The organism is Lachnospiraceae bacterium oral taxon 500 (genome assembly GCA_002999035.1).
Classification (GTDB): Bacteria; Bacillota; Clostridia; order Lachnospirales; family Vallitaleaceae; genus W11650.
Genome location: CP027241.1, coordinates 1,470,759 through 1,586,101 on the forward strand (window position 1 = coordinate 1,470,759; position 115,343 = coordinate 1,586,101).

General features: G+C 45.1%; 115 protein-coding genes and 3 pseudogenes (1 of these 118 only partly in view). 100 read left to right on the top strand and 18 right to left on the bottom strand.

The features are described 5' to 3' along the window. Positions 1-95: 95 nt before the first annotated feature. The 10 genes from C3V36_06695 (at position 96) to C3V36_06740 (ending at position 9,654) form a co-directional block, all read left to right on the top strand. Positions 96-863 carry a hypothetical protein gene (locus C3V36_06695; protein AVM68951.1) on the top strand — a complete coding sequence of 256 codons (768 nt, stop codon included), beginning with the start codon at positions 96-98 and terminating at the stop codon, positions 861-863. 38 nt (positions 864-901) lie between these two features. Continuing rightward, on the top strand, positions 902-1,714 hold the full coding sequence (gene flgG / locus C3V36_06700) for a flagellar basal-body rod protein FlgG (GenBank protein AVM68952.1): 813 nt from the start codon (positions 902-904) through the stop codon (positions 1,712-1,714). Positions 1,715-1,731: 17 nt separating this feature from the next. Continuing rightward, a complete protein-coding gene (locus C3V36_06705) occupies positions 1,732-2,133 on the top strand; it encodes a hypothetical protein (protein AVM68953.1) in 402 nt (133 codons plus the stop codon). 221 nt (positions 2,134-2,354) lie between these two features. After that, positions 2,355-2,780, top strand: coding sequence for a cytidine deaminase (locus C3V36_06710; GenBank protein AVM68954.1), 426 nt, complete (start codon positions 2,355-2,357; stop codon positions 2,778-2,780). Between the two features lie 72 nt (positions 2,781-2,852). Continuing rightward, a complete protein-coding gene (locus tag C3V36_06715) occupies positions 2,853-3,230 on the top strand; it encodes a hypothetical protein (protein ID AVM68955.1) in 378 nt (125 codons plus the stop codon). A 210-nt stretch (positions 3,231-3,440) separates the two neighbouring features. Further along, the gene (locus C3V36_06720) at positions 3,441-4,298 is read left to right on the top strand and encodes a hypothetical protein (protein AVM68956.1); all 858 of its coding nucleotides are present in this window, start codon (positions 3,441-3,443) and stop codon (positions 4,296-4,298) included. 840 nt (positions 4,299-5,138) lie between these two features. Next, the gene (locus tag C3V36_06725; GenBank protein AVM68957.1) at positions 5,139-6,185 is read left to right on the top strand and encodes a BMP family ABC transporter substrate-binding protein; all 1,047 of its coding nucleotides are present in this window, start codon (positions 5,139-5,141) and stop codon (positions 6,183-6,185) included. Positions 6,186-6,819: 634 nt separating this feature from the next. Continuing rightward, positions 6,820-7,773, top strand: coding sequence for a BMP family ABC transporter substrate-binding protein (locus tag C3V36_06730; GenBank protein AVM70470.1), 954 nt, complete (start codon positions 6,820-6,822; stop codon positions 7,771-7,773). A gap of 241 nt (positions 7,774-8,014) precedes the next feature. Then, positions 8,015-8,884, top strand: coding sequence for an ABC transporter permease (locus C3V36_06735; GenBank protein ID AVM68958.1), 870 nt, complete (start codon positions 8,015-8,017; stop codon positions 8,882-8,884). Further along, positions 8,881-9,654, top strand: a complete 774-nt coding sequence (locus C3V36_06740; protein AVM68959.1) for an ABC transporter ATP-binding protein — start codon at positions 8,881-8,883, stop codon at positions 9,652-9,654. The genes C3V36_06735 and C3V36_06740 overlap by 4 nt, the downstream gene beginning before the upstream one ends. 119 nt (positions 9,655-9,773) lie before the next feature. Here C3V36_06740 and C3V36_06745 read toward each other — a convergent pair whose 3' ends face one another. The 4 genes from C3V36_06745 to C3V36_06760 all read right to left on the bottom strand — a co-directional run bounded on the left by C3V36_06745 (position 9,774) and on the right by C3V36_06760 (position 12,909). Continuing rightward, positions 9,774-10,790, bottom strand: a complete 1,017-nt coding sequence (locus tag C3V36_06745; GenBank protein AVM68960.1) for a hypothetical protein — start codon at positions 10,788-10,790, stop codon at positions 9,774-9,776. Between the two features lie 241 nt (positions 10,791-11,031). Next, positions 11,032-11,487 carry a hypothetical protein gene (locus tag C3V36_06750; GenBank protein ID AVM68961.1) on the bottom strand — a complete coding sequence of 152 codons (456 nt, stop codon included), beginning with the start codon at positions 11,485-11,487 and terminating at the stop codon, positions 11,032-11,034. Further along, positions 11,484-12,038, bottom strand: coding sequence for a sigma-70 family RNA polymerase sigma factor (locus C3V36_06755; GenBank protein ID AVM68962.1), 555 nt, complete (start codon positions 12,036-12,038; stop codon positions 11,484-11,486). Before C3V36_06755 ends, C3V36_06750 begins: the two co-directional genes overlap by 4 nt. A gap of 472 nt (positions 12,039-12,510) precedes the next feature. Continuing rightward, the gene (locus C3V36_06760) at positions 12,511-12,909 is read right to left on the bottom strand and encodes a hypothetical protein (GenBank protein ID AVM68963.1); all 399 of its coding nucleotides are present in this window, start codon (positions 12,907-12,909) and stop codon (positions 12,511-12,513) included. Between the two features lie 357 nt (positions 12,910-13,266). On the opposite strand from C3V36_06760, the gene C3V36_06765 reads away from it, so the two are divergent. The 23 genes from C3V36_06765 to C3V36_06875 all read left to right on the top strand — a co-directional run bounded on the left by C3V36_06765 (position 13,267) and on the right by C3V36_06875 (position 38,113). Then, on the top strand, positions 13,267-14,679 hold the full coding sequence (locus C3V36_06765; protein ID AVM68964.1) for a phosphogluconate dehydrogenase (NADP(+)-dependent, decarboxylating): 1,413 nt from the start codon (positions 13,267-13,269) through the stop codon (positions 14,677-14,679). Then, on the top strand, positions 14,648-16,090 hold the full coding sequence (gene zwf, locus C3V36_06770; protein AVM68965.1) for a glucose-6-phosphate dehydrogenase: 1,443 nt from the start codon (positions 14,648-14,650) through the stop codon (positions 16,088-16,090). Before C3V36_06765 ends, zwf begins: the two co-directional genes overlap by 32 nt. 97 nt (positions 16,091-16,187) lie before the next feature. Beyond that, positions 16,188-17,276, top strand: coding sequence for a polysaccharide pyruvyl transferase CsaB (gene csaB, locus C3V36_06775; GenBank protein AVM68966.1), 1,089 nt, complete (start codon positions 16,188-16,190; stop codon positions 17,274-17,276). Positions 17,277-17,479: 203 nt separating this feature from the next. Further along, entirely contained in the window at positions 17,480-18,079 is a 600-nt protein-coding gene (locus C3V36_06780) for a hypothetical protein (protein AVM68967.1), read from the top strand. 11 nt (positions 18,080-18,090) lie between these two features. Then, a complete protein-coding gene (locus C3V36_06785; protein ID AVM68968.1) occupies positions 18,091-18,618 on the top strand; it encodes a hypothetical protein in 528 nt (175 codons plus the stop codon). Positions 18,619-19,161: 543 nt separating this feature from the next. After that, the gene (gene malQ, locus C3V36_06790; GenBank protein AVM68969.1) at positions 19,162-20,706 is read left to right on the top strand and encodes a 4-alpha-glucanotransferase; all 1,545 of its coding nucleotides are present in this window, start codon (positions 19,162-19,164) and stop codon (positions 20,704-20,706) included. 18 nt (positions 20,707-20,724) lie between these two features. Continuing rightward, a complete protein-coding gene (locus C3V36_06795; protein AVM68970.1) occupies positions 20,725-21,468 on the top strand; it encodes a 1-acyl-sn-glycerol-3-phosphate acyltransferase in 744 nt (247 codons plus the stop codon). After that, the gene (locus C3V36_06800; GenBank protein ID AVM68971.1) at positions 21,465-21,674 is read left to right on the top strand and encodes a hypothetical protein; all 210 of its coding nucleotides are present in this window, start codon (positions 21,465-21,467) and stop codon (positions 21,672-21,674) included. Before C3V36_06795 ends, C3V36_06800 begins: the two co-directional genes overlap by 4 nt. Before the next feature lie 47 nt (positions 21,675-21,721). Next, a complete protein-coding gene (locus C3V36_06805; GenBank protein ID AVM68972.1) occupies positions 21,722-22,042 on the top strand; it encodes a hypothetical protein in 321 nt (106 codons plus the stop codon). A gap of 210 nt (positions 22,043-22,252) precedes the next feature. Next, the gene (locus tag C3V36_06810; GenBank protein ID AVM68973.1) at positions 22,253-23,911 is read left to right on the top strand and encodes a hypothetical protein; all 1,659 of its coding nucleotides are present in this window, start codon (positions 22,253-22,255) and stop codon (positions 23,909-23,911) included. Positions 23,912-24,229: 318 nt separating this feature from the next. After that, entirely contained in the window at positions 24,230-25,087 is an 858-nt protein-coding gene (locus C3V36_06815) for an FdhC protein (protein ID AVM68974.1), read from the top strand. A gap of 211 nt (positions 25,088-25,298) precedes the next feature. Then, positions 25,299-25,736, top strand: a complete 438-nt coding sequence (locus C3V36_06820; protein AVM68975.1) for a hypothetical protein — start codon at positions 25,299-25,301, stop codon at positions 25,734-25,736. A gap of 4 nt (positions 25,737-25,740) precedes the next feature. Beyond that, positions 25,741-26,022: a PTS ascorbate transporter subunit IIB gene (locus tag C3V36_06825; protein AVM68976.1), complete on the top strand. Its 282-nt coding sequence runs from the start codon at positions 25,741-25,743 to the stop codon at positions 26,020-26,022. A gap of 115 nt (positions 26,023-26,137) precedes the next feature. Beyond that, positions 26,138-27,394, top strand: a complete 1,257-nt coding sequence (locus C3V36_06830) for a PTS ascorbate transporter subunit IIC (GenBank protein ID AVM68977.1) — start codon at positions 26,138-26,140, stop codon at positions 27,392-27,394. 2 nt (positions 27,395-27,396) lie between these two features. Beyond that, positions 27,397-28,134: a hypothetical protein gene (locus C3V36_06835; GenBank protein AVM68978.1), complete on the top strand. Its 738-nt coding sequence runs from the start codon at positions 27,397-27,399 to the stop codon at positions 28,132-28,134. 312 nt (positions 28,135-28,446) lie between these two features. Then, complete coding sequence (locus C3V36_06840) at positions 28,447-30,630, top strand: transcriptional regulator (protein AVM68979.1); 2,184 nt, start codon at positions 28,447-28,449, stop codon at positions 30,628-30,630. A gap of 281 nt (positions 30,631-30,911) precedes the next feature. Continuing rightward, entirely contained in the window at positions 30,912-32,051 is a 1,140-nt protein-coding gene (locus tag C3V36_06845) for an iron ABC transporter substrate-binding protein (protein AVM68980.1), read from the top strand. A gap of 43 nt (positions 32,052-32,094) precedes the next feature. Beyond that, positions 32,095-33,099, top strand: a complete 1,005-nt coding sequence (locus C3V36_06850; GenBank protein AVM68981.1) for an ABC transporter ATP-binding protein — start codon at positions 32,095-32,097, stop codon at positions 33,097-33,099. 11 nt (positions 33,100-33,110) lie between these two features. Then, the gene (locus C3V36_06855) at positions 33,111-34,865 is read left to right on the top strand and encodes an iron ABC transporter permease (protein AVM68982.1); all 1,755 of its coding nucleotides are present in this window, start codon (positions 33,111-33,113) and stop codon (positions 34,863-34,865) included. Continuing rightward, complete coding sequence (locus C3V36_06860) at positions 34,862-35,695, top strand: glycerophosphodiester phosphodiesterase (protein ID AVM68983.1); 834 nt, start codon at positions 34,862-34,864, stop codon at positions 35,693-35,695. The genes C3V36_06855 and C3V36_06860 overlap by 4 nt, the downstream gene beginning before the upstream one ends. 328 nt (positions 35,696-36,023) lie before the next feature. Beyond that, positions 36,024-36,707: an MgtC/SapB transporter gene (locus C3V36_06865; protein ID AVM68984.1), complete on the top strand. Its 684-nt coding sequence runs from the start codon at positions 36,024-36,026 to the stop codon at positions 36,705-36,707. A 352-nt stretch (positions 36,708-37,059) separates the two neighbouring features. After that, positions 37,060-37,602, top strand: a complete 543-nt coding sequence (locus C3V36_06870) for an inorganic pyrophosphatase (protein AVM70471.1) — start codon at positions 37,060-37,062, stop codon at positions 37,600-37,602. A gap of 16 nt (positions 37,603-37,618) precedes the next feature. Then, positions 37,619-38,113 carry a metallophosphoesterase gene (locus tag C3V36_06875; protein ID AVM68985.1) on the top strand — a complete coding sequence of 165 codons (495 nt, stop codon included), beginning with the start codon at positions 37,619-37,621 and terminating at the stop codon, positions 38,111-38,113. A 228-nt stretch (positions 38,114-38,341) separates the two neighbouring features. On the opposite strand, the gene C3V36_06880 is transcribed toward C3V36_06875, so the two are convergent. From C3V36_06880 to C3V36_06910, 7 genes are all read right to left on the bottom strand, one after another. After that, on the bottom strand, positions 38,342-40,042 hold the full coding sequence (locus C3V36_06880; GenBank protein ID AVM68986.1) for a peptide ABC transporter substrate-binding protein: 1,701 nt from the start codon (positions 40,040-40,042) through the stop codon (positions 38,342-38,344). Positions 40,043-40,316: 274 nt separating this feature from the next. Further along, on the bottom strand, positions 40,317-41,273 hold the full coding sequence (locus tag C3V36_06885; GenBank protein ID AVM68987.1) for a peptide ABC transporter ATP-binding protein: 957 nt from the start codon (positions 41,271-41,273) through the stop codon (positions 40,317-40,319). A 21-nt stretch (positions 41,274-41,294) separates the two neighbouring features. Further along, a complete protein-coding gene (locus C3V36_06890; GenBank protein ID AVM68988.1) occupies positions 41,295-42,305 on the bottom strand; it encodes a peptide ABC transporter ATP-binding protein in 1,011 nt (336 codons plus the stop codon). 101 nt (positions 42,306-42,406) lie between these two features. After that, entirely contained in the window at positions 42,407-43,573 is a 1,167-nt protein-coding gene (locus tag C3V36_06895) for an ABC transporter permease (GenBank protein AVM68989.1), read from the bottom strand. A gap of 240 nt (positions 43,574-43,813) precedes the next feature. Next, positions 43,814-44,731 (bottom strand): peptide ABC transporter permease, encoded by a 918-nt coding sequence (locus C3V36_06900; protein AVM68990.1) that lies wholly within the window; start codon positions 44,729-44,731, stop codon positions 43,814-43,816. 444 nt (positions 44,732-45,175) lie between these two features. After that, positions 45,176-46,033 carry a mechanosensitive ion channel protein MscS gene (locus C3V36_06905; GenBank protein ID AVM68991.1) on the bottom strand — a complete coding sequence of 286 codons (858 nt, stop codon included), beginning with the start codon at positions 46,031-46,033 and terminating at the stop codon, positions 45,176-45,178. 744 nt (positions 46,034-46,777) lie between these two features. After that, positions 46,778-47,563 carry a hypothetical protein gene (locus C3V36_06910; GenBank protein ID AVM68992.1) on the bottom strand — a complete coding sequence of 262 codons (786 nt, stop codon included), beginning with the start codon at positions 47,561-47,563 and terminating at the stop codon, positions 46,778-46,780. A gap of 555 nt (positions 47,564-48,118) precedes the next feature. Between C3V36_06910 and C3V36_06915 the strand changes: the two genes are divergently transcribed. From C3V36_06915 to C3V36_06930, 4 genes are all read left to right on the top strand, one after another. Beyond that, a complete protein-coding gene (locus C3V36_06915; protein ID AVM68993.1) occupies positions 48,119-48,529 on the top strand; it encodes a hypothetical protein in 411 nt (136 codons plus the stop codon). Between the two features lie 44 nt (positions 48,530-48,573). Then, positions 48,574-49,944: a citrate synthase gene (locus C3V36_06920; GenBank protein ID AVM68994.1), complete on the top strand. Its 1,371-nt coding sequence runs from the start codon at positions 48,574-48,576 to the stop codon at positions 49,942-49,944. A 5-nt stretch (positions 49,945-49,949) separates the two neighbouring features. Further along, positions 49,950-52,571, top strand: coding sequence for an aconitate hydratase AcnA (gene acnA, locus C3V36_06925; protein ID AVM68995.1), 2,622 nt, complete (start codon positions 49,950-49,952; stop codon positions 52,569-52,571). Between the two features lie 159 nt (positions 52,572-52,730). Further along, positions 52,731-53,813 carry an oxidoreductase gene (locus C3V36_06930; protein ID AVM68996.1) on the top strand — a complete coding sequence of 361 codons (1,083 nt, stop codon included), beginning with the start codon at positions 52,731-52,733 and terminating at the stop codon, positions 53,811-53,813. A 327-nt stretch (positions 53,814-54,140) separates the two neighbouring features. On the opposite strand, the gene C3V36_06935 is transcribed toward C3V36_06930, so the two are convergent. Continuing rightward, a complete protein-coding gene (locus C3V36_06935) occupies positions 54,141-55,634 on the bottom strand; it encodes a hypothetical protein (GenBank protein AVM68997.1) in 1,494 nt (497 codons plus the stop codon). Between the two features lie 158 nt (positions 55,635-55,792). Between C3V36_06935 and C3V36_06940 the strand changes: the two genes are divergently transcribed. The 6 genes from C3V36_06940 to C3V36_06965 all read left to right on the top strand — a co-directional run bounded on the left by C3V36_06940 (position 55,793) and on the right by C3V36_06965 (position 61,739). Then, positions 55,793-56,731, top strand: coding sequence for a hypothetical protein (locus C3V36_06940; GenBank protein AVM68998.1), 939 nt, complete (start codon positions 55,793-55,795; stop codon positions 56,729-56,731). 110 nt (positions 56,732-56,841) lie between these two features. Then, the gene (locus C3V36_06945; GenBank protein AVM68999.1) at positions 56,842-57,144 is read left to right on the top strand and encodes a hypothetical protein; all 303 of its coding nucleotides are present in this window, start codon (positions 56,842-56,844) and stop codon (positions 57,142-57,144) included. Positions 57,145-57,439: 295 nt separating this feature from the next. Next, the gene (locus C3V36_06950; protein ID AVM70472.1) at positions 57,440-58,420 is read left to right on the top strand and encodes a manganese transporter; all 981 of its coding nucleotides are present in this window, start codon (positions 57,440-57,442) and stop codon (positions 58,418-58,420) included. A gap of 343 nt (positions 58,421-58,763) precedes the next feature. Next, positions 58,764-59,504: a peptide transporter gene (locus C3V36_06955; GenBank protein AVM70473.1), complete on the top strand. Its 741-nt coding sequence runs from the start codon at positions 58,764-58,766 to the stop codon at positions 59,502-59,504. A 2-nt stretch (positions 59,505-59,506) separates the two neighbouring features. After that, the gene (locus C3V36_06960; GenBank protein ID AVM69000.1) at positions 59,507-60,637 is read left to right on the top strand and encodes a zinc ABC transporter permease; all 1,131 of its coding nucleotides are present in this window, start codon (positions 59,507-59,509) and stop codon (positions 60,635-60,637) included. Further along, positions 60,624-61,739 (top strand): metal ABC transporter permease, encoded by a 1,116-nt coding sequence (locus tag C3V36_06965; protein ID AVM69001.1) that lies wholly within the window; start codon positions 60,624-60,626, stop codon positions 61,737-61,739. Before C3V36_06960 ends, C3V36_06965 begins: the two co-directional genes overlap by 14 nt. 46 nt (positions 61,740-61,785) lie before the next feature. Here C3V36_06965 and C3V36_06970 read toward each other — a convergent pair whose 3' ends face one another. From C3V36_06970 to argF, 4 genes are all read right to left on the bottom strand, one after another. Further along, complete coding sequence (locus C3V36_06970; protein AVM69002.1) at positions 61,786-63,108, bottom strand: hypothetical protein; 1,323 nt, start codon at positions 63,106-63,108, stop codon at positions 61,786-61,788. Between the two features lie 9 nt (positions 63,109-63,117). Continuing rightward, positions 63,118-64,050, bottom strand: a complete 933-nt coding sequence (locus tag C3V36_06975) for a hypothetical protein (GenBank protein ID AVM69003.1) — start codon at positions 64,048-64,050, stop codon at positions 63,118-63,120. Positions 64,051-64,517: 467 nt separating this feature from the next. Continuing rightward, positions 64,518-65,453 (bottom strand): carbamate kinase, encoded by a 936-nt coding sequence (gene arcC, locus C3V36_06980; protein AVM69004.1) that lies wholly within the window; start codon positions 65,451-65,453, stop codon positions 64,518-64,520. A gap of 21 nt (positions 65,454-65,474) precedes the next feature. Continuing rightward, on the bottom strand, positions 65,475-66,467 hold the full coding sequence (argF, locus tag C3V36_06985; GenBank protein AVM69005.1) for an ornithine carbamoyltransferase: 993 nt from the start codon (positions 66,465-66,467) through the stop codon (positions 65,475-65,477). 499 nt (positions 66,468-66,966) lie between these two features. Between argF and C3V36_06990 the strand changes: the two genes are divergently transcribed. The 18 genes from C3V36_06990 (at position 66,967) to C3V36_07075 (ending at position 86,301) form a co-directional block, all read left to right on the top strand. After that, positions 66,967-68,247 (top strand): AraC family transcriptional regulator, encoded by a 1,281-nt coding sequence (locus C3V36_06990; GenBank protein AVM69006.1) that lies wholly within the window; start codon positions 66,967-66,969, stop codon positions 68,245-68,247. Positions 68,248-68,402: 155 nt separating this feature from the next. Further along, the gene (locus C3V36_06995) at positions 68,403-69,803 is read left to right on the top strand and encodes a sodium:alanine symporter family protein (GenBank protein ID AVM69007.1); all 1,401 of its coding nucleotides are present in this window, start codon (positions 68,403-68,405) and stop codon (positions 69,801-69,803) included. A 169-nt stretch (positions 69,804-69,972) separates the two neighbouring features. Beyond that, complete coding sequence (locus C3V36_07000) at positions 69,973-71,130, top strand: hypothetical protein (protein AVM69008.1); 1,158 nt, start codon at positions 69,973-69,975, stop codon at positions 71,128-71,130. A 64-nt stretch (positions 71,131-71,194) separates the two neighbouring features. Continuing rightward, a complete protein-coding gene (locus C3V36_07005; protein AVM69009.1) occupies positions 71,195-73,705 on the top strand; it encodes an ATP-binding protein in 2,511 nt (836 codons plus the stop codon). Between the two features lie 46 nt (positions 73,706-73,751). Continuing rightward, entirely contained in the window at positions 73,752-74,927 is a 1,176-nt protein-coding gene (locus C3V36_07010; GenBank protein AVM69010.1) for a hypothetical protein, read from the top strand. Next, complete coding sequence (locus tag C3V36_07015; protein AVM69011.1) at positions 74,924-76,018, top strand: hypothetical protein; 1,095 nt, start codon at positions 74,924-74,926, stop codon at positions 76,016-76,018. The genes C3V36_07010 and C3V36_07015 overlap by 4 nt, the downstream gene beginning before the upstream one ends. Before the next feature lie 764 nt (positions 76,019-76,782). After that, the gene (locus C3V36_07020) at positions 76,783-77,169 is read left to right on the top strand and encodes a hypothetical protein (protein AVM69012.1); all 387 of its coding nucleotides are present in this window, start codon (positions 76,783-76,785) and stop codon (positions 77,167-77,169) included. 14 nt (positions 77,170-77,183) lie between these two features. After that, positions 77,184-78,125: a hypothetical protein gene (locus C3V36_07025; GenBank protein AVM69013.1), complete on the top strand. Its 942-nt coding sequence runs from the start codon at positions 77,184-77,186 to the stop codon at positions 78,123-78,125. Between the two features lie 111 nt (positions 78,126-78,236). Then, positions 78,237-79,124 (top strand): TIGR00159 family protein, encoded by an 888-nt coding sequence (locus C3V36_07030; protein AVM69014.1) that lies wholly within the window; start codon positions 78,237-78,239, stop codon positions 79,122-79,124. Continuing rightward, complete coding sequence (locus C3V36_07035) at positions 79,090-80,355, top strand: hypothetical protein (GenBank protein ID AVM69015.1); 1,266 nt, start codon at positions 79,090-79,092, stop codon at positions 80,353-80,355. Before C3V36_07030 ends, C3V36_07035 begins: the two co-directional genes overlap by 35 nt. A 98-nt stretch (positions 80,356-80,453) precedes the next feature. Beyond that, positions 80,454-81,263, top strand: a complete 810-nt coding sequence (locus C3V36_07040; protein AVM69016.1) for a peptidylprolyl isomerase — start codon at positions 80,454-80,456, stop codon at positions 81,261-81,263. Positions 81,264-81,385: 122 nt separating this feature from the next. Then, positions 81,386-82,279, top strand: a complete 894-nt coding sequence (locus tag C3V36_07045) for a UDP-N-acetylenolpyruvoylglucosamine reductase (protein AVM69017.1) — start codon at positions 81,386-81,388, stop codon at positions 82,277-82,279. An 8-nt stretch (positions 82,280-82,287) separates the two neighbouring features. Continuing rightward, positions 82,288-83,250, top strand: coding sequence for a hypothetical protein (locus C3V36_07050; GenBank protein AVM69018.1), 963 nt, complete (start codon positions 82,288-82,290; stop codon positions 83,248-83,250). Positions 83,251-83,343: 93 nt separating this feature from the next. Further along, complete coding sequence (whiA, locus tag C3V36_07055; GenBank protein AVM69019.1) at positions 83,344-84,342, top strand: DNA-binding protein WhiA; 999 nt, start codon at positions 83,344-83,346, stop codon at positions 84,340-84,342. Further along, positions 84,311-84,562, top strand: a complete 252-nt coding sequence (locus tag C3V36_07060) for an HPr family phosphocarrier protein (protein AVM69020.1) — start codon at positions 84,311-84,313, stop codon at positions 84,560-84,562. The genes whiA and C3V36_07060 overlap by 32 nt, the downstream gene beginning before the upstream one ends. 2 nt (positions 84,563-84,564) lie before the next feature. After that, positions 84,565-85,167: a non-canonical purine NTP pyrophosphatase gene (locus C3V36_07065; protein AVM69021.1), complete on the top strand. Its 603-nt coding sequence runs from the start codon at positions 84,565-84,567 to the stop codon at positions 85,165-85,167. A 287-nt stretch (positions 85,168-85,454) separates the two neighbouring features. Next, positions 85,455-85,820: a hypothetical protein gene (locus tag C3V36_07070; GenBank protein AVM69022.1), complete on the top strand. Its 366-nt coding sequence runs from the start codon at positions 85,455-85,457 to the stop codon at positions 85,818-85,820. A 16-nt stretch (positions 85,821-85,836) separates the two neighbouring features. After that, a complete protein-coding gene (locus C3V36_07075; GenBank protein ID AVM70474.1) occupies positions 85,837-86,301 on the top strand; it encodes a heptaprenyl diphosphate synthase in 465 nt (154 codons plus the stop codon). 146 nt (positions 86,302-86,447) lie between these two features. On the opposite strand, the pseudogene C3V36_07080 reads toward C3V36_07075, so the two are convergent. Next, positions 86,448-86,966: pseudogene (locus tag C3V36_07080) on the bottom strand (site-specific integrase). Between the two features lie 270 nt (positions 86,967-87,236). Here C3V36_07080 and C3V36_07085 point away from each other — a divergent pair. The 3 genes and pseudogenes from C3V36_07085 to C3V36_07095 all read left to right on the top strand — a co-directional run bounded on the left by C3V36_07085 (position 87,237) and on the right by C3V36_07095 (position 89,029). Beyond that, positions 87,237-88,532 (top strand): ATPase, encoded by a 1,296-nt coding sequence (locus C3V36_07085; GenBank protein AVM69023.1) that lies wholly within the window; start codon positions 87,237-87,239, stop codon positions 88,530-88,532. Positions 88,533-88,740: 208 nt separating this feature from the next. After that, positions 88,741-88,938: pseudogene (locus tag C3V36_07090) on the top strand (hypothetical protein). 1 nt (position 88,939) lies between these two features. Further along, a pseudogene (locus C3V36_07095) lies at positions 88,940-89,029 on the top strand (DUF1768 domain-containing protein). An 875-nt stretch (positions 89,030-89,904) separates the two neighbouring features. Here the strand turns inward: C3V36_07095 and C3V36_07100 are convergent. After that, positions 89,905-90,762, bottom strand: a complete 858-nt coding sequence (locus C3V36_07100; GenBank protein ID AVM69024.1) for a hypothetical protein — start codon at positions 90,760-90,762, stop codon at positions 89,905-89,907. A 28-nt stretch (positions 90,763-90,790) separates the two neighbouring features. Here C3V36_07100 and C3V36_07105 point away from each other — a divergent pair, with 28 nt between their 5' ends. The 36 genes from C3V36_07105 to C3V36_07280 form a co-directional block, all read left to right on the top strand. Further along, on the top strand, positions 90,791-91,000 hold the full coding sequence (locus C3V36_07105; GenBank protein ID AVM69025.1) for a transcriptional regulator: 210 nt from the start codon (positions 90,791-90,793) through the stop codon (positions 90,998-91,000). 19 nt (positions 91,001-91,019) lie between these two features. Then, positions 91,020-91,229, top strand: coding sequence for a hypothetical protein (locus C3V36_07110; protein ID AVM69026.1), 210 nt, complete (start codon positions 91,020-91,022; stop codon positions 91,227-91,229). Beyond that, a complete protein-coding gene (locus C3V36_07115) occupies positions 91,226-91,687 on the top strand; it encodes a hypothetical protein (GenBank protein ID AVM69027.1) in 462 nt (153 codons plus the stop codon). Before C3V36_07110 ends, C3V36_07115 begins: the two co-directional genes overlap by 4 nt. Positions 91,688-91,720: 33 nt before the next feature. After that, positions 91,721-93,670, top strand: coding sequence for an integrase (locus tag C3V36_07120; GenBank protein ID AVM70475.1), 1,950 nt, complete (start codon positions 91,721-91,723; stop codon positions 93,668-93,670). Positions 93,671-93,743: 73 nt separating this feature from the next. Then, positions 93,744-94,658, top strand: coding sequence for an AAA family ATPase (locus C3V36_07125; protein AVM69028.1), 915 nt, complete (start codon positions 93,744-93,746; stop codon positions 94,656-94,658). An 11-nt stretch (positions 94,659-94,669) separates the two neighbouring features. Next, positions 94,670-94,885 carry a hypothetical protein gene (locus C3V36_07130; GenBank protein AVM69029.1) on the top strand — a complete coding sequence of 72 codons (216 nt, stop codon included), beginning with the start codon at positions 94,670-94,672 and terminating at the stop codon, positions 94,883-94,885. Between the two features lie 227 nt (positions 94,886-95,112). Next, on the top strand, positions 95,113-95,331 hold the full coding sequence (locus C3V36_07135; protein AVM69030.1) for a hypothetical protein: 219 nt from the start codon (positions 95,113-95,115) through the stop codon (positions 95,329-95,331). After that, the gene (locus C3V36_07140) at positions 95,321-95,584 is read left to right on the top strand and encodes an AbrB family transcriptional regulator (GenBank protein AVM69031.1); all 264 of its coding nucleotides are present in this window, start codon (positions 95,321-95,323) and stop codon (positions 95,582-95,584) included. Before C3V36_07135 ends, C3V36_07140 begins: the two co-directional genes overlap by 11 nt. Continuing rightward, on the top strand, positions 95,574-96,197 hold the full coding sequence (locus tag C3V36_07145; GenBank protein ID AVM69032.1) for a hypothetical protein: 624 nt from the start codon (positions 95,574-95,576) through the stop codon (positions 96,195-96,197). The genes C3V36_07140 and C3V36_07145 overlap by 11 nt, the downstream gene beginning before the upstream one ends. Before the next feature lie 9 nt (positions 96,198-96,206). After that, positions 96,207-96,665: a hypothetical protein gene (locus tag C3V36_07150; protein AVM69033.1), complete on the top strand. Its 459-nt coding sequence runs from the start codon at positions 96,207-96,209 to the stop codon at positions 96,663-96,665. Between the two features lie 34 nt (positions 96,666-96,699). Beyond that, positions 96,700-96,975, top strand: a complete 276-nt coding sequence (locus tag C3V36_07155; GenBank protein ID AVM70476.1) for a DNA-binding protein — start codon at positions 96,700-96,702, stop codon at positions 96,973-96,975. A gap of 103 nt (positions 96,976-97,078) precedes the next feature. Beyond that, complete coding sequence (locus C3V36_07160) at positions 97,079-97,411, top strand: hypothetical protein (GenBank protein ID AVM69034.1); 333 nt, start codon at positions 97,079-97,081, stop codon at positions 97,409-97,411. Then, positions 97,411-97,743 (top strand): hypothetical protein, encoded by a 333-nt coding sequence (locus C3V36_07165; GenBank protein ID AVM69035.1) that lies wholly within the window; start codon positions 97,411-97,413, stop codon positions 97,741-97,743. Before C3V36_07160 ends, C3V36_07165 begins: the two co-directional genes overlap by 1 nt. A 2-nt stretch (positions 97,744-97,745) precedes the next feature. Continuing rightward, positions 97,746-98,294, top strand: a complete 549-nt coding sequence (locus tag C3V36_07170; GenBank protein ID AVM69036.1) for a hypothetical protein — start codon at positions 97,746-97,748, stop codon at positions 98,292-98,294. Further along, entirely contained in the window at positions 98,291-98,764 is a 474-nt protein-coding gene (locus tag C3V36_07175) for a hypothetical protein (protein AVM69037.1), read from the top strand. The genes C3V36_07170 and C3V36_07175 overlap by 4 nt, the downstream gene beginning before the upstream one ends. A 256-nt stretch (positions 98,765-99,020) precedes the next feature. After that, positions 99,021-100,778: a hypothetical protein gene (locus C3V36_07180; protein AVM69038.1), complete on the top strand. Its 1,758-nt coding sequence runs from the start codon at positions 99,021-99,023 to the stop codon at positions 100,776-100,778. A gap of 14 nt (positions 100,779-100,792) precedes the next feature. Next, positions 100,793-102,112 (top strand): phage portal protein, encoded by a 1,320-nt coding sequence (locus tag C3V36_07185; GenBank protein ID AVM69039.1) that lies wholly within the window; start codon positions 100,793-100,795, stop codon positions 102,110-102,112. Next, positions 102,027-103,559, top strand: coding sequence for a hypothetical protein (locus C3V36_07190; GenBank protein ID AVM69040.1), 1,533 nt, complete (start codon positions 102,027-102,029; stop codon positions 103,557-103,559). The genes C3V36_07185 and C3V36_07190 overlap by 86 nt, the downstream gene beginning before the upstream one ends. Then, on the top strand, positions 103,556-103,744 hold the full coding sequence (locus C3V36_07195) for a hypothetical protein (GenBank protein AVM69041.1): 189 nt from the start codon (positions 103,556-103,558) through the stop codon (positions 103,742-103,744). The genes C3V36_07190 and C3V36_07195 overlap by 4 nt, the downstream gene beginning before the upstream one ends. Before the next feature lie 73 nt (positions 103,745-103,817). Further along, complete coding sequence (locus C3V36_07200) at positions 103,818-104,390, top strand: hypothetical protein (GenBank protein ID AVM69042.1); 573 nt, start codon at positions 103,818-103,820, stop codon at positions 104,388-104,390. A 15-nt stretch (positions 104,391-104,405) separates the two neighbouring features. Next, the gene (locus C3V36_07205) at positions 104,406-104,717 is read left to right on the top strand and encodes a hypothetical protein (protein AVM69043.1); all 312 of its coding nucleotides are present in this window, start codon (positions 104,406-104,408) and stop codon (positions 104,715-104,717) included. Between the two features lie 15 nt (positions 104,718-104,732). Next, the gene (locus C3V36_07210) at positions 104,733-105,764 is read left to right on the top strand and encodes a capsid protein (GenBank protein ID AVM69044.1); all 1,032 of its coding nucleotides are present in this window, start codon (positions 104,733-104,735) and stop codon (positions 105,762-105,764) included. A gap of 71 nt (positions 105,765-105,835) precedes the next feature. Beyond that, positions 105,836-106,642, top strand: a complete 807-nt coding sequence (locus C3V36_07215; protein AVM69045.1) for a hypothetical protein — start codon at positions 105,836-105,838, stop codon at positions 106,640-106,642. Positions 106,643-106,851: 209 nt separating this feature from the next. Continuing rightward, positions 106,852-107,166, top strand: a complete 315-nt coding sequence (locus C3V36_07220; GenBank protein ID AVM69046.1) for a hypothetical protein — start codon at positions 106,852-106,854, stop codon at positions 107,164-107,166. Then, complete coding sequence (locus C3V36_07225) at positions 107,159-107,419, top strand: hypothetical protein (GenBank protein ID AVM69047.1); 261 nt, start codon at positions 107,159-107,161, stop codon at positions 107,417-107,419. Before C3V36_07220 ends, C3V36_07225 begins: the two co-directional genes overlap by 8 nt. Then, positions 107,416-107,931, top strand: a complete 516-nt coding sequence (locus tag C3V36_07230) for a hypothetical protein (GenBank protein ID AVM69048.1) — start codon at positions 107,416-107,418, stop codon at positions 107,929-107,931. Before C3V36_07225 ends, C3V36_07230 begins: the two co-directional genes overlap by 4 nt. A gap of 166 nt (positions 107,932-108,097) precedes the next feature. Further along, a complete protein-coding gene (locus C3V36_07235; GenBank protein ID AVM69049.1) occupies positions 108,098-108,304 on the top strand; it encodes a hypothetical protein in 207 nt (68 codons plus the stop codon). Further along, a complete protein-coding gene (locus C3V36_07240) occupies positions 108,301-108,786 on the top strand; it encodes a hypothetical protein (protein ID AVM69050.1) in 486 nt (161 codons plus the stop codon). Before C3V36_07235 ends, C3V36_07240 begins: the two co-directional genes overlap by 4 nt. Next, a complete protein-coding gene (locus tag C3V36_07245; GenBank protein ID AVM69051.1) occupies positions 108,783-110,102 on the top strand; it encodes a hypothetical protein in 1,320 nt (439 codons plus the stop codon). The genes C3V36_07240 and C3V36_07245 overlap by 4 nt, the downstream gene beginning before the upstream one ends. 13 nt (positions 110,103-110,115) lie before the next feature. After that, the gene (locus C3V36_07250) at positions 110,116-110,514 is read left to right on the top strand and encodes a hypothetical protein (GenBank protein AVM69052.1); all 399 of its coding nucleotides are present in this window, start codon (positions 110,116-110,118) and stop codon (positions 110,512-110,514) included. Positions 110,515-110,525: 11 nt separating this feature from the next. Then, on the top strand, positions 110,526-110,828 hold the full coding sequence (locus C3V36_07255; GenBank protein ID AVM69053.1) for a hypothetical protein: 303 nt from the start codon (positions 110,526-110,528) through the stop codon (positions 110,826-110,828). A gap of 148 nt (positions 110,829-110,976) precedes the next feature. Beyond that, entirely contained in the window at positions 110,977-113,601 is a 2,625-nt protein-coding gene (locus C3V36_07260) for a phage tail tape measure protein (GenBank protein ID AVM69054.1), read from the top strand. 10 nt (positions 113,602-113,611) lie between these two features. Then, positions 113,612-114,103 carry a hypothetical protein gene (locus C3V36_07265; GenBank protein ID AVM69055.1) on the top strand — a complete coding sequence of 164 codons (492 nt, stop codon included), beginning with the start codon at positions 113,612-113,614 and terminating at the stop codon, positions 114,101-114,103. Further along, positions 114,100-114,456, top strand: a complete 357-nt coding sequence (locus tag C3V36_07270) for a hypothetical protein (GenBank protein AVM69056.1) — start codon at positions 114,100-114,102, stop codon at positions 114,454-114,456. Before C3V36_07265 ends, C3V36_07270 begins: the two co-directional genes overlap by 4 nt. After that, positions 114,453-115,250: a hypothetical protein gene (locus C3V36_07275; GenBank protein ID AVM69057.1), complete on the top strand. Its 798-nt coding sequence runs from the start codon at positions 114,453-114,455 to the stop codon at positions 115,248-115,250. Before C3V36_07270 ends, C3V36_07275 begins: the two co-directional genes overlap by 4 nt. After that, a protein-coding gene (locus tag C3V36_07280; protein AVM69058.1) for a hypothetical protein crosses the window boundary here: on the top strand, positions 115,238-115,343 show its 5' portion. Its footprint extends 176 nt past the window's final position; only the first 106 of its 282 coding nucleotides appear in the window; it begins with the start codon at positions 115,238-115,240; its stop codon lies beyond the right edge, outside the window. The genes C3V36_07275 and C3V36_07280 overlap by 13 nt, the downstream gene beginning before the upstream one ends.

The following is a 115,343-nucleotide window of genomic DNA, read 5'->3' on the forward strand; positions in this document are numbered from 1 at the left end:
AGACAGTCAGACCGGTTTTATTTACGAGAATTGTTGACTGCAGTTGGAACCGGAAAACAGGAACCATGATTTGTGGGCAATGAAAAGGGGTAGCTATGTTTAGAGGACTTTATACCGCTTATACCGGAATGCGGGTACAGCAGGATGTGATGAATGTCGTCAGCAATAACCTGGCCAATGTCGATACGACAGGCTTCAAAAAAGACAAGTTAGGCATTCGTTCATTTAAAGAGGTTTTGGCGATTAAGCAAAACGATCCGGATTTGACCAGCCGCAGCCGGATCGGTAAAATGAATCTGGGGGTAACTTCCAGCGTAGCTTATACCAGTTTTGACCAAGGGCCGCTGAAAAATACCGAACGCAAGCTGGATATTGCCTTAGAGGGCAAGGGAATGTTTGTGGTCGGCAAACGTCAGGCAGACGGCAGTTTTAAAGAGTATTTTACCCGTGATGGTGGCTTGGCGGTTAATCACCTGGGGCAGCTGATGACTAAAAACGGCGAGTATGTCTTGGGCGAAAATGGGATTATCACTGCGCCGCATGGCAGGTTCAACATCAGTCAGACCGGCAATGTATACAGCGAACAAAATGAATTTATTGATAAGCTGCGGCTGACTTCATTTACCGACTTTTCTGAACTGCGTAAGGTTGGCGATAATTTGTACACGGCGACCGAGCGGGCAGAGCAGAAAGCATTTGAAGGTGTAATTGCGCAAGGCTTTTTGGAAACAAGCAATGTCAATACCGTACAGGAAATGGTAGAAATGATCAGCGTGATGCGCGCGTATGAAAGCAATCAGAAGGTTTTGACTACTTTTGATGCGACCATGGAAAAAGCGGCAACCGAAGTAGGCAGAGTATAAGAAGTAAGCAGCCCTGTGGCGGGCGAGGAGAAATTATTATGATGAGATCATTGTGGACGGCGGCGACCGGAATGACTGCGCAGCAGTTACAGGTGGACACCATTGCCAACAATCTGGCGAATATTAATACGGTTGGCTTTAAAAGAGAGCGGATTGAGTTTAAATCTTTGATTTATGAAAACTTAAGAGAAGCAACCGCCAATGACCGGGGCGACGGCAAGCCGGTTAATTTGCTGGCCGGACATGGTGTGCGGCCGGTGGCGACATCCAAGAGCTTTACACAGGGTAATATTGAAAGAACCGATAATCCGCTGGATGTCGGGATTGAGGGCGATGGTTTTTATGTGATCCAGCTGCCGAACGGGGAGCACCGCTATACCAAGGACGGAACGCTGAAACTGTCTTTGGCCGAAGAGGGCTTGATGATTACCAACGCTGACGGCTATCCGGTTTTGGATACAGAAGATCAGCCGATTCTTTTGAACCGGGATACCTATTTGGCGAATATTTCAGTAGCGGAAAACGGGGCGCTCAGCTATAAGCGGAACGGTGCCAATGAGGATTTGGGCGTTCGTTTCCAGTTGGTGCAGTTTAACAATCCTTTGGGACTGAAATCCGTCGGCGGCACGCTGTTTGACACAACCGCCGCTTCCGGTGAGCCGTTAAAAGAAACGGAAAATGAAGGCTTAAAGAAAAGCCGCTTTATGCAGGGCACCTTGGAGCGTTCCAATGTAAACGCAGTCGATGAAATGGTCAATTTAATCGTGGCGCAGAGAGCGTATGAGATTAACTCAAAAGCGATTCAAACTTCTGATGATATGCTGGGGATTGCCAATCAGTTAAAGAGATAAGCCTGAGGAGAAAATAAATGAGGATTGATGGACTTATGTCGTTGTCCGGCGTGTACGATAATGCCAAGTTGGGGCTGGACTATCAGACCGGCTTTCAGGAAGCTTTGCAGAGAGCCAAGGAAAAGCAAACCGAAAGTTCGGCGGAGTTAAAATCAGTTAAGCCGGCAGAGCCGGCCGATGCGGAAAAGGCCAAGGAAGAAGCGACGCTGCGTCAGGCGGTGCAGGGTTTTGAAGCCTATTTTATTCATCAGCTGCTGAAACAAGCCAGAGCCAGTTTGCCCGAAGGTGGTTTGGTGCCGCAGTCTAATGCCAAGGACATTTATGAAGATATGCTGGATGAGGCCAGAGCCGAGCAGGTGACTAAGGTTGGCGGCTTCGGGTTGACAGAAGCGCTGATGAAGCAGCTTAGCCGGAAATAATAAGAGAAAAGAAAGGAGAAATCGTTGCGGCGGCTTCTCTTTTTTGTTACCAGGGTTTGGACGGAACGGACAGCGGTATTTTCCCAAACCGGGCATTGACTTAATCCGGCTGGGGAAATCAGGGTTTTAATCGGGTAAGGCTATTTGCCCGCTGTTTTGGACAACTTCGGGAAAGGTGAAGTCGGAAGATTCGGAAGATTTTGAGGGAAAGGAGCAGAAAAATGATAGCAGAAACAGAGAAAAAAGAGTTGATTAAACAGGCGATTGCCGCCATGCAGACGGCTTATGCGCCGTATTCGCATTTTCGGGTCGGAGCGGCGCTTCTGACCCGCAGCGGCAGGATTTATCAAGGCGGCAATATTGAAAACGCTGCGTATACGCCGACCAACTGTGCCGAGCGGACGGCTTTTTTTAAGGCGGTCAGCGAGGGCGAAAGGGAGTTTGCCGCAATTTGCGTGGTCGGCGGCAAGGACGGCGTGCTGACGGATTATGCCGCCCCCTGCGGCGTATGCCGGCAGGTGATGATGGAGTTCTGCGATCCGGAAAGCTTTTTGATTATTTTGGCGATGGATGAAAATACCTATCAGGAATACACTTTAAAGCAGCTTTTACCGGAAGGCTTTGGGCCGAAGAACTTGCAGGGATAAAGGCAAGGAACGCATTTAGCGAATGGGTTTGCCGGCTTACGGCGGTCCGAAAGACTTTAGGTTGGGGGGAGCATGAAAAAACTATCTTGGGAAGAGTATGTTGAAAAGTTTGATTCTTGGGCGGAAAGTACGCAGTGCAGCTATGTGTCCAGATTGGAAAGTTTTGGCAGTCATGAAGAAGTGGCCGAGATTGCGTTATGTTTAAACGAAGCGGCAAGTTCTAAATTGATTAACATGGCAATCGATGCCGGCATTCGATTTGACGAGGAGGATATCTTTTTGACAGAGTTTGCCGTGAATCCCGAAACTTGGCAAAGAATGAAAGATACGACCGATAACAGTGAACTTTATATTCGCAGGCGACAGGAAAGGAAAGATGAGTTCTGGAGTGATACGGCAGCATTTATGTTTTTGCAGACAATGTGGGATGATCGGTCGGGGAAAAAGTAGGAAATGCCTGTCAATGAAAGCATGGAGAAGAAGTGAAGAAGTGTTTTGCTAAAGTGTAAAGGTAAAAGCCACTTAAAAAAGAGAAAAACAGGAAGTGAAAATAACTTTTTTGCTTTACCCTCTACAGCAGGTATAGATAAGATTGCGGTGAAAAAAGCTCTAAAAATGATATAAATTAAGTGATTTGTAATAGAAGCTAGGAGAGTAAAAATGGCAATAAAAAATCAAGATTATATTAAAAACTTAATCAGAGAATTGATTTCTTTGCCAAGTGAAACGGAATGGGTTGAATTTAAACATAATAATGATGGGCCGCAAATGATAGGAGAATATATTTCTGCTCTGGGAAACTCGGCAGCTTTATTAGGCAGGCCCAAAGCCTACATGCTTTGGGGAATAGATGATGAAACTCACAAAATAGTAGAGTATGTCTTAACCATTATTCCACAGGAAGAAACAATAGAAGGTTCTATCAGAAGATCAAACTTGGGTTATCCTGAAATAGCAATTCGTGAGTTGATTGCCAACATTATGATTCATCAAGCGATTGACCAAAAAGGTACAAACCCTATGGTAGAATTATTTAAGGATAGAATAGAGTTTTCAAATGCAGGTTCTCCGTTAGTTTCGATAGAGCGTATCGTAGATACCGTACCGATTTCAAGAAATGAAAATCTTGCAGGATTTATGCACAAGTGCGGTATTTGTGAAGAAAGAGGAAGCGGATATGATAAGGTAATATATGCAACGAGCAAGAACTCCATGGTAGCTCCTAAAATTGAAAATCAGAGTGATAAATTCACAAAAGTAACCTTATTTTTAAAAGTTCCTTTTGACCTGATTAGTAAAGAGGATCGAGTAAGAACTTGCTATATGCAAACTTGTTTTTTATATGTAAATGGAGAGGCGATCAGCAACAATTCTGTCAGAGAACTGTTTGGTATTGATGAAAAAGATAAATATAAGGCTTCAAGAATTATCAAAGACACCTTAGAGGCTAAATTTATCAAACCGGTGAATGAGAATACCGCGCCAAGATATATGAAATACATTCCTTTTTGGGCTTGATTTAAGTTGCGGTAAGTTGCAAAAACAGGAAGTATTATTCAAAGATAGTATGGAAAATCTCATAAAATAGAGGATTGTGAGAATGAAAAGTTAAAAATTTAAGTTGCAGCAAGTTGCAGTACCAAGAATTTAAAGGTGATTAGACTATTTAACCTATCTAACCGCCTTTTGGTTTTTTTAAAAATTTCGCTTGACAGGAAAGACAGAAAAGGCTATAATTCTAACTAATAAATCTGACATTTCCCGATGGGAAGCAGAGAATAAGTAAAATGCAGTGACGGAGAGAAAAATATCGACAGGTCATGACAGAGAATCGGGGTAGCTGAGAACCGAAATGATGGATAGATATATAATATTCACTCCCAAGCAGGTTTTTTGAACGCAAGGTCAAGTAGAGAAATCCGGCATCCGGCCGTTACACCGGAAAAAGCTGATAGGCTTTCTAAGTGATATTCCAATGAAATATACAATACTTCAACGGAATATAAACAGGGTGGTACCGCGGATAGAATCATTCGTCCCTGTAAGAGCAATCTTACAGGCTCGAATGATTTTTTGCGTTTGAAAGCCCGGCAAGCGGCCGGCGCGGGTAGCGAGCTCGCTTGCGGATCGCGCCGAACATTTGGCGGACTGAGGCGATGAGCAGCGAGCGAAGTGAGGTGCGAATGCCGAAGGATGTTTGCGGGAGTGCGAAGCACGGAGCAAACGGCTTTCAACCAAAGGGCCCGGCAAGCGGCCGGCGCGGGTAGCGAGCTCGCTTGCGGATCGCGCCGGACATTTGGCGGACGGAAAATAATTTGGCAAATGGAAAAAAATAAAAGAGAATAAAAGGAGGAAACCATGAAAAAATTAGCGTTAATACTTAGCCTGAGCCTCTTGCTCAGCGCTTGTGCGGCGGGCAGTGAGCCGCAAATGGCGCCGGAAAAACAAACTCAAACAGAAAAGACCGAAGCCGGAAATAAAAAAAAAGAGCCGATGCAGACCGATACGGCAAAGACGTATAAAATCGGGATTTTGCAGATTGCCGAGCACTCGGCGTTGGATGAAAACCGGGAAGGCTTTACCAGGGCGCTGGAAGCGGCCGGCATTCAAGCCGAAATCGATTATAAAAATGCGCAGGGCGATGTCAGCCATGCGTTGACAATGGCTAAAAAGATGACGGATGAGCAGGTTGATCTGATTTTTGCAATCGGCACGCAGGCGGCGCAGGCAGCCAAACAGGCGGCCAAGGACACGGAGATTCCTATTCTTTTCAGCGCGGTTACGGATCCGGTTGGCTCGGAACTGGTAGACAGCTTGGAGCAGCCGGGGGCGAATATAACCGGAACCACCGACAAAACGCCGACCAAAATGCAGTTAGAGCTTTTCGGTCAACTCGGCCGGGAACTGAAAACGATCGGTGTGATTTATAATACCGGCGAAACCAATTCGGAAGCGCAGTTAAAAGCGACGGAAGAAGCGGCGGCGGAACTTGGCTTAACGATTGTGCCGGTGGGGATTACCACGGTCAACGATATTCCCAAGGCGTTGGAAACGCTGTTAGCGAAAACCGATGCCATGTATACCCTGACCGATAATCTGGTAGCGGCTTCAATGGAACTGATTTCCCATACGGCGCTGGCGGAAAAATATATCGTTGTCCAGTCTTATATTGACCGGACAGCGGCGGCCGAAGGAATTTTGCTGAGCAACGGTTTCAGTTATTATGATTTGGGCAGTCAAACCGGCGAAATGGCAGTTTTGATTTTAAGCGGCGAAAAAACGGCAGCGGATATTCCGGTTGGCAGCATTGAAAAGACGCAAAATATTGTCCGGGCAAAAGCATTGGCAGCAACCGGCATTTCACCGGAGCTGGAAGTTATTAAAAACGCCGAAGTTTTGGAATAAGCACTCAGCTTTTCCGGTTACAGGTTAGGCAAGTTACTCGTAATCTGTCGAAAGTGAATTACGAGTGAGACGCTCACACAAATAGCTATTTATGATTATCACGCGGTTATAATGAAAGTGAATTTATTTTAGAAAGTGCTTGACATTTTGAAATCCTTTCATTATACTATAACCATTATATGAAAATGCGTTGACGAAGAGAAAAATATCAGGTTTACAGCAAAGAGAGCCGGGGCAGGTGAAAGCCGGCATGGAAACGGATATAGAATATACACTTCCGAGCAGATTTTCTGAAACCGACGGCGGTAGGAAAATACGGGTTTGACCGTTATATCAAAAAAGGCTGATGGGCTTTTTTAAGAGATATTTTTCGGGAACTGTATTTTCGGAAAATATAATAAGGGTGGTACCGCGGATAATCATTCGTCCCTATAAGATGACTTATAGAGATGGAATGGTTTTTTTATTACCTAAAAATCTTAAAAAATCCTCTGACAGGCCACAGCAGATTAGGCGGCAGCGCTTAATTTGCGGGGACATGCCAAGGAGCGCAGACTCCGAAGGCTTTTACACATGGTTGCCGGGTAGACGGCAAGAAAACGGAGGAAAGAATATGAAAAAATTAGCGTTACTGATGGGGATGATTTTAATGTTAAGTGCCTGTACCGGCACGACCGGCAAAGAACAAACTGGTGCAAACGGCAAAAGCTTTCGTATCGGCATCAATCAATTTGCCGAGCATCCGGCACTGGATGCGGTGCGCAGCGGTTTTGAGCAGGAACTGAAAGCGCTGGGCGTAGAAGCGGAGTTTGACTGGAAAAACGCGCAGGCCGATATCCCGGCGGCGGCTAAGATTTCGGAAAAGTTTGTGGAAGATAAAGTTGATCTGATTTTAGCGATTGCTACGATTTCGGCGCAGTCGGCTAAAACGGCCACCACCGAAAGCAAGATACCGGTACTGTTCAGTGCAGTCACCGACCCGGTTAAGGCGGAGCTGGTCGATTCAATGGAAAAGCCCGGCGGCAATCTATCCGGCACGACCGATATGGCGCCGGTTGAGAAGCAGTTAAAGCTGTTTCAGGCAGTTGACCCGGCGATTAAAAAGATTGGTATTATTTATAATACGGGGGAAGCCAATTCCGAGGCGCAGGTAGCGATGGCTGAGGAAATCGCTGCCGGACTGGGCATGGAGATTGTAACGGTCGGTATCAACAATATCAATGAAGTGCCGCAGGCGACGGACGCCATCCTGGCCAAGGCGGACGCAATTTATACCATTACCGATAATATTGTGGCTTCGGCGATCAATGTGGTTGCCAAAAAAGCAACTGAAGCCGGTAAAGTAACAATCGGTGCCGAAGAAGCCCATGTTCAGGGCGGTGTTTTGATGACGGAAGGATTAAGCTATTTTGAACTGGGCCGGAAAACAGCGGCCATGGCCAAGCGGGTTTTGGTGGACGGCGAAGAGATTGCCGCCATGCCGGTGGAAAGAGCAACCGAGACCAGCCGAGTAGTCAATATGGAAACGGCCAAGGCTTTGGGATTGCCGGATTTGGAAGTTTTCTCCGAAGCGGTTGAGGTGAAATAAAAACATTCTTTACTATTGGCTGACGTAATAACTGCCAGCTGATTACGCCAAGATTAAGCCGCTGATTATCAGCAATGTGCCAAGGCTTATCCGGCTGCGGAAAACGCCGGCAATAGGCGGAAAGGCGGCAGCCAGCTTGAGATATGCGATATGTGGAAATGGCTGATGCTTTTGGCCAAAGGATGGCGCCGTGATTGGCGGCCAAGAGAAAATAAAGTAAAAAACGGATGAGAGGTTGAAAATGGGAACAGGATTGTTACTAACATCAGTGCAGCAAGGTTTGATTTATGCGATTTTAGCAATCGGCGTTTTTCTGACCTATAAAATATTGGATATTGCCGATTTATCGGTCGAGGGCAGCTTTCCGCTGGGAGCGTTTGTTTTTGCCAAGTTTGCATTGATGAATCTCCATCCGGCAGTGGGCATAGCGGCCGCTTTTACCGGCGGCTGTCTGGCCGGGCTACTTACGGCCCTGCTCTTTATCAGGCTGAAGATTAAGCCGCTCCTGTCCGGTATCCTGACTTTGACGATTTTATACTCGGTCAATCTGCGGGTCAACGGCAAGGCCAATATTCCTCTATTTAAAACGCCGGTCATTTTTGGCAATGACAAGCTGATGAATGTCCTGCTGCTGGTGCTGATTGTTCTCAGCCTTAAAATCCTGATTGACCTGTTTTTAAAAACGGAAATCGGCTATCTCCTGATTGCGACCGGAGATAACGAAGTGCTGGTGACTTCGCTGGGAGAAAACAGCAATAAATATAAAATTATCGGTTTGGCGCTGTCAAACGGTCTGGTGGCGGTAGCGGGCTCGATTACCGCCCAGATGAACGGCTTTGCCGATATTACGATGGGGAGTTCCATTATTGTCTTTGCGCTGGCCTCCATCATTATCGGCGATACGATTTTAAAGTCCGTCACCAAGATTAAGGGCACGACCCGGGCGATTATGGGCGCGATTGTTTATCAGCTGATCGGCGGCTTTGCCATTGACCGGGGGCTGCCGGCCACGGATTTAAAAGCCGCGACGGCGCTGATTGTCATTCTTTTCATTGCAGTTAATAACTTTTCACCAAATGGCATTCGACTTGCCGGAAAGGAAGCAAAATGATTCAAATACAAGGTTTATCCAAAACTTTTAATAAAGGCAGCGATAACGAGATTAAATTATTTGATAATTTTTCCATTACCTTTGAGGAGGGAAAATGTACGGCTCTGCTCGGCTCCAATGGCTGCGGCAAGTCAACGCTGCTCAATATTATTTCCGGCAACATCACACCGGACGCCGGTTCGATTTTGATTGACGGCCGGGATGTGACCAAGGATAATGAGGAAAAACGGGCGCTCTATATCGGCCGGGTATATCAGAATCCGTCGCTGGGCGTGTCGGCATCGCTCAATATTCTGGAAAATATGTCATTAGCGGATAAGAAGGGCGAGAAGTTTGGGATTCAGCGTCTGATTCGGCCCAAGAACAAAAAGCGGTATCAGGAAATTTTAAAAGAACTGGATCTGGGACTGGAAAATAAAATGGATGTTATGGTTAAGTTCTTATCCGGCGGGCAGCGCCAGTCGCTGTCGCTGTGCATGGCGACCTTGAAGAACCCGAAACTCCTGCTGCTGGACGAGCATACGGCGGCGCTTGACCCGAAAACCTCGCGGGTGATTATGGAAAAGACCAAGGAACTTTTGGAGCGCAAGGCAATTACCACGGTGATGATTTCGCATAATATGAAAGACGCGATTGCGTATTCCGACCGGGTGGTCATGCTTGACCGGGGCGCGATTATCTTAGACCGTCCGTCGGCTGAACTGACCGAGGAAGAGCTGCTTAGTATTTACACCGCAAAATTGCTTGAATTTCAAAGAAAAGCAGTATAGCATTTTGTGACTGCCAAAAACACCGCTATCCGAATGGTATAGCGGTGTTTTGCTATGGCTATTTTACAGCATCAAGCCTGTTACTTTTTGAATATCGTCCAAGGAAAAACCCATGCTTTTCATCTTTTGGGCGATGCTTTGGGTTGCACTTGCCCGGCCTTTTTCCATGCCTTTGCCTTCGAACTGCTTAACTCTTTCGCAAATCTTTCTACATCTATCGTCAATGCTCCGCTCGCATTGATTAGATGAATCACAGGCAAGGAACTTTGTAAAATCCGATTTGCCTCCTGCAATGTTTCGGAATACTCATAGAACTGTACACCTTTTGGAAAATTATTTGTCTGCTGCCATTCTTCAAATTCTTTCAGAAAACACTTGTGAGACGGCAATTCGATTTTTTCAAACAGACCTTCATCCAAAAATCTTACCAAGCGATATAAACCGTGTATTTCCGGAACAAAACATTTGTCGATTTTTTGGACAGGATAGCCTTGTTTTTGGTATGCTTCACAAAGTTTTTGCAAACATTCCGTGATTCCGTTCACATCTTTTTTGGCAAGAAAAACAAAAAATCGAACATAGTACTCTGCTATTCCGGTGAGTTTTTTCTTTGTTAAGAAAGATTCGGCTTTTGACATCGCCTCCTCCGATTTTTTATCATCTTTGTAATAGATGGAATGGAATAGGTTGATTACATTTTCCGTATAAAAAGTGCCTTTGAGTAACGGTAATGTATGCGGGACAAAGGATTGAATTGCCTCAAAATCATTGCTGGCAAAACAAGTAAAAATTCCTTGGATGATGTTTCCCGTGTAGGCGGTTCCGCTATGTGTAGTCCCACCCCTCAGCAGATAAGTCCTTCCGTTTTGCCAAATGGTATTATTTAATGTCTCAAAATTGCCTTCGCAGAAAGCGGAATAGTAGGCAAAATATTGGACTTTATCAAGAATAAGATCTATATATAATTTTGTTTTCAATACGTTGTCGGTAGAATCATTATATTTTTTCAAATGTTCTTCAAATATCTTTTGATTTAGCCTTTCAAAGTCTTGCAGAGTTTCCGGATAGGAATATGTTCCCCATTTTTGATAATAATCCTCTCTCAGCTTTTGGTATAATTTGATATATTCTTTCACAATAAGCTCCTTTTTCTTTCAGATAAAATATTTACAGACATCCTTTTATTCTTTAATTTTGTACCAAAACTACTTGACAACGAACCAGCATAACATCGGATAGCAGTGCTTTGATTTATCTTGCCAAATTGAAATTGGAAGCGCGCAAGCATAAATGAATGCGATCGCGAAGCGGGCATATTCATTTTGCGGCGCCACGCCGGCAGACGGAGAGCACGAAGTGCGGCAAATGCGAAGCATTTTATCTAGAACCAGGCGGACAGACTTCAATTTGCCGAGGTGTTATCTCATAAATGTCTTCTGCTTTGCGGAAAGCAGAGTAGGTAATGGTAATGCTATCGCCTGTTTTAAGATGACTTTTTGGCGAGTTGCCAGTGGCGTAATTAAAGTCAGGATTTAATATTACGATAGTACCTTTCGCAAAGTTTTCATCCTCCTGTGTAACTTTTACTTTATATTGCCCATTTCCTAAGATATCCATAACTTCGGCAGACATGCAGTATTCTGTTAAGTCTGCTTTGGACTGCGGGGCAATAAACAATTTTATCGTTCCCAGTACGATTAGGCATAGACAAGCGGCAATGACAGCATAACGAAACCATGTTATTTTACGTTTGCATGGTTTGTATGTGGTCGCCCACGATATCAGATTATCGTCAATATAATTTGTAGACTCGACTATTTTTGGAATTTTCAAAGTGCAATCCCTTCTTTCTTTAAATGTTTTTTCAATTTATTACGAGAATGATACAGCATATTTTTAACTTTGCTTTCAGAAAAGGAGTACCGGGCAGCAATCTCGCTGATGGAATCAAAAAACCAATATCTGCGGATAAAAACAGCACGAATATCGGGTTTTTCTTGACTCAAAAACTCACTAATTTGCTTGCTGATTTCTGAATTTTCAATGTTTGGCATTATGCGGCTATCCGGTAAAATATCTTCCAGTTCAGCTAATGATATCAATGATTCGGGGTTACGCTTCTTGGCCTGATTGTAATATAATCGTTTCAGAGATAAGTTTCTCGTTATCTGGCAGATAAAGGCCATAAGGTTATGGGGTCTGATTGGCGGAATCTGATTCCACATGCTTAAATAGGTATCATTTACACATTCCTCCGCGTCTCTGTCATCACCTAATATATTAACCGATATAGAAAAGCACAAGCGGCCGTATTTTATGCCTGTTTCCCGGATAGCTTTTTCATCGCGCTCAAAGTACAATTCAATAATTGCTAAGTCATCCATGTACTCATCCTTCTTTCCTGATAAAAAGATATTTTGGCGTATAAATACAACTTTGTTGCGTCCATTCAATACTCTTAGTACACTACTATCTATTATACACTAATTATAAATAAATTTATACTATTCATTTGGCGGAGATAAGTTTTGATATGATTTTTGAGGGTTACCTTGAAAAATTAGAAAAATAGAACTCCGTAGCAGCGAAGCTCTATGATAAGCCATGAATATTATTAATAATCTTCAATATTGCTGGATTTTACAATTAAAGTCTGTGTGCCGTTTGTAGCTGTGATAACGCCAATTACACATGTTGTTCTGCCAGCGTCAATGGTTCCCGCATAGGCCGCACCGCCACTATCACCGGGAGATACACCGTAATCAGTCAGGATTAGGTCAGTCCAGGTTATACCATCTTGTGTATTATAATAGCTGAAAGTATTACTAATGACTTTAGTATTCGCATAAGGTGTTGTTAATAACCGATAGTTGTTGACCCATATTTTACAGCATCGCCTACGGAAGGACCATGGCCCGTTGTGATAAAACCTCTGCCATAAGTACTGCTGTACTGCCCCACGGCTGCGCTATAATAGATCGTATTGGTTTGTAAATGAGAGTTTCCGTTTATTGATACAGCATATGAAAATTCATCCTCTGGCTTTACTGTATGGAAAGATAAAATGCTGTTATCGGTAATATTTTTTACATCAGTGTTTGTCTGTATCATCATCAGCAAATCTTTTTGGAGTTCAGACCAGTGGGAATCAGATGAAATGCCGATATCAATACAGTTCCCTTTGTTACTTAAACTAACAGAAGATATCCCTTTAAGGGAATATACGTTGTTGACAAGATAATGATATACTGTCATTAGCTCTTGGTAACTGTAGGCGGCCGCTCTATTCCTTTTCACTTCATAAGTACGGTTTGATTGCCGTTGGTCGCAAACTTTATTAATTTTTTTGCGGATGGCGATTTGTCAAGCTATATTAGGCTCCTGTGAATTCTTAACCAATTTTAGGTCTTGGTTTTTGCCGATAATTTTGATATACTAAAAAATAGGAGGGTGAGCGCTTTTGCGCCGCCCGGAAAGCGAAACATTTGGCAGCGCGCTTGCGAAAAAAGAGAATACTTTTTGCCGGGCCGCTTATAGGTTTCGCGGAATGAAAAAGCGATTCAACGGCAAAGTTGAGTTAGGGATATAAAAACACAGCACAGATAGGAGAATATCATGCAGGAAATAGGATTGATAGGTTTATCGGTTATGGGCGTCAATCTGGCGCTGAATATGGCGGATCATGGAGTTAAGGTGTCGATTTTTAACCGGACGACGGCAGTGGTGGATGAGGTGATGGCCGAGCATGCCCACCCGAACTTTCGGCCGACCCACTCCCTGGCGGAATTAGCCGCATCGCTTCCCATTCCCCGGAAAATTATGATGATGGTCAAGGCCGGTGAACCGGTCGATATGCTGATTGACCAGCTTTTGCCGTATTTGCAGCCGGGCGATATCCTGATTGACGGCGGCAATTCCTTTTTTAAGGATACGATTCGCCGGGAAAAAGCGCTGCGGGAAAAAGGCATTTTTTATTTGGGCGTTGGTGTATCGGGCGGAGAAGAAGGTGCCCGGCGCGGCCCTGCCATTATGCCGGGCGGCGATACTGCGGCTTACGGTGAGGTGCGGGAGATATTAGAAGCGATTGCCGCCAAGGCCTACGGTGAGCCCTGCTGCCGCTATATCGGCCAGAACGGTTCCGGCCACTATGTGAAAATGGTGCATAACGGTATTGAGTATGCTGATATGCAGCTGATTAGTGAGATTTATATGATTTTAAAGCATTTAGGCGGGCTGGATAATGCCGAACTGCAAAAGGTTTTTGCCGACTGGAACCGGGGCGAACTGGAAAGCTATTTAATTGAGATTACTGCCGATATCTTTAAGGTCAGGGACGGCGACGGTTATTTGCTGGACTTTATTTTGGACGAGGCGTCGCAGAAAGGAACCGGCAAATGGACAAATCTGGAGGCAATGGATTTGGGTGTTGATATTTCGGTTATTACTTCGGCGGTCAATGCCCGATATATGTCGGGTTTAAAAGCGGAAAGAGTCAAAGCGGCCGGACTGATTGCCGGGCAGACGCAAACGGCGGATATTGACCGGGAGGAACTGATCACACTGGCGCAAAAGAGCCTGTATGCCGCTAAAATTGTGTGCTATGCCCAAGGCTTTAAGCTGCTGGACAAAGCGCAGTCGGTTTATGACTGGCAGCTGCATTTCGGTGAAATTGCCAAGATTTTCCGGGGCGGCTGTATTATCAGAGCCAAGTTTTTAAATGATATTGCCGAAGCGCTGACTGCCGAGGCGGGCGTGGAAAACCTGATTTTTGCCGGCTTTTTCCGGCGGGCGATTGAGGAGAGTTTAGCATCGCTCCGTCGATTGGTGGTGCTGGCGGTGCAGGGCGGCGTGGCCGTACCGGCGCTGACGGCGGCGCTGGCTTATTTGGATACCTACCGGACGGCGGACTCCGGCGCCAATTTGATTCAGGCGCAAAGAGATTATTTTGGAGCACATACCTTTAAGCGCAAGGATAGGGAAGGAAGTTTTCATTATGAATGGACAGCAGCAAGCAGACAGGAATAAAGGAAACGGCATCGTTATTTTTGGCGGTACCGGCGATTTGGCTTACCGTAAGCTCTTTCCGGCATTGTATAATCTTCATGTCCTGGGAGAACTGCCGGCAGATTACCGGATTATCGGCATTGGCCGGCGGTCGTACACGCAGGAGGAGTATCTGGCGATTATTCGCGACTGGCTGCAAAAATATTCGCGGATTAAATATTTGGAGGAGCGTTTCTGTGATTTCGCCCGGCGCATTTCCTATTATCCGATGGATTTTACGAATGCCGGAGAATATAGCGCTTTGCTCGGCTATTTTACTGAGATTGGATTAAACGGCGAAATTATTTTTTACTACGCGGTGGCGCCTCAATATTTTCTGCCGATTACGCAGAACTTAAAGGCACGTGATTGCCGCTTGAACCGCTGCAAGGTCGTTGTGGAAAAGCCTTTCGGCAAAGACCTGTCATCAGCCCATGAACTGAGTGAGCAGCTAAGGGAAAGCTTTTTGCCGAAGCATATTTATTATATCGACCATTATTTGGGCAAGGAAATGATTTTAAATATTATGACCATCCGCTTTTTTAATTCTATTTTTAAAGGCGTGTGGAACCGGGAATTTATTGACTTTGTTCAAATCAATGCCTTTGAAACGGTCGGCGTCGAGAGCCGGGGCGGGTATTATGACGAAAGCGGCGCGCTGCGGGATATGATGCAGAATCATTTGTTTCAAATCCTGTCGATTGTGGCGATGGAAGAGCCGGCCAATATGGAAAGCGAAGCAATTAAGAAGGCGCAGCAGCGGATTTTTGAAGATTTAAAACCCATTGTTCCGGCGGAGATTGAGCAGTCGATGATTTTGGGGCAGTACGAGGGCTACCGGTCGGAGGAGAAGGTTCGGCCCGATTCGCAGACAGAAACCTATGCGGCAATGCGCATTTTTATTGAAAACGAACGCTGGCGGGATGTGCCTTTTTATATTCGGACCGGTAAAAAGCTGTTTAGCCGGGAAAGCGAAGTGATTATTCAGTTTAAGGCCACGCCTAAGGCGGCGGAGAGAAATGTGCTGATTATTAAGATTCAGCCGGATGAGGGCATTTATCTGAAGTTTAATATCAAAAAGCCGGGTCTGGAAAAGGAAGTCCAAACCGTGAAGATGGACTTTTGCCAAAGCTGCATTTTGGAAAACCGGATCAACACGCCGGAAGCCTATGAGCGGCTGCTGAAGGCCTGTATGAACTCGGATAAGAGCCTGTTTTCGCAGTGGAATCAAATTGAAACCTGCTGGAAGTTCATTGATCAGGCGATAGACAGCTATCGGCAGCATTCCGGCCGGGTCTATCCCTATGCGCCGGGAACGGCCGGGCCGAAAGAAGCGGATCGTCTGCTGCTCCGGGAAAACCATTCCTGGATTGCGGCGGAAACCTGGGAGTAAAAAGGCAGAACCCTTGGCGGGTATTGCCTGCCGAAAAGGCTGTGAAGCCGGGTGGAAAGACGAAGGGTTTTGAGAGGAGAAAGTTTGGTTAAAAAGTATGAAAAGAGTAGTGGTATCAGGTTATTATGGCTTTAAAAACTCCGGCGATGACGCCATCTTATCGTCGATTTGTGCCGATTTGCGGGCGATTTCGCCGGATTTGGCGGTAACAATTTTATCCAATACCCCCGAAGAAGTGCCGGCCGAATATGGCTTTCCGGCGGTGCATCGCTTTCGCTTGGGGCAGGTAGTGACAGCCCTGAAAAACTGCGACTTGCTGCTGATGGGCGGCGGGAGCCTGCTGCAGGACGGAACCAGCTCGCGGTCGCTGTATTATTATTTGGGGCTGATTTGGCTGGCCAAGTGTTTTGGTGCCAGGGTGATTCTCTATGCCAACGGCATCGGGCCGATTAGACGGCGGGTCAATCGCTGGCTGACGCGGCAGATTGTAAATAAAGTCGATACCATTACCCTGCGCGAGCACTTATCCTTAGAGGTTTTGACCGGGCTGAAAATTACCAGACCAAAGGTTGCCGTTACGGCCGATCCGGTTTTTAATTTAAAGTTAGACGGCAGTATTTCGACGGCCGGGATTTGCCAGCGGGAAGGCATTGACTTAGAACGGCCGATGGTCGGCGTTATGTTCCGCAGCTGGCAGCAGGAAGAAGCCTATGTCAAAAAGATGGCGGCGCTGTGCGACTATTTAATGGAAACTTACGGCGCGCAGATTGTGTTTGTACCGATGCGCTTTCCGGCCGATATTCGGATTGCCGAGGACATTCAGGCCAAAATGCGGGCAGCGGCGGTGGTAATCCGTCATTATTATACGGCGCAGGAAATCATTGCTTTAATCGGACAAATGAAGCTGGTTTTAAGTATGCGGCTGCATGCCCTGATTTACGCGGCGGTTCAGGGTGTGCCGATGATGGGGTTTAACTATGACCCGAAGGTGCTGTATTATGTGAAAGAACTGGACGTGGAATGTGTCAATCACATGCATCATATCCGCTTAGAGGAAATTGAGGAAAGCATTGCCGCTATGATGGAAAGTCCCGAAGCCTACCGGCAAAAAATCGCGGTCAATACCGCCCGCCTGAAAAAAGAGGCAAAGGAAAACCGGGCTTATTTGGCGGAGCTGCTGGAATAAAATTTGACTTTTTTACTTTTTATGCTAAGCTAAAATAAAAAAATAAAGTGTGTTGTTTTGGGGATATGCATTATTTTATGTGGCAAGTTTAATTAACTAAAAGAAGGTTTTTATGAAAAAGATTTTATCAGTTATTCTTTCTATCGTAATGATTTTTACTATGTTATATTATGTTAGATAGTACATTCTCTGTACAGGCGGCAATGGTCGATGCGGATAATCCATTAGATGATATTTCCGGCACTATTTCCCTATATTATCTTCAAAATAGTACGTGGACATATAAAGATAAAAAGACTTTTAGCAAAAAGATAGTGAGAAATGGTATTGTTTATAGATGGATTGTTCCCAAGTGGGGAGTAAAGGAAAAATTTGAATATGATATTACCGTGGCAGACAATGGACTAAAGCATCATTTTAAGAATACAAATAAAGATAATTATACAAGATATAACTTTGTAGCTGCGCCGTATGATAGTTTTTCGGCAAATGGAGGTCAACGTCATCATTTTGTGCCTGCGACATCTCTGAGAAGGAATGGGTTTAATGCTTCAAAAGCATATTGCATTAGAATGATGACTGAGGATCATAAGCGAACAGGAAGCTATGGCAGTTCCTCTTATGTATCAGAAATGACAGCTTTGTTAAAGGATAAGAAATATGTAGAGGCTTTGCAAAAAGAAGTGGATGATTTAAAGGCCAAAATGGATAGTGAGGGTGTTTTCGGTACTTTGCAGCAAAAATATTATTATGAGGTCGTAACTTGTCTTTATAATTACGAAAAACTGTTTGGAGTACAGTAAGGGGAGAAAGTTTGAAAACATTATCTGTTATTCCGCATGAGGGAATTGGTTCGTTAAAATTAGGAATGTCGCCGGAACAGATTTTAACCGCATTGGCTGAGTTATACGCAGAATTTTCTATTGGGAACAGCGGTAATATCAAAATTGCCCAAGAGAAAGAAGAGGATGGTTTTACCCTACGTTATTTTAATAATTGTGTGTTTTTTATGGTTCGTTATCAAGGCGAGCGTGCGGTAGAAATAGGAGTTGATTATGAGATTCAAAAATATGCTGAGGTAACTCTTTATGACAAGAGTGTTTTTACTACTTTGGCGGAGGAAATGGTAGCTTTTTTAAAGCAATACAGTTCCTGTGTTTATGAATGGGATGATGAGGATTTAAGCACGAATTATGAATTTCCAGCGATTGGCGTTCGGCTGTGGCGGGAGGATGCCTTTCATCCTAAATTACTCTTGGATAAAAAATATATGGAAGAAATGAAACTTGTTATTGACGATATGTACCATTATTTATACTTTGAAATTGTGGCGGTTTTGTAATCGCCGGCGCAGCACAGTAATTTTTCTGGGCTGCGCTTTTTTATGCACTCAACTTTCCCCTGTCGAAGCGCTATGCGCTTCTGCGCGGGCGCGCAACCTGCCTAGCGAAAAGGGGAGGCTTTTTGGCAAATATAGTTAAGGCGTTCGGCGAACAGAAAAGCGAGAAGGCAAAGTTTTTTTGCGAACAGACTGTTCTGACGAACAGGAAAAAGTTGAGCTATAGTGTAGGGTATTTAGGATTGATATGACAAGGGAGAAAGGCGAAAGAAGATTTTCATTTTTTCGGCATAGACTATTGGCCGGACTTATTGTATAATGATGGTGACAGATTTAGCCAACGAATGGCGCGGTGATTTCTTCACGAAAAAGGTGGCTGCGTTTGGAAATCAACCGCCGGTTTAGCGGTTAAAACAGTGCTTTGTACTTTGCTGCTCAACGTTTCTCATTTATAGGCTTGGCTTTTTTAGGCGGCGCGGGATCGACCGATTGTGCGTAAGGGCAGGTTGAGCTTATTACCTTAATTATTTGAAAGGAGCATATCTAATGAAAGAAAAGGGACTTCCCAGCTGGAAAAAAATCCAGCGCAAATCCGGTGTTTTGGTGCATCCGACTTCTTTTCCGGGGCCGTATGGAATCGGTGATTTGGGCCCGAGTGCGTATTATTTTATCAATTTTTTGGAGGAAACCGGACAACAGCTCTGGCAAGTGCTGCCGCTGGGGCCGACCGGCTACGGTGATTCACCGTATCAGTCGTTTTCTTCCTTTGCCGGACAGCCGCTTATCATCAGTATTGATCAGCTGATGGAGTGGAAGCTGATAGAACCGGTTGATGTTGCCCCGCGCGAATGGGAAGCGGTCTGCATCAACTACGGGGAACTGATTCCCTATAAATATGAGATTCTGCGCAAAGCCTATGCCAATTTTAAGGCTTTGCCGGAAAAAGAGGATTTAAAGCTGGCTTACGCTGCTTTTGTTAAGGAGCAAAAGAATTGGCTGGAAAATTATGCGACATTTATGGCGGTCAAAGATTATCATGACGGCGTGATGTGGACGCAGTGGGCGGCCGATATTGCTTTTCCGACGAAGGATTCCCTGCGCAAATGGCAGGACAAGCTGCGGGATGAGATTGGTTTTTACCAATTCCTGCAATTTGCGTTCTTCAAGCAGTGGTTTGAGCTGAAAGAATATGCCAATCAAAAAGGAATTCAGATTGTCGGCGATATTCCGATTTTTGTGGCGTTTGACAGCGCTGATGTCTGGGCGAACAAGGATTTGTTCATGCTGGATACCAAGGGCTATCCGACTCGGGTAGCAGGAGTGCCGCCGGATTATTTCAGCGCCACCGGTCAGCTGTGGGGCAATCCCCTATATGACTGGAAAAAGCATAAGGCCGAGGGCTATCGCTGGTGGGTGGCCAGAGTCAGCCAAAACCTGAAAATGTATGATTATCTGCGGATTGACCATTTCCGCGGCTTTGCTGAGTTCTGGGCGATTCCTTACGGCAATAAAACGGCGATTGAGGGCGAGTGGCTGCCCGGACCGGGAGCAGATTTGTTCCGTGCCTTCCAAAAAGAACTGGGTGAGGAAATCCCGATCATCGCTGAGGATTTGGGCTTGATTACGCCGGATGTCGAGGAGTTGCGGGACGATTTTCAGCTGCCGGGGATGAAAATTTTGCAGTTTGGCTTTGAAAATATAGAAGAAAACGGCGATTTGCCGCATTATTATCCGCGCAACTCGATTTGCTATACCGGCACGCATGACAATGACACGACGCTGGGCTGGTATGAAAAGCTGCCGGAAGTGTCCAAGGATAAGGTTCGCCGTTACTTAAATACGGATGCCAATACGATTTGCTGGGATTTTATCCGGCTGTGCTTCGGTTCGGTATCGAAAATGGCAATCGTACCCTTACAGGATATCTTATCCTTTGGTTCGTTTTCCCGGATGAATACACCGGGGGTAGAGGCCGGCAACTGGCAGTGGCGCTATACTGCCGAGATGTTAAGTCCGCATATCCGTGGTCAGCTCAGCTATGTGACTAAGCTGTACGGGCGCGTTCGGCTGCCGGAGGAAGAGCAGGCTTAATGAGGAAAGGAGTTTGCGATGCGTAAAATCTTAATCTTTGCCTATGTTGGTATTTTTTTTCTGGTGACTTTGCCGCTGCTGCTGCTTTACTGGCTGCTGGGTCTGTTCAGTGTGCCGCTGCGCAACCGTCTGACCTTTGCGACCGCTCAGCTTTTTTTCCGCAGTGTGCTGACTTGCCTGGGAGCGGAAGTTGATGTTCAGGGTTTAGAGCATATTCCGGCGGAGGGAACGGTATTGTTTGCCGGGAATCATAAAGGAACCCTTGATGTGGTGCTGCTTTTGGCCTGTCTGCCGAAGCCGGCCGGTTTTATCGCCAAGGACAATCTGGCGGGGATTCCGATTTTAAGCTGGTGGATGTTGGGCTTCGGCTGCTTGTTCTTAGACCGGAATAATGCCCGGCGAGCCTTGGCGACGATTTTACGCGGGATTGAAAATATGAAAAAAGGGCAGTCCTATATCATTTTCCCGGAGGGTACCCGGCAGATGAACAGCAATGAATTGCTGCCGTTTAAGCGCGGGAGCCTGAAGCTGGCGGAACGGTCAGAATCGCTGATTGTGCCGTTTGCGCTGCGGGGAACCGATGAAATGTTTGAAGCCAATCATTATAATCCCCGGCCGGGCAAGCTTTATCTTCGCTTTGGCCAGCCGATTGACATGAAAAATCTGCCGGCGGAGGAAGTCAAGCAGATTCATGAATATGTCGAGGGGAAGGTCAGGGACTTGTTTGCGGAAACATTTACAGATACGGAGAAATGCCAATGAATTGTCCAAAATGCAGGAGTGGGAATTGTCAAATCATCACCGAGGTGAAGACGAAAGGAAAAGATTATTCGGCCGGAAACGGCTGCTGCGGCTTTCTTTTGTTTGGCCCGATTGGAATGCTGTGCGGGCTTTGTGCCGAGGGCAAGCAAACGACATCGGTCAACTACTGGGTTTGTCACAACTGCGGCCATAAGTTTAAGCTGTAAGTAAGTGTGGACGTATGAGTAAGCAAGACGTTTTGTGGCTTAAATCAATGGCGATATGCTCTAAGTATTGCCGATGCCATCAGAAACCGGAAAGAAGCTTTTTTTATCAAGGCTATCAGTTGCCTTTATGTGCAAGATGTACGGGGATTTTGGCGGGATATATAGTCGGAATGTTTAGCGCACCTTTTATCAGACGGGATCGGCGCCTGTTTTGGCTGTGCCTGCCGCTACTCATAGACGGCGGTTGGCAATATATTTCAAGTTATGAATCCAATAACAGGAAGCGGTTTATAACCGGCGTATTGTACGGATTTGCTCTGATTCCGGGCGGGGTAGCAGTCCTCGAACGGCTGGTGCGCGGTCGGTAAGAAGAGTTTTTGTAGGAAAAAGGAAGATAAAAAAGCGATTTGGGGTTTTGAATCGCTTTTTTGCTATTCACTTTTCTTGCCTGAACCGCAAAAAACTTGACAAGTATACTTGAAAAAATTCTATGTATTGCTTTGGATCAGAAATTGGAAGATATATATTATTTTGAATAAGAAAGAGGAGCGAAGGGATGCCGCAATCGCCGCTTTGATGTGCACGGCGGCATTGTATGGTATGAAGTAAAAGAACGAAAACAAAGCAGCAGAATAATTGTTCAGCATAAAAAATTGTTCGGAACGGAGTTTACCATGAAACGATCTTACGGCATTAGTATTTTCACCGGTACGCTGATTAGTATTGTCATATCGGTGTCGGCGATTTATATGATTATGAAAAGCGGCATGTCGGTTGTGCTCAATACGGCGGTTTGTTCGATTGTGCTGCTGGCGGTGTTTCGCCGGCAGTCAGCGGAAAACGCGGCCATTTCCGATATTTTCGCCCGGGCGGCGATTTCGGTCGCCAATTTATCGGCGCCGTATTTTGCGGTTATTTTTTTGCTGGGTCAGGAGGACGCCGGCAGCTTAGTTTCCTTTGGCGCGGTGATTGCGGTGTCGGGGGTGTTTGGCGTACTTTTTTTCGCTGTGCTGCAAAAGCAAGCGATTCAGGGCGAATATCCGATGTTAAAGCCAAGGATTGATTTGCTTGCGGCGCTGAAAAACAGCCGGACGGAAAAGCGAAAAATTACGCTGTCCATGCTGGCCGGTGCTGTCTTTGGCGTTTTCAAGGAAGGGATGCCGCTCCTGCCGAAAGGCTGGCCGCTGCTGGATCACCCGATGTTTTGGCTGGATAACAGCTTGATTTTAGTCGGCACCAGTTATTTCATCGGGCCCGCCACCTATGGCAAGCTGGCTTTGGGCAGCCTTTATTCTTTGGCGGTTTGGCTCTTTTTCCGGGCAGGCAGTTTTCAGGAGCATTTAATGAATCCCTATATTTTTTCGGTTACGGTCGGCTTTGCCCTGGCGACGGGGATTTTGACTTTAGGGAAGATCTTTTACCGTCAGGGCAGGGAGCTTTTGACCGGAAAAAGGAAGCTGGCCCTGAATAACAGCGCGGTTGGGGTGCTGGCTTTTTATGTGGCGGCGGCGCTTTGCTTTTATGGCTTTTTTACCGATATACCGGTGTGGAGCCTGTTGGTGGTGCTGCCTTTTTCGGTGATGCTCAGCCTGTCGACGGTTAAAGTCATTGCCGAAACCGGCTTTTGGGTTTCCAACTTAGACGAGGTGATTCCGGTGCTGCTGATCGGGATTACTTTTTTTCAAAATATGGGTCAAATCACCTTGTTTTTAACCGGAGTGATTGCCTTTGAAGCGGCCGGGATTTATTTTGTCCTGAACCGGCGGGTCGGCGAAAGCTTCGGTATCCCGCCGAAAGCGGTAACGCTTTTAGGGGCGGCCAGTTCGGTGCTGGGCAGTATTTTATGCGTTGGCGTAACCTATTTTATCGCCACCAGCGTTGGTTTTCAAACGGCCAGTCTGCCGGCGCCGACTTCGCGCGTCTTTGCCATGACGCTGGAAGGGCTTTTGCAGTCGATTCACCAGCAAATACTGCCGCCGTATATCAATCTTTATGTAGCGGCGACGGCCGGAGCGGTTTGTCTGCTGCTGACGCATTTCCGCTTGTCCCCCATGACGCTGGTGGCGGGCATGGTGCTGCCGTTTGGCATTATGCTGACGGTCGGGATTGGCGCGCTGCTGCGGCTGATGATTGGCAAAAGGGCGGAAAACTATCGCTATCTCTTTTCCGGCAGTTCCATCGGCGAGGGTCTGGTGACAGCGGCGGCGCTGGTGCTGGCGGGAATTAGGGGGATGTGAAAAAAAGAAAGGCAAAAAGCAAGCGCCAATTAACAAGGGAAAGACAGTTTGGAAAGCTGTCTTTTTTTAAAATCCGCTCTTGCCATATTTTTCACAATCTGCTATAATAGCCTTTGAGTTTAGGCAAGCCACTTGTAATTCGGTGGAATATTGACAAATTACAAATCTGGGTGTTAAGCAAGCGAATATTGATATTTGATATGCGTCTGGAGGGAGGATTCTCCGGTTGTATCAAATATCAATATCTGTTTGTTTGCCGAATTGTAAGTACAGCATGAGAATGATTTTTGTTAGGAGCAGAGCCGCAAGAGCGGCGGAATGGAGATTTTTATGAGTGAAAAAGAATTGGCAACTACCGGCGAAATGCTGCAAACCATAGTGCATAAGTTTACCAAAAAGGCGCATCGGCCGTATAAGGATATGATTTTGCTGGGCTTTTTGGCTGGTGTTTTTATTGCCTTAGCGGGTGCCGGTGCTGATATGGCGGCACATAATCTGTTGATGAATCCGGCTACCACCGGGCTGGGGAAGCTTGCTTCGGGCATTATCTTTCCGGTGGGGCTGATGCTGGTTGTGTTTGGCGGTACTGATCTTTTTACCAGTAATTGTCTGGCCTTTACCGGCGTATTGGCGGGAAAAGTCAAACTGGCGGAGCTATTGGTTAACTGGCTGATTATTTATCTCAGTAATTTTGCCGGGGCACTGCTGGTGGCTTTTTTATTTTTTCAAAGCGGCGAACTGCATTTATCCGAGAATGTGCTGGGGGGCTTAGCCGTTAAAATGGCTTACGGCAAGATTCATTTAAGTCCGGCCGAAGCGGTCAGTCTCGGGATTTTATGTAATATCTTAGTTTGTCTGGCGGTTTGGCTGGCGAGCGGTATGAAAAAGGTGTCTGCTCAGTTTATGGCGATTTTCTTTCCGATTTTCTTATTCATTACTTCCGGCTATGAGCATAGTGTGGCCAATATGTTCTACCTGCCGCTGGGAATTTGGGCTAAGACCAATCCTGCCTACGCTGCGGCCTCGGGGCTTTTGCCGGAGCAGTTGGCGCTGGTTAACTGGGGAGATGCACTTCTCCGCAATCTTCTGCCGGTAACGGCCGGCAACATCATCGGCGGTGCGCTGCTGATTGGCGGAATTTATTTTCTGCTGCATGGGAAAGAATTAAAGGGGTAAAAGAAAATAGCAGATAATCTTCGGAACGCCGTACGAGCGCGGCTAACCGGAGATTTTTTTGATTGTATTTTAGGAAAAAGTACCTATGGGCTTACAAAACGGCAGCCTTTTTTCTCTTTTATCATTAGATAGGCTTTGTTATATACTTTTTTTAAACTTTTTGTTATAATAAATTTAATTTCAGGTGACATGAAAAAAGGAGGGATTGACTATGAAATCTAATTTGCTGCCGGAGCACCGGGTCTGTCTGTTGAAATCACCGGCCGATTGGAAGGAGATTATCCGCCAAGGCTGTAGGTTAATGGAAGAAGATGGGGTGATTGCGGCTGGATTTTATCCGGAGATTATTCGCCAGATGGAAAAGCTGGGGCCGTATATGGTGCTGGCGGATGGCTTTGCGCTGCCGCATTTGGTGTCGGCGGTGCTGGTGCATGAAGCAGGCTTTGCCCTGATAATCAGCCCGCAGCCGGTTGATTTTTTAGGCGAGGCGGTGAAAGCGTTTTTGATTATGGCGACGCCCAATTCTTCAGCGCACGTTAAATTTTTGGCAAAAATTGCCGAGACTTTGTCTGAACCGGAAAACTTAGCGGGACTTTTGCGCGGCGACCGGCAGATGATAGAAATGCTGTATCAAACCGAAGGGAGGTGATGAAGTGAAAATTTTAGCGGTTTGCGGTTTTGGCGTGGGTTCTTCGATGGTGCTGAAAATGACAATTGAAAAAGCGCTGCGGGAACTGAACGTGACCGCCGAGGTGGAAAATACCGATTTGACTTCGGCCGGGTCAACCGCCTGTGATGTGATTTTAACCAGTGAAGAGCTGCTTGAAAACCTGCGCAGTGCCGGTACCTGTCCGATTTACCCAATCAAGCGCTACATGGATAAGCAGGAGGTCAAAGCGGCGTTGGAAAAGTTTTTACAGGAGCACGGCAGCTGATTCGGCTTTGGTAAATGGCGGCAGGCCGGTTTGATTTCGGCATATGCTGCCGATACACCGAAAGTCGGAGAAGAAGGACTTAACACATGAAAAAAGAAAGGGAAAGGAGCTTGTTATGAACTTTATTACCTCTAATATTTTACGGAATCCGCCGGTGTTATTGGGATTAATTGCGGCTTTGGGTCTGATTCTACAAAAAAAGAGTCTGACGGACGTGATTAAGGGTGTATTTTTAACGGCCTTCGGCATGGTGATTTTAAGCGCCGGTGTGTCAATGCTGGTTAATTCTATTTTACCGATCAATCAAGCGTTTCAGTCAGCTCTGACGCAGGCGGGCGGAGCGGAGGGACTCAATGACGCTACGTTTACGGCCACTTATGGCGGTGAAGTCGGCATGGCTATGTTTATTGGTTTGGTTTTGCATCTTTTGATTGCCCGACTGACCCCGTTTAAAATCATTTTTTTAACCGGCCATATGATTTGGTGGTTTCCCTTTATTTTTGTGGCTGCCGGAGTGGAGGGCGGCTTGCGCGGAACGGCGCTGGTGGTTTTTGGCGCGGTTTTTTCCGCTCTGTATTGGTCGATCATGCCGTGGGTACTGCGCAAATATGTTTGGGCGGTAACGGATGACAAAGGCTTTACTTTGGGACACCCGGCCGGTATGCTGGCTTTGATTGCCGGTGCGGTCGCCAAGGTCAGCGGCGATAAGAAAAAATCCACGGAAGATATTGCCCTGCCCAAGTCGCTGTCCTTTTTCCGGGAAATTTCCATTACCGGCGGTTTGGTTATCACCATTATGTTTGTAATCATTGCCCTTGTGATTCCGGCGGTCTTGCCGGAGGGAGAAAATATTATCATGTTTTCTTTTGCGCAGGGACTGAACTTTGCAGCGGGGCTTTTAATCCTGCTTTATGGTGTCAGAATGCTGATCAGTCAAATCGTGCCGGCCTTTCAGGGGATTTCCGAAAAACTGGTACCGAATGCGATTCCGGCGTTTGACTGCCCGATTTTATTTAACTATAAGCCGAATGCCGTGCTGATTGGCTTTATCTTTGCCATGATTGTATCCACGGTGATGATTGTGATTGCCAACAGCCTTAATTTGTTCGGTATTATCTTGATTCCGCTGGTCATTACTTCTTTCTTTGAATGCGGTACGGCGGCGGTTATTGCCGAGGGGCAGGGAGGCCTGCGCGGCTGTGTGATCGGCACTTCGGTGGCCTCGATTTGTATGGTCGCGTTTATGGGCGTATCGGCGCTGCTTTATGCCGGCACGATTCAGAACTGGATTTTGATTTTCGGCGGCAATGACTTTTCTGTTTTCGGTGCATTGGCCCGGTTAATTGCCAGCCTGTTCGGAATGGCGGTATAAAGATGCTGAGTTATATAGCCAAAATTAAGGAACTGATTGATCGGATTGAAGCCGCCGAAATCGACGGCATTCGGCAGGCGGCGGGCTGGGTGGCGGACGCTTTGGAAAACGGGCATGCCATTTATGTATTCGGGGCCAGTCACGCCTCTATTTTAAGTCAGGAGCTTTTTTACCGGGCCGGTGGTTTGCTGCCGGTGACACCGATTTTTGGCCGGGAAATTATGCTGGATACGGCACCGGTGACTAAGACCAGTCAAATGGAGCAATTAGAGGGCTATGGCCGGATTTTGGCGAATAGTTATCCGCTGGCGGCCGGTGATGTGCTTTTGATTCATTCCGTTTCCGGCCGCAATCCGGTGGCGATTGATCTGGCGCTGGCAGCCAGGGAAAAAGGCGTTCGGCTGATTGCTGTTACCAACCGGACTTACAGTGCGTCGGTCTCTTCCCGTCATTCCAGCGGGAAAAAGCTGATGGATTTATGCGATTTGGTGTTGGATAATCACGGCGAAATCGGCGATGCCTGCTGTTCGGTCGAGGGACTGCCGATCAAGGTGGGGGCGTCTTCCACGGTAACCGGCTGCCTGATTGCCAATGCGGTGATGGTTGAAGCGGTAGAGCAGATTCAAAAAAATAAAAAGATTCCGGCGCCGGTTTTTTACAGCGCCAACTTAGACGGCGGCGCCGAAAAAAATCAGGAACTGTTCGAGCGGTTTCGGGAGCAGATTCATTATGAGTTTTAAAAACGAAAGGTAAGGAGCAGTCCTGCAATATAGGTGTCAATTTTTTGGCACCTATATTTTTTAAATCAGTTCAGGCAACTGCAAATATGTACTTGCTTAATGTCCGGTTTTGCAGTTTATCGGAAGTTATTTATATTCAACATACTCTTTATATATTTCGAGGAACCGAAAGTGCTGGTCTGGCAGCAGATTGGAAAAATACCAATACAAAAGGGAAATAAAGCTGGCAAAACGACGAAAAAACAGATGCAAAATCCCAAAATATATAGTATAATCATTTATTATAACGTTTCAATAACAAGGAGAAGGAAAATGGCTACTATATTGGATGTCGCAAAGTTAGCAGGGGTATCCCAAGGCACGGCTTCTAATGTCTTGAACGGCAAGGGTAATGTCAGCAGCGAAAAAATTAAGCTGGTGGAAGAAGCGGCCAGACAGCTGGGCTATACGATCAACGAACGGGCTAAAATATTAAGAAAAGGCAGTGGCAATTTGATTGGTGTGATTTTACCGTCAATTGAATATAAGAAATACCGGGAGTTTTATTACAGCTTCAAGCATTTTATTGAGCAAAACGGCTATATTACCGAACTTTTTCTGTCAAACGAAAATCCGCAGACGGAAATTGAGCTGATTCAGCGGGCGCAGGCGATGATGGCGACGGCAGTGGTGACGATTACCTGTATCAAGGAGCCGCGGGATTATTATGCTGAAAAAGGCTTTGATAAAGTTTGTTTTGTGGAAAGAAAGCCGGGATTTGCGGCTGATTACTACGGCTTTGATTATGAAGCGGCCGGCCGGGCGCTGGCTCAGACCACTCTGCAGAAGAAATGCGGCAAGGTTCTTTTGATCACTGACTCGCTCCGCTATTCCAATGAAAAAGAATTTTACACCGGATTTCAGGCAGAATTCAATCGACAGGAAACATCCTTTAACCATATGTCCACTAATATTCGCCGAATTTCACATACCATTTTAAATATGCTGACAGCCAGTGAAAAAATAGACGCGATTGTTACATCGAACATCAGCTTTGCCGAAGAAATCAAGAAAACGGCGGAAGCGTTTAATGATATGGGAAAAGTTCCGATTTATACATCGTCGACAGTGGTGTCTTTGCCGGAAAGAAACTTTTATAAATATGAGTTTAATTACAGCCTGCTGGGGCGCGAGGTGGCGGCAGCAGTGACCCAAAGAGACGCAGCTCGAACCGGACGTGCTTGCATTTTGGCTAATGACGGCTTTCGAAACTGGACTGATATTAAAGCCGGTAAGCACCCGGCTCCCCGGATTCATGTGCTCACTTTGGAAAGCCCGGAAGCGAACATTATGCAGGGGTTGGCTAAATTATACACCGAAGAAACCGGCACCGAAGTTAAAATTTCCATTTTTTCCTATGATGAAATATATGAGCAGTTTCTGTATTCGCAGGATTCGGATCTCTATGATGTGCTCAGAATTGACGTTACCTGGCTGTCGTGGTTTGCCGATCGTTTTTTTGTACCGCTGGAAGAAATAGATCCTCAGATTAAAAACGTCTTTGCTGAATATATTCCGGCACTGAAAGGAAAATATTCTTATGCCAACGGTAAAATATACGCGCTGCCGGTTACGCCCAGTGCGCAGCTTCTTTTTTACCGGAAAGATTTGTTTGAAAGCAATGTCAATAAGCGACTGTATCGGGAGAGGTATAGGAAAGAATTAAAGGTGCCTCAGACTTTTCGAGAATACAATCAAATTGCCGAGTTTTTCTTCGACTTGGCCGGAGAGGGGGCGGCGGATGTCAAATACGGCACAGGATTGACTTTGGGGAATACCGGTGTGGCCTCGACAGAGTTTTTGGCCAGATTGTTCAGTCATAAAAAACGGCTGTATGACGAGCGGGGCTGGATAACCGTCAATGACGAGGCCGGCTTGGTGGCGATGTGTGAGCTGATTGAAGTTCAGAAATATGCACCGCAGAAAACAACGCGCTGGTGGACAACGGCGGCACAGGAATTTGCCAGCGGCGAACTGGCGATGATGATTAATTTCAGCAATTATGCTTCGGAAATTTTAGGACATAATTCAAAAGTGGCTGAAAACATCGGTTTTGGTGTAGTGCCGGGCGGAAATCCGATTTACGGCGGCGGGACTTTGGCTGTGTCTAGGAACAGCAGGTATAAAGAAGATGCCGTTTCCTTTATCAAATGGATTACCAAAGAGCCGGTGGCCTCGGCTATGGCCATGCTGGGCAGTGTCTCGCCTTGTTTAAAAACCTATTCCAAATACGATATTATTGATACGTTTCCCTGGCTGGAATTGTCCAAGGAAAGCTTCGCTTATTCGACGACCAACCGGACACCGGAGGATGGCGCACACCCCTTTGATGAAAAGCGCTTTTTGAATATTCTGGGAACGGCCGTTAAAAATGTGATTACCGGCATTTACACTATGCAGGAAGCGCTTGATCAGGCGCAGGAGTTGATCGATAAAGAACTTAATTTCCGGCGCTGATGTTTTATCTTTGCATTCAGAGCCGCTGGCGGCGGTGTTTACAGGAGTGTTTTATGGCTCTTGAATAAATGAGAACCAAAAGTTGAGTTTTGGTTCTTTTTTATTTGTGTTTTGATCTGGCAGGAAGAGATTTACGGAAAAACAGACAAAGAAAAAGAAAAGCTCTGAAAAAATTTAAATAAAATTTCGCCTTTTAATATTGACACGTTTCAAAATAAGATATATAATCAAAAACATAAGGAAGAAAAATAAAACGTTACAATTTTTAAAGGAGGGTTATGATGAAACGAAAGATTTTAAGTTTGCTGTTAGCGACAGCGGTGGGTGTCTCTTTATTGGCGGGGTGTACCACTCAGAAGGAAGAAACGGCCAAGACGGATCAGAAAACAGAGCAGACTGCGGAGCAAAAACCGGAACAAAAACCGGAACAAAAACCGGAAGAAAAGCAGAATGAAAATACCGGCCAACAGGCACCGAGCGGTTCAACGGTTGTGGTTTATACCAACAGCGGTTCGGAAGGCCGGAGCGAGTGGCTGACCGAAAAAGCAGCGGCAGCCGGCTTTAATATTCAGGTTGTAGCCATGGGTGCATCGAAACTGACGGAACGGATCATTGCCGAGAAGAACAACCCGCTGTGTGACGTGACTTTTGGTTTGAACAATATTGAATATGAAAAATTAAAGGCGCAGGATATCCTGCAAAAATGGCAGCCGGATTGGCTGGACGGCGTTGATCAGGACTTGGTTGATAAGGATGGCTTTTATTATCCGATTAGCACCACACCCTTGGTCTTGATCGGCAAGGATGATTTTGACGATATGCCGGGTGATTGGACGGATCTGATTCAGGAAAAATACAAGGATAAGTATCAGTTATATGGCTTGGGCGGAGGCACTGGTAAAACCGTATTTGCCAGCGTAGTCAGCCGTTATCCGGATCCCAACGGCGAATTGGGCATTTCTGAAGAAGGCTGGAAAGTTGCAGGCGCTTATTTGAGCAATTCACATATCGTTGCGGATGGCGAGGATCCGATCGGTAACGTGATCAACGGTACCTATCCCTTGATGCAGCGTTGGGCTTCGGGTGTCATCACCGAGCAAAAGACCAGAAATTACAAGTTCCAGGTGATGAAGCCGGAAATCGGTGAGCCGTTTGTGGTTGAGTCTTTAGCCATTGCCAAGGGCGCCAAAGACTATGATGAATGCGTCCGGTTTTTAAACTGGCTGGGCAGCGCAGAGGTGCAGCTGGCTTGGTCAAACGAGTTCGGTACGATTCCCTGTCAGAAAGAGGCTTTGGCCAATGTCAGTGCTGAAATCAAGGAGTTTATGGAAGGCTTAAAGCCCCAGCAGCTGGATTGGCAATTTATCGCCCAAAATATTGATGCCTGGGTGGAAAAAGCGGAATTGGAATTTATTAAATAATTTAGGCAATAAGAAAGAAACATTAAAGGAGAGGAAACCTGCAATGGTAAAATTTGAAAATGTGGAAATCCGGTATGGAAAATTTGTGGCCATTGAGAATCTGAACCTGGATATCAAGGAAGGTGAGTTTTTCACCTTCCTTGGCCCCAGCGGCTGCGGGAAAACCACTTCGCTCCGGGCGTTGGTTGGTTTTATCCACCCGTCCAAGGGAAAAGTTTATATTAATGGGCAGGACGTGACCAATTACCCGGTTGAGGATCGCAATGTCGGTATGGTCTTTCAAAGTTACGCCCTGTTTCCGACGATGACGGTGTATGAAAATATTGCTTTCGGCATGAAAGTAAAAAAAATGAGGAAAGAAGAAATTGACCGGAAAGTTCGGGAAATCGCTAAAAAAATAAAAATTACCGATGAACAGCTGGCCAAAAATGTCTCTGAGCTGTCCGGAGGCCAGCAGCAGAGAGTGGCGTTAGCCAGAGCAATCGTGCTTGAACCCAAAATTCTATGTCTGGATGAACCCTTGTCCAACTTGGATGCCAAGCTGAGAATCAACATGCGGTTGGAATTGAAGCGCCTGCAAAAGGAACTGGGCATTACCACCCTTTATGTTACTCATGATCAGGAGGAAGCTTTGACCTTATCCGACCGGATTGCCGTTTTTAATAACGGTTATGTTGAGCAGGTAGGAACACCGTATGAGATTTACAATAAATCGCAAAGCGAGTTTGTCTGTGACTTTATCGGTGATATTAATAAGCTGGGCGAAAATATTTTAAATGAAATCAACCGGCTGGCGAACTCGGATCTGAATGTTAAAAAATCCGGCTTTATCCGTATTGAGCAGTGCCTGAGTGAAAATAAGGGCGATCAGGTTAAATTGGTCGGTACGGTCAGCGAAGTCGAGTTTAATGGGGTTTTGACCAAATATACTTTGGAGTGTCTGGGAGAAACGATTAAATATCTGGAAAAAAATGACGGCTATAAATTATACGGGGAAGGCGATCAAATTGAAATTTATATTAATCCTAAAGATATTATGCAGTTTTAGGAGGGAAATAAATGAATAAAATAAAAGATGCCTTGCGCAGACGCGATATCCGGATTTCGTTGCTGCTGATTAAAATTGCGTTAATTTGGTTCATAGTCACCTTTTTAATTTTTCCCAATGTGAATTTGCTGATGCGGGTTTTCACCCGGGATGGGCAGTTTTCCCTGCAGGCGATTACCAAGATTATGAAGTCGGGCCGAGCCATCGGCAGCTTGCAGAACAGCTTTTTACTGGCGGTATTTTCGATTGTCACGGTTAATATTTCCGGTATTTTGATTGTCCTGTTTACAGAATATTTTGATATCAAAGGTGCGAGATTGCTAAGCTTAGGTTTCATGTCAACCTTGATTTACGGCGGCGTAGTGCTGGTCACCGGCTATAAGTTTGTTTACGGCGAGACCGGCGTAGTTACTAATGTACTGCTTCGCTTTTTTCCCGGCATGGATCCCAAGTGGTTCGTCGGCTTTGGAGCGGTGTTGTTTATTATGACCTTTTCAGCCACCTCCAATCATATGATGTTTTTAACCACGGCCATCCGCAATCTGGATTACCACACGATTGAAGCTGCCAAAAATATGGGTGCGTCGCAGAAGCATATCTTGTTTAAAATCGTGCTGCCGACCATGAAGCCGACAATTTTTGCGATTACGATTTTAACCTTTATCGCGGCGTTAAGCACGATGTCCGGACCGTTAATTGTCGGCGGCAAGGATTTCCAAACTATCAATCCAATGATTAAAACCTTTGCCGGTATGACCGGCTCCAGAGATATTGCGGCGCTGCTGGCGATTATTTTGGGACTGTCGACTTCGATTTTGCTGTTTTTCATGCAAAAAATTGAAAAAAAAGGTAATTTTGTGTCAGTTTCTAAAACCAAAGCCAGAATGGTTAAACAAAAGATTGAAAATCCGGTCTTAAATGTAGTGGCACACATTGTTGCATATTTAATGCTGGTCATTTATATGCTGCCGATTGTCAATGTATTGGTATTTTCTTTTACTGACGGTCTGACGGTGCAAACCGGCATTATTCGGCCTGATTCTTTTACATTGGCCAATTATGCCAAATTGTTCCGGTCTGCTGCGGCTTATAAGCCATATCTGGTCAGTATCGGTTACGCTCTGATCGCTTCGCTAGCAGTAGCGGTGCTATGTATCACCGTTGGCCGGATCGTGACCAGTCCGCGTCGAAAAACGGATAAGCTGTTTGAACCGGCAGTATTGATTCCTTGGCTGCTGCCATCGACGATGATTGCGTTGGGTTTGATGATGACTTATGATGAGCCGCGAATACTTTTGGGTAATAAAGTCTTGGTGGCAACGCCGATTATTATGCTGTTAGCCTATATTATTATCAAAATTCCATTTTCCTATCGGATGATTCGGGCGGGATTTATCGGCTTTGATAAAAATATGGAAGAGGCGGCTCAGGTCATGGGTGCCAAGCCCTTTTACACCATGCGCAAAGTCATTCTGCCGATTTTGATGCCGGTTGTCTTATCGGTCATTGTGTTAAACTTTAATTCCCTGCTGTCGGAATATGATTTGTCTGTATTTCTTTATCATCCTTCGTACCAACCGCTGGGAATTGTGATTAAAATGGCGAGCGATGAAATGGCAACGGTGGATTCGCAGTCAATGGCCTTTGTATATACGGTTGTTTTAATGATTATCTCTGTATTTACGCTGTGGATGGCCAGATATGACGGAATTAAAACAATAAGGAGTTTATTTGCAAAAATCAGAAAAGGAAGAGTGAAAATATGAGCAGAGCAGTGGATTTAATCAAAGAAAAAGGGATTTTGGTGGCGGCGCATCGGGGGACATCAGGTGGAAATATTCCGGCTAATACCATTGCGTCCTTTGATATCGCACTCAGGGACGGGGCGGATATTTTAGAAATGGATTTGGCTAAAAGCTCGGACGGTAAGCTTTTTATCTTTCATACCGGGATGGAACCGGCACATTTGGATCGGCACATCCGATTTGGTGAGCATTCGGCGGCGGAAATTGAAAAAATGAGGCTGTGTAATGTTGACCTGATCGAAACTTTTTTGCCGGTTAATACCTTTGCCGAAATACTGGAAAGGTACAAGGGGAAATGTATTTTAAACCTTGACCGGTGCATTGGCTTTGTTGAGGATGTGATGAAAGAAGTCAGGCGGCATGGTATGGTCGAACAAATTCTGTTAAAAAGCGATCCTTCTGATGAGTCTTTGCGGAAGATAGAAGCCTTCGCATCGGATGTGGACTATATGCCGGTTTATATGGAAGAAGATCCGGCTACCGAAAAAATTGAGAAAATGAATATTAAATTTATCGGCGCCGAGTTAGTATTCAAAACAGTGGATGCCCCGATTGCCCGCCCGGAGTATATTGAAAAAATGCATAAAAAAAGCAAGTTCTTATGGGGCAACAGTTTGGTTTATTCCAGCAAAGTCCCTCTGGCAGCCGGATACAGCGATGATCTATCATTGACTGAGAATCCTGATTTGGGATGGGGCAAGCTGGCGGAAATGGGATTTGATATTATTCAGACTGACTGGAGTAAGCATTGCTTAGAATATTTAAAAGCGAAACAGTACAGAAAACAGTAAAGGCTTGGACTAAAAAAGGTTTTGCTTTTTGGCTGCCGGCAGCTTGGCGTTTTATGACACAGCCATTGCCCTAATCCCCGAAAAACAAATAAATTTTGTTCGCCGCGTTTCCCTATGGAGGCGCGGTTTTTTAAAAAGGCGGTTTTTAATCGGAAGCCCTGTGTCTTTCGGAGGGAAACAAGAACATCGGGTAAATAACGATGCCTTCAGATGACAACGGGTGCCGTGCGGGCCGCACAGCCTTGCGGAAACATGAAACGTTTTGCGCGCTTGGTGCAAGACGGTACTCGCGCAAGCAAAGCTGAGCATATAAAAAAGGAGAAGCAATATGTTTTATGAGCATTTAAGAGGTATCGGCTTAGAGGCGTTAATTGTAAAAACGGTTCTGGCTTTAGTTGTGGGCGGAGTATTGGGCCTGGAGCGGGGGAGAAAAAGGCGGCCGGCCGGGTTTCGAACCTTTATGCTGGTATGCTTTGGTTCGATGTCAGTCGCGGCGGCTAATTTTTATGTATTTAAAGTTTTTCAGGTATCCGATCCCGTCCGGATGGGAGCGCAGGTGGTCAGCGGTATTGGCTTTTTGGGGGCGGGAACAATCATTACCAATTCCAAAAATCAGATCAGTGGGATTACCACCGCTGCCAGCCTGTGGACGGCGGCTTGTTTGGGGCTGTCAATCGGCATTGGCTTTTATGAGCTGGCATTGATCGGCGTGGTAATGGTGCTGCTGATAAATTCCGGTTTTCAATATGTTGATAATTATTTAGCTATGAACTCCAGATTTCTGAAACTATACATTGAGTTTGATTCGGAGCGGCAAATCAGCCAGCTGATTGAATTTGCCCGGGCGAATAAATATGATATCCGGGATATGCAGATCAAAAGAAATAAAATCAATAAAGAGGTAGCCAGTGTTATATTGCTGCTCCGCTCCGGTATTAAAAAATCTCATGCGGAAGCAATTCAGGAATGGGAAAATATAGAAGGCGTATCGTTTATTGAGGAGATTGAATAAAAAGCCCCCGGTCAATTAAATTGTTTAAACTTAGACGGCGGCGCCGAAAAAAATCAGGAACTGTTCGAGCAGTTTCGGGAGCAGATTCATTATGAGTTTTAGTGCTTAAAAGCAAGTCTGAAAAATAAAAAAATTATGCCGGCAGTCGGCACTAAAAACGTCAAAGTTTAAAGAGCTTTGGCGTTTTTGCGTAAAAAACTATGACGACTGCGGCCGGAGCAGAAAAAAGAAGTATTTCCTTAGGATAAAGTTGAGTTTGAATTTTAAAATTAAATTTGCTATAATAAAAAAACAGAAGGTGCTTCGCTGTGTGGGGACAGCGGAGGAAACAGTTTTTAAGGGAGGAAAATTTATGAATATTTGGCATGATATCAAACCGGAGCGGGTCACGCCGGACAAGTTTATTGCCGTGGTTGAAATCAGCGGCGGCAGCAAGGTGAAGTATGAAATGGACAAAGCGACCGGTCTTTTGCGGATGGACCGGGTGCTGTATACAGCCACTCACTATCCGGCCAATTACGGCTTTTTGCCGCTGACCTATGCCAATGACAAAGACCCGCTGGATGTGCTGGTACTGGCCTCGGTCAATTTTGTGCCGATGTCAATGGTCGAGTGCTATCCGATTGGGGTGGTGATCATGGAGGACGAAGGCTACCGGGATGAAAAAATCATTGCCATTCCCTTTACTGACCCGACGTACAGCAGTTTTCAGAAGATTGAAGATCTGCCGGCTCATATTATGAAGGAACTCCTGCATTTCTTTGAAGTGTATAAAACCTTGGAAGGCAAGGCCACGGCGATTGGCAGCGTCGAAGGGAAAGACGCGGCCAAAGAGATTATTCGCCAGGCTTTGGCGGAGTATTGGCAGCTCCGCTCGGAAGGCAAGCTGGGATAGCGAAAAGAGGGCGATCATGAAAATAGTGCTGATCAGTGATACGCATGGTTATTGCGACGGCTTAGCCGACAGTATAAAGCAGCAGCAGGCGGATTATATCCTGCATATGGGCGATGGTGTGACGGATGCTTACCGGCTGAAGCGGGAAACCGGACTGCCTGTTTTTGTGGTGGCCGGCAATAATGACTACGGCACACAGGAGAAAGAAGCGTTGTTTTTGATTTTAGAACACATACCGATTTTTATGACCCATGGACATCGCTACGGCGTGCATTACGGCCGGGAGCAGTTAGCGGAGACGGCCTTGCAGAAAGAGGCCAAACTGGCACTCTATGGCCATACTCATATTTTTAAGGATGAGGAAATTGCCGGTGTCCGGTTGATTAATCCCGGTTCACCTACCCTGCCCCGTGGCGGCGGGAGCCCGAGCTATGCAGTTTTAGATCTGACCGACGGAAAGCTGCAAAGAATTACCGTACCGGTGCCGAAGGGACTGCGCTGGTTTTTTTAAATGGCTGTAAAACGGTTTAAGACTGACAATAAGATAGAAGTTTTTTGATATCTGGCTGCTGTAAGGGAAATCCTTAGGGCAGCCGGATTGTTTTTTGCCGATGAAAAAGCAAATCAAACGATGAGGAAACGTGTATACAAAAAGAGCCGCCCGGAAGTATAAATCCGAGCGGCTTGCCTAGGCAGCCACGTTTTTTATTGCCTAATAATCCTAATGTTTATTTACTTTTTATTTCACCACTTTCGCATACTTAAAGGAAAGCTGACTGAGCGGTGATAAACTCCAGCCTTTGACATAGTCTTTCATCATCAGGCTGCTGGAACGATGGTACATCGGCAGGAACGGATAATCGGCCATCATAATGTCCTCGGCTTCCCGAATCAGGGTCAGGGCTTTTTCCGGATCCAGTTCGCTCTTGATCTCATTGACCTTGGCATCATAGACCGGATTAGCGTAACCGGTGTTGTTAAGATAATCGTTGCTCATAAATGACGGCAGGAAGGTCATCGGATGCATAAAATCAGCGCCCGCGCCCATAGCGGCAACCTCGTATTTCATTGCCTGAACGTCATCGTAGTAAACCGCCCACTCAGAGTTGCTGATTTCGACATTAATATTCAGGTTTTCTTTAAACATTTGCGCCAGCGCTTCAGCGATCAGCTTGACCTGCGGGCTGGTGTAATAAGACAGCTGCAAAGTCGGGAAGCCTTTGCCGTCCGGATAGCCGGCTTCGGCCAAAGCTTTTCTGGCTTCTTCTACATTGGCGGTATCGCTGATGCCATAATCCGAGCGCCCCTCAATATAATCCTTACCGTTGACCACATAGCCGGGGCCAAGTAAAGCATGCGCCGGCAAATCCGAGCTTTGCAGAACGTTTTCAATCAGAGACTTGCGGTCAACTGCCAGGTTCAGCGCTTTTCTGACCAGAACATTGTCATACGGTGGTTTCTGGGTATTGATCAAATAATAGGAAGTAGCATAGGTCGGCATAATATGCAAATCATTGCTCTCGGCTTTGAGGCGGGCAAAGTCGGCCATCGGTACCGACCGCATACCGTCGATTTCATTGCTGTCAAAAGCAATAAGGGCGGTGGCTTGATCCTTGATCATACGGAAAGTAACTTCTTCCAAAGTAACATTGGCGGCATCCCAGTAATTTTCATTCTTGGTTAAAACCGTAGCTTCGTTTAAGTTCAGCTTGGTAATCTTAAACGGGCCGTTGACGACATAGGTATCGGCCGATAAGGTCCATTTGTCGCCGTTGGCTTCTATGGTCGCCTTATTTAGCGGATCGTAAACATGGAGCGACACCAGGTCAATGAAGAAAGAGGTCGGGCTAGTCAGTTCGATCACCAGAGTCTTTTCGTCCGGTGCTTTAAAACCGACCTGATCAAAAGGAACGGTGCCCTCATAGCAGGCCTGCGCGTTCAGGACATAATTGGTAATCATGTTAACGTTTTGCGAGGCTGTTTCCGGTTTCAGCGTCCGCTCAAAGCTGTACATAAAATCCGCCGAAGTCAGGGGCGATCCGTCGCTCCATTTTAAGCCATCTCTTAAAGTAAAGGTATAGGTTTTGCCATCCTCGGAAACGGTCCAGCTTTCTGCCAGAGCCGGAACCAGTTCATTGTTGGCGTTGGATGTAACTAGGCCTTCAAAGCAGTTATCTAAAAACGGCATGGCAAAAGAGTTGTTGGTAACGATCGGATCCAGTCCGTCCGGTACGTCATGCAGGGCAAAAACAATCTTTTGCTCGACGGTACTACCAGTATCGGTCGGAGTGGTCGAAGTTTCTTTGGTGTTGTCTTTTGAGGTTTCTTTGGTTGGAGTGTTGGTGTCTTCTTCGGTTTTGCTGGCCTGATTGCCGCCGCAGCCGGACAGCAGGGACAAAACCAGAAGCAGGCTTAAACCCATCGTTAAAAATCGTTTCATAAAATTACCTCTCTTTCTTTTATTTTGCGGTTACTCTATCTTTCCACTTTCTCTATTAACCGATTTTGTCCGGCTGTGGCTGCCCAAAACGGTTTGCTGTTTTTGCAATCTTCCGTTAAAAGCTTTGCTTTTGCGGGTGCAGGCTTTTTGACGGCTGATGTTGGCACGCACACAGTCAACTTGTTTTAGCTAATAGCAGAAAGTTGGAGCTAACGCTTTTTCACAGAGCCGGAAAGAGTTCCGGTCTTCCGGCAGCGAAAACAGCGCAAAGCTTTTAGTACAAATGGCAGGCGACCTGATGGCCGGGAGCGGCTTCTTTCATCACCGGATCCATTTCCTGGCAAATCTTTTTGGCGTAGGGGCAGCGGCTATAAAAGCGGCAGCCCGGCGGCAAAGAAATGGGACTGGGGATATCGCCGCTCATTTCTGCCTGACTGGTCAGCTTGGCAGCCCGGACGTCAAGGCTGGGAATACTGGCCAGAAGTCCTTTGGTATAGGGATGCAAAGGATTCTTATACAGTTCCTTGGACTCGCTCAGTTCAACCAGCTTGCCCAAATACATCACGCCGACATAGTCGGAAATATATTCCACTACCGATAAATCGTGGGCGATAAATAAATACGTCAGCTTTTCCTTTTGCTGGAAATCGGTCAGCAGATTGATGATTTGCGCCTGAATCGAAACATCCAGCGCCGAGATCGGCTCGTCGCAGATAACCAGTTTCGGCCGCAAAATCAACGCCCGGGCAATGCCGATCCGCTGCCGCTGTCCGCCCGAAAACTCATGGGCATAGCGGGTGCTGTGCTCGGCGTTTAAGCCGACCTGCTTTAAAATTTCATTGACCATGTCGTTACGTTCTGCTTTGCTGCTCCCGATTTGATGCGCTTCCAGCGGCTCGGCGATGATATCGCGCACGGTCATCCGGCCGTTTAAGGAAGTATACGGATCCTGAAAGATCATCTGTATATTTTTACGGACAGGTTTCAGCTGCTTTTGCGAAAGTCCGGCAATGTCCTGACCGTCAAAAATGATTTGGCCGCTGCTTGGGTCATAAATCCGAATAATGGTCCGGGCGCAGGTGGATTTGCCGCAGCCGGACTCACCGACCAGCCCCAGAGTTTCTCCTTCGTTGATGTGGAAGCTGACGTCATCAACGGCATGGACAACTTGGTCTTTATAATTTTTTACCGGAAAATGCTTGACTAAGTTTTTAATTTCCAGCAGTTTCATATCTTTTTCCTCCACTTTCGTTTATTTCTGCGCAAAGGGATTCTGCTCGGCCGGCGCGTTTTCGGAAATCAGCCAGCAGCCGGAATAGTGATGCTCGCTGATTTGGGTATAGGGCGCCATTTTTTTAGCGCAAATCTTGCGGGCATAACGGCAGCGCGGTGCAAAGGGACAGCCGGCCGGGGGGTTAAGCATATCCGGCGGCGAACCGAGGATGGGCTGCAGGGGTATGGATTTATCCTGTCCGATTTTGGGGATGGACTGAAGCAGCCCCATGGTATAGGGGTGCTTGGAGTTTAAAAATAAATCCTCCATCAGCCCTTCTTCCATTTTCATGCCGCCGTACATAACAATCGCCCGGCTGCACAACTGCATGACCACGCCTAAGTCATGGGTAATAAATAATATGCTCATGCCTAGTTCTTTTTGCAGTGAGGCTAAAAGTTTTAAAATCTGGGCCTGAATCGTCACGTCCAGCGCGGTGGTCGGTTCATCGGCAATCAAAACATCGGGTTTGCAGGCCAGTGCCAGTGCAATCATAACCCGCTGCCGCATACCGCCGGAAAACTCATGGGGCAGGCTTTTGTAGCGCTTTTCCGGTTCGGGAATCTTGACCAGCCGGAAAAGCTCCAACACCCGCGTTTTCATTTCTTCCTTGCCGACCTTCGGATAATGGATCCGAATCATTTCAGCCACCTGTTCGCCTACTGAAATCAGCGGGTTTAAGGAAGACATCGGGTCCTGGAAAATCATGGAAATCTCCTTGCCGCGAATGACCCGGATTTCATTTTTGGACATGGCCGAAATGACTTTGCCGTTAAAGGTGACAGTTCCTTCTTTAATTTTGGCGTTTTCCGCCAAAAGCTGCAGAACTGACATACTCATCACGCTTTTGCCGCTCCCGGATTCGCCGACCACACCCAGTGCTTCGCCGGCCTCAAGCGACAGGTTCATCCCGCGCAGCGCCTGAACTTCTCCGTTTTGGGTATAAAAAGAAGTTTTCAAATTTTCTATTTGTAATAAAGCCTGTGTCATATCGTATCCTTTCGTGGTTATAGTTCAGTCAACTTGCTGAACGCCCTCACACCAGCAGTTTGTCTGAACGGCAACACTTATGAGGGGTTCTTGAACAGCAACTATTTTTTCAACTTCGGGTCAAGTGCGTCCCGCAAACCATCGCCGACATAGTTAAAAGCGAACATGATCAGGCAAATCATCAGCGAAGGCATAAGCAGCTGATAGGGGTTGGTACGCAGCATTTGAATCGAGTCGTTGCACATGGTTCCGAGGCTGGCCATCGGAGCGGCAATACCGATGCCGATAAAGCCCAGGAAAGCCTCCATAAAAATAGCGGACGGAATCATCATGGTGGCGGTAACTAAAATCGGCCCCATTGCGTTGGGCAAAAGATGCCGGAATAAAATCGTGGATTGGCTTGAACCGATGGTTTTAGCGGCGTAAACAAACTCATTTTCTTTCAGGGAAAAGATTTGTCCGCGCACCACCCGTGCCATTGTCACCCAGTAGACACTGGACAGGGCGATAATAATGCTTAAAAAGCCGTCGGATAAAACCACCATAATCAAAATGACATACAGCGTCAGCGGTACTGTGCTGATGATATCAACCACCCGCATCATGACGGCATCGACGTTGCCGCCGGCATAAGCGGAAATGCCGCCGTAAATCATGCCGATGGTCATATTAACCAGGGTTGCGATAAAAGCGACAATCAGCGAAATCTTAGTGCCGTACATCAGCCGGGTCAGCAAATCCCGGCCCAGGCCGTCCGTCCCCAACAGGAAAGTGGTGTTCCAAACCCGGTTATCCTTGGCCAGACGTTTTCCTTCCTTATTTAATAAGGCTGCAGGTTTTTTGGCGTAGCTGAGAACGATTTCTTTGCCCTTAAAAGTAAAATAAGTGATCTTCTCCGCCGGGTTATCGTGTTTTTTGTCCAAAGCCGACAAGAGCTTGCCGCCGGGACTGACGTTGACGACTTTTAGGTTCGGTGTGATATAAAACAGGTCGCCGTCAATATTGGTCACCTCCAAAAGCGGTGGGATATTGGTAAAGTCCAGCTTTTGCGAGTCGAAAGAGTAGGGCGTGAAGTACGGCCCGATAAAAGCGAACAGCATCAGCAGTAAAATAATGAGCAGGCCGACAAAAGCGGATTTTTTATGAGAAAAGCGGAACCAGACGTCCTCGAAAAAGGTGCGTTGCTTGCTCCATATTTTTTCGCGAAGCTCATCTTCTTCGCCCAAAGGTTCCCAATCGGAAACAGGAATTGTTAAATTCTTATCCATGATTTATCCTTTCTGCCGCCGGACTGATCCGGTGAGGCTTGCGTATATTCTCTGCTTTCATCGTGTTCCGCTCTTATCTGCTGTCAGATATTTAGTGCCGGCATATAGCCAGCCAAACTGCAAGCTCTATATCAAAGCGCTTTGTGTGTCTGCTGCCGATGCACCAGCCTTATTCTGTTAAAAGAGGCGGCTTTTTATGAGCGGTCAGTAAAAAATGTTTATGAATATTCGGAGTTTGAATTATTCATATTTAATGCGCGGGTCAATCAGCATGTAAAACATATCCACTAAAAAGATCATGACGATTAAAAAAGTGGCGTAAAAAATGGTCATGCCCATAATGGCGGTATAATCGCGCTGGGCCACGCTGTCGACAAAATAAACACCCATGCCGGGAATGGCAAATATTTTTTCAATTACAAACGAACCGGTCAGCAGTCCCGCCACTGTCGGCCCTAAAATGGTAATGACCGGAATCAGCGCGTTGCGCAGGGCATGATGAGTGATGACTTTAAACTCGGTTTGACCTTTCATGCGGGCGGTTCGGATATAGTCCTGCTTCATCACTTCCAAAAGACTGGAGCGCATCAGCCGGGCAATAAAGGAAATGGAATACCCGCCGAGGGCAATCACCGGCAGGATATAGCCCTGCCATGAATCCAAACCGAAAGTGGGGAGAAGCTCCAGCCGAAAACTAAAAAAGTAAATCAAGGCAGTGGCGATAACAAAGGAAGGAATTGTTACGCCCAAAGTGGCCAGTGTCATAACAAAAGCATCCTGCCATCTGCCGTTTTTGATCGCGGCCAGAATCCCCAGCGGCAAAGCAATCAGGACGATAAAGACCAAAGTAATCAGCCCGAGTTTGGCCGAAACCGGAAAGCCCTCGCTGATAAAATCGTTGACGTTTTTGCCCTGGTATTTAAAGGAAGGGCCGAGATCCAGCCGAACCAGTCCTTTTAAATAGTCAAAAAATTGTTTCGGCAGCGGATCGTCCAAATGATATTTTTGATTCAGGGCTTCCTGCACTTTCGGAGGCAGTTGTTTTTCTCGGGTAAAGGGACCGCCGGGCACTGCATGCATAAAAATAAAAGTAAGCAATATAATTATAAAAAGCGTGAGGAAAGTCATGGCGATTCTTTTTAAAATATAACGAAACATAATAGATGGCTCCTTTCGTTTTTGCAGGAGAAAACTGCCGTCGGCTTTGCTTTTTTCAAGCTTTCGTGCCTGAATGATAGGCAAAAGCCGCCGTATTTATCGGAACCGGCGGCTTTTGTGTTTATACCGTCTTGCCCTGAATGTGTTTGTCACGCGGCTTTTGTCGGTAAATTTATGTATAAAAATAGAATGTAGAAAATATTTTAGACATTATACCACATAAAAAAGAGGATTGCAATTTTATTTTTCGTTTCTTGCAAATATGGGAAAGAGATATAAAAACATTAAAAAAATATAAGAAATTCTGGTTATATTATTGATTGAAAAAAGACAAAGAAATAAAATCGAGTTTTTTTGATGAGATTATGCAGAGAAATATGTTCTTTTTGCCGAAAAGAAAAGCGCTGCTTGTCGGGCAGCGCTTGAGTTTTTTAAAAGACGGTCTTAGCGAATAGGGGGCAACGGAGTGTTGATATTAACGTCCAGCTTATTGTACGGGATTTCAATTCCGGCCTGATCCAGCAGCTGCTTGGAGCTTTCCAGCAGATCATAGGTCACGTCCCAGTAATCCTCGCTTTTAACCCAGACCCGGGCGGTAAAGTTCAGAGAACTGGCGGCCTGCGCCGTCATGCGCAGAAAGGGAGCCGGGTCGTTTAGCACCTTGGGATGAGTAGTCAGCAGATCCATCAGCAGTGATTTTACTTCGGCAATATCGCTGCCGTAGCCGACCTGAAAGGTCAGATCGACTCTCCGGGTCGATTTAGCGGAATAATTGATCACAATTGAGTTGATCAGTGTGCCGTTGGGGATGGTAACCCTTTTGTTGTCGGGGGTGAGCAGGTAGGAATGAAAGACCTGAATTTTCTCGATTTTACCGGAAAAGCTTTGCACCTCGATGAAATCTCCGACTTTAAAGGGCTTTAAAATCAGAATCAAAACACCGCCGGCAAAATTAGAGAGCGAGCCTTGCAGGGCCATGCCGATCGCCAGACCGATTGTGCCGAGCAGGGCAATGATTGAACTTTCCTTAACCCCCAGCTGCAAAACAACCGAGATAACTAAAAATCCCTTTAAAGCAATGCCGATAAAGGATTCCAAAAAACTGGCCGCTGTCGGTTCCATTTTGGCTCGCCGAAAGGCCGGCCGAATCAGCTTTCCGGCTCGGGCAATCAAAAATAGTCCTACCGCCAGGGTCAAACCGGCCAGCAAAATCCGCCCGCCCAATGTGGCCAAAAAATCGAAAATTGCTTGTTTCTGCCCGCTCCAGGAAAAAGAAGCAGAAGTAAGAAAAAATGATGGCATAAAATCCTCCTGTGACAACTGTTTGCAATGAACTAAACTTGTTCGACCGGAGCAGGCAGCTGGAAAGGCTCTGCCTTTTTGCGGAAACGAAATCCGCTGGCCAAACCGTCATATTCGCCAAGCCCGACGGTGAAGCGGGGAAAAACTCAAACCAAGCTTTTCTCTGATCGCAGTGCTGTGGCGTCTACCCGGGGCAATCTGCCCCTGATCGAAGTGGGCGGCCTGTCTGCTCGAAAGCTTCGCTTTCCGCTCCGAAAAGACTGACCTGCCAACTAACATGGGAAAGTTGAGTAATGATTATTTGCTTACAGTGTAAAACTTTTTCGCCGGAAAGTAAAGAAAAAAACGATTAAAACTCCCGCGATCAAGCAGAGAGCATTTTGTCAAGTACCTTTTGAGATTTATAGACGTTTTTTTCTGTTGAACGGTTGAATCGCTCACATTTTTCAAAATACTGAGGACATTCCTGCGGATTTATCTCATCTTCACATAGAGTAATTATGCTTTAATTATCCTTATCATCTTTACTATTTGCCTTTTTTATTTCTGCTCCATGCAGACCACAATTTAAAAGAAGAGCCCAATACAGCAGCATAAACATTTGATTTCCGATGCTGTTGCGTATCTGTTCCTTTCTTCTAAAATCTGAGCAATAAAAAACAGTAACCCTTTTTTGATTTACTGTTCTACATTTACTCTATTAAAATACAAGGCGATATGCTATTTGCCGTAAAATAGTTTTACCTATAAATCCAGAAGCTTTTTATATTTACTAATATTCGGCTCTTTTCTGTCAATACACCATGCTCTTACCATCTCTTTTAATTCATTCTTATCTTTTATGAGAGTTTGATATAAAGCGCCATCTTTTTCAATCTCAAAAAAATAACCGGATATATCATTTGATTTGTTTTTGTAAAGGATATTCTTAAAAAATCCTTTTGACTTATAAGACGGGGTAGCTTGAACAAAGGTACTCTCCACACCGTCTGTTTCAAACCAAATTGTAATAAATGCATTCTCTCTATTAGTTGTTCCTCTTTCTATGCTATCAAGAGTATCAATCACTCTCTCAATATTGTCAAGGTCGCATATCGTATCACCATGACTCTCTGTTCTATATTTCAAAATTTCAATTCCTTTGCCGAAAATCGCATCATTACTTTGTATGTCATAAAAACCTACCTTGTATTCGTCGGCAATGCTTTTTATATATTCAAGAGCCTTCTCGGCAACGGAATAGGAAAATGCACAATACACCCCATGTTTTCCAAGACTATAGTCTGTTAGATGGTTTTCCGATTCTTCTGATGCATAAGCAATTTCATCAGGTGGTGCATATTCTCCGTTCATCGGTGGAAATTTCTCGAACATTTTTTTCGCCCACGAGGAGATAATATCAGAACACCCATTCAAAGAGTTATAGTCTTTATCTTCTGTATACTCTGTAAACTTCTCCTGATAAGAAAAAATGTCCAAAGAAGTATTGATACAACTTCTTCTCTCAAAAACAAATAAATCAAAACTCATACCTTATCATTATCTCCATTCATATAAGTTGCTTATCTCTCCTCATGTTCCATAACTTTTATTTTACTCTATCAATTGCCCTAAATCTATTTCTTACTTCTCTAAAATTCGAATTTGTTTATTAATATTAACTAATATTATAGCATTTTTTAGGCGTTTTGTCTACTTCCAGATTTTCTGCTCACTCACTACTATTTGCCCTTAGAATGTATTGCCTTTATGAGCTTATCTTGAAATGTTTCCTTGCTTTTTTGACATCTCGCTTATCTCTATAATGCTTTTTGGTCTTGAATGACTATATCGTCACAATACTCCTGACTTTTCAAAATGTGTGTTAGGGTTGCTTTATTCCAGTTATAGCGTTTTTTTATTCGGTTTTCTGTTTTTTGCCGTTCCTCCTTTTTTGTGTGTCTATATATCACTCCTGTTCAGTTAATATTATGCAACCCAGTTTTCGTACCAAGGTAAATAGGAATGAATAGATTATCCGAAAATACTGAAATTTTGCTTTATACAGCAAGATCAGTTCAATATTGAATAATCCCCTAAGTTGCCATGAATGACATTTTTCTTTTTGCAAAGAGAGCGAAGAAAAACAAAACCAACGGTGGATTTGGTTTGACATTTGGCCGGGGCGTGCTTATAATCTGTAGTATGAAATATAATTTGCATCGGAGAGCAGCCGAAGCAGACAATAACAATGTGATTAATCCTAAGAAGTTTATAAAAACGGATGGTAACGTGACGAGTGCGACTAAAGGTGCGGCTGATATATCTGCTTTGTTTACTGATAGAGAGCACGAGATCATAGAAGCTATCAGAAAAAATCCTCAAATTACGCAAAAACAGCTTGGTGAAGCAACAGGAATTGCGGTGGGAACAATCAAGCGATTGCTGCCCAAGATGCAGGCACAGAGAATCCTAAAAAAAATTGGCAGCCGCCGCTCGCGGGAATGGCGGGTTTAAAACCATCGGCAAAAAGATATGGCGGTATAGGAAGGGAGCGGAAAATGGATAAGGAAAGCGGCAAAGAGACAGTAAAAAATATAGAAAAATGGGCGGCGGCGGCCGAAGCCAACACCAAGATTCCAAATGAGCTTTATCCTAAGTTTGATGTCAAAAGGGGCTTGCGGGACAGCAACGGCAAAGGAGTTTTGGCGGGGCTGACCAATATCGGCGGAATTCATTCCTATTATGTGGATGAGGGCGAGATCGTGCCGGTTGACGGTGAGCTTTTTTACCGGGGCTACGATATCCGGCAGCTGGTGGATGGCTTTGTCCGGGAAGAGCGGTTTGGCTTTGAGGAAATCGTTTATTTGCTGCTAATGGGCAATTTGCCGAATCGGGCGGAATTAGAGGCTTTTCAGCAGGAATTAAGCGGCTGGCGGCAAAGGTTCCCGGAGGATTTTACTCGCGGCATTATTTTGAATATGCCCAGCCATTCGCTGATGAACAGCTTTGCCAGAAGCGTTTTATCACTCCACAGCCTTGACCCGGATGCGGAAAGTGCTGAACCGGAAAAGGTACTGAAGCAGTGTATCCGACTGATTGCAATTTTTCCGATGCTGGCGGTGTACAGCTATTATGCGGCGGAGCATTATCACAAAGGGAAGAGCTTAGTCATTCACGCGCCTGAGGCCGGTTATTCAACGGCCGAAAACTTTTTGCACATGCTGCGCAAGGATAATCAGTTTACTCCAACGGAAGCGAGATTATTGGATATTTTGCTGGTACTGCACGCCGAGCATGGCGGCGGTAATAACTCCACCTTTACCGTCCATGTTGTTTCATCTGCCGGAACCGATACCTATTCGGTTATAGCGGCGGCTTTAGGGGCGCTGAAAGGGACAAAGCACGGCGGCGCGAACAGCAAGACGCCACAAATGATGAAGGACTTAAAGCAAAATGTTAAAGATTTGACGGACGAAGCGGAACTGGAGGCTTATTTGCAGGCGGTTTTGGATAAGAAAGCCTTTGATCGGCAGGGTTTGATTTATGGGGTCGGGCATGCGGTTTATACCTTATCCGACCCCAGAGAAATATTACTGAAAAAATATGCGGCGGACTTGGCGGCGGAAAAAGGACGGGAAGAAGAGTTCCGGCTGTACCAGACAGTGGAACGGCTGGCGCCGCGGCTGGTCATGCAGCAAAAAGGTTTAAAAACGCCGGTAGCGGTTAATGTTGATTTTTACAGCGGCTTGATTTATGATATGCTGGGCATTCCTGAGGAACTGCTGACACCGCTGTTTGCAGTGGCCCGGATTGCCGGCTGGTGTGCGCACCGGCTGGAGGAGTCAGTCAATCAAAGTAAAATCATTCGCCCGGCTTACAAAATGGTGGGCGAGCGCAAAGAGTATACGAAACTATCGAAAAGAGGTTAAGGAAAATGCTGGATAAGGAGAAATATCAAGCGGAATTAGAGGGCGGGCAGCACTATTTTGATATTGTCGGCTGGTGCGCAGCACATGAGGTCGATATTGATGAACTGCCGTTTTCGATTCGCTTATTATTGGAAAATAATTTGCGTCATTATGATGGGAAATACTTCACCGATGAATATTTGCGCCGGCTTTCCGGCTGGAGCAAGGGCTATGAGGCGAAAGAGGTTCCTTTTTTGCCGGGGAGGATTTTGCTGCAGGATTTAACCGGCGTACCGGCAGCGGTTGATTTGGCGGCCATGCGCGAGAAAGCGGCGGCGATGGGGCTTGACCCGGCCGCTATATATCCGCGGATTCCGGTGGATTTGGTCATTGATCATTCTGTTTCCATGGATTATACCGGCACGCCCGAAGCGCTGGCTCAAAATGTGGAATTGGAGTTTGAGCGCAATGCCGAGCGCTATCGTTTTTTGAAATGGGCGGAAAATGCCCTGCCCAATTTTAAAGTACATGCACCGGGACAGGGAATTTGCCATCAGGTCAACTTGGAGCAAATCGCCGGCGTGGTGCTGGCTGATGACGGCCTGTGTTACCCGGATACGGTTGTCGGCACGGACAGCCATACGACCATGATTAATGGTCTGGGCGTCTTGGGCTGGGGTGTCGGCGGTATTGAAGCGGAAGCGGCCATGCTGGGGCAGCCGATTTATTTGCTGAATCCCGAAGTTGTGGGAGTTGAGCTGACGGGGCGTTTGTCGGACGACGTAACGGCCACCGATTTGGTTTTATATTTGACGCATTTGCTGCGTAAAGTTAAGGTTGTAGGTAAGTTCGTTGAATATTTCGGGGAAGGCGCAGAGAGTTTAGGCGTAACCGACCGGGCAACCGTTGCCAATATGTCGCCGGAATACGGTGCGACTATGGGCTATTTTCCGGTTGATGAAAAAACATTGGATTATTTGCGCCTGACCGGCCGCACGTCCGGGCAAATCCGGCTGGTTGAAAATTACTGCCGGAAGAATAAGCTGTTCCGGGGAAAAGGCAGTCGTCAGCCGAAGTATACGCAGGTAGTGACAGTTGATTTAAGTGCCGTCCGGCCGGCTTTGGCCGGGCCGAAACGGCCGCAGGATCTGGTGCTGCTGGCGGAGACGAAGGCCAGCTTTGCTGCCGGTTATCCGCTGCGGACAGAGCCGCGACAGGCAGATGCGGCCACAGAAAAAAGCGGTACATTTACTTTGGCTAACGGCGATATTGTGTTGGCGGCAATTACCAGCTGCACCAATACCTCCAATCCGCAGGTTATTTTGGGAGCGGGGCTTCTGGCTAAAAAAGCGGTTGCGGCCGGTTTACGGGTACCTGGTTATGTTAAGACCAGTTTTGCGCCGGGTTCTTTAGCTGTGACCCGTTATCTGCAAAAGGCAGGTCTGCTGCCCTATTTGGAGAAGTTGGGCTTTGCTGTGGCCGGTTATGGCTGTGCCACTTGTATCGGCAACAGCGGGCCTTTATCCGAGGAAGTCAGTCGGCAGATCAAAGCCGGGGACTTGCAGGTGGTTGGCATTTTAAGCGGCAACCGAAACTTTGAGGGGCGGATTCATTCGCTGATTCCGGCTAATTATCTGGCGTCGCCGCTTTTAGTGGTGGCTTTTGCTCTGGCCGGCCGAATTGATATTGATTTAACAACCGAACCGCTGGGCTTTACCGCAGAAAAGAAAGCGGTTTACTTTAAAGATATTTGCCCCAGCCGGGAAGAGATTGAGGAAGCCGTTAAGGCGGCAGTGCTGCCGGAGTTTTTCCGTGAGAATGCCAGCGCCTTTACCGAAAAATGGCAGGCGCTGTCGGGTAAAAACACGCCGCTTTATCCCTGGGAGCCGGATTCAACCTATGTCCGCCTGCCCGACTTTTTTGACCGTCTGCCGCAGACAGGACAAGCACTTTGCTTTTTGGAGAAAGCCAAAGTGTTGGGCGTTTTGGGCGATTCGATAACAACGGATCATATTTCCCCGGCGGGCAGTATTGCACTGGATAGCCCGGCTGCCCGATATTTGACCGAACATGGCACGGCGCCGGCTGATTTTAACTCCTACGGCTCACGGCGCGGCAATCATGAAGTGATGATGCGGGGAACTTTTGCCAATATCCGTCTGCGGAATCAAATGGCAGGTGGCAAAATCGGTGGCTACACCATGAAAGATGGGAGATTGTTGTCGATTTATGACGCGGCGATGGAGTATCAAAAAGAAGGAACGCCGCTGATTATGCTGGCCGGCAAGGAGTACGGTACCGGCAGCAGCCGGGACTGGGCGGCCAAGGGGCCGTTGCTGCTGGGGGTCAAGGCGGTCATTGCCGAAAGCTTTGAACGGATTCATCGCAGTAATTTGCTGGGCATGGGCATTTTGCCTTTGGAGTTTTTAGAAGGGGAATCGGCGGCAGGGCTTGGACTTAGCGGTACAGAGGAATATACCATTTGCCTGACCGGCGGCTGGCAGCCGAATGTACTTTTGCAGGTTGAGGCAGCGGGCGAGGGCAACCGGAAAAGCTTTGCAGTCAGAAGCCGGCTGGATAATGAAATCGAAATCGAATACTTTTTAAACGGCGGGATTTTAAATACGGTGTTATTGGGCTTATCATAGCACATACGGAATCTTTGAACTGGTAAGCTGCGGGTAAAGTATGAGCAAGGGTTTCCCCGATGAGGGAAGGGGCTGGATAGAAAGCCGGGAGTTGCTTTCGCATTTTCGTTTGACATCGCATGAAAGAGCAATAGGAAAATCAGTAGAAACGGAGCAAATATGAAAAAAGACTTGGATTATGATATTGTCATTGTTGGAGCGGGGCCGGCCGGAGCGACCTTGGCCCGGCTGCTGCCGGATTCTTACCGGGTGCTGCTGCTGGATAAAAAGCCGCTGGCGGAGGCGGACTGGCCGATGAAATGCTGCGGCGGACTGTTGTCGGAAAGCGCCCAAAAGGTAATGGCCGAGATGAACTTAAACTTGCCGACGGAGGTGCTGATTCAGCCGCAGACCTTTGTGCTGCGGGTGATGGATTTAAATTATCCGCTGGAACGCAGCTATCAGAAGCGTTATTACAATATGGACCGGGGAAAGTTTGAACAATGGCTGGTCAGCCTGGTTCCGGATACCGTAGAAAAAAGAGGCGGCTATGCTGTTAAGGACTTTCACCGCTGCCTGCAAGGAGTTGAACTGGTTATAAAAAATCGGGCTAACGGTGAGGAGAAAAGAATCCGCAGCCGGATGGTAGCGGCGGCGGACGGGGCAAGTTCCGTTTTCCGTCATAAGCTCTATAAAAACTGTGATGATCCGCGCTATGTGTCGATTCAGGAATGGTATGAAAATACGGGCGGGATTGATTATTATGCGGCGATTGTTGACGAGCAGGTGACGGATTTTTATTCTTGGCTGATTCCCAAAGGGAATGCCGTGATTTTGGGCGGCGCGTTTCGGCAGGATAAAACGCTGGGGAGTCCCAGCGACTGCTTTTTACGGCTGAAAGAAGGCCTAATGGCCAGAGGGCTGTTGCTTGGAGAGAGGCTTCGCCGCGAGGGCTGTGAGCTGCTGCGGCCGGTTAATAACCGGATGATGACCGGAAACCGCAAGATTGCCCTATTGGGGGAAGCGGCCGGCTTTATCAGCCCCAGTTCGGCCGAGGGTTTCAGCTATGCCTTTCGCTCGGCTTTGGGCTTGGCGGAAGCCATTAAAGCGCGCGGTATAGAGAACTTTGCCGGACAATACGCTGCCGCCTGCCGGCCGCTGAGAAGGAATATTTGGCTTAGAAATGTTAAGGCTTGGGGAATGTATCATCCGCTGACCCGCAGGGCTGCGCTGCGCAGCGGCTTCGGGGCGCTGAAAGGATAAGAAAAAGAAATTAAAAAAACTTAAAATAGAGAAAATTAAGCTAAAAAACGGGAATGTTTATTTTGAAAATTTACCGGCAAAAGAATTTATCATTTTTTATTTGTTTTTTCTTAAAAAAAGAATATAATATAGATGTCAACAAAGATTATATTATATTTTAATAGGCTCTCGGAATCTTGAGCCTGCCGCTCAAGATTTCTCGGTCGGAGGAAGGCTGAAAAGTAAATATTATCCAGAACAGTACAGACGAAGGATAAGATTTGAAAAAATGGCGTATTTTAATAGACCATGAGTCAGAAATGGGGTATACTGGTAGTGCTTATTCAGTTAAGCGGCTTGCGCAAAGAGATCTTTTAAGTGGGATGACTTTGGCAAGTCCCATGCATCAAGATGTTGACACATCATGATGGCGAAGAGGCGGCAGTACCACAATTTAGTAGTGCGGTGTCTGCCGTCTTCTAATTTGTAGTCTATCTTTTCCCTCTTATTACAGCGTTCGGAAGATGTTCTTGCATTGTATTCGGCTTTCCATTTTTTGCTGCTGCGCGGCGGATCGTTAAAAAGCCTTGGGTTATCTTTCAAAACAAGGTGGACGGTACGGCCATACTTCGCATCCGAGCAAGGATGTTCACACGTGCAGGCTGGGATTCCACCGACAAAGCTGATTTTGGGGCATTTGAATTTCATACGGCCCTTTGCGTTCTCCGTGCCATCGCGGCGCATACGGAAACCTTCTTTGCAAACAGGGACGCCATCAGAATCTATCGTGAAGTCATCTTTGTAAACCGGAGGGTGTCCGCCTTTGCCATTGAGGTCAATGAAAGGTTGGATCCCCTGCTCGCGGCAGTACTCGTAGTATGCCATTGCATCATGGGCAGAATCCAGAAGGAGCTTGTTGACGTGGACGTCCGGGAGATACTGTTTCATGGAAAACCAGTTATACAGGAAGCCATGCGAGTCATGCCGTGAGGCAGGACTCAGGAAAGGGAAAAGGGGGAGATCGTTTTTGGAGTCGGAGGCCGTAAGCATGTAAAGGCTATATCCGAAGTAATAGCGATCTCTGTGGGAATCCCATCCGATATTACAATCCGGTTGATGGTAAATGCGGCTGCATGAACAGTCACGGATGCCTTTTTTCAGGCAGTTGCAGATACGTGTTTTGCGTTCTTTGGCGGCTGTATAAACGGGGGTGCCGTCACCGGAAATGGCGAGATTGTTAAAATCGATTCGCCCATTTTCGGCGGAGAGATTCAGGAACTGAGATTGGAAGATTTCAAACAGGCGTGCAGCTGGGGCGAAATCCTGCGGAGGCTGAATACCGAACTGTTCCAGAAGGTCATATACCGTCACTTTTTCTGCCGGTGCCGCTTTCTCCCCCTTCTTCTTTGGCTTTTTCGGCTTTTCCTTTGGTGGGTGGAGAGGGTTGGAAATGTTGTTTTTCTCCGACAGCCATAAGTGCTTCATAAAGTCATAAAAGGTACCGGTGCCGGGAGTATCTCCGACAGGAAATCCGGAAAGGATGGCATACAGGTGGTTTTGCTTCAGGCAGGAAGCCCAGGAAGTCAGGGAAGGGACCTTAAACTTCATGGAAAGCAGGTAAGAACGCAGCATATCAGAAGGAAGCCGTGGCTTAGGACCAAAGACAGAGTAACGATCCAGCATGATTTGATCTACCGAGGAGAGATCCAACCCCCAGAACTGTTCGAGCACGTCCCAGGTAGAGGAGTCAAAAGCAACATCGGCATCAGGATAATATTTACGAAGTTGAATCAGAACGCGATTCTGATAGGTGGCATGGCCGCCAGTGTTAATTGGTTTCAAAATGTGCACCTCCAATCAAGAGTGAATTTGCTTTTTAATTGAAGGGCGCGCCTCGCTTCCTCTGCGAGGCGATATCAGCAAGGCGCGCCGCACATTTTTGGCCTCGTGTCAAGAGTTTTTTTGAAAAACCGATGAAAAAACGTGGGGGAATTTAAAAAATGGAACATCTGAAAGCCAGAATTTATGCGGCTCAGAGATTCCGAGAGTCTATTTTTATATTAAAGGAGAAATTGAAAATGAGGAAGAAAGTGGGATTGTTGACAATCATTGTTTTTTTGTTTGGGTTTTCGGTGTTTTCCAATGCAGCAGAGAATTTATTATTAGAAGATTTTTTGACAGATACTTTTCAAAAATTGATTGCACTTGCCGATAATGCGGTTGATTTTAACTCACAGTCAATAGAACTGGAAACCGTTTTATCGGATAAAGAAATCGTGCTGGCAGAAGAGGTAAAAGATTTATTCCGGTACAGAAAATCACTGGAGGATTTGTTTTCAACCTATACTTCAACAGCAAAAATGAATTATCGCCTTTCTATTCGGTTGCTTTCTAAAAAAGAAATAGGTGAGTTGTGTTTTTATGAAGTGGCCAAAGCATCAGAATATAACTATACCGATTTGCCGGATGTTTTGTCCAAAGAGGGACGGATTGTGCAATTTGTTACTCGTCAGGATTCTTTGACGGGGAAAGTGGAAATAATAGACTTTTTTGTTCCTGATGATTACGAGTTGCGTGGCTGCTTGGAGGAGCTTTCTTTATATGATTTATATCAGGAGAACCGTGCGGATAGTGAACTGTTGTTTTTAAGGAAAAGCAATTTGAAAGAGAACTATGATAACATTTTCCGGTCGACGTCGGAATATATTAAGCAGAAAACAGAAGAAGCGGAGAATGTTACCCCAGAAGAAAATGCAGATATAACGGAGATAAATAGAATACCGCTTTCTAAATATGCTATTAAAGATTATGCGCGGAGAAATTGTTCAAAAGATCAGCCATTAGCTGGTTGGGGAGATTCCGTAGCGCCATACTATGACTTTTCTCAAATTTTCCGGGAAATTATGATTGTACTAATTTCGCTTCACACGCGATATTAGCTGGAGGAGCGAACATTTGTTATAATGGGAATCCGAGTACCGGTTGGTATTTTAAATCTCTGAATGACCGTTCCTATTCATGGTCTGGTGTCCCCAAATTAAGAGATTTTTTGGTTTCAAACAGCAATATTGGTCCATATGGACACGAGTTAAACTACAGAACATATTCAGATATAAATTCAATTCCGTATGAATTTGGTGATTTAATTCAATTTTACCAAGCAGATGGATACAATAATTGGCGACATTCAGGGATAATAACACAATTTTATAAACTTCCTTCATCTACTACACAATATGGCGTATTGTATTGTGCTAGAATTGCAAAGGGAATTTATGAATATGATGTCAAAGCAGAAAAGAAGTATGGAAAGCAACCGAAAAGAGTGATTGCTCTTGATGGAACAAGGTAGTGTTAAAATTTGAAATAATTTGAAATAATTTTAAAAAAGGCTTGACAAGATATGAATTCTCCTATATGATAATGATATTCATTATCAACAAAAAAGGAGGAAGTATTTGCAGACAAAAGAAACTTGAAAAACTCCGTTTTGAACGTTTATCAGCCATCAGCCCAAGTCTTCGGGAAATGGCAAAATGAGTGAATGAGCCGGAAGGATTATGAACTTCGTCCCGGCCGCGCTAAGTACAAGATTTTTCGATCGAATCAGGGAAAGTCGAGCCACTAACTGCAAAGAAAAAAAGAAAATGAATCAACCAGTAAACAACAAACAATTAAAAGGTTTTGCCCGGCTAAGAAAGGCGAGCGCGCTATTCTTAGCTCTTTTTTTGGTCATTGGTCTGGCCGCCTGCGGACAACCGGCGGCCAACGGGGAAAAGAAGGCGGACACGGGAGAGAAAAAGTACAATGTCGTTGCCACTTCGACCATGCTGACCGATTTGGCTAAAATTATCGGCGGCGATAAGGTCGAAGTCAACGGCCTGATGGCAGCCGGGGTTGACCCGCACTTGTATCAGCCGACGGCCGGCGATGTGGCTAAGCTCCAGGCGGCCGATATGGTTGTAATCAACGGCCTGCATTTAGAGGGTCAGATGGGCGAGGTTTTTTCCAAGCTGACAGAAGCCAACAAGCTGGTGGCCGAGGTCGGCGAGTCCATTCCGGTTGAGGATCGGCTGCCCTTTGCCGATTCGATTTATGACCCGCATATTTGGTTCAGCGTACCGAACTGGAAATTGGCGGCCAGAAATGTAACCGATACCTACATTAAATTGAGCGAAAAAGACAAGGATTACTTTGAAGCCAATTATGAAAAATACATCAAGGAACTGGATGAGTTGGACAGCTATATCCGCGCCCAGATTGAGAGTCTGCCGGAGCAGTCCAGAGTGCTGATTACGGCGCACGATGCCTTTAACTATTTCGGCAGGGAATATCATTTTGAAGTTATCGGCTTGCAGGGCATTTCGACCGAATCGGAAGCGGCTACCTCGGACGTGGCAGAGTTAGCGGATTACATCGTTAAAAATAAGATTAAAGCGATTTTTGTGGAGTCCTCGGTGCCGAAGAAAAATATTGAAGCCTTGCAGGAAGCGGTCAAGGCCAAGGGCTTTGACGTTCAGATCGGCGGCGAGTTGTATTCCGATTCGCTGGGCGTGGGCGAGGACGGCACGTACATTGGTATGTTTAAGGCTAATATCAATACCATTGTCAGTGCGCTGAAGGATTAACCGGCGGCTGACAGAACCTTATTCGCAGCGGTTGGTGCCGGCCATTTACACTTCACGGCAAGCTTTATTGGGATTCCTAAACAGGTGCTGTTTGTTTGCCTGTCCGTGCGGAAAGCGGAGATTCAGACGGAGCAAGGCGGCCGAAAAGCTTGCCGAGAAAGGAAATTAGCCCGATAGTTCGGGTAAACTGCTCGTAATTCGCTCTTCGCGGATTACGAGTGCGGCGCTCACGGAAATAGATATTTATGCTTACTGTGTCTGCGGAGAGCAAGCTTTCTATTGTCATAGCGGATTATTTAGCAGCAATAAGTTACCGGAAAATAAAAAAAGAATGGGGCATGAAATGGAGAAAGAAACGAAGTATATTATCAATGTCGAGGATATGACGGTGGCGTATCAGATTAAACCGGTGCTGTGGGATATTGATTTCCGGGTGCCGGAAGGTGTTTTGATGGCGGTAATCGGGCCGAACGGCGCGGGGAAATCGACTTTGATCAAGGCGATGCTGGGGCTGTTAAAGCCGGTTTCGGGCACGGTTCTTTTTTGGGGAAAGCCCTATCACAGTGAGCGGAAAAGAATCGGCTATGTGCCGCAGCGGGGGAGCGTCGATTGGGATTTTCCAACGACGGTCTTAGATGTGGTTTGTATGGGGCGCTACGGTGCGGCCGGCTGGATTAAGCGAATCAGCAAAGCCGATAAACAGATTGCACTGGAGGCGCTGGATAAGGTCGGTATGCTGGAGTTTAAAAACCGGCAAATCAGCCAGCTGTCCGGCGGTCAGCAGCAGAGAGTCTTTCTGGCGCGGGCTTTGGCGCAGGATGCTGAGGTTTATTTTATGGACGAGCCTTTTCAGGGGGTGGATGCCCGGACGGAAAAGGCGGTAATTGATATTTTAAAGAGGCTCCGCGATAACGGCAAAACCGTGGTGGTTGTTCATCACGATTTGCAGACGGTGCCGGAGTATTTTGACTGGGTAACGCTTTTAAATATTCAGCTGATTGCCAGCGGGCCGACAGCGGAGGTTTTTACCGAGGAAAATCTGAAAACGACCTATCGCACGACCGGCGAGGCGATGAAGGAGTAGTTATGGCAAGTATTTTTTCAGACTATACGACGCAGATTGTTTCGGCGGGAGCGACTTTGCTGGGTGTTTCGGCTGGGGTTTTAGGCTGTTTTATCGTCCTGAAAAAAGAGTCGCTGGTCGGCGACGCGATTTCTCATGCCGCGCTGCCGGGAATTTGTCTGGCTTTTATTTTGCTTGGGACGAAAAATTTGTCTTTGTTTTTAGTCGGCGCGCTGGCGGCCGGGCTGCTGTCAATGCTGATTGTGCGGACGGTGGTAAAGTATTCCAAGATTAAGTTTGACAGTGCCTTAGCCATTGTCCTGTCAGCCTTTTTCGGGTTGGGTCTGGTTTTTCTGACCTATATTCAGCGGATTCCCAATTCCAATCAGGCGGGCATGGAAAAGTTTATTTTCGGTCAGGCCTCGACCATGCTGAGGCGTGAGGTTTATCAGTTGCTGGCGGTGGGGATTATTTTGCTGGTTTTGATTGTTTTGTTTTGGAAAGAGTTAAAGCTGTATGTTTTTAATCCGGAATATGCCGACAGCTTGGGTTTTTCCACCAAGCGCATCAGTCTGCTCCTGATTTTGATGACGGTGTTGGCAGTGGTGGCCGGTTTGCAGACGGTAGGCGTTATTTTAATGAGTGCCATGTTGATTTCGCCGGCAGTCGGCGCCCGGCAGTGGACGGATCGCCTGTCGGTGATGGTGGTCTTAGCCGGATTTTTTGGCGGTGCGTCGGGGCTTTTGGGGACGCTGGTCAGCTCCTCGATCCGCAATATGCCGACCGGTCCGTCGGTGGTGCTGGCGCTCAGCGTATTTGTGCTGTTCAGCCTAATCTTTGCGCCCAACCGCGGGCTGCTGTGGCGGCAGATCCGGCATCGCCAAAATATTAAGAGCATTGGCCGGGATAAGGTGCTGATGAACTTATACTATTTGTCGCTGCAGCATCAAACGCCGCATGCTCATTCGCTGGAAGCGATTGGTCTCGGCCGGGAGAAAGGAAAAGAAAAGCATTTTCGCCGGGTTTTGGATAAATTAGCGGAAGACGGGTTTGCGGTGAAGGAAAAGCCGGATTATTACCGGATTACCGACAGCGGACAGGCGCATTTAGCGGAAAACGGACTAATCGAGGGGGTAAAACATGGTTTACTTTGAGATTCAGTTGATTGCGGTGGTCGTGGTGGCTGCCTGTGCGATTCCGGGCGTCTTTTTGATTCTGCGCCAAATGGCGATGATGACGGATGCAATCAGTCACACGGTGCTGCTGGGAATTGTTTTGGCGTTTTTTATCACAATGGATTTGGGCTCGCCGTTTTTGATTGTCGGCGCGGCGCTGATGGGTATTTTTACGGTTTATTTTGCCGAGGTACTGAATCGGACCAAGCAAATGGCCGAGGATTCGGCAATTGGCATTGTCTTTCCGTTTTTATTCAGCATTGCCATTGTCCTGATTTCGCTGTTTGCCCGCAATGTTCATTTGGATGTGCGCTGCGTCCTGCTGGGCGAGTTAGTGTTCGCGCCGTCGTACCGGCTGGTGATTGGCGGGGTTGATTTGGGGCCGCGGGCGCTGTACACCATGGGCACGATTTTGCTGATTAACTTGGGTTTTGTGGTGGTTTTCTTTAAGGAACTGAAATTAACGACTTTTGATGAGAACTTAGCGGCGGCCTTGGGCTTTGCTCCGGCGCTGCTGCATTACGCTCTGATGACGGTGGTATCGGTCACGGCGGTCGGAGCGTTTGAAGCAGTCGGCTCGGTGCTGGTAATTGCCTTTATGATCGGGCCGGCGGCAACCGCTTACTTATTGAGTACGGATATTAAAAAACTAATGCTGCTCAGTGTCCTGATCGGCGCGGTCAACGCGATCGTCGGCTTTTGGCTGGCAATGTGGATTGACGTTTCGATTTCCGGCATGATGGCGGTGGTAACGGGCCTGACCTTTGGTCTGGTCTTTGTTTTCGGCAAGGACGGCTTGGTGTCGATTGCCCGGCGGCGCAAGCAGCAGGAAAGAGATTTCGCTGATTTGACCATGCTGTTTCATATTTTCCGGCATGAAAACAGTCCACGGGCGGAGATTGAAAACGGAATGGATACGATTTCCAAGCATCTGAACTGGAAAGAGGCTAAGATTACTGCCCGGGCGGCTGACCTAATCGGCAAAGGCTTTTTGGTCAAGGAAAATAATCAGCTGATTTTAACCGAAGCCGGCCGGAATTACACCAAGGCCAGCTTTGCGTCATGGATTCAGGCAAGATAAGAAAAGGAAATAAAGAAGCGCCGGTACATTGCCCGGCGCTTTTTAGTTATTCGTTGTTTGCCCCTCCCCCCAGTTCCGCGGTTCGCCGGTTATACTGATCCTGCATCAGGGTAAAGCTTTCGCTGTGGCCGCCGGCATCGGGATGATAGATTTTGGAGAGCGCCCGGTAACGCCGTTTCAGCTCTTCTTCGGTTTGACAGCCGGCAAAAAAATCAGGTGCGGATTGATTCTGCCGGGTCTTTGTCTGCCGGCTGAGGGCGGACAATACTTTTTGCGTCAAATCATGAGAGAGCTTTTGCGCTTTTTTAATTTCGGGAATAAATAAGGTTTCAAAGTCATGGCAGGGAATTTCCTTTTTATATTTAGAAAAATCTGCCAGTATTTTTTCAAGTAAGCTCATATACTCCGCAAAATCATAGGCCAGAGCCGGATCGGGCTTGATATTCATGACCGCATCAACCTGTTGCTGCAAGCTCTCAGCCTCATTTAACAGGAGCTGCAAGCTGTCCATATACTCCTGACATTTAGCCGCATCGCCGGTGCTGCCTGACTCCGCCAGCGGAGAAAGGGGGGCATCCATCTGCATTGACTGTTCCAGCAGGGCATTGCGGTATTCCTGATAATTTTGAGTGGAGAACTTCAGCAGTTTTCCCCATTCCATCCATTCCATGCCGAGAGTCACCAAAGCCGTGGCAATGGTCAAAGCGGTAACGACGAAATAAAGGACGGAAAAAACGACGTTGACGGTGGGGAACAGTTTTAAATAAGCAAAAATACCAAGACCAAAACTTTGGCTGGTAAAGCGGTGAACCGAATAAACCAGGTAACCGATTATTCCGATGGAGGCGCAAATTGCCAGCGGTCCGGCGATAGAAAGCAGAAAAACAATCAAGGCGTTCAGCCCTTTCATCAGATAAAAGAAGGGACAGGCCAAACGCAGAGCCGGGCTGGCCGAGTCAGCGGTTAAAGCGCTGTGGTCGCGCCTGCAAATATCAAATAACCGGCAGTAAAGGTCATGACAAAGATGAAAGACCGAGTCCAAAATTGTTGTTAAAAGCGAGATAACAGCAGTCACCAGCACTGCTGCGACGGTTCCGAATAAGAACAGGATGGCGGCAACAATCAGGATAATGCTGCCAAAAACAATGAGTATGGCGAAGAAAGTGCCTAATCCGTCTAAAAAGCCGCCGGGATTATTAAAAAGCAGGTTTAAGAGGAATAAAGCGAATAAAGCTGCGCCCAGCCCAATGAAAACCATTGTTTTTTGCACTGCCTTCATCAGCAGCTGGGCAAGAATGGTTAACAGGAAAAAGGGCAGAGCCAGCAGCGAAAGAAAATTGATTTTTAAAACTTTTAGTATATTTGCCATGATATTCCCCTATTCGTATCGTTCAAACTCATATAAAATGCTGCCGATAAAATTATCCTCAGCGCCGACGGTCAGGCTGATCCGGTCGCCGCTGACGCTGTCCAGATAAACCAAAGTAGTCTTGTCATGACCGGTGCCGATCAAAGGGCTGCCCTGGCAATAAGCCGGTGTACCTAAGATACCGGTTTCTTTATGGGCGATTTCCGCCAAACTCATACCCAGCCGAATGCCTCTGGGCAGGATGACCTGATTGCTGTGGAAACGGACACCGATAAACTGGGCGTCTTTTAATGCCGCTAAACTGCCGCTTTGGTTTTGGACGACCATTGCTACCCCGGCATGACTGGAAGAAGCAATGTCATAAGTTTCGGCGGGCTTGAGCATTTTGTTTTCAAGCACGGAAAACTGCATTATCTGCGGAATGGCGGTTAAGTCAAGAATTTGCCCGTTATACTGGACTTTTCTGGAATAAGGCTCCAAAGCTAAAATTTCAGCAGAAGCCTGATTGCGTAAAACGGAAGCGGCAAAGCCTTCCGGGTCGGTCAGTGTGAGCGGCAGCTCCATTTTTTCATCCTTGCGGATATCTATTGTTTTCAGGTCAGTGGTAACGTCAAACATTGCTAAATTTTTATCGCTCATATAAAGGCTGGCGATTTCATAGCTTCCCGGCAGCAGAGCTAAGTCGGCGGAATAATGATTGGCATCGGTCAGCTTGGCTCTGAACTTTTTATCGGAGGTGGTGTGTCGCAGCGTGATGGAGATGGTAACCGCATTTTTAATTTCCGGGGAAAGCTGCTCGTATTCCGGCGGAAGCTGCGTCAAAAAAACATGACAGCCGGCGTTCCACTTGGCGGTATTTTCCGGGCCGCAGCCGGAAAATAGAAGAGCGCTCAGGCAAAACGCGGATAATAGAATGAGTTCCTTTAGTTTTAAGTTTTTCACAACAAATCCTCCTGTTTTGGGGGCATATATTTGTTAAAGTTGATCTTACTTACCTGCTTGGCTTTCCCGTTACCGTGCGGTAAACACCTTATTTGTGTCTGCCGAAAGGCTTTGCTGTTTCGCCGGCATTCGCGTTTCTGTCAGCGAAAAAGACGGTATCTTTTCGCAGGAACGGAAATCGCCGTCTTTTTCTCTCTATTTTAAGGGCTGTGCCCGGCTTTGTCAATTGGGATTTTCCGGTCAGACCGGCGAAATCAATGAAAAAAAATGAGTATTTTGCGGTCAGGCCGACGAAAATCATGAAAATAATGAGGATTTCGCGGTACCTAAATCAGAAATGCAGAAATACCGGCCGAACGATAACATTTGCTTTTGACAGAAGAAAAAAGGCAAAGCCTGTATTTGGACTTTGCCTTTGAAAATCAAACTGATAAACCATCAGCTTTGTATTGTTCTTTCGGATTTTCTTATTTTACAATCTTTGTTCCGGTCAGGCCCTTGATGGCTTCATCGGCCTTTTCCAGTGAAGTAATGATTGCTTCACGGTTTTCACCGGCCATTACAAAGTCAAGGCAGGCTTCCACTTTCGGCAGCATGCTGCCCTTAGCGAAATGGCCTTCTTGGATGTACTGATTGGCTTCGGCTGAAGTCATTACATCCAGCGCCTTTTGTTCCGGCTTGCCAAAGTGAATGCAGGCCTTTTCTACTGCCGTCAGAATCAAAAGCACATCTGCTTCGATATCATTGGCTAATTTGGCGCAGGATTTATCCTTATCGATAACCGCATCAACCCCGACTAATTTTCCGTCTTTGCGGACAACCGGAATTCCGCCGCCGCCGACCGTAATCGGAATCATATCCTGAGCAATAATCTTGTTAATTGCGTTTAACTCAACAATCGCCGTCGGTGCAGGTGAGGGCACAACCCGGCGGTAGCCCCGGCCGGAATCCTCAATGAAAGTAAAGCCTTTTTGCGCCGCCAGCTCGTCAGCCTTTTCCTTGGCATAGAACATACCAACCGGCTTGGTCGGATGTGCGAAAGCACTGTCCTTTGCATCCACTTCAACCTGAGTGACAACACAGATTACATCCTTATCGATGCCTTCCTGGCGGAACTTTTCTTCAATCGCCTGCTGCAAATGGTAACCGATATAGCCCTGCGACATAGCGCCGCATTCAACTAAAGGCATCGCCGGCATCTTGACTTCGCCTTCTGCCGCATAATCCATCGCCAGATTGATGATACCGACTTGCGGGCCGTTGCCGTGACCGATAATGATCTGATTACCGGAACGTACCAGTTTGGCAATGGTTTCGGCTACGAAATCAACGGCATCCCGCTGTTCCTTTGGTGTAAAGCCTAAAGCGTTACCGCCCAGAGCAATGACAACTCGTTTTCCCATAAAAAACCTCCGTGACTGCTCTTAGCATAAAGTAGCGTAAATAACCGCTTTGATCGTGTGCATTCTGTTTTCGGCTTCGTCAAAGACTACGGATTGCGGGCCTTCAAAGACTTCGTCGGAAACTTCCATTTCCGGCAGGCCGAACTTTTCGTGAATTTCCTTACCGATGGTGGTCTTTAAGTCATGGAAGGACGGTAAGCAGTGCATGAAGATTGCTTCCGGATTAGCGTTCGCCATAGCTGCCTTATTGATTTGATAGGGCTTTAAGAGGCGAATTCTTTCTTCCCAAACACTGTCCGGCTCGCCCATTGATACCCAAATATCGGTATAAAGCACATCGGCGCCGGTGGTGCCTTCTTTCACGTCCTCGGTGAAGCGGACGGTGCAGTGGCTCTGTTTAGCAATTTCCTGAGCCTTGGCCTGCAGTTCTTCATCCGGCCACAAAGCCTTCGGTGCGCAGCCGGTGAAATCAAGACCCATCTTAGCGCAGGCAATCATCAAAGAGTTGCCCATGTTGTTTCTGGCATCGCCCATATAGGTGAAGTTTAAGCCCTTTAAGCGGCCGAACTTTTCTTCGATCGTAAGCAGGTCAGCCAGCATTTGGGTCGGGTGGAAACGGTCGGTCAGGCCGTTCCAAACCGGTACGCCTGAATATTTGGCTAAGGTTTCAACCAAAGATTGATCGAAGCCGCGGTATTCAATACCGTCATACATCCGGCCCAGTACCCGGGCGGTATCTTCGATACTTTCCTTTTTGCCCATCTGCGAGCTGCCCGGATCAAGGTAGGTCACGCCCATACCCAGATCCATACCGGCCACTTCAAAAGAGCAGCGGGTGCGGGTTGAGGTCTTTTCAAATAACAGAACAATGTTCTTTCCTTCTAAATAGCGATGAACGGTACCCGTTCTTTTTAATTCCTTAAAGTTTCTTGATAAATCAAGCAGATAGCGAATCTCGTCGCTGGTGAAGTCCAATAAAGTTAAAAAACTCTTACCACGTAAATTTTTAGCCATGTTAGCTCCTTTCTTGATGAGTTGCTCCGCTTTTAAATAGAAGAAAGAGGAGCGGGCAGTCATATAACTGCCGAGGTTAAATAATTATAACTGCAATATTGATTATCGTGCCTTTTATTATACCTTATTTTCAATAAAAGGTGTAGCAAATCTGGGCGAAATCATTGTACAATTTTGCTTTTCTTTTGACCGGATTTTGCCTCAAACCGACGTCAAAATTTAAGAATAGAAATGAAAAAAAGGAATTAGAGCCGAGTTGTCGAATAATTAAAAAAGGATATAAATCGAGAAAAGAAAACGTAAAAACAGCATAAATAAAGGAAAAAACGGAGAAGGAGGGAAGCTAAAAACAGAAAGTCAAAAAAATATCAGACATAGTAAAACCATACAAAAAATTTAGAATTGAATGTCTTGATTCGGATTATATTACCATTTATAATAAGGGTAGGTTCGTCAAAACCCTTAAAACAGAAGTTTTATAGAAATGGGTTGGTGAAAGATGACGAAATACAAAAGAGCTGATATACAGCCAATTGATTATTCCAGCATGAAGCTGGAGGGACTGTTTAGTTTTGATCGTGAAGTGATTGAAGCACCGACACTGCCGTTGCTGCATCAGGCGGCTCGCTTTCTTTTGATTTTAGAAGGCGAAGGAGTGATCAATATCAACGGCCGGGACTGCCCGCTGACGAAGGGCACTTTGCTGGCCATGATGCCTTGGCATTTTTCTGAGGTGACCAAAGTCGAAAAACCGCTGCAATACTACATTTTAAAGTATAATGTCGATATTGTGAACCGGTTTGTCAAGACGTTGCATGATTTGGATGATAACAGCAATTTTTTGGATCTGCTTTATTCCAAGCATACCATTTCCTGTGATAAATCAGAATTGGAAATATTGAAAAATATTTTTACTTCGATTAAAGAGGAATTAGGTGAGGAATCCGTTTTCACCGAAGGGAAAAAGCGGCCGCTGACAGAAGTTTTTGTCATTTGTAAGATTATTGAGATTATTACTTTGTTTATCCGTAAGTCGGAACAGGATGAAGCGCTCCCGCCCGAGGAAGCTGCCGCCGAGGCGGAAGAAGCGGCCGGTGACGATAAGGCGCTGGTTAATGTCTTTAAATATATTTATTCCCATTTGGGCAGGGGATTAAGCGCTGAAAATGTGGCCAATGTCTTTTTTACCAGCAAATCAACGCTGACCAAATACATTAAAAAGACCACCGGCTTATCCTATGAAAATCTGGTCAATGAGATGAAGATTGGCAAGATTATGGAAATGCTGCTTTATACGGAACTGAGTATTAACGAGATTGCCTTTATTTTGGGCTTTGTCGATCAAGCGCATTTGACCAAGGTATTCAGCCGCCGGATAGGCAAATCGCCCAATAAATACCGGCAGATTTTTGGCAGCAAACTGCTTTTATATAATGAAAATGATATCCGGCTGTTTTATAAGATTTTGGATTATGTCTGTAAAGGGTACAGCGGAGATCTTTCGATTGAGGTAGTCAGCAGCGAGTTTGGTCTGACCAATGCCCAATTAAATGAGATGTTTATTTACCATGTGGAAAAGAGTTTTGCTGATTTTGTCAATTTTATCCGAATCGGCAATGCCTGCAAAATGCTTTTGAATTCGAATAAAAATATTACCAGCATTGCTTTTGAGGTTGGTTACAACAATTCCAAGACCTTTTTGCGCAACTTTAATAAGCTGCGGGGCATGGCTCCGTCCGAGTTCCGGTTAAGCGGAAACTTACAGGAGTTTGATTTATAAAAGTTTGTTTTTGAGTATTAAAAGATTTAAAATTCTTTTGCAATTAATCATGCATCGGTTTTTGAAGTTTTTGATACTTTTTATACAATATTGATTTATCGTAGGAGCAACTGTTAACCAAGACGACAATATTATTTTTATTAGGAGGAAATAATATGAATCAAGTGGTAGATTTGATCACAACCTTTACAAACTGGCTGTGGGGACCGCCTTTACTGATTTTGGTAGTTGGCGGCGGTATTTTACTGACGGTCCGGTTGGGATTTTTTCAGATCAGGTATTTTCCTTACATTATGAAACAGACCTTCGGTAAGATTTTTTCCAAGGCCGAGGGAGAAGGCACACTGACACCATTCCAGGCGGCAACAGCGGCGCTGGCTTCGTCGATTGGTGCGGCCAATATCGTAGTAGTTCCGTCCATTATTTTCGTAGCGGGGCCAGGAGCGGTTTTCTGGATGTGGGTTACAGCGGTGCTGGGTCAGGCTACTAAGTTTTCGGAAATTGTACTGGGCTTAAAATACCGCGAGAAAAATGCGGAAGGCGAATATGTCGGCGGCCCGGCGTACTATATGAAAAAGGGCATCAAGGGTACAATCGGTAAGATTTTAGGCTTTTGTGTTTCTTTCTTCTTTATGATTGAAATATTGCCGTCGATTACCTTGCAGACACTTTCAGCCGCTTCGCCGCTGGAAACTTTGGGCGTCGATAAAAAGATTGCGGTTGGTTTGATTTTGGCTTTGGTGCTGCTGGTTGTTTACGGCGGTATCAGCCGGATCGGTAAGGTTACGGAAAAATTAGTGCCGTTTATGGCTTTGGCTTACTTTGTAGTAGCGCTGATTGTCATTTTGATTAATATCGGCCAGATTCCGAATGTGCTGTATATGATTTTTGCCGGTGCTTTTAACCCGCAGGCAGTGGCTACCGGTATCGTTGGTGCAACGGTTGCCAAAGCCATTCAAAACGGTGTGGCCCGCGGCGTATACTCCAATGAAGCCGGCATGGGTTCGGCTCCGTATGCTCACTCGACAGCGGTAACCGATCATCCTTGCCGCCAGGGGATGTGGGGTATTTTTGAAGTATTTGTTGATACAATTGTAGTTTGTTCTATATCGGCGCTGGTTGTTTTATCCACTGGTGTCTGGACACCGCAGACGACACCGGATTCCGAATTTAAGGCAGTGGCTGTTACCAAGGCAGTCAGCAGTATTTTCGGCAATGTCGGTTCGGTGATTGTATCGATTTGTTTATTCCTGTTTGTTCTTTCCACCATTATCGTCATTGTTTTTTACTGCGAAAAACAAGCGGAATACCTGTTTGGCAGCTTCCTCGGCAAGATCATGCGTTTTGCCGCTACGGCCATGGTAGCAGTGGCTCTGTTTATCAGCTTTGATAATGCCGGCGTATTCTTAGACTTTACTTTGGGTCTGGTGGTTGTGCCGAATATGATCGCTTTGATCTTATTGAGCGGTGAAGTGGTCAAACTGAAAGAGGAATTCTTTAACACCCCCGGTAAATATTATCTGAAAGATATTGATAAGAACGCCGGTAAAAAATAATGAGGCAAGAGGTTTTTTGGCAGACAAAAGCAAGGCTTGCTTAAAAACGCTAAAAAATCAGGATTAACGATGCCAACCAAAAATACCTTCTTAGCGGGCTAAAAGCAGTTGTCTGTTCGGAAGGTATTTTTTGAACAGCGGCATTTGAGGAAAGGATTTAAAAACAGGAATGGATAAGAATGACAATAAGGTAAGAACCAAAAAAGAAATCAGTCTCGAAGCAGTTGTCTTTTTAGTCGGATTTTTGGCCTTTTTTATTGCGGTCGGCCGCATTATGGGCGGAACCAATATGCTGAAAACGATGATGGCTACTTCCTATGACCTGCTGATGAACGTGTGCTTTTATTTAATGGGCGTAGCGGTTCTGGCCGGCGGGATTTCCGGCGTGTTTTCCGAATTTGGTGTCATTGCCTTAATCAATAAAGGATTATCGGTTGTAATGAAACCGATCTATGATCTGCCCGGTGCCAGTTCACTGGGAATGCTGAATTGCTTTATGTCGGATAACCCCGCGATTTTAACGCTGGCGCATGACGACAACTTTCGTCAGTATTTCAAAAAATATCAGCTGCCGGCGCTGACCAACTTAGGTACGGCCTTCGGCATGGGACTGATTATTACCACTACGATGATGGGCTTTCCAGTCGAGGGCGCGATTAAAGCGTCACTGATCGGTGTTTTAGGTGCGGTTGTAGGCAGTGTTATTTCGGTTCGGCTGATGATCTTAAAAACCAGAAAATATTATGGTACAACGGAACGGGTAGAGGCCAAAAGTATTACTACGATTCCGGCCGGACAGCGGAAAATCCGGGACGGATCCGTTGGCTCCCGCTTTATTCAGTCCTTGCTGGAAGGTGCCAAGATCGGCGTGGATATGGGATTATCCATTATTCCCGGTGTGCTGCTGATTTGTACGGTTGTGATCATGCTGACTAACGGTGTCGGCGATGCCGGTGTTTATAACGGTTCTGCTCGTCAGGGCATAGAGATTCTGCCCAAGATTGGATCGTATCTCAGCTTTGTTGTAAAACCGCTGTTCGGTTTTAGTACGCCGGAAGCGATTGCCGTACCGATTACGGCGCTGGGTAGTGCCGGAGCGGCAATTGGGATTGTCAATGAGATGGCAATCAGCGGTAAAGTGACGGCTAATGATATTGCTGTCTTTACTTCGATTTGTATGTGCTGGAGCGGCTATTTGTCAACGCATATTGCCATGATGGACGCGCTTGATACTAAGGAAATGACCGGCAACGCCATTTTGTCCCATACCATTGGCGGCCTGGGAGCCGGTGTAGCGGCTCATCTGCTGTGGATGCTGCTGGGTTAAAGAAGATTATTCAGGCAGGCAGAAAGCCTGCTTGCCTGAATAGTAACATATAAAGAGGAAATACATGGATAAGTCAAAATATTCACAGGCGGCGCTTGATGTGATTAAGGAAGCGCATCAGTCGGCGATCAAAAATCAAAATGCGGAAGTGACGGACCTCCATTTGATGCAGGCGATTTTGCGTCAGCCCGATACCGAGATTGTTCGGGTGCTGACGGAAATGGGTGTGATCACCAAGGCGCTTTCGCTGGATTTAGAAGAAGCGATCGGCCGAATCCGGTCGGCTAAGGGGATTACCAGTCTTTATGTCAGCCGCTCATACCAAAGAGCGCTGCTGATTGCCGAAGAGATTTGCCGTAACTTGTACGAGTCTTTGGTAACGGTGACTCATCTTTTTTTGGCTCTGCTGCGGGAAGAGGATATGGCGGCGGCAAAGCTGGCCGGAGTTCACGGCTTAAGCTATGATGCTTTGCGCAAAGAATTAGTTCGCCGCTGGAGCAGCGCGTTTGCCAATGGGATTTCCGAGGAATCTCTGAAGACTTTGGCTAAGTACGGACGCAACTTAAATCAGGAAGCGCAGGCCGGTAAGCTGGATGAAGTGGTCGGCCGGGAGGAGGAAACCACTTCGGCGATTCGGGTTTTGTCGCGCCGGATTAAAAACAATCCGGTACTGATCGGTGAACCGGGGGTAGGCAAAACGGCGATTGTCGAGGGGATTGTCCAGCGGATTGTGAAGGGTGATGTCCCCGATCCGCTGAAAGATAAGCTGGTCTTTGCGCTCGACATGACGGCGGTGATTGCCGGCGCTAAGTTCCGCGGCGATTTTGAGGAAAGACTGAAGCAGATTTTAGAAACAATTAAGAACTCTAACGGCCGGATTATTTTGTTTATTGACGAACTGCATAATATTATCGGTTCGGGCAATACCTCCGGTACGATGGATACTTCCAATATTTTAAAGCCGATGTTAGCCCGGGGGGAACTCCTTCTGATCGGAGCAACCACCATTGAGGAATACCGGCTGCATATTGAAAAAGACGGAGCGCTTGACCGGCGCTTTCAAAAAATACTGGTTGAGGAGCCGTCGGAGGAAGCGGCGATTTCGATTTTGCGGGCTTTGAAAACCCGGTATGAGCATCATCATACCGTCCGGATCAGTGACCCGGCGATTATTGAAGCGGTGCGGTTAGCTAAGCGCTATCTGACCGAACGGCGGCTTCCCGATACGGCGATTGATGTGATTGACGAAGCCTCGGCGCTGGTGCGGATGTACCGCGATGAAAGGCCGGCGGCGCTGGAAGAAACGCATCGCAGCCTAGTGCAGCTGGAAACAGAGCGGATTTTACTGGCTAAGGAACAGGACAAGGTTTCAAAGTATCGTCTGGCTGAGCTGGAAGAAAAGATTGTCGCTTTGACAGCCGAGTTTAACCGGATGGAAAAGGCCTATCAGGCCGAAAAAAGCCGGCAGACGGAAATGGCTCGGTGCCGGCGCGATCAGGAGCTTTTGCAGCTGCAAATGGAAGAGGCCAAAGCCGAGCATCGCTTTGCTGATTTGGCGGAGCTTTTGCCGGTACTGGAGAAAACACAGGCTGCTTTGACGCGGCTGGAGGAAGCGGGCGAGGCTTTTCCGCTGCCGTCCGAGGTGGGCGTTGAAGAGGTCAGGGAAATTGTATCCAAGTTATCCGGCAGCCCGAAACAGCGGCTGGAAAGCGATCAGCTGGCACATATCGCTGAAATTCGGGAAAGTATGCGCCGGAAGATGATAGGCGGCGACGAAGCGATAGAAGGGATTATCAATGCCTATATCCGGGCGCAGTCCGGTCTTCTGCCGCGACAAAAGCCAATGGGCAGCTTTATTTTGTGCGGGCCGTCCGGCACCGGCAAATCCTATCTGACCAAATTGACGGCAGATTACTTATTTGACGGGGAAAGAAGCCTGATTACCCTGGATATGAGTGAATATACCGATAAATCCTCAGTCACCAAGCTGATTGGTGCACCGCCCGGCTATGTTGGCCATGAGCAGGGCGGAAATCTGACCGAAGCGGTTCGAACCAAGCCCTACAGCGTGATTGTCTTTGACCATGCCGAACGGGCGCAGCGGGAAGTGCAGGGTATTATCCGCCAGATTATGGCGGCCGGCGTGTTGAACGATAACCGGGGCCGGCGGATTGATTTTAAAAATACCATGATTTTTTTAACGACAGAGCCATCTGCCGAAAGCGACGGCGGCCGGATATCGCTGCCGAATGACCTGGTGCAGGCCGCAGACAGCGAGTATACACTGAACGCTTTTGACCTGCCCAAGCTGAAAGAGCTGGCTGAACTCCGGCTTCGGCAGTTGGCGGAGGGGCTGGCGGCCGGGCATATCCGGCTGGAATGGGAGGAAACATTACCCGGCTTTTTAGCGGAACGGGTCTATGCGCAGGGCATGGGTGCGGGACTGCTGAACAGGATGATAGAAAAGGAAATTATTACACTTCTTTCCATGAAGAGTTTTGCCGGCGGGCTGACCGCTTTTGCAACGGTGCGGCTGGCGAAGGACGAGCAGGGCAATATTACAGTGGAAAGTTGAGTTGATAATGAAAAGTAAACCCAAAATGACGAAAGGGAGGTTGAATATGGGATTTCAGTTACCAGAGTTTGAATACCCGGATTTTTCCGAGAAAAGGTATGCTGACGCGGCGGAGGTTCGCGTAGCGACAGTGGAGATGGATGGCGTGGCGCCGGAGGATTTTTATCTGACCTCGCATATGCCGACTTTTTACAAGTTAAACGGTAAATGGTTTTTGCCGAAGCACAATTCGCTGAACTGCGTGGCGATCAAATCCGGTGAGGAGATTGAGGTTGTTGAACTTCGTGATTTGAAAAAAGGGCAGGAGGTAGTGCTGGGTCAGAAAACGGACGGCAGCGAAGGAATTTTAGTTTACCGCGAGGGTTTTCCGGCTTGGGTATACTCGGAATCAGGTAAGGCAGTAGAAACCTCTTTTTCTGAGGATTATGATTTCCTGTTCCAGCTGATGGAATATGAAAAAGAGCATAACGGTAAAATCGTCTGGGTATTGGGACCGTCGGTGGTGTTTGACTACGATACCCGGGTGGCGCTGAATCGTCTTGCGGAAAACGGTTATATCAACTGTTTGCTGGCCGGCAATGCAATGTGTACGCATGACCTAGAGGGCGGTTTTTTGCGGACGGCTTTGGGGCAAAATATTTATACTCAGGAAAATGTGCCGATGGGCCATTACAACCATTTGGATCTGTTAAATGAAGTGCGGACAATCGGTTCGATTAAGGACTTTATTGCTTCGGGTAATGTCAAGGACGGCATCATTAAAACTTTGTCGGATATGGATATCCCCTTTGTGCTGTCCGGCTCGATCCGTGATGACGGACCGCTGCCTGAGGTTTATAAAGAAGTTACAGCAGCATTGACTGCTACTAAGGAGAAGCTGAATGAAGCCACCTTGATTATCGGACTGGCTACCATGCTGCACAATCTGTCGGCAGCGAATATGGCATCCGGTTACCGGGTACGCGAGGACGGACGGGTAACGCCGGTTTACATGTATGTAATTGACGTAACGGAAAACGTAGCCAATAAAGTTGGCGCTGCCAGAGAAAATATGGCTTTCGTCCCGATGATTACCAATGTTCAGGATTTTGTGGTCAACTGCGAAAAAGCTTTGGTTAAACCGGCCGATAAGAATCTGACGGCGGCCATGGAACTGCCGGAAATGGAATATGCCGGTTTGGATAAAAAAGAAGAAGCAAGGAAAGGAGAGATGGGACGATGAACTTTGAAATGCCGAAATATCATCATCCTGATTTTACGCAGGAGTTTTTGCAAAAGGCGCCGAATGTCACCTTGGAAGCGGTGGAAAGAGACGGGATCAGTCCCCGAAACTATCACGCCCTGTCGGTTTTCCCGGAATATTTTAAAATTAACGGTAAATGGGTTTTGGCGGAGCAGTCGCGGATGGATACGGTCTGCGTGGCGGTTGACACCCCCGGGCGGGAAAGAGTCGATATTGTTGAGTTCCGGAATTTGAAGAAGGGCGATAAGGTCGTTATCGGCCGGACTGAGGATGCCTCGGAAGGAATTTATGTCTGGACGCAGGGCTTTTTGGCGGCGGATGCCGAAGCCGATACCTTTGCTTTCCGCTCCGGCCGGTCGCGGGAAACTGCTTTTTCAGTCGATTATGATACGCTTTATGATGTGCTCCGCTACGAAAAGGCGCATAACGGTTATGTTACTCTGATTGTCGGTTCGGCGCTGGCGCTCGATCGGGATTCTCGGGCGGCGTTGGAGCGGCTGATTCGTGAGGGCTATGTCCAGGCGATTTTCTGTGGTACGGAAACAGCTGCCTTTGATCTGGAGCGCGGTATCTTTGGTACGACCTGGGGACAGAGAAACTTTACCAAAGAGCAAAACACGACCAGAAATATGTATGCCGCCATTAATTTGGCCAGAAAATACGGCTCAACCAAAGCGTTGGTCGAGTCGGGACAGGTGAAGGACGGCTTTATCAAGGCCTGTGTCGAAAAGAACGTTCCCTTTGTTCTGTCCGGTACGATTCGCGACCGTTTTGGCTTGCCGGAAACGATTGATAATGTGTATGAGGCGCAAAATATCATGCGCAGTCATGCCCGCAAGACTTCAACCATCATTATGATGGGCGCAATCCTGTTTACGATTGCCACCGGCAACATGACCCCGTCTTATAATGTGTTTGATGGCGTAGTCCGGCCGGTATATATGTACACGATTGATATTCAGGAGTTTGCCGTCAATAAGCTGTCCGACCGCGGTACCTTGACCGCCGTGTCGATGGTCACTAACGCCCAGGACTTCATCCGCAATGTTGACCGGGCGCTGAACGGGTAAGAAATAAATAAAAAGAAATAAAAAAGGCGGCGGCAGGCGATGGAATAATCGCTTACCGCTGCTTTTTGCTTTTCATTTGATTTAAGTTTTACTTTACAATACCTCGTGTGAAATGCCATATCTTTCTATCGCAATGGCACGTGCCTCAGATAGTGTTCTTGCTTCAATGTGTACAATTGTTTTTTTGCCGGTTTGTCTATCTTTAAGCGTAAAAGTAAATTTAGTCATTATCCCACCTCCTTTCATAATTTATTTTTATTGACAATACCATTATATATATATATATATATAATGTCAATGCTTTTTATAAATTATCATAATTATTGAGGCATTACTTATTGTTGAATTTCTCGCTAAGTAAGATATAATATTGCGTAATAAAAGCGTGAGTGCAGGCTGGAGGAAAAAATGTGAAGCACGCTGGTGTGCGAAAGCGCTTGCCAAACAGGCTATATGAGCGATGATGCGGAGAGAAAATCCGCAAGGATTTTCTCGCACTCATGCTCGATTTATGATATCATAAACATACTGGCAAAAATGCGGCAATAATATCTTATACTAACACGAACAGGAACGTACCGCGACTTGTTTTAGAAAATTTTTCTGTTTTATTTTATAAATGTATGATATAATCATTAATATGGCAAGTTCGCCGGAGAAAAAAGGTGAGATATCTTGCTCGGGCTGCCGGTTTAGGAGCAAAGGCAAGGTTTTTATTATGGCGGCGTTTCTGTGCCGGGAAAATTGCAAAACAGGAGAAGAAAATGGTAAATGAAAACAAAGTCAAACTGATGACAGAACTGGCCTCTTATTTGGAAGGCAAGGGCAGGAGCGATTTAAAAGTCATGCGCCGCTTTAAGCTTGATTATGTTTCGCTCAACAGCTTCCGGGTGATGCTGCTGGCGACGCTGGGTCTGCTGATTATTTTTGGCTTGGACGTGCTGAATAAGTTTTTAAGCAATATTGAAAATATTTCTGAGTTTGATTTTATCGGTCAGGGAACGGTCTATCTGACCTTATGGGTGCTGGCGATGCTGTTTTACGCGATTATCGGCGGCCGGATTTACCGGCGGCGCTACGCCGAAGCCAAACAAAGAGCGGATCGGTATGAAAGTCTGTTAAACCGTCTGGATGAAGAAAACTTGAAATAGTATTGGGGGAAAGAATGATTAAACTGTATGAGATAAAGGAACTGCTTACAAATATTTATAAACGATATGAAAAGTTTATATTGCCGGTTGTCCGCTTTGTATTGGCCTATATTATCGTGGCCAGCCTGAATGGATTTTTCGGTTATGCCGCTGTGCTGAATAAGACGTCAATTCGCTTTGGTTCGGCTCTCATGGCGGCGTTTTTGCCGGGCAGCTGGTTTTTGCTGCTGCTGGGACTGATGGTGCTGTTTCAGGTCTTTTCGGTGTCGCTGGAAGCGGCGGCGGTATTATTTGTCATCATGGCGGCGGTTTATCTGCTGTTTATGCCGATGATTACCGAATACAGCTGGATTGTTATTTTGACGCCGCTCTTGCTCCACTGGAACCTGGGATATTTAATGCCCCTGATTTTAGGACTGGTATTTACGCCGCTGACTTTGATCCCGATGTCGGTGGGCATCGGCGTATATCGTTTTGCCAGTTATTTGGGCGGAATTTTACAGGTCAGCGCATCACCGGGCAAGACCTCTTTGTTTGACGCCCCGGAAAACCTCTTGGGCATGTATAATCAGCTGATTTCGGTCATGACTGCCGATAAGGTCACGGTTTTACTCGTTTTGGTATTTTCCGCCGCGCTGCTGGTGGTTCATTATATCACCAAAGTAGAAATGGATTATGCCCATTATATTGCCATTGGCGTAGGTGCGGTTTTTCAAATGCTGACGTTGATTGTCGGCAATATTTTATGGAAAGGGTATTTAAATGTCGGCGGTATTATCATCGGCTTGCTGTTTTCGGTCTTTTTTGCTGCCCTCTTTCAGTTTATGCGCTTCCGGCTGGATTATCAGCAGGCGCAGCGCCTGCAGTTTGAGGATGATCACTATTATTACTATGTAAAAGCAATCCCCAAGGTTAAAGTGGCCAAAGCCGCCAAAGAAATTAAGAGAATTAAATGAGCAACTTTCCGATGTGCGACAGAACAGTCTTTTTTAGAAATGATATCCGTGTCAAAGAGTTTTGACACCCACAGTGACAAACGGAAACGTTAAGAATACAGGAGAAAAAAATTGAGAAATTGGGTAGAAATCTGGACAAACTTAAAAACGATTCTGTCTCAGCTTCCGTCCATTCAAGTCAAAGATGGAATCGAAATCTTAATCATTGCGTATTTGATTTATCAAATCATGCAATGGTTCTGGGGAACAAAGGCATGGACTTTGTTTAAGGGCATCCTGATTCTGCTTGCTATTTTTGCGTTTGCCTCGCTCATGGAATTCAACACTATTTTATGGATTTTTGCTAATACCATTAATGTTGGTATTATTGCCGTGTTTATTGTTTTTCAGCCGGAACTGCGGCGGGCGCTGGAGCAGCTGGGGCGCAGCAATTTTTTCGGTAAGCTCTTAAATTTGGAGGAAGTCCGCCGGACAGGCGATGATTTAAATGAGGAACAAATCAATGACATCGTACAGGCAGCCGAGGAAATGGGCAAGGTCAAAACCGGTGCTTTAATTGTGCTGGAACAGACCGAGTCGCTCAGCGAGTATATCCGCTCCGGTATTCCGCTGGACGCGGTGGTATCCAAAGAATTGCTGATTAATATTTTTGAGCATAATACTCCCCTGCACGACGGCGCGGTCATTGTCCGGGGCGGCCGGATTGCGGCGGCGACCTGTTATCTGCCGCTGTCAGACAATTTGTCCATCAGCAAAGAGCTGGGCACCCGGCACCGGGCGGGACTGGGCCTTAGCGAAGCGGCGGACGCAATGGTGATTATTGTGTCCGAGGAAACCGGCAAGATTTCTATGGCGGTCGGCGGCAATCTGGTCCGGTCGGTAGACTCGCAGTATTTGAAGAATAAGCTGATCGGGTTATTCGGCAAAAAGCCGGAAGAGAAGAAGTATTTTTTGTGGAAAGGATTTGGAAAAAATGACGATAAAAAGGCTAACCAATAATTTGGGATGGAAAATTTTATCGCTTTTCTTAGCCTGTCTGCTGTGGCTGGCGGTTATTAATATTGAAGATCCGCAGGTGACAACCACGATTCGTGGGATTGCCGTAGAAAAGCAAAACGAGGATGCAATTACCTCGCAAAAACAGGCGATTCAGTATGTGGCCGGCAATACCGTTGATGTCAAAGTCAAAGGCCGGCGGTCGGTTGTCTATAAATTAACTTCTAATAACGTTAAGGCCTATGTTGATATGCGCAACCTGTCGATTACCGATGCGGTCGATATTCAAATAGAACTGCCGAATGACGTGGAACTCATTTCCAAAACGCCGTCTTCGGTTTCGGTTTACCGGGAAAAAATTATTGTTAAGCAAATAGAAGTTCAGTATCAGAAAAGCGGAGAAGTCAAAGCCGGCTTTGTGGATTTGAATCCGACCATCACGCCGAATGTGATTGAACTGGAAGCGGCGGAGTCGACGATTTACAAAATTGAAAAAGTAGTGGCACCAGTTAATATTGACGGGATTTCCGGTGATTTTACCATCAGTGTGACGCCGCAGATTTATGATTATGCCGGTTCGCTGGTAACGGACGTGGATATGTCGGTTCAGCAGGTACAGGTTAAAGTGCCGGTCGAAAAAACTAAAATTTTGCCGGTTTCCTTTACGCCGGCTGATGCGGTGGGAGAAAATTATGCATATTTGGGCGTTACTTTAAGCCAAACCAGTGTGGCGGTTCGGGGTAAGCCCGCACTGATTGACGATTTGCAGGAGCTGTCGATTGACTATATTTCGATTGCCGGGATGACCGAAAAGCAAACCGTAACCGTCAATCTGGCCAAGCTTTTGCCGGATGGGGTCAGCTTAAATCAGGACAATTCGACGCTCGATGCAGAAATCGAGATTGAACCGATTGTGACGCAGGAGTTTAGCTTTGCCCCGACGGAAGTTGAAGTTCGGAGCTTGCCGGAAAATAAAGAATGGCTTGTCCTAAGTGAAAATCCGGTTAAAGTCAGGTACCGGGGGATAGAATCAAAGATCAAGTTGCTTACCAAGGACAGCTTGCAGCCTCATATTTCGGTGGAGGGCTTAAGTAACGGAATTCATGCCGTGATGGTGCAGTGGCAGGATCCGGATGAACTGGAACGGATTTCGGCTGATGACCGGCTGACAGTTGAAATTTTTGATAAAGAAGCGGAAAAAACGGTAGAAACCAGTCCGGCCAATAACCGCTGATTTAAGCGGCCATTATCTGCCGGTTGAAAAGCGGCGACGGCTTTGCCTTGTTGCCGTGCTGTTATGACTGAAATAAATGTTGCGCCGGAGAGCAGCAGTTGGCAGCTGCCGAGCGGGCGACAGAGAAAAGGAATGGAAGAGAGGAAAAAATGGAAGAAAATATTTTGGCGACAGTCGGCGACCGGGAGATAACCCGGGATATGATGTTAAATATTATGCGCAGCATGCCCCAGGAAGAACGGGATTTTGTTGCCGGCGAAGCGGGACGGAAGCTCCTGCTGGATGAGATGATTGCGGCCGAACTCCTTTATTTGGATGCGGCGGCGCATCACTGGGAAGAAGAAAAGGATTTTATGAAACTCTTGGCCGAGGCCAAGAAGGGACTGATGCAAAGGTATGCAGTCGGTAAATTATTTGACACGATTCAGATTTCGGATGATGAGATTAAAGCCTATTACGATGCTCATTCGGCTGAGTTTAAGCAAGAGGAAAAGATGTCGGCCAAACATATTTTAGTAGACAGCCTGGAAGCGGCGGAAAAAATCAGCGCTGAGATCAAAGCCGGGAAAGCCTTTGAAGATGCAGCCAGAGAGTATTCCAGCTGCCCGTCCAAGTCCAGAGGCGGCGACCTCGGTACTTTCAGCCGGGGAAAAATGGTCAAAGAGTTTGAGGACGCAGCTTTTGCACTGACGCAGGGCATGGTCAGCGCCCCGGTCAAAACTCAGTTTGGCTATCACCTGATTAAGGCTGGAGAGATGACACCGGCGGAAGCAGCGGATTTGGAAGCGGTTAAAGATCAGATCAGAAAGCGCCTTTTTCAAGCCAAGCAAAAGGAAGTTTACGCCAAAAGGCTGGAAGAATTAAAGGAAAGCTATCCGGTTCAAATCAATCTGGCAGCTTTAAAATAAGCGCGCAAGCATAAATGAATGCGACCGCGAAGCGGGCATATTCATTTTGCCGCGCTTCCCGGCAGACGGGGGCACGAAGTGCCGCGGGTATTTATGTAAAGTTGAGATAAGAAAGGGCGGATATGACAGTGAGCAGACAAACAGCAGCGCCGCAGATTTTAAAAAATCAGACGCTGAAAGAATATACAACTTTTCGGATTGGCGGTCCGGCCGATTTTTGGGCGGAACCGAAAACACCGGCAGAATTAAGAGCTTTGCTGGAAATATGCCGAGAGCGCTCGCTCCCTTATTTTATTTTGGGTCAGGGTTCCAATGTGTTGTTTACCGATAAGGGCTATCGCGGTATGGTTATATTTTTGGGCCAGCATTTTGGCCGAATCAGCCGGGAAGAGGAAACAATTCGAGTCGGAGCCGGAGTGCGCTTAAAAGATGCGGCTCAGTATGCGCTGGCGGAAGGTCTGGATGGCTTGGTTTTTGCCTGCGGGATTCCGGGCAGTATCGGCGGAGCGGTGTTTATGAATGCCGGTGCTTATGACGGCGAAATGAAGCAGGTAGTGGCTGAAGTCACGGTTATGGATAGGCAGGGCAATATTCACTGTTACTCAGGTGAAGAAATGGACTTTGGCTATCGCCGCAGCCGGATTCAGGAAAGCGGCGAGATTATTTTGGAGGCTTTGTTGCAACTTAAGCCGGGCGACCGGCAGGCAATGGCTGAAAAAACAGCGGAGCTGACCCGGCGGCGGGAGGAAAAACAACCTTTGGAGCTGGCCAGCGCCGGTTCCACTTTTAAACGGCCGGAGGGTTATTTTGCCGGCAAGCTGATTATGGATGCGGGACTGGCCGGGTATACCTGCGGTGATGCGGCGGTCAGCACCAAACATTGCGGCTTTGTAGTTAACCGGGGAAATGCCAGCTTTGCCGATGTGATGAATGTGATTGGGCATGTGCAAAAAACAGTGGAAGAAAAGTTTGGAGTCAGGCTGCAGCCGGAAGTGAGAATTGTAGGCGAAAGATAGGAGGCGGCATGAAACGGACAAAGGATGAACGCAGGATTGTGTGTGTCGGCGGAGGAACAGGGCTTTCCACATTACTTAGGGGATTAAAGCTTTACGCGGCGGATATTACGGCAATTGTGACCGTAGCCGATAATGGCGGCAGTTCCGGGCAGCTCCGCCGGGAAATGGGGATTTTGCCGCCGGGCGATATCCGTAACTGTGTGCTGGCACTGGCGGAAATAGAGCCTTTAATGGAAAAAGTGTATCAGTACCGCTTTTCCGAGGGCAGTTTAAAGGGACAGAATTTGGGCAATTTGATTATTGCCGCTTTAACCGATATCAGCGGCGGCAGCTTTGAAAAAGCGGTGGAGCAGTTGAGTGATATTTTGGCGGTGAAAGGCAAGGTTTTGCCGGTTACCGATGAAAAAATAGAACTGATGGCTACTTACTCGGATGGTACGCGCATTTTCGGGGAAGAGGAAATTGTTTATCAAAACAAGGTTTCCCGCAAAAAGATTCAGACCATCGAAATGCTGCCCAAGCCCCCGCAGGCCAACCGTAAAGCGGTGCGGGCGCTGGAGGATGCGGAGTTGATTGTGCTTGGACCGGGCAGCCTGTATACCAGTATTATTCCCAATTTATTGGTGAAAGGAATCCCGGAAGCGATTCGCGGGTCGAAAGCGAAAGTGATATATATCGGCAATCTGATGACGCAGCCGGGGGAAACGGATTTTTTTGCGCTGTCTGATCATGTCGGTGCGATTGAGCGGATTTTGGGCAAGAATGTGATTGATGTGATTGCGATTGACGGCAATAGCCAGCTGCCGGAGAATCTCAGCTTTTATGAAGCGGATGATTCCTATCCGGTCAGAAATGATTTACAGGACTCGACCGAATATAAGGTTGTCAGCGGCAATTTGTGTGTGGCTGACGGTGATTATATCCGGCATGATCCGAAAAATCTGGCTAAGTTCGTTTTGGGCATTACCTAAACTTTCCTATGTTTGACAGAACAGTCTTTTTTAGGCTCGTTGCATGGGTAAGAACGGAATGCGATTTGCGCAGCAAATTGCGAGAGTGGACCCATGCACCCGCTCTTTGAGCGGGATAGAGCCAAAAAAGACTATAGGAAAGTTGAGGTTATTTTGAAGATGTCTTTTTCAGGGCAAGTTAAGCGGGAGCTGGCGGCGCTGGGCAAAATGCCCCGGCACTGTGCGCTGGCGGAATTAACCGGTTTTTTGTATTTTGGGGCGGACAGCCGGTCCGGGCAGATTCGCTTTCGGACGGAAAACCTGGCGGCGGCTGGACGGGTTGGTGAGTTGACAGAAAGATTGCTGCGCTTTCGGCCGGAGGTCAGGCTTCGGCTCAGCCGGCACGGTCGGCGAATTTATGACAGCTATGTCATCCGGCAGCACCGGCTGCTCCTTGATATTTGCGGCTATCAGCCGCAGCCGGTGTTTACGTTTAAGCAGGCTTGCTGTAAGCGGGCATTTTTGCGGGGAGCGTTTTTGGCGGCCGGTTCGGTCAGCAGTCCCGAAAAGACCTATCATTTGGAATTTATGACTAAAAATACGATGCTGGCAGAGCAATTAATCGTTTTAATGCGGGAATTTGAAATTGACGCAAAAATAATTAGACGAAAGAACCTGCCTGTGGTATATTTAAAAGAAGGAGAGCAAATTGTTCGCCTGTTAAATGTTATGTCGGCGCATTCGGCGCTGATGGAGCTGGAAAATCTGCGGATTGTTAAGGATATGCGCAATTCCGTCAACCGGATTGTGAATTGTGAAACAGCCAATTTAAACAAGACAGCGCAGGCGGCCTGGCAGCAGCAGGCAGCGATTAATTTAATTGAGGAAACGGTTGGTCTGGATTTTTTAAACGAGAGTTTACAGGAAATTGCCATTTTGCGCAAAGCCAATATGGAGGCCAGTTTAAAGGAATTGGGAGAAATGCTTTCTCCTCCCATCGGCCGGTCGGGCGTGAATCATCGGTTGCAGCGGATCATGGAAATCGCCGAAGACATCAAAGAAAGAAGGGAGAACTTGAAACATGACGAAGAAGACGATAGAGATCAAAATTGATTTGGAGGCCAGACAGGTGGCGTTGTTTGTGCAAATGGCCAATCAGTTTTCCAGTAAAGTGTATATGCAGTTGAAAAACTTGAAAGTAAATGCCAAGAGTATTATGGGAATGATGTCGGTCGGAGCGATTGTCGGCGACCGGCTGGAGCTTTCGGCGGACGGCGCCGATGAGGCGGAAGCAATTCCCGCTTTGGAAAGTTTTCTGTTGGGAAGGGAATAGGCATGAGCAATTCGATTATTTTTGCAACCAGGAATCAGAAAAAAGTAGAAGAGCTGAACGCGATTCTGGCCGGCAGCGGTTTGAACATTATTTCCATGGAAGCAGCCGGAATTTACACCGATGTGAAAGAGGACGGTCATTCTTTTGAAGAAAATGCCATTAAAAAAGCATCGACCATTTCGCGGCTGACCGGAGCGACGGTGTTGGCGGATGATTCGGGGCTGGAAGTTGATTATTTAAACGGTGCACCGGGAATTCATTCCGCCCGTTTTGGCGGCCGGGATACTTCCTATATTGTAAAAAATAAATTGATTTTGGATTGTTTGAAGGACGCGGAAGGCAGTGAGCGCAAAGCCCGCTTTGTCTGCGTGATTGCGTTGTGTTTCCCCAACGGCGAAACGGAAGTGCGCCGGGGAGTAATGGAGGGCTATATTGCCGACCGGCAGATGGGGAAAAACGGTTTTGGCTATGATCCGATTTTCTTTTTGCCGGAATACGGTCAAACATCAGCGCAGTTGCCGCCGGAGGTGAAGAATCAAATCAGTCACCGGGCGCAGGCGCTGAATGAGATGAAAGAGTTTTTATTGACAATTTATAACTGCTAATTCACATCCACTCGTAATTCATTGTCAGAATTACGGTTGGTTTGCCCTGTAACGGAGTCAGCAGACAGATGAGCCTGATGCGGCCGGAAAGCTTGCTTTTAAGGGGTATATGAAATATAAATAGTTATATGCTTATCGTTTAGACAAGGAGATGGCAGGTTTGATAGAATGGAAAGTTTACTTTCAAAAGAAATATCAAGCCTGCCTATTTATTTTTGCACAATGGAAGGAAACCGGCAGACTGGTTTGACAGGCCGGAAAGTTTGTGCTTTTATAGGAATCATAACATGAAAATCAGGAAAAAAGATATTTTGTTATTGCTGGTGCTTTTGGGGCTGGCGGGAATCGGCATGGGGCTTTTGCAGCTGCGGCCGGCGGCGGATCGGGTAGTGGTTAAACAGGACGGTAAGGTAATCGGCAGCTACCTGCTGGCGCAGGATCGAGAAATTTTACTGGACAATGATTGGGGCCGAAATAAAATTCGGATCAAGGGCGGACAGGTTTCGGTGACGGAGGCCGACTGCCCGGATCAGATTTGCGTCCGGCACCGGCCGGTCAGCCGCGATCAGGAAACCATTGTCTGCCTGCCGCACCGGCTGGTGGTGGAAGTCATTCGGGCCGGGGGAAAAGGGGTGGATATGATTGCAGACTAAACAAAGATTTACACGGATGGCGCTCTTTGTTGCGCTGGCTATGATTTTTAGTTATCTTGAATTCTTGCTGCCGCTGCCCGTTCCGTTTCCGGGAATTAAACTGGGATTAGCTAATTTGGCGATTGTGGTACCCCTTTATTTATGGGGGCTTTTTCCGGCGCTGGCGATTTCCCTGCTGCGGATTGCTTTGGTCGGGATTACCTTTGGGAGTCTGGCGACGATTTTATATAGTTTATTTGGAGCACTTCTCAGCTTAGCGGTGATGGCGGGGCTGAAAAAATGGAATGTTTTTTCCGTGACCGGGGTCAGTATGGCAGGCGGGGTTTGTCATAATATCGGTCAGCTCGCGGCGGCAGCGCTGATTGTGGAAAACATCAGACTCTTTTATTATCTGCCGGTGCTGCTGGCGGCCGGTGCGCTGACCGGCTTTGCCATCGGGGCGGTATCGGCGCAGGTTTTAAAGCGGCTGCCAACTCTTTAGTTACTATGTTTGCAAATGAAAAGCTTCCAAAGAAGCGAAAAAGATAAGGAATTGTCGGTGTGGTCTTCGGATTGCAGCGGCTTCTGTTTGTTTTTCTTGGGAACCTTGATAACCTTATTACCTTTCATCAGCGTAAGCGGTGGTTGTCAATTCAAACTGGATAATGACCGCATGACCAAATCCACATCTTTGTTTTCCAGTTCTTTGATAATGTGGAGATATGTTTTTTGAGTGGTGGTCATACTGGAATGTCCTAATCTCTGAGCGACACTTACTATTGATACTCCGGCAAATAAAAGCAGAGATGCGTGTGTATGCCTAAGTCCGTGAATAGAAATAATAGGTATGTCAACACTTTTGCAATGTCTGGATAGGATGTCGTTTGCTGTAGAATTGTAGATATTACCCGAAACAAAAATAGGTTCATCTTTAGGCAGGTTTTTCACAAGTGTTGAGAACTGAATTATGAGTTGCCAATCTATTTGAATTTTTCTGATTGATGACTGATTTTTTGTTGGCATAAAACCATAACCACTTTTATAATCCCAAGTTTTATTGATTGATAATGATTGCTTAGAAAAATCATTCGGTGTAATGGCTAAAGCCTCCGAAAACCTCATTCCTGTTTTAGCTACTAATAAGATAAACCAATCCTAATTAAGATCTTGACTTGGTATTTCAAAGATCAGGGAGTGAAACAAAATAGCAAGAGCAATATCCCTACTTTAGAAGAATATGAGAGAGGAGATTTTTTATGAGCGATTTAAAGGAAACCATCATTGACGGTATTTGAACAAATTATAAAACTCGAAATAAAAAGGCGGAAATCCACCTGATTTTTTTATCTATTCTTGATTCGTTTATCGATTTATGATAAAATAAACTCGAAATAAAAAGGTGGAAATCCACCTAAATTATTCTTGCGAGGTAGTTATATGATCATTAAACGAGATTATTATCTAAAGAAAATTATAGATAAAAGAGAAAATGGTAGGATAAAGATTATTACAGGGATAAGAAGATGTGGGAAATCATATCTGTTATTTAATTTGTACCAAGAGTACCTATTGTCTAAAGGCGTCAAAGAAAATCAAATTATATCAATTGCACTTGATGAAATAGATAATCTTGAATATAGGAATCCATTCAGATTGAACGAGTACATCAAGGAAAAAACTAAAAACAGAGATCAAATATACTACATTTTCATTGATGAAATTCAATTATCTGTGGCTGTAAGCAATCCCTATATTGATAGCAAAGAAGAGAATGTAACTTTTGTTGATGTATTGCTCGGACTTATGAAACATAGCAATTTGGACATTTATGTAACAGGCAGTAATTCTAAAATGCTCTCATCTGATGTGCTGACACAGTTTAGAGATCGTGGTGATGAGATACATGTAAATCCTCTATCATTTGCAGAAGCTTACGATTTGTATGAAAAGAAAGAGCAGGCTTTTGAGAATTATACCGTATATGGAGGTATGCCATATATCTATAGTTTAAAAAGTGATGAGGAAAAGAATCAATACTTGAAGGACTTATTTAGGGAAACATATATAAAGGATATTCTTGAAAGAAATAACATACAAAATGAGAAGGAGGTACTTGAATTACTGCTTGACTTCACATCTTCCGCCATTGGTTCACTAACTAATCCGACTAAACTTTCAAGAAGATTTTTGTCAGAGAAGCAGATAAAAATATCTTCCAATACAATTTCCAAATATCTTAGTTTCTTTGAAGAGGCATATGTTATATACCATGCCAACAGATATGATGTTAAGGGTTCAAGATATTTCTCAACGCCACTAAAATATTACTTTGCAGATGTAGGTCTTAGAAATGCAAGATTAAATTTTAGGCAAGTAGAAGACACACATATTATGGAAAACATCATCTATAACGACTTGCTTCGTAGAGGATATAATATAGATGTTGGTGTGGTTGAGCACGATTTTAAGAAAGATGGAAACAGAAGAAAGGTTCAGCTTGAGGTTGATTTTGTTATAAACAAAGGGCATCAAAGGTACTATATTCAATCAGCTTTAAATGTAGACAGTACAGAGAAAAGAGAGCAAGAAACGGCATCACTTAAGAAAATAGATGATTCATTTAAAAAGATTGTGATTGTAAGGAAGCAGATTATTCCCAGACATGATAATGCTGGTATTTTATACATTGGAGTAGAGGATTTTTTGCTTAATGAATCAATCATAGATTTATAAAAATATTTTGTGTCATTTGCTTGACACGAGAGGGTTCCGCCTCACTGCTTATTAACATCAGCGTAAGCTGGAAAAGCTGCAAAATATCAAGAAATCTATGCTGGAAAAGATGTTTGTTTAGGAGGAAATGCGAAAATGGACAAGTTGATCTTATTGATTCCGATGCCAATCGTGTAACTAAGGTGTTCAGTACACTTTTTAAGGGGTGATGATTATGAGAGCCTATTCAAATGATTATTTGAATGATGTGGTGGAAAATCAGGGAAAACTCTTTGACTTCGTTGCTCAAAATTTCTCCGATAAGGACACCGATGACTTTATTAAAACCTATATGCAAAGCAAAACAAGAAAAAGCATTGATGAAGCGAAAGCTTATGTCAATACCATGAGTGCTAAAGAGTTGTGGGATGAAAGATCCCGACAGGTTTGATAAAACAAAATGGAAAGGGAAAAATTTGCTTGGATATACCCTTATGATGGTGCGGGAACGCTTGTAATTCACTCTTACTTGGGAACAGCGTAAGCTGCGCCCTTATGGTTCTCGCATTTTAGAAGAATCCAAAATCTCTCCTGTTTTTTCGCTGACACGATCTTTTTGCGTAAGTGGCAAACTCGGGATGAAAAAAATAAAACAGATTTTTTTGTTACATTTTAACAGAACTTGTGGTATACTGTTGCGGTGTCGGTCGCTCCGCCGGCACAAAAAATATTTTTGAAACGGAAGGAGGACCGTAGAACCTGAAAGGAGCAAACAATATTTAGACATTAGAAAAAGAGGAAGATTATGAAAATAGAAAGATTTTTGGCATTTATTCTTTTGATAGGGCTATTCTTGTGTAATCTGACACACATAATACAAAAAAACCATTTCATCCGAAAAAAAACGTAAAAAAAAGAAAAACCCCGAAAAAAGGCTAAAAATCAACGAAATTCAAATGTGAAAAAACGAAAAACAACCGAAAAATCAAAAAGGAGCTGTCAGAAAAAAATCGGACAAGCTCCTTTCAAAATTATCAAAAAATCGTAGTATTAAAATTTCATTCAAAAATCATTCTAAAAACGTTCAAACACCATTAAAATAAGCATTTTAAAGAAACGGCAAAATTATTCAAATCTTAAAAAACCGTTCAAATCTATCCAAATTCCCAAGAATTCTCACGGAAATTCCCAAAAAGCAGGATAAGAAAATAAAAAACCGTTCAAAACCCATTCAAATAGGTATTTTACAACTTTACTAAGTTTACCAAAAGCCAAAAATTACTGCGGACACTGCGGACATTTTTTAAGCAACTGCGGACATCGTGGCCGTCAGGCTATTTTAGCGGGATTGCTGGCAATATGTTCAAAAATTGAAAGGACAACTTTCTTTCCTTTATGATTTAAAAAAATTAGGCTTTAAAGAATCAATGATGCGACCTAAACATCTACTATTTTCATTCAAAGGAATATTATCAAATTCAGGGTTTAAAGAGATCAATTCATTTTTTCCTAATTTTTTCACAAAAACTTCATCATCAACGCAGAAAATTCCAATTTCGCCAAGGTCTACGGAGCTGGAAGATTGAACCAATAGGATATCATTATTAGAAAATTTAGGTTCCATACTTGAACCGGAAACCCTTACAGCATAATCAACCTTTTTGTATTCGATAATATCAGGTATAGATAAAGTATCGGCAGCAGAATCATCAAAAAGCAACTGACCAGTACCGGCACTTACAGCATTTAAATAATATTCGACATCTCTGGTTTCTTCTTTGATAATTTCGGATTTTGAGGCTTGTTTAACAAATAGATCAAGCAGTGTTTGAACAGCTTCTTTGTTTTCAGCAGAAATCATTTTATAATCAGAAAGAATTTTTAATTCTTCTAAATTATAGGAAGCGGAATATTTTCCGCTGGCCAACCAATCGAGAGAAAGATTTAAATAATTTGCAATCAAAATAATCTTATCGACGGATGGAGATTTTAATCTACCTTTTTTCCAGTCAGTAAGAAAACTCGTATTGATCTTTAAAGCAGTTAAAAGTTCTTTTTCTGTAATTCCTTTGTTTTTTAGGGTTTCGAGAATACGTTCTAAAATTAAATCATTTTGATAATCCACACAGACCTCCTGAAATAAGAAATATCTAACTATTCTATTGACAAATACGAAAAATCGTATTATTATATATATGCGGCAATAAATATTCCCAATAAAAGAAAAGAAATGTTTTTTATAGTATATCATAAAATTCAATATTGGAAAGGAAAAATATATGAAAAATAATAAAACAACATTTTATGGAAAAAAGGTAAAGCAAAGGCTGATTGAATTAGATATGACGCAAAGGGAATTGGCGCAAAAAGTGAAAATGAATGAGAATTACATTACTCAAATCTTAACTGGAAGAAAAGGTGGATACAAATACCGCCAAAGAATCAATGAAATCTTATGGCCAGCCGAAGAACTGGAATCTGTAATTTAAGAAGGAGAATGGGAAAGAAATGAAAAAAGAAGAAATACTAAAAGAAATTAAAGAATTAAAAGAAATAAAAGAAATGTTGGAGATGGATGTGGAAGAATGGGCGAAGATTTACGGGGAAAAATTCGGTCACAAAATAGAAGAAAAGGATGTTTACCCGTACCGAACGGGGGTTGCAATATCAACTTTAAACTATATTTTAGAAAAACACTCTATAAGAGGTAGCAAATGAACGAAATCGTTGAAAGTTTAAATGACATTAAACAGCTTTTAAATGATATTAAAACACTTTTAGAAGAACAAAGACCGACTACCAAAAAAGAGTCAGCTGTAAAAAAGGGAGCACTGGATGCGCTCTTTCGGGCGTATACAGAAGATGAAACGCTTTTGCAAAGTTTGTTTGACTTTGCGGATATGAGAAAAAAAGCACGTTCTCCGCTCACGGTTCGGGCGGCAGAAATGCAGCTGCGAAAGCTTGATGAGATAGCTAAGACAACAAAGGATAAGATTGTGTTAGTTGAGCAAAGCACAATGAATGGCTGGAAAAGCATTTATCCTCTGTCAGAAAAGTTTAAGTCAGCCGGAACGGTCAAACAAACAACGTTTAATAACTATCAGCAACGAGAAGAAGATTATGCTGAAATAGAACGCAAGATTATGGAACAAAGAATTAAAAGAAGGGAGGTGTGATGATTGCTGACCGTAAAGGAAGTAGCAGAATTAATGGATTGCTCCGTAAGGACAGTAAGAAGAAAAATTGCAGAACATAGTCTTATAGCCATGGAGCAGAAAAATAAAAAAAATGGGCAAACCGAATATCTTATAAGATTAGAAGATCTGCCGGAGAACGTGCAAAGAAAATATTTAAAACAAGAAGAATTATTTTTACCGGAAGCAAAGGATTCTGCTCATTACGGCAAGGGGTTAAAGGAAGAAAAAAAGAGTTTTTCGGATTTTAATGAAAGGGAGCGAGAAGAAATCCGGGAATGGATTGAAATCTTAAAGCAATGGCAGACCGAACGGGCACTATATCACAACAAAACCGAAGCAGATAAAAATATTATTGCAGCCATTAATGCGGAACTCTTTCGTAGAGGGAGTAACCTTACGGTCAGCAGTAGCGTGCTGTATCGAAAATTTTTCTTTTACCGCAACGGTGATTATGAAGGGCTACTGGATAAGCGGGGTGGTTGGAACAAAGGAAATTCTTCGATGCCGGCTGAAGTATGGGATGCGTTTTTGTTTTACTATCTCGATGAAAGACAACCGGCACTGGCGAAGGTCTACAAGGACACATTTCAATGGACAAAAGAGTTTTATCCGCATTTTTTGGAAGTTATGCCCAGCGAGCGTACCTTTCGCCGGAAGTTAGAAAAAGAAGTGCCGTTAGCAGTCCAGACTTATTTGCGCCAAGGCGCGAAAGCACTGGACGACGAGTGCCTGCCCTATATTGAACGAGCCTATGACGAATTGCAGGTCAATGATGTCTGGGTAACCGATAACCACACACTGGATATTATCAGTACTTATGATAATGGGAAAAAAGACAATCATCGCATGTATTTAACGGCCTTTTGGGATGCGAAGTCCGGGATTTTAACCGGCTGGAATATTACCAATGATCCCAGCATTAACTCCACGCTTTTTGCCCTGCGGCATGGGATTAAGCGCTGCGGTGTACCGAAAGTAATCTACGCCGACAACGGTAGCGAGTTTATGAGTTATGACTTTGGCGGCCGGGGAAAACGGAGTCAAAAACCGGAGAATGAAATCGAATACGCTCTTACCATTCTTGGCCGGATGGGGATTGAAATTCGGACGGCAAAGGTCAAAAATGCCAGAGCAAAACCGGTAGAGCGATTTTTTCTTAGTTTTAAAGAGCATATCAGCAAATTATTTTCCACTTACACTGGCGGCAACATTACCGAGCGACCGGAGAGCCTGAAAAGCCAGCTCAAAAAAGGGAATATTCCAACGGATTCCAAACTTCGGGATGACTTGGCGCTTTTAATCGAAAAAGAAAATTGCGAGCCTTATGGCGGCGCAGAAAAGCGGAAATATCAAGGCATGACCAAAATAGAGGTATTTAATGAGGGGTTAAAACACATAAAGCAAGTATTAATGACAGAGGATGACCTTGACCTTTTTCTGCTTCGCGGGAAAAAGCAGAAAGTTGGCAGAAAAGGGGTATTCGTGGAGATTGCAAAAGAAAAAATCTATTTTATGGCAGCGGATTCTTGGCTGCACTTTGGCAGAGAAGTTCTTGTCCGGTATGATCCGACGGATTTATCCAGCGTTCGCATTTACGACATGGAAGACAGATATATGGCGACATGGGAAGTGGAACGAACGTTGCTCTTAAACTTCCTTGAAAGCGACACGGATAGACTGGCCGAAGCAAACGAAAAGTTAGCAAGTGTTAGAAAATCAGTGAAACAGTATGCCAAAGATATGTTTGCGAATATGCGGTCAGATACCAAGATTGATATTTTGGATCTGCAAATCCGAAAAGCGCACCGATTGACCGAGGGAACGCTGATCGAGCAAAGTAATCTGGTAGAAGTAAGGCGCTTTGAAGAAAAGCAGCTTTGTCAGGCAACGGGAACAGAAGCGGCGGTCGTCATTGATATTGACCGGATGAACCGGAACGGAGAAAGGAGAAAAGGCAGATAAGAATCCGTTTTTACAAGAAAAATCGTAATATAGCCTTATGCTGTTGATTGCATAACAAAGATAGGAGGTCATTATGGAAAGAGAACAAAAAGAACATCTATTAAAAGAGTTTGATAAGCTGGCTCAAAAAGTAGGAAGTCAAGCCAAAGCATGTAGACTGGTCGGCATTTCTCCCAGCATCATGACGCCGCTAAGGAAAGGTGAGTACGGCGGGGCGGAAGAAAAGCAGTATGAGATTTTGGCGAATTACTTTCAGATCAAGGAAGAAGCCAAGGCCGGACGGCAGGCGGAAACCTATGTGCCAACTTCCATTTCCGAAAGCGTTTATGCCTATATTCGGAATGCTCAGATTAAAGGCGGGCTCTTAGCCATTTCGGGGGCAGCCGGAATCGGAAAGACCAGAGCCATCCGCAAGTATGCGGCAGAAAGCCAAGGGACTTGCCTTTGGATTACCGCTAATCCCTGTTTAAATACCGTTAAACCAATATTAAAAAAGCTTTGTAAGGAGCTCAATATTGCCAATGTACGAACCAATGATGATATGTACATGGCAATTTTGGAAAAGCTTCGGGATGGCATGGTACTTGTATTTGACGAAGCCCAGCATTTGTCCCTCAAGGTGATTGAAACGCTCCGCGGGTTTTCGGACTATTTTCTTGATAGAAACATGACACTTGGAATCGTGTTTGTGGGCAACAGCACAACGATAACAAGGTTCGGCGGCAGGCAAGATGCGGTGTTTGAACAAATCGCCAACCGAACCATTCAAAAGCCGGTTTTCCAAACTTCAGATATTCGCAAGAAAGACATTCAAATGCTTTACCCGGAGCTGACAGATGAAAAATCCATTGACTTTATGCTAAAAATTGCCCAGAGCCGGGAAGCCATCCGGGGAGCGAATAACTTGTTTAGCAATGCATACGACAATGAGAACATCAGCTATGAGGGCTTAGTGAGCATGGCCAAGCATATGCATATGATGATTTAGGAGGGTGTGAAATGAACTTTATATATGGAAAGAATTGTACATTAGGCTATGAAGATGAATATGGAAATCATCAGGAACAAGAACTAAAAAATGGGGAAAAGTATAAGATAACATTAGAGGCCGAAGCGGAATATGTTGAGTTTAAGGGTGATGATTTGATTTTTGAAGTAGCAGGAATAGAGGTCAGCATACCGATGACGCAAATTACTAAAATAGAGGAAAAATAGGAGATAGATGACAATGGATAGGGGAATGGTAAAGTTTGTATTTACAACGTTTTTAGGACTATTGTTGGCGCAATACGGATCAGAACTGGCATACCGGCAACGGGGATATCATGCGGTAGGTGGAGAAATCTTTATTCTGCCGGCCGTTTACTTGGCGCTTTATGGGATACCGGCGGCAGCGCGGAGCATAGGAGAGCTTTTGCTTGCGATAGAAAGAGAGGAAAAAGATGAAGCTAAACCGGAAGAAGTATCAGGAAATCAAAAAAATGGATCATGCCCAGATGGATCGGTATTTAGAGAGTGTGCGGGCAGAGGGCGAGAGAAAAGCAAGAGCCGCCTATCAAGAAGCGCTTGAGGGCGTACCGGGAATCGGGCAGATTCGGCGTGAGGGAGTCATTCAAAAAGCAGAGCAGATTTTAAAAGGAGAAGAAAAAAATGATGAATGAAAAGAAAATCAGTAAAACGGGAAGCATCACAATTCCCGGTCACCTTAGGCGAGAACTGGGGCTTACCGCAGGGGAAAAGGTAAAAATTGAGAAGGACGAAGCAGGAAATTTTTTCATTCAGCGAATAGAAGGAAGTTGTATTTTTTGCGGTACAAATGAAGATTTAACAAAAGTAAGGGGAAAATTCATTTGTGCCGGATGTGCGGAAGAAGTGATCAAGACAAAAGAGAAAGGAGAGAACCATGAAAAATAGAAAAGAACTTGTAGAAGAAGCCATTCGGCTGGATAAGGAAATTAAGGAGAGGACAGCCAAGTTAAATGAGGTAAAGGCGCACCTTCAGGCCGAAGGGCTTCGGGAGATGGAAAATAAAAATCTCCGTTTTTTCCAAATCTTTAGCGAAAGTGGAAGCTGCGAAATCGGGTATAAGCAAAAATTAGAGATTGATAATTACAGCCGGTTAGTGGGTGTCCTTGGCTCTATCGTCACGGAAAAAGTTACAAAGAAAGAAGAAGTCAAGTATGATCCGGATAAAAAGTTTAAAGATGCACTGATTGTCCTTTATTTAGGGGATTATGAAGATTGTGACTTAGAAAAACTTCTGCTTTCGGATTTGGGAGTTTCTGACGACAAGCAAAGGAAAATGCTGCTCAAAAAGCTAAAAGGCGAGTATGCAGCCGATAGCCGCCTTTTAAAAAGCGCAGGCGTTACTGCCCCGGCAGAAGAAGAACTGGACGCCATTCGGCGGCAGCGCAATTATGAACTGGTAACCAGGTTTTTTGATATCGAAAAAGTGGACAAAGAGGAACTGAAAAAAGCGATTTTTGTCGAGGATAGCTTATCACTGGGACTGACTTATGAAAAGTAGGGAATAATCATGGGAGCAATCACAAAAGAACAAATCGGCAAACTCTATGGCATGGCGGCTCGGGCAGGGCTTCTTGAGTCGGGAAATAAGGAAGATAATTTTCATCAAATCGTTTCCGGGCTTACCGGGAAAGATTCTGTAAAAAAACTGACAGAGGCCGAATATAAAAAAGTCCGGGGGCGGCTTTTGCAGGAGGTGGAAAATAAGAATGCATCTGGTCGGATGAGCAGCGGGCAGATAAAAAAGGCGTGGAGTTTGATGTATCAGATTATGGAGCATTCCCCAAGCGAGGAAGGGAAAACAGCTGGCGAGAGGATGTGCGGGGCAATGAAAAAGATTTTAAGCATGGATGCTGATGTAAAAAATCCGTTTTCGTGGGTATCCGCAGAGCAAGGGAACAAGTTAATTGAAATGTTAAAGCGATATTTGCAGGCGGCAAAGAAGAAACAAATACTGGAAACAAAATAAGAGGGAGGAGCTTGGCGTGCTGGATGAGCTGAAGATGGAAGATATTGCCGATGAGCAGCAAAAAGCCTTGGCAGAGCTGATTGGCATTGAAAACTACAAAAAGCTTGTAGAAGTCTACGGCGGCAGCAGCATATACGTCTACAAGCGAGATAGTTTTTTACGAACGTTAAGGGATAAAAAAATCAGAGAGGAATTTCGAGGCGATTATAAAGTGTTGGCGCAAAAATACAATTTAACGGAAGTAGCAATCCGAAAAATCGTAGATGAAAAGAACAGTCCCCTTCAAGGACAGATTGCCTTTGATTTTTAAACTCAATTTCTAAAGCGCTTTATTAGCGCAGTTTAGAGGAAAGCGTTATACTGATTGCAATGAGTATAACGCTTTTAAAATTCTAGGAGAAAGGAAAAAAGAAATGTTTGACGAAGCCACCATGCAGATCATTAAAGCAATTGCCGTTATGATCCCGGCTGTTGCCGCCATTGTTGGCGCGGTCGTCTCCTGGGTTTTTAACCGGACGATGAACCGCTTTGACGAAATGGAAAAACGGGTCAGCCAGCTGGAAAAGAACTGCAATGAGGAAGATATTAAAAATCTTCTCTTAAAAACTGAAAAACTGCAGGAAGAACTCAATGAGGTGCGCGTCAACTATATTCATAAACAAGATTTTATCCGGGAGATGGCTAAGATTGATAATAAAGTAGAAAAAATCTTGGATATCATCACGGAAATGGAAAGGAGAAGATGATGGACTTTGAGCAGGAAATCAGGCGTAAGCTGGAAGCGGAAAGCTTTGCCCGCAATAATGGCCGAATTATCCGAGTAGTCAATATCCTGGCGGGAGAATGGGTGGAACTGGAAGTGGTTCGGACAGCACTGGAGAATGACATGGCAGGATATGACTTTGACAAAAGCATGATTTTTTTAATCAAAAGCGGATATTTAGAATTAAGAAAGAAGCGAAGCAGAGAAAAGGCGAGCTGGGAAGATCGGCGCAGACAAGACTTAGAAGTTGCGCTTAGCGGTCAGGGAATGAAGCTGGCGGCGTATCGCATTACCGATGAAGCCGTAGAGGTGTAGTTATGGCAGGAAATCGAAAGCACTCCATTATAGATGGGCTTCCTGTGGACTTAAAAGAAGCGGTGGAGATGATGATTCGCAATGATTTTACCTATAAAGAAATCGTTGACTTCATAAGGCAAAGTGGATTTGATATTTCAATCGCCTCCGTCTGGCGGCATGCAAAAGGATTAAAGGCAAGCCTGCAATCCCTTCGTTTGGCACAAGAAAACTTTCGGGCAATTGCAGAGGAAATGGACAGATACCCTGATCTTGATACCACCGAGGGAATGGTGAGACTGCTTTCTCATTTGATGATGGAAAGGGTTCAGACATTAACCGCCGAGGAGCTGATGATTGTTTCGCCGGATAAGCTGCTGACTCAGATTAATAATCTTGTTCGGACGGCTGCCTATAAGAAAAATCTTGACCTGAAGAATCAAGACATTTTAGAAGCTGGGTATGAAAAGGTCAATAAAACGTTCTTTGATGCTCTTGCAAAAGAACGACCGGATTTATACGCACAGGTCAGCGACTTCTTAAATGAGAAAAAACAGGAGGAGAAGAAATGATTTATGTCCTTCAGGTTTTAACCGGAAAAGAAGAAGAGGTTTGGCGGGAACTAAAAAAGCGCAGTTATAAAGGATATGTGCCCAGGCAGGAAATCCCGCAGCGCCGGGGCGGTGCGGTTACCTTTAAAAAAGTCATTTATTTTCCGGGGTATGTGTTCTTGTCCTTAAAGGAACTAACGGATACCGACTACTACGCAATGCGAAAAGTCCCCTATGTGCTGCATTTTTTGCCGAGAGAAAAGCCAGAACCGATATCGAAAGAAGAAGCTGCCTATATTCGGCTGCTTAGTCGGCCGCAGGATGTTACGGCAAGGAAAGAGGCGGACGGCACTTGGCAGATAAATATTGAGGAACTGGCGCCTTATGTCGATAAGGTGCTACACCGGTCAGGGACAGTACGGCTGAGGCTGCCGTTTCAAGGGGAGACGGTTACTGCCCTTCTGCCCTGCCAGATCATAAAAAGCATCTAAGAAACCATCTTCGTTGATTCGCTCCGAAGAAAATGCCTTAGGGATCAAAAAAGAAAAGCCGGAAATGGGTCTCTCCTTTCCGGTCAAAACCATGCAAAAAAATGGTTCAAGATAGGATATCAAAAAATGCGTTCAAAAGCGTTCAAAATGCGTTCAAATTTTTTTCAAATGCCTTGCAGGTAGAACAGACCGCATAGAGCATTTTTTTGAAAGAAACGCAAATTAGGCGGGGTGAATTTTTGGGAAGGAGGAAAAGATGAAAAACAAAGTAAGAGAAAAGTCTGTTAAAAGGCTTTTAAAAGACTTTTTGGAGCATGAAGTAGATGAAGTCTGCCAAGATGAAAAAGAATATGACATACTTCAGAGAAAGCTACTCGAAGAATATCTTGCAAAAGATAATAGTCCAGAAAGAATAAAACTTTATGCCGAGTACATTGCTGGAAAGCCTATTTTCGGCTCAGACGGGATTCGAAAAAAGTTAGCTGCTATTGATCTCTCTTACTTTGGAAGAGCATACTTTCCGCACTTTTTCAGCAGAAAATCACCGAAGTTTCATGAGGAATTAGATGATATCTGGGAAAATGGAGTTTTAAAAAATATAAATCCAATCAGAAACGCAAAAGAAGTTAATAAAAAGCAAGGCGTTAAAAGAGTGGTGGCGGCACCTCGTGGTCATGCCAAATCGACCAATCTGACCTTTAAAGATGTGCTTCATGCGGTTTTATATGCCTATAAGCATTTTATAGTCATTATTTCAGATACTTACGACCAAAGCAAAGGCTTTCTGGAAGCGATTAAGGAAGAAATCGAAGAAAATGAAGCGATTCTTACGGACTTTGGAAGTCTTTCTGGAAAAATCTGGCGGGAAGATGTGATTGTAACAAAATCAAAAATTAAGGTGCAAGCCAAGGGCGCAGCACAAAAAATGCGTGGTTTAAAGCATAAACAGTGGCGGCCGGACTTGATTGTATTAGATGATACCGAAAACGATGAACTGGTAAGAACGGCAGAGCAAAGAAAGAAACTGAAAGACTGGTACTATAAGGCAGTTAGTAAAGCTGGAGATAGTTATACAGACTTTATTTTCATTGGCACGATGCTCCATTATGATAGCTTACTGGCGGATGTGCTAAAAAATGCAGCCTATCAGAGCATGAAATATCAAGCAGTGGAAAGTTTTTCGGCTTCTCCGCTTTGGGATACATGGGAAACGATATACACAAATCTGTCGGATAAGGACAGAGAACGGAAAGCAAACGAATTCTTTGAAAAGAATAAATCAGAAATGCTGGCAGGCACAAAGGTTCTTTGGGAAGAAAAGCTTCCCTACGTGGAACTAATGAAAATCAAAGTTTCCGAAGGTGAGGCGGCATTTTTTTCAGAGCTGCAAAATGAACCGATCAATCCAGAAGATTGTTTATTCAATGAAGAATGGTTTGAGTACTTTAATCCGCTTGATTTCGACTTTCGAGAGGCAAAGTATTGGTTTTATGCTTTTGTTGATCCGTCACTGGGGAAAACAAAAAAAAGCGACTACAGTGCAATTGTTACTTTGGTGCTGGACACGGAAACTGGCTATATGTATGTCTTAGATGCAGATATCGAAAGAAGACATCCAGATAAAATTATTATGGACACGCTTAATAAAGCGGTCTGGATTTGGAAAGAGTTCGGCAAGAAGTATAAAGATTTTGGTGCAGAAACCAACCAATTCCAGTGGTTCTTAAAAGAAGCGCTGGCAAAGGAAAGCGCAAGATGTGGAATCTATTTGCCAATTACAGAGGTGCAGCAATCATCGGATAAAACCATGCGTGTGCAAACTTTGCAGCCAGATATTAAAAACAAATATATTAAGTTCCAAGCAAAGCAAAAGCTACTACTGGAGCAGTTAAAATATTTCCCGATGGCGGCACACGATGATGGGCCAGATGCATTAGAAGGCGTAAGGACACTGGCAACCAAACGCAAAAGAAAGAACCGACTGCTTGACATTCGTAAATTTGGCTTATTTTAAAGAAAGGAGGCTATATGTATCGCACCGAAGAAGAAATCAGTGAAAAATTGATTATAAAGATGATTAACCGCTATGAAAGAGACTACGGCAAGCGCTTTTTAAAGCTGCAACAGTATTATGAAAATGACACTGCGATTTTAAGCAGAGCCTCCATCTCAGATGGAAAAATTAATAATAAATTGGCAAATGCCTATTCTGGCTATATTACGGATATGGCAACGGGTTATTTTATTGGAAAGCCGGTAACTTATTCCGCAACAAACAATGACTTTATGAAAGAAATACAGGATTTGCTGGATTATACGGATGAGCAAGAGCATAATCTGGAAGTTGCCAAACAGACATCGATTAAAGGGCGCTGCTTTGAAATCGTGTATTTAGATGCCAAAGACTTTGATAAAAACAAGCGCCCAAGGCTTAGAGTTGCAAAAGTACAAGCAGAACAGATGCTATGTGTGTATGACTATGCCTTATCACCGGAAATCCGTTTTGCGATTCGTTGGTATGATTATGAAACAGGCGAAAAGAAAATCCGAAAGATAGAAGTCTACACAGCATCAGAAATACGATATTATACTAAAAATGGCAGTTCTCTATTACTGGAAGATACCGTACAACATTTCTTTGGAATGGTTCCGGTAATTGAATTTTGGAATAACGAAGAAAAACAAGGAGATTTTGAGAAAGTCATCACTTTGATTGATGCGTATGACAAAGCCGGATCAGATAGTATGAATAATTTAGAGTACTTTGCCAATTGTTATATGTATCTCATCGGGATGGACGAAACCGACGAATCAGACATTGAGAAAATGCGAAAGTTAAGGGTTTTACTTCTAAAAGAAAAAGGAGAAGCCGGATTTTTGCAAAAACAAAGTAATTTTGAGGAAACGAAGTATATTTCGGAGCGATTGGACAATGATATTCATAAGTTTTCCATGGTTCCGAATTTATCCGATGAAAATTTTGCAGGGAATTCATCGGGAATTGCTATGCTGTATAAACTCTTAGGACTGGAACAGCTTGCGGTTAAGAAAGAAAGAAAATTTAAAAAAAGCTTGCAAAGGCGGCTGGAAATCATTTGCCGGTATCTAAACTTTCTGGGAAACAACTATGACTGGCGGGATATTGATATTAAGTTTCAACGAAATCTCCCGGTCAATGACAAAGAAAATGTAGAAATTGTTACAATGCTACAAAACATTGTTTCCAAGCAGACAGCCCTTTCACACTTAAAAATCATTGACAATGTGCAGACGGAGCTGGAAAAAATCGAAGAAGAAAAAGCAGCGTATGTTGATCTGGATGGAGTTTCTTATGAATCTACCGAATGAGTTTAAACGCTTAGCGATGGAGTTTGAAAAAGCAGTACAAGGGCAGCAAAAGGAGCTGATTGTCAGATATAGAAAAGCATTAGAAGAAGCAAGAAATCTGTTGCGAAAACAATTTGACCGCTACGAAAAGGACGGAAAGCTAAGCGACAAGTCCTTTCCGCACAGTGCCAAGCGGAAAATGCTGTCAGCTATGGATAAGCTGCTTTCTAAGCTGTATGAGAATAATAAGCAGCAAACCGAGGATTTTCTTATGCAAGTGGGAATGAAAGCGGAGAAGAATACCTTTCATATTGTTTTTCAGGCGGCAAACAGCAATAAAAAAGCCGTTCCATTTCAGATTAAGCTTTTAGGCGATGACGGTAAGACTTTAAATGCCATTCAAAAGCCATTAAATATTAATGAAATTGTGAACGAAAAAATGAAAGGCTTTCACTGGGCAGAGAGGTTGGGAAAGCATCGGAATGATATCATTCACTCGGTGAATAAGACTTTGTCGGATGGACTGGCAAAAGGCAAGACGTATAAGGAATTAAGCGATAGCTTAAAAAATGAGCTGGGCACTGATGTGGGAAAGCCGATGACAATTATCCGAACCGAGGGAGCAAGGGTATATGCAAACACACAGCAAAAAACCCTAGATAAGTTTGATAAAGCGGGACTTGCTATGGTAAAGACTTGGCGAACAGTCAAGGATGAGAGAGTTCGAGGGATGAAAGCAATCGACAAAGTGAGCCATATCAAGATGGAAGGACAGACGGTCGGGTATAAAGAAGACTTTACTTTGCCGGAGGGGAGAAAAGCAAAAGCTCCGCACCTGACCGGATATGCCGAACATGATATCAATTGTCGGTGCTTTCAGGCGATAGATTTGGAGGAGGAAAGAAAAGGACTTAGTTCGGGAAAGTACGAAGCCGACAATTCCGGTCAAGACGGCATTATCACCAAGATAGAGGATATTGACTATAACGATAGAGAGCAGATTGATAAGCTGTTTTCGGATTTTGCCAAAGAAAGTAAGGACTGGGATATTGAAAAGGCTATTGTTATAGCGGAGAATAACAAAGCCTATTATATCGACGGTATTTCGGCAAATGTCAATATCACTACAATCGGAGTGGATAACTTAAAAAATGCAATTGTAATTCACAACCATCCACCGGGGAGTGGGGTTGGAGATTGCTTTAGTGAACAGGACATTCAAGGACTATATCAGTATCAATTAAAAGAAATGCAATTGACTTGCGACCTTGGACGGTTTAAAATGAGCTATAAAGATCAATTATCAGGTTCAGAAGTTCTTGAAGCTTATCAGGAAGCTACGTTTGCCTATGGAGATAAAGCGAGAAATAAAGAAATACCAGAAAAATTATCCGATTATAGGCAATATCATATTATGAACGAATTAAAGGAAAGTATAGGTATTACTTTTGAGGAGGTGAAGGAATGACATATAAAGAAGAGTCGGATGAGCTAATAAAATGGTATGCGGAGGAAAACAGGAAAATTAGTGAAAAAATGAGAGAGCATCCTGTACCGGGTTTAGATCATCCACTTGAGGTGGAGGTTAAAGCACTGCATCAGGTTTGGTTAAAGAAGTTAAAGGAATTGCAGAAAAAATACGGAATCGAATAAAATAACAATAAGGAGCTTACAAGAGTAGGCTTCTTTTATATTGCATAAAAATGACCAGGAAAGGAAGAAAGTAATGGATCAGGAAAATCAAAACACAGAGGTAACGACCGAGGAAACGAAGGAAACCAAAGACACCAATGAAACAAAAGCAACCGGTGCAGAAAACAAGCAGCTGGCTCAGGAAGAAAAAAACACCGCCAAAACTTTTACGGAAAAAGAAGTTGAGGAAATGAAAGCAGCTTGGGAAAATGAAAAGGTAGAAAATGAGCGGCTTTCCAAACTTTCCAAAGAAGAAAGAGCCGCCGAGGAGCAAAAGAAGAAAGCAGCTGAGCTGGAAGAAAGAGAAAAAGTATTGCTGCAAAAAGAAAGAGCAGCAGATGTTAAGGATGAGCTGCTTAAGAATCATATTCCATCGGCCTTTGCCGGATATTTTACAAATCTTTCCGAAACCAAAGAAGAAATGACCGCTAATATTAAGGAGTTTGGGAAAGCATTCCGTGAAGCTGTGCAAGAGGAAGTCAATAAGAGAATTCAAGGCATAACCATGAAAACCGGGGATACCGGTTCTGAAAAAGCAAGTGCCGGCAAGGGATATGCGGAAAAGAGAAATGAAGTAGCTAGACCCGCAAACAATCCGTGGGCATAAGAAAGGGGAATGATTATGAAAGTAGAACAAACAACAATTTTACGGGAAACTGTTAATTTTTTAAAAAGTGAAAAGTTTATTTCCGCATCGGGGGCTGTACCGCAAAGCAAAGGAGTAGCCTTTGAGGGGCGAAAGATTGTTAAGGCAGGTACCATCTTGCCAAGCAATGATGCACAGGCAAAGGGAATTTTACTGGAAGATGTAGATGTAACTGCTGGAGATGGATTTGGAGCATTTTTAATTTCCGGCATTGTCTTAGCAGGCCGCTTGCCGGAAGTGCCGCAAGAAACTGCGAAAACCGCATTAAAAGAAATTAAGTTCATGTAAGGAGAGGAGAAGAATATGGGATTATTTAAGTTTGAAGAAGTGTTTTCAGCCGCAGTACTATTGGATTATTTAAAAGAAAGGAAGTTCCCGGAGTTTTTGGGATTAACTCTCTTTCCGGAGAAAAAAATTGAAGAAATTGACCTTGAATATATCAAAGGCGGTAGCCACTTGCCGGTTTCAGCTTCGGTGCATGCCTTTAATTCAGAAAGTGAAATTGCTTCCAGAGATGCCCTCGAGGCGGTCAAAGAACGGCTTGCGCTGGTCAAAAGAAAAATCCGAATGGATGAGGAGCTTTTAATTAAGCTGCAAACGCCTCGAACCAATAAGGAGTTTGAAAAAGCCAAGGAACAGGTTTTTAATGATGTCGATACCATGGTGCTGGCAGTCTTAACCAGAGCAGAAGCAATGCGGATGGAAGTGTTGACTACCGGAAAATTGGCAGTGAATGAAAATGGCGTGAATGTAACACTTGACTATGGTGTACCAAGCGATGCGCTGAAAACCAATGCCGGAAACTCCGCCTGGACACATGCCGACTCTGATCCGCTAAAAGATATTTACGACTGGACAGACAGTGTAATCGCCAGAACCGGTGTGATTCCGACCCGTGCCTTAACGAGTAGTTCGGTACTTTCCTTGCTGCTTCGGCATGATAAGGTGCGGAAGAATATTTTCGGGAATACCAATAAGCTGGTAACCAAGGCAGAATTAAATGCATTTTTAGAGCAGCAAGGGCTTCCAAAGTTTGCTTCCTATGATGCGAAGTACCGCAAAGAGCAGGCGAATGGAACTTATCAGACATTACGATTTTTTGACGCCAATAAAGTAGTGCTGATGCCGGACGGCTTCCTTGGCGAAACGGTGTACGGCTTAACGGCGGAAGAAATTGAGCTTGCCGGAACGGGCGTTGATACCGAGCAAGTCGGAAATGTGCTGGCAATGATCTATCGGACGGCTGACCCGGTGGCGAGATGGACAAAGGCAGTGGCAACGGTGCTGCCGAGTTTCCCGGAAGCGGAAAACATCTTGATTGCAAAGGTGAAATAAGGCTTTAAAATTCTGTAAAAAACTGTTATAGTAGTAAAGTATATATAATAGTTTTTTACAGGGAGGTTTTTATGAAGCAAGTAAATACGGAAAGGAAAAAAAGAAAAGAGAAAATGGTTGCGATTGTGTGTGGGGGCATTTTTGCTGTGATTGTAATTAATACATTATATCAGAAATTAACAGGAAAACTGGATATGAAAACTCCGCAAGAGTACGAAGCCATTCTGACAGCAAACTTTATTTCCAAAAATGAAATCAAAGATGTCAAGACGGATGTAGATAACAAAACGCTTACTCTGCATTTGGCGACAACAGGTGATGAGCCGAACGAAAAAGCAGAGCTTGCAGATGAAGTGCGAGCCAAAGAAATCGCAAATAAGCTGGCAAATGAATTCTTAGCCAAGCGAGAAGATTTAGATAAAGTCGAGTTATTTTTCGAGGGCGTAGGAAACGTTTCGCTGAATAGAAAAAAACTAAATAAGGACTTTGTCAAAAATAATTTTGTGATTGAAGTAAGAGAGGCGGAGGATTACAAAAAAATACTGGAAAAAGCCTATTCAGATGAAAGAATTAAGGAAGTAACGGTTGATAAAGAAAACAGGAAAATCCAAGTAAATCTTGCAGAGCCGGACGGAGATATTAAGGTAGAAAAGGCAAAAGCGATGATTTCTCAGCTATCAGAACATTATTTACTTAAAAGGTCAGAGCTAAAAGGATTTTACTTTTTGATAGATAATGTTGGAGATATTGAGCTGAAAGCAGAAGAAGCGTCAGAGGTGGATAAAAGCGATCCGAACTATGAGGTAATGAAAGAAAATGGTCTGCTTGGGAAATATTTCAAGATGGAACTATTGGATAAAAAATTTATGGAGCATTGAGCTAATCTTTTTAGTAGGTTTTCAGCAGGGAATGAAATTGTCAAATCTGCTTTCTTCTGCTAATCTGGCAAAAACAGCCTTGGAGATGAAAATCATCTAAAAGACAAAATCATCACAAAAATAGCGAGTTAATCAAAAAAGGGATTTACTGAATAAAATCAGTAAGCCCTTTTTTGATTGGGAAAAAATGATTTAAGAAAGGAGCGGCAATGAAAGCAAAAGTAATCAGAGGAAGCGTACAGTATGATGGAACGATCTACAGCGAAGGCATGGAACTTACGATTCGACCGGAAGATTTTTCTGGACTGGCAGAAGTTGTGGAGGCTTTAGAAGCGGAAGCAGAATCAGGAACGGAAAAAGAACCTGCGACAGAGGGAGCAAACCTGGAGGAAGTAACAAATTATAAAGAAATGAAAAAAGAAGAACTGCTTGAGTTAGCCAAAGAAAAAGGCTTAAATGTTTCGGCAGGAGCAAAAAGAGATGAAGTGATTGCTTTATTAGAAGAGGCAGCTGCTCATGAGTAAACTAACCGAGGATGAGCTGAAGAGGTATTGGTTAGACTTTGCCAGCCGGTACTGCAATCGGGCATTTACGGAAGAAAGCATGCCTTATGTCATCCGGCTTTTCCTTGATAGGAAAGTAAAATCCTATCGGGAAAATCCGAATGTCAAAGCGGAAAGCCTAGCGGATTTAAGTAAGACCTATGCGGAGAATGAACTGTCGGGCGAAGAAAGGGAACTGCTTAATGCTGTCCGCAGGCTTCGGGTGCCAAGATGAAAACGAAAATCAAGATAACGGACAAATCAAGAGTACCGGAACTGCTAAAAGAATTAAAAGCCTTAAAAGCCAGAAAGCTGGAGATTGGCATTTTAGCTGAAAGCGGCGAAAAAATGCTGATGATTGCCAATGTCAATGAGTTTGGCTGCGAGATAGTCGTAACAGATAAAATGCGAAAGTTTTTTGCGGCAGCCTTTGGAGTGCATCTAAAAAAATCAACTAAAAAAATAGTGATTCCAGAGCGTTCGTTTATCCGAGGTGGTTTTGATCACAATCAAAAAAATATTGAAACCACAGCGGAAAGGCTTTTGGAAAAACTGGTCGATGGCACAATGGATGCGGAAACCTATCTTTCGTTTTTAGGGGAATATACAGCCGGAAAGATAAAGGAATATTTGGTTAATTTAAGAACGCCAGCTAATTCGCCGCTGACCATTCGCCAAAAAAAGTCAAGCAATCCGCTTATTGATACGGGACATTTAAAGGATGCAATTACTTACCGGGTAACGTAAGAAGGAGGCGATAGCGATATTTCACTTTGAAGACTTAATTTCCGCATACAGTAAGGGAAAGCTGACTGCTTATCTTGCCGGAAAAGGGGAATATGACTATACCAAAGGCGGAGAATATAAAAGCGGCGAAAAAATAGAAAAAGAGTTTACTGGTGCGGTCACCGCATTGACACAGCAGGATATAAAATATGCAGAAAATGGAACCTATAAGACCGAAGACCGGAAGTTATACTGCTATGAAAACCTGCCGCTGGGGACAGAAATAAAGCACAAAGGACTTCTTTACAAGGTCGCGGAAAGAAAGGATTACAGCGATTTTGCGGGTGGACTGTTCCTTTACTTTTTAAAAAGACAAGGGGGACTGGATGAGTGAATACAACAAAAATCAGAGATACTCTTGTCTTTTTGTTGCATAAATTTTTAGAGCGTCCGGTTATTGCAAAGGAGCAGGCAGCGGAAAGGCCGGAGTATCCGTATTTGGCGTATAAGTTTATTACAAGCGGAAACGAAAGGGAAGGAATGGGCGAGATAGAATATTTTCCAGAAGGAAGAGAGGTAATAAGAAAAAAAGTTCAGGTTCAGCACTGTCTTTCCTTTTCCGCCTATGGAAAAACAGAAGCAGAAACCAGAGAATTAGCGGAAAAAGCAAAAAAATATCTGCTTTTTATCGGTTATCAGGAGTTATCAGAAAAAGAGATTATACCGCTTCGGGCAACGGAAATTCAAAACCGTAGTGTTTTAGAAACGGAAGAATATGAAGTGCGCTATGGCTTTGACTTTTTTATTCGCAGTACGCAAATAAGGGAGAAACCCGCGCAGCCAATGGAGCATTTTACTATTAGGAGGAAAGCATGAAAGATTTTACCACAAACATTCGAAAAGTGACTAAAGCGGTCAGCCGACAAGGGTTTGGCTTAATTTTGCTTCTGGACATGGAGCACGAAGTGCCTTATACCATTTGTGGAAGTATGGCGGAGGTTGGAGAAGTCGTTCCGGTAGGAAGTAAGGCTTATCAGATTGCTGGCCGTATTTTTGCGCAAAAGCCAAGGCCGGAGAAGTTAGCGATTGCAGGGAGCACCCAAAAAGAGTTTGTTGCTGGGACAAAAGGGAAATACACTTTGACCATTGCGACCGAGTTTACAGACGGCGATATTATCAGCGTAAACGGAGTAAAATATACTTGCCGTGCTTCCGGTGCAGTGGCGGAGAAAAACGAGTTTAATAGCGGCACAAAGCAGGTTGAGGCGCAGGTATTAAAAGAACTGATAGAAAAAAATGAGACCAGCTTTTCTCTTTCTACTACAGCAGACACCGTTGTTTTTACGCAAAAAATTGCAGCTATAGGAGAGATGCCTTTTGTCGAAGTTACTGGCAGCGGAAAAGCGAATATTGTTAAAACTATCTCCGGTGAAAAAGACAAAGGAATGATTGCCTTATTAACTGAGACAGCGCAAAAGCATAAAGATTTTTTCTTTTTAGTGTCAACGGAGAATGCGAACGAGGATATTCGGCAGCTCAGTGCATGGATTGATACGCAGGAAAAAATGTATTTTGTAACCAGCCAAAGTCTTTTAACACCAAAATTGCTTGCGTCGGAGCAAACGGTTGTTATGTATCATGATAAAAATAATGCTTATGTTGCTGAAGGGCTGGCGGCTTACCTTGCCACTGCTAAAATCGGCGGAGTGACCGCTAAGTTTAAGACGATTGCAGGTGTAAGCGAAGCACAGATTTCAGAGACAGAGTTAGAGGAACTCCATAAAAATAACGGCTTTACCTATTTAGAAAAAATGGGTATTTTACAGACCAGCGAAGGAAAGACGACAAGTGGAGAGTATATTGATATCGTTTTGGGTTCTTTTTGGATTAAGGTTACAATGGATGCGGCAATGGCAAGTTTGGCTGCGCAGACGGAAAAAATCAACTTCGGCAATGACGGGATTGCAAAAATGGTGGCGGTTTGCAAAAGCGTATTAAACCGAGCGGCGGAAGATCAAGGAATTATTGAAAAAGATGAAAACGGCAAGGGAGTCTTTGAAGTAAACTATCTGCCGAAAGAAAAAGTAGACGGAAATGACATTGCCAACCGCCGGTATCATCATGTAACATGGACAGCCAAGTTGGCTGGAGCAATTCATACTGGCATCATTAACGGCACGTTAGAGTATTAGGAAGGAGAAAACGATGACTTACGATGTAGAAAAAGTAAATGTTGTAGTCGGCGGCGTAGTACTAACGGGTTATGCCGAGGGCAGTATGGTATCAGCAGAAAGAAATGAAGACAGTGTGCTGCCACATGTCGGAACAAAGGGTGAAGTTGCTTATGCAGAGAATGCCGATCGGACAGGAAAGTTTACGGTAACCTTGGCAGAAACTTCCCCACATAATATATATTTAAACCGGTTAGCGACTACAAAAAATTCGCAGGTTGATGTTGCAATTGTAAGCATGAATGATCATGCAGTGCAAGTAACTGGTACGAACTGCCGGGTATTAAAACCGGCGAACGTGGAAGTTGGCCGGGAAGTCGGCGAAAGAGAATATGAAATTTTTGCAGCAGTTATGAACTTTGAAGAAAAATAGGAGGTTTTCGTATGAAAATTGATGAAGCGTTCGGTTTTGAACAAAAAAAGATTTGTGTTGCCGGAAAGGAATATACTTTGCAGAATATTCCGCTAAAAGCAGTTTATCAAATGCAAGAGAGAGCAAAAGACAAAGATGGAAATATGAGACCATCCATTTTTTATGATGAAATTTTTGACAAAATTATTCTTTCGCCAAAAGTTTCCTGGGATGATTTTAGTGATGTCGAAGAACTGGAAGAACTCATGACAGAGGTGTATTCGTTTCTTACAAGGAACCGGAAAAGAAAGATGGAAGGCGAAAGCGAAGAGTAATTGGCTGTTTTGGAAGTTGATATTTAGCGAAAAGTTTAGTTATGAAGAGGTTTCCCGCATGAGCTTTGCTGAGATTATGGAAGCACATGCGGCTCTTTTAATTTATGAAGATTTGCTGAAGAAGAAAGCAAAGTAGGAAGGAGGCATTATGGACGTTCGGGAAGTCAGTTTTCATATTGAGTTTACCGGGAGTTTTGAAGAACTTGCCAAAGCTGATAAAGCGGTGGATCAGTTTAAAAGCAATATGCAAAATCTGGGAAAGACGACGGATAATGCCTCTAAAGACATGGGAAAGGCGTTTGAGACTGTTTCCAAAGAAGCAAAAAAGGCCGGTCAAAGTACAGAAGAAGCAAAAAAAGAAGTCATTAGTCTAAAAAAAGACATTGCTAATTTTGTTAGCAGCAGTAAGATTACCAAATTAGGGCAGTCAGTTAAAAGCAACATTGGAACTGCTTTTGAAAAAGCGACGGGAAAGGCCAAAGGAGCGCTGGAATCTTTTCGCACAAAGGCAGGGGAAAGCTTGTCAAAAGCCGCTTCCAAAAGTCGGCTTTTAACGGGAGCGCTAAACGACATCAAAGCAATCGGAACCAAGGCGGCGGATACAGTAAAGTCTAAGATGGACGCACTGGGAAAGACAGCGGCGCAGACTGGTGAAAAAATCGGACAGGCTTTTAAAAAGGCGGGCGAGGTTACGGATAAAATCGGGAGTACCCTAACGAATAAAGTAACCAAGCCAATTCTTGCGGCAGCTACGGGAGCCGGATTTTTGGGGATGCAGTATGAGCAGTCCATGGCGGAAGTACGGGCGATTTCCGGCGCAAGTATAGAGGATTTTGGAAAATTAAATGCCGCAGCGCGGGACGTTAGTGCGAATCCTCTTTTTTCTGCAAATGAAAAAGCGTCCGCCCTAAAGTATATGGCCATGGCTGGCTGGGATGCGCAGCAGTCGATTGCCGGGCTTCCCAGTATTTTAAATCTGGCTACGGCCTCCGGGGAAGACTTGGGGAGCGTATCGGATATTGTGACGGACGCGATGACGGCCTTTAAAATGGCAGCAGAAGAAAGCGGCCGGTTTGCAGATGTTTTAGCCAAAGCCTCCAGCGTATCGAATACCAATGTGGCCTTATTAGGCGACACGTTTAAGTATGTGGCGCCGGTTGCGGGGGCGCTTGGCTATTCGGTGGAAGATACCGCTACGGCAGTTGGCCTGATGGCAAATCAGGGAATTAAGGCGAGCCAAGCGGGTACAGCGCTTAGAGCCGCTCTGGCTCAGTTAGCTGATCCGTCCGAGGAAACGGTAAAGGCAATGGAGGAACTCGGAATATCCTTAGTAGATGACGCAGGAAATATGAAACCGTTGTCGGCGTTAATGGTAGACTTAAGGAAAGGCTTTTCCAATTTAAGCGAAGCGCAAAAAGCTCAGTATGCCTCTTCTGTTTTTGGCCGGGAAGCCATGTCGGGAATGCTTGCCATTATTAACAGTTCGGAAGCGGATTTTAATAAAGTGGGGAGCGCTATCCGAGACTCCGGCGGCGCGGCGCAGGAAATGGCTGATATCATGGGAGATACCGTGCAGGGTCAGCTTAAGGAGTTAAAAAATCGAGCGGTTGAACTTGGACTGCAATTTTTCGACACTTTTGGCAAGGACTTAAAAAACGCCTTGGATTCAGTGACAAAAAAACTGAAAGAAGGAATGACCGCCTTTTCTAAATTGGACAGTCAAACCAAAAAAAATATTGGGAAAATGATTGCCTTAGCGGCGGCGATTGGCCCAGTTGTAAAAGGACTGTCAGTAGTATTTAAAGTCGGTTCTTTTCTGGCTCCTCTTTTTGGTAAAATTGCAGGCGCGGCCGGGTCCGGCGGGCTTGGCGGGGCGGCAGCAGCATTGGGCATTGGGTTAGGGCCGTTGATTGGAATTATTGCAGGAGTGGCCGCAGCCGGCTATTTACTGTATAAGAACTGGGAAACGGTAAAGGCAAAGGGAATGGAGTTTATTGAAGCAATCAAAGCAAAATTCTCTGAGTTTGGGCCGCATATTCAAAATTTGTTTTCCAATGTTCAAGTTATTTTAGGTGTGGTACTGCCGGTTGTAGAAGGTTTTTTTGGTGGGGTTTTACAAATGCTAGGGAAGTTGGCACTTGATTTTACGGATGTTATTGGTGGTGCAATTAAGCTCTTGTCCGGATTTACAGACTTTTTAGTGGGGGTCTTTACCGGCGATTGGAGTAAAGCATGGGAGGGCGTTAAGAGTATATTTATCGGTACTTGGGAGATGATCTCCGGCGCACTTAGGGGTAGCATTAATTTTATCATCGGTGGAATCAATGCTTTTCTGTCCGGGTTAAATAAAATAAAACTTCCAGACTGGATACCGGGAGCGGGCGGAAAAGGAGTGAATATTCCTTTAATTCCTACTTTTGCGCAGGGCGTTACTAATTTTAGCGGCGGTATGGCGATTGTAGGTGAGGAAGGCCCGGAGTTAGTTACCCTGCCAAGAGGCGCGAATGTATTTCCTAACCGAAATACAGAGCAAATACTTGGGAGCAACATGGTATCTTTTGAAAAAATGCTGTTGGAAAAAAGTCGATACTCGAATGATGCACTGGAAAGTGGCGGCACCTATACAACCAATAGAAATAACCGCAGCATAAAGTTTGCACCGGTAGTAAACATATACGGAGCCGGTGAAGGGCGGGAGATGGCGCAAATGGCAAAAGAAGAACTGCGCAAGCTCTGGGAAGAATTCATTGATGATGAGGACTTAGCGGGTTAGGGGGAGGAGAATGAATGCTTCAAAAATAGGCGAGGTCATTTTTACGGCAACGACAGAAGAAACGGTTAGTTATGAAAATGAAATTACAGAAAGGCCGGTAGAAGATTTGGGCTATATTTCCGATCATGTCAGGCAAAAGCCCATTAAGTTTAACGTATCGGGAGTTTTGGTAGGGGAAGAGGCGTTTTCTCGTTTGATGAAGTTAAGAGAGTACAGCAAAGGGAAAGAGACACTTCAGTATTATGGGCGAAATGTCTTTTATAATGTGCTCATCGAAACACTTGAAACCGGACATAATAAGGAAACCCGGAATGGTTTTTCCTTTCATATGTCCTGTAAAATCGTGCAACAGGCCGTAAAAAAGGAAATCATAAGAAACCAAGCCATTAACGCGCAAGTAAAGGAAGTTACTAAGCAAGGGAAGATTACGGTCATGCAAAAGCCGGTAACAAAAAAGAAGAAAGAAAGCATCATGCAAAAAGGAGCAAGGCAAGAAGAATGAAGGAAATAGAACTGGAAGAAAAACAAAGGGAAGAAATATCATATCTTCCTTTTCCCAAGGGAAAAATCCCATGCGAGGCGGAGTTCGATTATCAGGGACAGAGTTTTCTTTTGGTCTTTTTTTATAACGAAGCGTATGATTTTTTTACTGCCGACTTATATCGACTGGAAAATATGGAAAAAAAGCCGGTTAAGTTAGGGGAAAAGATCGTGTTAAATCAAAGGCTGTTTGAGATAGAAACCGAATTAGACCGGAGTTTGCCGGTAATTGTGCCGGCGGCGTTTTTTGAAGAGAGAAAGGCGGCCAATTGGGAAAGCATGGGAAATGGAGTAGAACTGGTGGTGATAGAATGATTTTTAACCGCAGAGCGCAAATACGGCTGGGACGCTTGGAATATGAAAGCGAAACGCTGGACTTTGATTTTTTTGTTCCTTTTTCTACAGAAATGGAGCCGGATATATCAGAAATATCCCTGTATAATCTATCTCCGCAAACCATTGCGGAAATAAAAAAAGGAATGCCCGTGGAACTTTTTGCCGGGTATGGGGAAGATATGGGCCTTTTGTGTTTGGGAGAGGTCTTAAATTACAGCACAAAAAATGAGAATGTTGATAGAAAAACAACGTTAAAGGTTGGAAGCGGCGCGGCAGCGTGGGCGGAGATGGAGATTAATAAGACTTATGCGGCCGGGATAACTTCACAGCAGATTTTACAGGATTTACTAAAGAATTATAACCTTACTGTTGCTGATATTACATTAAAGCATAACGTCAAGCACAGAAAGGCCAGAACGCTTAGCGGCAAGTTAAAAAATATTATTCAAAAAATTGCTAAGGAAACGGAAACAAAAATTTATATCAATCAAGAAAGAGTTTTTGTTCGGCCAACGGAAAAAGGGGACAACAAGGACTTTTATTTATCGGGAGCAACTGGTCTTTTGGGAAGCCCGGAAAGGTGCGAAGTTTCCGAAGGGGAGACAAGGAAAGAAGGGTATAAAATTCAATGCCTTTTGAATCACCAGATCACAACGGACAGAATTGTTGTAATTCAGTCCCAAATGGCAGAAGGTAGTTTTAGAGTAGTAAAGGGAAGCCATAACAGCAGGGAATATATAACAGAAATGGAGGTGCTGCCATGGCAGGCTTAGCAAAATTTGTCAATAAAAAAATAGAAGAAAAATTAGGAGCAATTCATACCCTTTTCTTAGGCAAAGTGGTGGCAGTAAATCCGCTGATTATCT

What these genes read in the sequence shown, in the direction of transcription:
- C3V36_06695 (AVM68951.1), top strand. Translation starts at nt 96, where the DNA reads ATGTTTAGAGGACTTTATACCGCTTATACCGGAATGCGGGTACAGCAG.
- flgG (AVM68952.1), top strand. Translation starts at nt 902, where the DNA reads ATGATGAGATCATTGTGGACGGCGGCGACCGGAATGACTGCGCAGCAG.
- C3V36_06705 (AVM68953.1), top strand. Translation starts at nt 1,732, where the DNA reads ATGAGGATTGATGGACTTATGTCGTTGTCCGGCGTGTACGATAATGCC.
- C3V36_06710 (AVM68954.1), top strand. Translation starts at nt 2,355, where the DNA reads ATGATAGCAGAAACAGAGAAAAAAGAGTTGATTAAACAGGCGATTGCC.
- C3V36_06715 (AVM68955.1), top strand. Translation starts at nt 2,853, where the DNA reads ATGAAAAAACTATCTTGGGAAGAGTATGTTGAAAAGTTTGATTCTTGG.
- C3V36_06720 (AVM68956.1), top strand. Translation starts at nt 3,441, where the DNA reads ATGGCAATAAAAAATCAAGATTATATTAAAAACTTAATCAGAGAATTG.
- C3V36_06725 (AVM68957.1), top strand. Translation starts at nt 5,139, where the DNA reads ATGAAAAAATTAGCGTTAATACTTAGCCTGAGCCTCTTGCTCAGCGCT.
- C3V36_06730 (AVM70470.1), top strand. Translation starts at nt 6,820, where the DNA reads ATGGGGATGATTTTAATGTTAAGTGCCTGTACCGGCACGACCGGCAAA.
- C3V36_06735 (AVM68958.1), top strand. Translation starts at nt 8,015, where the DNA reads ATGGGAACAGGATTGTTACTAACATCAGTGCAGCAAGGTTTGATTTAT.
- C3V36_06740 (AVM68959.1), top strand. Translation starts at nt 8,881, where the DNA reads ATGATTCAAATACAAGGTTTATCCAAAACTTTTAATAAAGGCAGCGAT.
- C3V36_06755 (AVM68962.1), bottom strand. Translation starts at nt 12,038, where the DNA reads ATGGATGACTTAGCAATTATTGAATTGTACTTTGAGCGCGATGAAAAA.
- C3V36_06760 (AVM68963.1), bottom strand. Translation starts at nt 12,909, where the DNA reads ATGACAGTATATCATTATCTTGTCAACAACGTATATTCCCTTAAAGGG.
- zwf (AVM68965.1), top strand. Translation starts at nt 14,648, where the DNA reads ATGAATGGACAGCAGCAAGCAGACAGGAATAAAGGAAACGGCATCGTT.
- csaB (AVM68966.1), top strand. Translation starts at nt 16,188, where the DNA reads ATGAAAAGAGTAGTGGTATCAGGTTATTATGGCTTTAAAAACTCCGGC.
- C3V36_06780 (AVM68967.1), top strand. Translation starts at nt 17,480, where the DNA reads ATGGTCGATGCGGATAATCCATTAGATGATATTTCCGGCACTATTTCC.
- malQ (AVM68969.1), top strand. Translation starts at nt 19,162, where the DNA reads ATGAAAGAAAAGGGACTTCCCAGCTGGAAAAAAATCCAGCGCAAATCC.
- C3V36_06795 (AVM68970.1), top strand. Translation starts at nt 20,725, where the DNA reads ATGCGTAAAATCTTAATCTTTGCCTATGTTGGTATTTTTTTTCTGGTG.
- C3V36_06800 (AVM68971.1), top strand. Translation starts at nt 21,465, where the DNA reads ATGAATTGTCCAAAATGCAGGAGTGGGAATTGTCAAATCATCACCGAG.
- C3V36_06805 (AVM68972.1), top strand. Translation starts at nt 21,722, where the DNA reads ATGGCGATATGCTCTAAGTATTGCCGATGCCATCAGAAACCGGAAAGA.
- C3V36_06815 (AVM68974.1), top strand. Translation starts at nt 24,230, where the DNA reads ATGGAGATTTTTATGAGTGAAAAAGAATTGGCAACTACCGGCGAAATG.
- C3V36_06820 (AVM68975.1), top strand. Translation starts at nt 25,299, where the DNA reads ATGAAATCTAATTTGCTGCCGGAGCACCGGGTCTGTCTGTTGAAATCA.
- C3V36_06830 (AVM68977.1), top strand. Translation starts at nt 26,138, where the DNA reads ATGAACTTTATTACCTCTAATATTTTACGGAATCCGCCGGTGTTATTG.
- C3V36_06835 (AVM68978.1), top strand. Translation starts at nt 27,397, where the DNA reads ATGCTGAGTTATATAGCCAAAATTAAGGAACTGATTGATCGGATTGAA.
- C3V36_06840 (AVM68979.1), top strand. Translation starts at nt 28,447, where the DNA reads ATGGCTACTATATTGGATGTCGCAAAGTTAGCAGGGGTATCCCAAGGC.
- C3V36_06845 (AVM68980.1), top strand. Translation starts at nt 30,912, where the DNA reads ATGAAACGAAAGATTTTAAGTTTGCTGTTAGCGACAGCGGTGGGTGTC.
- C3V36_06850 (AVM68981.1), top strand. Translation starts at nt 32,095, where the DNA reads ATGGTAAAATTTGAAAATGTGGAAATCCGGTATGGAAAATTTGTGGCC.
- C3V36_06855 (AVM68982.1), top strand. Translation starts at nt 33,111, where the DNA reads ATGAATAAAATAAAAGATGCCTTGCGCAGACGCGATATCCGGATTTCG.
- C3V36_06860 (AVM68983.1), top strand. Translation starts at nt 34,862, where the DNA reads ATGAGCAGAGCAGTGGATTTAATCAAAGAAAAAGGGATTTTGGTGGCG.
- C3V36_06865 (AVM68984.1), top strand. Translation starts at nt 36,024, where the DNA reads ATGTTTTATGAGCATTTAAGAGGTATCGGCTTAGAGGCGTTAATTGTA.
- C3V36_06870 (AVM70471.1), top strand. Translation starts at nt 37,060, where the DNA reads ATGAATATTTGGCATGATATCAAACCGGAGCGGGTCACGCCGGACAAG.
- C3V36_06875 (AVM68985.1), top strand. Translation starts at nt 37,619, where the DNA reads ATGAAAATAGTGCTGATCAGTGATACGCATGGTTATTGCGACGGCTTA.
- C3V36_06880 (AVM68986.1), bottom strand. Translation starts at nt 40,042, where the DNA reads ATGAAACGATTTTTAACGATGGGTTTAAGCCTGCTTCTGGTTTTGTCC.
- C3V36_06885 (AVM68987.1), bottom strand. Translation starts at nt 41,273, where the DNA reads ATGAAACTGCTGGAAATTAAAAACTTAGTCAAGCATTTTCCGGTAAAA.
- C3V36_06890 (AVM68988.1), bottom strand. Translation starts at nt 42,305, where the DNA reads ATGACACAGGCTTTATTACAAATAGAAAATTTGAAAACTTCTTTTTAT.
- C3V36_06895 (AVM68989.1), bottom strand. Translation starts at nt 43,573, where the DNA reads ATGGATAAGAATTTAACAATTCCTGTTTCCGATTGGGAACCTTTGGGC.
- C3V36_06900 (AVM68990.1), bottom strand. Translation starts at nt 44,731, where the DNA reads ATGTTTCGTTATATTTTAAAAAGAATCGCCATGACTTTCCTCACGCTT.
- C3V36_06905 (AVM68991.1), bottom strand. Translation starts at nt 46,033, where the DNA reads ATGCCATCATTTTTTCTTACTTCTGCTTCTTTTTCCTGGAGCGGGCAG.
- C3V36_06910 (AVM68992.1), bottom strand. Translation starts at nt 47,563, where the DNA reads ATGAGTTTTGATTTATTTGTTTTTGAGAGAAGAAGTTGTATCAATACT.
- C3V36_06915 (AVM68993.1), top strand. Translation starts at nt 48,119, where the DNA reads ATGAATGACATTTTTCTTTTTGCAAAGAGAGCGAAGAAAAACAAAACC.
- C3V36_06920 (AVM68994.1), top strand. Translation starts at nt 48,574, where the DNA reads ATGGATAAGGAAAGCGGCAAAGAGACAGTAAAAAATATAGAAAAATGG.
- acnA (AVM68995.1), top strand. Translation starts at nt 49,950, where the DNA reads ATGCTGGATAAGGAGAAATATCAAGCGGAATTAGAGGGCGGGCAGCAC.
- C3V36_06930 (AVM68996.1), top strand. Translation starts at nt 52,731, where the DNA reads ATGAAAAAAGACTTGGATTATGATATTGTCATTGTTGGAGCGGGGCCG.
- C3V36_06940 (AVM68998.1), top strand. Translation starts at nt 55,793, where the DNA reads ATGGAACATCTGAAAGCCAGAATTTATGCGGCTCAGAGATTCCGAGAG.
- C3V36_06950 (AVM70472.1), top strand. Translation starts at nt 57,440, where the DNA reads ATGAATCAACCAGTAAACAACAAACAATTAAAAGGTTTTGCCCGGCTA.
- C3V36_06955 (AVM70473.1), top strand. Translation starts at nt 58,764, where the DNA reads ATGGAGAAAGAAACGAAGTATATTATCAATGTCGAGGATATGACGGTG.
- C3V36_06960 (AVM69000.1), top strand. Translation starts at nt 59,507, where the DNA reads ATGGCAAGTATTTTTTCAGACTATACGACGCAGATTGTTTCGGCGGGA.
- C3V36_06965 (AVM69001.1), top strand. Translation starts at nt 60,624, where the DNA reads ATGGTTTACTTTGAGATTCAGTTGATTGCGGTGGTCGTGGTGGCTGCC.
- C3V36_06970 (AVM69002.1), bottom strand. Translation starts at nt 63,108, where the DNA reads ATGGCAAATATACTAAAAGTTTTAAAAATCAATTTTCTTTCGCTGCTG.
- arcC (AVM69004.1), bottom strand. Translation starts at nt 65,453, where the DNA reads ATGGGAAAACGAGTTGTCATTGCTCTGGGCGGTAACGCTTTAGGCTTT.
- argF (AVM69005.1), bottom strand. Translation starts at nt 66,467, where the DNA reads ATGGCTAAAAATTTACGTGGTAAGAGTTTTTTAACTTTATTGGACTTC.
- C3V36_06990 (AVM69006.1), top strand. Translation starts at nt 66,967, where the DNA reads ATGACGAAATACAAAAGAGCTGATATACAGCCAATTGATTATTCCAGC.
- C3V36_06995 (AVM69007.1), top strand. Translation starts at nt 68,403, where the DNA reads ATGAATCAAGTGGTAGATTTGATCACAACCTTTACAAACTGGCTGTGG.
- C3V36_07000 (AVM69008.1), top strand. Translation starts at nt 69,973, where the DNA reads ATGGATAAGAATGACAATAAGGTAAGAACCAAAAAAGAAATCAGTCTC.
- C3V36_07005 (AVM69009.1), top strand. Translation starts at nt 71,195, where the DNA reads ATGGATAAGTCAAAATATTCACAGGCGGCGCTTGATGTGATTAAGGAA.
- C3V36_07010 (AVM69010.1), top strand. Translation starts at nt 73,752, where the DNA reads ATGGGATTTCAGTTACCAGAGTTTGAATACCCGGATTTTTCCGAGAAA.
- C3V36_07015 (AVM69011.1), top strand. Translation starts at nt 74,924, where the DNA reads ATGAACTTTGAAATGCCGAAATATCATCATCCTGATTTTACGCAGGAG.
- C3V36_07020 (AVM69012.1), top strand. Translation starts at nt 76,783, where the DNA reads ATGGTAAATGAAAACAAAGTCAAACTGATGACAGAACTGGCCTCTTAT.
- C3V36_07025 (AVM69013.1), top strand. Translation starts at nt 77,184, where the DNA reads ATGATTAAACTGTATGAGATAAAGGAACTGCTTACAAATATTTATAAA.
- C3V36_07045 (AVM69017.1), top strand. Translation starts at nt 81,386, where the DNA reads ATGACAGTGAGCAGACAAACAGCAGCGCCGCAGATTTTAAAAAATCAG.
- C3V36_07050 (AVM69018.1), top strand. Translation starts at nt 82,288, where the DNA reads ATGAAACGGACAAAGGATGAACGCAGGATTGTGTGTGTCGGCGGAGGA.
- whiA (AVM69019.1), top strand. Translation starts at nt 83,344, where the DNA reads ATGCACCCGCTCTTTGAGCGGGATAGAGCCAAAAAAGACTATAGGAAA.
- C3V36_07060 (AVM69020.1), top strand. Translation starts at nt 84,311, where the DNA reads ATGACGAAGAAGACGATAGAGATCAAAATTGATTTGGAGGCCAGACAG.
- C3V36_07065 (AVM69021.1), top strand. Translation starts at nt 84,565, where the DNA reads ATGAGCAATTCGATTATTTTTGCAACCAGGAATCAGAAAAAAGTAGAA.
- C3V36_07070 (AVM69022.1), top strand. Translation starts at nt 85,455, where the DNA reads ATGAAAATCAGGAAAAAAGATATTTTGTTATTGCTGGTGCTTTTGGGG.
- C3V36_07075 (AVM70474.1), top strand. Translation starts at nt 85,837, where the DNA reads ATGGCGCTCTTTGTTGCGCTGGCTATGATTTTTAGTTATCTTGAATTC.
- C3V36_07085 (AVM69023.1), top strand. Translation starts at nt 87,237, where the DNA reads ATGATCATTAAACGAGATTATTATCTAAAGAAAATTATAGATAAAAGA.
- C3V36_07100 (AVM69024.1), bottom strand. Translation starts at nt 90,762, where the DNA reads ATGATATACTATAAAAAACATTTCTTTTCTTTTATTGGGAATATTTAT.
- C3V36_07105 (AVM69025.1), top strand. Translation starts at nt 90,791, where the DNA reads ATGAAAAATAATAAAACAACATTTTATGGAAAAAAGGTAAAGCAAAGG.
- C3V36_07110 (AVM69026.1), top strand. Translation starts at nt 91,020, where the DNA reads ATGAAAAAAGAAGAAATACTAAAAGAAATTAAAGAATTAAAAGAAATA.
- C3V36_07115 (AVM69027.1), top strand. Translation starts at nt 91,226, where the DNA reads ATGAACGAAATCGTTGAAAGTTTAAATGACATTAAACAGCTTTTAAAT.
- C3V36_07120 (AVM70475.1), top strand. Translation starts at nt 91,721, where the DNA reads ATGGATTGCTCCGTAAGGACAGTAAGAAGAAAAATTGCAGAACATAGT.
- C3V36_07125 (AVM69028.1), top strand. Translation starts at nt 93,744, where the DNA reads ATGGAAAGAGAACAAAAAGAACATCTATTAAAAGAGTTTGATAAGCTG.
- C3V36_07130 (AVM69029.1), top strand. Translation starts at nt 94,670, where the DNA reads ATGAACTTTATATATGGAAAGAATTGTACATTAGGCTATGAAGATGAA.
- C3V36_07135 (AVM69030.1), top strand. Translation starts at nt 95,113, where the DNA reads ATGAAGCTAAACCGGAAGAAGTATCAGGAAATCAAAAAAATGGATCAT.
- C3V36_07140 (AVM69031.1), top strand. Translation starts at nt 95,321, where the DNA reads ATGATGAATGAAAAGAAAATCAGTAAAACGGGAAGCATCACAATTCCC.
- C3V36_07145 (AVM69032.1), top strand. Translation starts at nt 95,574, where the DNA reads ATGAAAAATAGAAAAGAACTTGTAGAAGAAGCCATTCGGCTGGATAAG.
- C3V36_07150 (AVM69033.1), top strand. Translation starts at nt 96,207, where the DNA reads ATGGGAGCAATCACAAAAGAACAAATCGGCAAACTCTATGGCATGGCG.
- C3V36_07155 (AVM70476.1), top strand. Translation starts at nt 96,700, where the DNA reads ATGGAAGATATTGCCGATGAGCAGCAAAAAGCCTTGGCAGAGCTGATT.
- C3V36_07160 (AVM69034.1), top strand. Translation starts at nt 97,079, where the DNA reads ATGTTTGACGAAGCCACCATGCAGATCATTAAAGCAATTGCCGTTATG.
- C3V36_07165 (AVM69035.1), top strand. Translation starts at nt 97,411, where the DNA reads ATGGACTTTGAGCAGGAAATCAGGCGTAAGCTGGAAGCGGAAAGCTTT.
- C3V36_07170 (AVM69036.1), top strand. Translation starts at nt 97,746, where the DNA reads ATGGCAGGAAATCGAAAGCACTCCATTATAGATGGGCTTCCTGTGGAC.
- C3V36_07175 (AVM69037.1), top strand. Translation starts at nt 98,291, where the DNA reads ATGATTTATGTCCTTCAGGTTTTAACCGGAAAAGAAGAAGAGGTTTGG.
- C3V36_07180 (AVM69038.1), top strand. Translation starts at nt 99,021, where the DNA reads ATGAAAAACAAAGTAAGAGAAAAGTCTGTTAAAAGGCTTTTAAAAGAC.
- C3V36_07185 (AVM69039.1), top strand. Translation starts at nt 100,793, where the DNA reads ATGTATCGCACCGAAGAAGAAATCAGTGAAAAATTGATTATAAAGATG.
- C3V36_07190 (AVM69040.1), top strand. Translation starts at nt 102,027, where the DNA reads ATGTGCAGACGGAGCTGGAAAAAATCGAAGAAGAAAAAGCAGCGTATG.
- C3V36_07195 (AVM69041.1), top strand. Translation starts at nt 103,556, where the DNA reads ATGACATATAAAGAAGAGTCGGATGAGCTAATAAAATGGTATGCGGAG.
- C3V36_07200 (AVM69042.1), top strand. Translation starts at nt 103,818, where the DNA reads ATGGATCAGGAAAATCAAAACACAGAGGTAACGACCGAGGAAACGAAG.
- C3V36_07205 (AVM69043.1), top strand. Translation starts at nt 104,406, where the DNA reads ATGAAAGTAGAACAAACAACAATTTTACGGGAAACTGTTAATTTTTTA.
- C3V36_07210 (AVM69044.1), top strand. Translation starts at nt 104,733, where the DNA reads ATGGGATTATTTAAGTTTGAAGAAGTGTTTTCAGCCGCAGTACTATTG.
- C3V36_07215 (AVM69045.1), top strand. Translation starts at nt 105,836, where the DNA reads ATGAAGCAAGTAAATACGGAAAGGAAAAAAAGAAAAGAGAAAATGGTT.
- C3V36_07220 (AVM69046.1), top strand. Translation starts at nt 106,852, where the DNA reads ATGAAAGCAAAAGTAATCAGAGGAAGCGTACAGTATGATGGAACGATC.
- C3V36_07225 (AVM69047.1), top strand. Translation starts at nt 107,159, where the DNA reads ATGAGTAAACTAACCGAGGATGAGCTGAAGAGGTATTGGTTAGACTTT.
- C3V36_07230 (AVM69048.1), top strand. Translation starts at nt 107,416, where the DNA reads ATGAAAACGAAAATCAAGATAACGGACAAATCAAGAGTACCGGAACTG.
- C3V36_07245 (AVM69051.1), top strand. Translation starts at nt 108,783, where the DNA reads ATGAAAGATTTTACCACAAACATTCGAAAAGTGACTAAAGCGGTCAGC.
- C3V36_07250 (AVM69052.1), top strand. Translation starts at nt 110,116, where the DNA reads ATGACTTACGATGTAGAAAAAGTAAATGTTGTAGTCGGCGGCGTAGTA.
- C3V36_07255 (AVM69053.1), top strand. Translation starts at nt 110,526, where the DNA reads ATGAAAATTGATGAAGCGTTCGGTTTTGAACAAAAAAAGATTTGTGTT.
- C3V36_07260 (AVM69054.1), top strand. Translation starts at nt 110,977, where the DNA reads ATGGACGTTCGGGAAGTCAGTTTTCATATTGAGTTTACCGGGAGTTTT.
- C3V36_07265 (AVM69055.1), top strand. Translation starts at nt 113,612, where the DNA reads ATGAATGCTTCAAAAATAGGCGAGGTCATTTTTACGGCAACGACAGAA.
- C3V36_07270 (AVM69056.1), top strand. Translation starts at nt 114,100, where the DNA reads ATGAAGGAAATAGAACTGGAAGAAAAACAAAGGGAAGAAATATCATAT.
- C3V36_07275 (AVM69057.1), top strand. Translation starts at nt 114,453, where the DNA reads ATGATTTTTAACCGCAGAGCGCAAATACGGCTGGGACGCTTGGAATAT.